Origin of the sequence: Arthrobacter sp. UCD-GKA, assembly GCF_001863355.1 — a bacterium.
In the GTDB taxonomy this organism is placed as follows: Bacteria; Actinomycetota; Actinomycetes; order Actinomycetales; family Micrococcaceae; genus Paeniglutamicibacter.
The window spans coordinates 57,672-167,599 of record NZ_MOLR01000013.1; the positions used below are offsets into that span (position 1 = coordinate 57,672).

The following is a 109,928-nucleotide window of genomic DNA, read 5'->3' on the forward strand; positions in this document are numbered from 1 at the left end:
CCGCCCGAATGACCTGCAGGCGCCGCTCGGAGCGGGCCGTCACCAATTGCTCGACGATGCCTTCGCCGCCCAGGGAGATCCGCGGGGCCTCGGCGAGGCGCACCACGTGGGTGTCCGGCGCCGTGAAAAGCTCGCCGACCTCCATCGAGAGCACCTGGCACAGGGTCACCAGCGAGGCGACCGAGGGGCTGGTCAGGTCGCGTTCCACCCGGGAAAGGAAGCCCTTGGTCAGGCCCGTGGAATCGGCGACCTGGTCGATGGTCAGTCGTTGGGCGTGCCGCGCCGCACGGATCCGCGAACCGATGGCCAATGCGGCACTGCTGGGCTCGACGGGCAGGGCTTTCATGGGCAAGGTTCTCCAGGGGTGCTCAAAGAAATATTTGGTGTGTCCAGCTTAGGGCAATTGACGTGTAAGGCATCTCACATTAGCCTATGAGAAAACAAATGTTTACTAACAGGCATCATCTGCTGGCTGTTGGCCCCGCTCTCGAAGCAAAGGCACCCCCTCATGGAATTCATCAATGGCACCATCGTCGCCGTCTATCTGGCGGCCATGCTCATCTTCGGCTGGTGGGGCAAATCACGCACCAAGAACAGCAGCGACTACCTCGTCGCCGGCCGCCGGCTCGGCCCGTTCCTCTACACCGGGACCATGGCCGCGGTCGTCCTGGGCGGGGCATCCACCGTGGGCGGCGTCGGACTGGGCTACAAGTTCGGCATCTCCGGCATGTGGCTGGTCGTGGCGATCGGCGCCGGAGTCATCCTGCTCTCGCTGCTCTTCGCCCCGACCCTGCAGCGCCTGAAGATCTTCACGGTCTCGCAGATGCTCACCCTGCGCTACGGCAGCAAGTCGGCAACCAACACCTCGGGCATCGTCATGCTCGCCTACACGCTGATGCTCTGTGCCACCTCCACCAGCGCCTACGCAACGATCTTCGTGGTCCTCTTCGGCTGGGAACGCTGGATGGCCATCGCCATCGGCGGGGTCATCGTGGTCATCTACTCCACCATCGGCGGCATGTGGTCGATCACCCTGGCCGACCAGGTCCAGTTCGTCATCAAGACCGTGGGCATCTTCTTCCTGATGCTGCCCTTCGCGCTGAACGCCGCCGGCGGCATGTCCGGGATCCGCGAACGCGTCGGGGCCGAGTTCTTCAGCTTCACCGGCATCGGCGTGCAGACCATCATCACCTACTTCGTGGTCTACACCCTGGGCCTGCTCATCGGCCAGGACATCTGGCAGCGCGTCTTCACCGCCAAGACCCCGAAGGTGGCCCGCTGGGGCGGCACCACCGCCGGCATCTACTGCGTGCTCTACGGGGCCGCCGGCGCCATCATCGGCATGGCCGCCAAGGTCGCCCTGCCGGACATCATCGGTGCCGACACCAACAAGGACGTCGTCTACGCGGAGGTCGCCACGCAGCTGCTGCCCGTCGCGATCGGCGGACTGGTGCTGGCGGCGGCCGTTGCCGCGATGATGTCCACCGCCTCGGGCGCCTTGATCGCCGCTGCCACCGTGGCCCGCACCGATGTCACCCCGTTCGTGGCCAGCTGGTTCGGCAGGAACGTGCAGGTGAACACCAACGAAAACCCCGAGCACGACGTGCGCGCCAACCGCATCTGGGTGCTGCTGCTGGGCATTGTCTCGATCGTGCTGGCCATCATGGTCTCCGACGTGGTCGCGGCGCTGACCATCGCCTACGACATCCTGGTCGGCGGCCTGCTGGTGGCCATCATCGGCGGGTTGGTTTGGAAGCGCGGCAACGGATTGGGCGCCGCCGCCTCCATGGCAGCCGGAACCATCGTCACCCTGGGCACCATGATCACCCTGGAAATCCAGGCGGAGAACCGCTTCGACGGCATCTACGCCAACGAGCCGATCTACTACGGCCTTCTGGCCTCGGCGCTGACCTTCGTCGTGGTCTCGCTGCTCACCCGGCCCACCGCCGCGGCAGTGATCACCGGGTGGAACGCCCGGGTCGCCGGCCAGGGCGACGCCGAGGGCGCAGACCTCGAGCAGGTCGCCGGACACTAGGGCATATCCGCACCACCGCTGCCCCCCCTTGGCGCGCACCGCGTCGATGGGGGCCATCGCCCTTTTGGCCTGCCGCCATTCCCAACCGGACCCGGCGCTTCTAGGCTGGGGCCATGGACGATTTCAAGGACCACCTGGCGACCTACCTGACCAATTCCCGCGAGGCCATGCTCTGGAAGGCCCGGGGACTCAGCGACGGGGAAGCGACCCGGCCGATGGTGCCCACCGGCACCAACATCTTGGGCCTTGTCCAGCACCTGGCCTTCGTCGAGTACGGCTACTTCGTCCAATGCCTCGGCTTCACGATCGAGGACGAGTACTACGCGGCGCTGGCGGCCGATCCGGATGACAGCGCGGACATGTGGGTGTCGGCCGAGGTCCCCTGCGCCGAGGTCCTGGCCTTCTACCGGCGGGCCATCGAGGCGGCAAACCGCAACATCGCCGCGCTGTCCCTGGATGCCCCGGCAACCGTTCCGTGGTGGACCGGGGAACGGCGCCACACCACGCTCGGGCGGCTGATGCTGCACATGAACGTGGAAACCGCGCGCCATGCGGGGCACGCCGACATCCTGCGCGAGCTCATCGACGGGTCCACCGGGATGCGCCAGGACAACGACAGCATGCCGCCCTATGACGGCACTGCGTGGAACGATCTGCACAAAAAGATCCTGCGGGCCTCCGAATCGCGGTAATGTGGAACCCAGCTTCACGAGACGCGTCGGCAAGCTCCGACTCTAGGCGCGCACCAACCCCAGGTTCATGGGTGGTTCGGATGAAGAAGCGGCCGCGGTCCACTTGGCCCCGGCAAGAGCTAGTGAAAGGCCGTCCCGTACCGCCATGGCACCTTCCATCCCCGTCCTGCCCCTGCTTGATGTGCACCGCGCGGTGCTTCAGTTGCGGCTGCGCGGTTCCTGGCGCAGCTTCCACGTCGCGGACCCCGCCGCCCTGGCTGCGGCCCTGACCAACGCCGTGGCACCGCCGAGGTGGGAAGAGGCCTCCTCAACGCTCACGGTGCGGGTGCCGGAAGCGGGAAACAGCGCTGGTGGGGCCAGAATTTTTAGCCTCAGCGAATTCTCTCGGACCCTTCCGAACGCTACACTCGTGGGTTGAAGGGGAGTAGTTCCCAGCCCCGCCGGCAACGGCGGGACAGCGGTGCGTCGACATACTGGTTACAACGTTGTAACCCGGCAATCCACCCAGGGCCAGAGGCGGCAACGCCGGGTCCGGGCGAACGAGACCTTCGGTCCACACACTGGTGGCCCGAGGTCCAACGCACCCCAGAAACAATCCCGCTGGGCCTCCCCATCGCATGGCCTCCCGAGGCCGTGAACGCCCACACGAGGATGAGAGCATGACGCCGCAAGCGCCGACCCCCACCCCAGCCCAAATCAGACGATGGCGCAAGTACCTGGCCGACGAAGTCGCCGAGGGCGCGGTCTACCGCGAACTGGCCAACAAGCGCCACGGCGAGGAACGCGCGGTCCTGCTGGGACTGGCCGAGGCCGAAACCCGCCACGAGGAACACTGGCGGGCACTGCTGGGCGAGCATGCCGGCAAGGCCATGAGCCCCTCGATCCGCCGCACCATGCTCCGCTTCCTGGCCCGGCACTTCGGCTCCGTCTTCGTCCTGGCCCTGGCCCAGCGCGCCGAGGGCAACTCCCCCTACGCCGGGGACACCGACGCCAGCCGCCAGATGGCCGCCGACGAGCTGGTCCACGAAGAGGTCGTGCGCGGCCTGGCCACCCGGGGCCGCAACCAGCTCTCGGGCAACTTCCGCGCCGCGGTCTTCGGCGCCAACGACGGCCTGGTCTCCAACCTCGCCCTGGTCATGGGCATCGGTGCCACCGGGGTTGCCACCTCGATGGTGCTCTTCTCCGGCATTGCCGGCCTGTTGGCCGGCGCCTTGTCGATGGCCGCCGGCGAGTACGTCTCGGTGCGATCCCAGCGCGAACTGCTCTCCGCATCCAAGCCCACACAGGTGACCCTGGCCGCCGCCCCGGACCTGGATCTGGACGCCAACGAACTGGTGCTGGTCTACAAGGCCCGCGGCATGAGCGACGAGGATGCGGCCCACCGCGCCGCCGAACGCATGGGCATCTACTCCTGCGACTGCAACCCCTCGCTGTCGCTGCAGCCGGAGCTGGCCGACATCGCCGAGGCCCAAGAACACGAGGAAATCGGTTCGGCCATGGGCGCGGCCTCCTCGTCCTTCTGCTTCTTCGCCTCCGGTGCGGTGATCCCGATCCTGCCGTTCATCTTCGGCATGGGCGGCACCCCTGCCATTCTGCTCTCCGCCGTGCTGGTGGGCATCGCCCTGTTGCTCACCGGCGGGGTGGTCGGTCTGCTCTCCGGCGCCTCCCCGACCAAGCGCGGACTGCGCCAGCTGGCCATCGGCCTGGGCGCCGCGGGCATCACCTATGCCCTCGGCTTGCTCTTCGGCGGGTCCGTGGCCTAGCGGTCCACTTGAAAAGCGACGGCAGGGTGCCGCCATCTCCCGGAATCAGGGATTTGGCGGCACCCTGTTTCTTTGCAGCCCGCAGGTTGGAGTGATCCGCGTAGGCTAGCAGGCCATGACTAGAACTAGAACATATTTCCGACTTACGATTCCAGTGGGATGGGATCGGGCGTAAAATTGGGCTATGGCTGGTGAAGTCCCGGCTTGTCCTCGTGGACATCCGGATGGTCGGATTGCGCGTGACGGCATCCAACTGGATGGCGGGCGGCCCCGGAAGGGCATGCGGTGCATCCTCCCGGGAGGCTCCTGTCGCGGCCTCCTCGGTGTTGTCAGCAGGACCTGCACAAACGTTGAGACCCGTGTTGAATGCGAGAACCACCTGGCCCCTCACTGGGGGTCGGTTATGCCGGCACAGTTTGAGTATTTGATTCGGGAGATGAAGCGCAGTTGCCGTGAAGACCGGAGCAACGCGAACAGCCACTGGTACCCGGCAGCCCAACTCAGGTTGCACACCGATTCTGACGAAAAATCCGTCGATCTCATCCCACAGGAATCGTGAGTAGGACGCATTTTCTAAATTTCTTGAACAGCTGTTTCAATTGTAGGTCTCTAGTTCTACAATGGAGGTATGGCAACGACGTCATCGAGCGGCTTCCCTTCCGCCGGCACCACCACCGGTGGCGCCAGCAGGAATCTGGGCTACGAAGCGCTGCTGGACGACGGGGCGGACATGGACGCACTGGTTGCCGAACACCTGGCCCGCACCGGCACCGCCGGGATCCTGTCCCTGGCCGCCGCGGTGAACGAGGCCCCGGTGCTGACCGGTACCCATGAGGCGGTGGCTGCGGTTGGCGCCCTGGAAACCTTGAAATGCGCCGCCACGGCGAAGCAGGCCGACCACAGTGTCGCCTACCAGGACGCCCTCATCGCCGACCGGCAGCGCGCCGGGGTCAGGGAGAAGAACCCCGCGTGGGGCTCCGGCGGGGACGTTGCCCTGGCGATGCGCTTGTCCCCGTGGAGCGGAACCAAACGCACCAACGATTACCGGATCCTCGCCGAAGACCTTCACCGCTGCCATCAGGGACTGCGCCAAGGCATCTTGACTTGGGACCAGGCACACGTGGTCATCAGCGGCACCCGGAACCTCAAGATCGAAACCCGGAGAATGATCGACGAGCTGCTGTGGGAGGACACCCACACCTGCTTCGAGGCCGGGACTGCGACGCTGCGTGAGCTGGTCAACTACTGGGCCCTCGTCCTGGAACCCGACACCGCCGAACAGGATGAAGACGACGCCGCCGAGAAGCGGTACGTCAGCGGCTACCAGATGAACGAAAACTCCGTGCGGATCGTCGGCGAGTTCCCGCTGGACCAGGGCATTCCCATCTTGCAGGTCATCCACCGGGAGACCGAGCGTCCCCGGGAGGCCGGAGACGACCGCACCAATGCCCAGGTCGCGGCTGACGCGGTCTTCGAGGCGGTGACCGGCACCAAGGCCACCGGCTCACGACCGGTGGAGCTACTGGTGATGATGGATCCAGAGAGCCTCGCCGGTGACAGCAACGAACCGGCGCTGATCCCGGGCCACGGTTACATCAGCGCCGCCAAGGCCCGATCGCTGGTGGCGGGCGATCCCGAGCACCCGCTGGACACCTGGTACCGGCGCGTCTACGCCGCCCCGGACACCGGCAAGCTGGTCGCGATGGATTCCGCGGCCCGCCGTTTCGCAGGAAACCTCAAGCGCTTCATCACCCTCCGCGACCAACGGTGCCGCACCCCGCATTGCAACGGCCGCATCCAGGAACTAGACCACGTCGTGCAGGTGCGCCGCAATGGCAAGACCACCGAGATTAATTCCTCGGGTCGCTGCCGGACATGCAACCAATYCAAGGAGGCGCCCGGCTGGCACGAGGAACCGCTGCCCGGACGGGGCCGCCATTCCTTCAAGATCACCACCCCCAGCGGCCACAGCTACACCTCTACGGCTCCGCCACCGCGTCCCGGCACCGGCATGGCCCGACCCCCCCAGCGAATTTAGCCGACCGCCGCCACGCGCGGGAAGCCCACACCATTTCACCACCGGGGATGCAAGCACGCATCCCCGGCAAAACCCATGCGCTCAGGGGGGCACAGGAGACGGTGAATCAGTCGGCGAGCGCCCTGCGGGCCAAGTCTGCGGCACCCACCATTCCCGCGTCGGCACCCAGCTCTGCACGAGCCACTTCCGCAAAGGGCCGGTAGCCGCGCCCACTCAGGTTCTCCCGGTAGGTGACTTCGGCGGTTTCCACCAACAACGGCACCGCAGCACCCAGCCCGCCCCCAATGACAAAGATTCCCGGGTCCAACACCGCCGCCAGGTTGGCCAACCCACGTCCCAGCCATTGACCGGCCTCGATGATCAACTCGCGGCAGGCCGGGTCCCCGTCGGCGGCAAGGGCGGTGACAAGCTCACCGGTCACCAGGTGCGGGTCGTTGCGCGCGGCCTCGCGGAGCGCAAAGGCCACCGGCGAGTGCACCGCCATCAGGCTGCGCCCCTCGCGGGCCAGCGCATTGCCCGAGGCATACTGCTCCCAGCATCCACGGTTCCCGCAGGCGCAGCGCTGCCCGCCGGGAACGATGGTTTGGTGGCCGAATTCCGAGCCCACCCCGAACCTTCCGCGCTGCAGCTGCCCGTCAACGACGATGGCGCCGCCGATCCCGGTGCCAAGGGTCAGGCAGACCACGTGGCTGTGCCCTCGAGCGGCACCGAAGCGGTATTCGGCCCAACCGGCGGCATCCGCGTCGTTGCTCAATAGCACACGTCGTCCCGTGGCGGCCTCGAGCTTGGCCCGCAGCGGCTCGTTGCGCCAGGCCAGGTGCGGGGAGAAGAGCACCGAGCCGCCGTCCGGGTCCATCCATCCTGCCGCACCCACGCCCACCGTGGCCTCCGGGGCATCGGCGCCAAGCGCGGCGATGAGCGAAGCCACGGTGTCCAGCACCGCGGCCGGATCATGCCCTGCCGTCGCGTGCCGAAGGTGCCGGGAGACCCTTCCGTCCGGGCCCACCAGTCCCGCGGCGATCTTGGTGCCGCCGATGTCGATGCCGATGGCAGGGGAACCGGCACTCATGCCAGTCCCCGGACCCCGGAGATCGAGCCGTCGTTCAGGTCCACCAGGATCCGCACGGCCTCGGCCGCATCGTCGACCAGGAAGACCTTCTCCTCCATGGCCCTGCCGCGGGCCAGTTCGGCCAGCAACGGGTAGGCCGGCAGCGTCCGGGTCCAGTGCTCGATGCCCACCAGCACCATCGGGCTGATGCTGCCTTCGGCCCCGTAGAAGTTCTCGCACGCGTCCTGGAAGATTTCCTGCACGGTCCCGGCGGCGCCGGGCAGGAACACGATGCCCCCGGGGCAGCTCTTCAGCAGCACGGCCTCCCGGGTGGCGTTGGCGAAGTACTTGGCGATGTGGGTGGCGAACATGTTCGGCGGCTCGTGCCCGTAGAACCAGGTGGGGATCCCCAGGTTCGCCAGGCCGGCGGGCCAGCGTTCGCGCACGCGTGCCGCGGCCCGCGCCCAGCGGGTCACCGACGGGGCGAAACCCGGCTCCTGCGCCAGCATGCCCAGCGCCTCGGCCAGGTTCTCGGTGCTGCCCGATCCCAGGTAGGCACCCAGGTTCGCCGCCTCCATGGCCCCGGGCCCGCCTCCGGTGGCAACGATGAACCCGGCGCCGGACAGGGCGTGGCCCAGCCGTGCGGCCCGCTCGTAGCCGGCGGTCCCGCGCTCCTGGGCGTGCCCGCCCATGACCCCGACCAGCGGGGCGTGGGCCAGCGCGCCGTCGCGGATCTGCGAATCCAGCCGCGAACCGATGGCGTGGTCGTGCAGCGTGGTGGACAGCGCGGCGTTCAATGCGTCGTGGGCCCCGGCGCCGTAGCGGTGCGAGGCCCAGGCGTAGATCCGGGCGTCGGGCACCGACTCGTAGTTCCCGGCGTCCAGGCCCGCATAGAGCTCGCCCCCGGAATACAGCTCCCCGCGGTACGGGTCGAAGGGCAGCCCGGGGATCTCGGGGAAGACCAGTGCCCCGCCCCCGCGCAGCCGGCGCTCGGTCTTGCCCTCGATGTCGCAGCCCATGAACACCGAGCCCGCGGAGCGCAGCTTTTCCAGCACCGCGCTGCGGGCGCGCAGGTCCACCGACTGCACGTGCCAGCCGTGCATGGAGGCAGCCAGGCGCTTGTCCGTCAGCGCCAGCGCCGTGGCCGCATGCCTGTCGAAGTCGCCCAGCGACGCAATCTCAATGACGCGCGGGAGCGGATGCAGGGCCGGAGTGCTGTTCATGACACCTTAGACTAGCGACTTTCGGGTTCCCGGGCCGTATTCTTCGGCACGGCGACCCGCCCGGGTTAGGGCTGGGGGTCAGGAACGTGAAACGATGGGAGGATGACCGAATCTGCTTTTCCCATGGTCGATGCGCGTGAAATCCTGCGTGTCGTCGGCGGTGTCTCCTTCACCCGCGGCAAGGTGCTGGCCACCGACGCCGCGCTGAGCGGGTTCGCGTGGGATCCGGTCGACCAGGCCATGTCCGCCACGGTGTCCGAGGATTCCGAGCCCGCCCACGAGGTGCGCATCACCCTGGCCACCAAGAAGGGCGAGCGCGTCATCGACGACGCCACCTGCCCGTGCGGGGCCGCCCCCGCATGCCGCCATGTGGCGGCCGTGCTCATTTACTCGAACTCCATGCACCTGCGCGCCAAGGACGTGGTGTACCGCAACACCGCCGTGGCCGTCCCGGCCTGGCAGCAGGCCCTGCAGGAGCTGCTCGCCCCGGCGCCTGCCACCCCCACGTCCCTGGGCGGGGCCAACTCCAAGCACCCGGTGCTGCAGATGGGCTTGCAGTTCGAGCTGCAGGACACCACGCTCTCGGCGCACCAGCAATGGGCCCCCGGGTCCGGGGTGGGGCAGCTGAAGGTCGCCTCGAGGCGCTGGCGGCTGGGCGTGCGCCCGGTGGTGCGCTCCGGGTCCGACCGCTGGGCGCGGTCGAACCTGCGCTGGAACACCATCAGCTTCAAGACCTTCGGGCTGAACCTGGACATCGCGCAGTACCGCTGGTTCTGCCAGTTCGTGCCGCTCTACCGGGCCAAGGGCGAGCTCTACTTCGGCGAGGACAACGACTGGCTCTACCTCGACGAATACGCCTCCGCGCTGCTCTGGGAACTGCTGCCCACGGCCAAGGCCCTGGGCATCGCGCTGGTGGGCATGCGCACCAACACCCGGATCCTGCTCGCCTCCCCCGCCCACGTCGCCCTCGGCGCGCAGGCCGGCGAAGACGGGCTGGCGCTGGCACCGTCGCTGTCGATGGGCGGGCACCGCTTCATCCTCGACGCGCAGGCGCCGGCCGGTTCCATCGGCAACCACGGCGTCTACGCCGCCACCGGGGACCAGAACGAGATCTTCCTGGGCCAGGTCCCCGGCGGGCTGAGCCACACCGAGCTGTCGATGCTGCACCACCCCGAAACCCTCAACGTCCCGGAGGCCGAGACCGAGGAATTCTTCTCCCGCGTCTACCCGCGCCTGGCCCGCAAGCTGCGGGTCACCAGCCCCGACGATTCCGTGGCGCTGCCGGCGGTGCTGCCGCCCAAGCTGGTGGCCAGGATCCGCTACGGCACCGGCGAAACCGTCGACGTGGACTGGGTCTTCGACTACCAGGGCATGGTCGTGGACGCGGCGGACCGCGACGCCGCGGTGGAATCCGCGCTGGAATCCGAAGTGCTTGAAATCCTGAACCACTACCCGGCCTTCGAATCCACGGTGCTGGGCCCCAAGCACCTGGCGGGACTTGAGGTCATCGACTTCGTGCGCCGCGTGCTGCCGGCCCTGGCCGGGATCAAGGACCTGGTGCTCAACGAGACCGGCACCCGCCCGGTGTTCCACGAGCTCACCGAGGCCCCGGAGCTGGTCATCACCACCGTGGAATCGGACCGCCGCGACTGGTTCGACCTGGGCCTGCTGATCTCCATCGGCGGGCGCCAGATCCCCTACGCCGACATCCTGCGCGCCCTGGCCCAGGGGCAGACCAAGCTGCTGATGCCGGACCGCACCTACTTCTCCCTGGAGGATCCGCTCTTCGCCAAGCTCCGCGCCCTGGTCACCGAGGCCAGCGGGCTGCGGGACATGAAGGACAAGGAAGCGGACATCTCGCTGACGCAGTACCAGTACGCCATGTGGGAGGAACTGGACGCGCTGGCCACGCACATCGAGGGCCCGGACCAATGGGTCAGCGCGCTGAACTCGCTGGTGGACTTGAAGACCACCGCCGTCACCGACCTGCCCGAGACCCTGAACGCGACGCTGCGCCCCTACCAGGTGGAGGGCTTCGGCTGGCTGGCCACGCTGTGGCGCAACGGGCTGGGCGGGGTGCTGGCCGACGACATGGGCCTGGGCAAGACCGTGCAGACCCTGGCCCTGATGCTGCACGCCCACCAGGTATGGGCCAACCCCGACGCCTTCGAGGGCATCACCGCCCAGGCCAAGGTCCGCGCCCCGTTCCTGGTGGTCGCCCCGACCTCGGTGGTGTCCAACTGGAAGGRCGAGGCCGCGCGCTTCGCCCCTTCCCTGCGGGTCGTGGCGGTCACCGACACCGAGTCGCGCGCCAGCGCCTCGCTGGCGGCCCTGGCCCGGGAGTACGACGTGGTGGTCACCTCCTACACGCTGCTGCGCCTGGACGACGACGCGTACGCGGACATCAACTGGGCCGGGCTGATCCTGGACGAGGCGCAGTTCGTGAAGAACAAGGCGACCAAGGCGCACCACGTGGCCCGTGACATGCCCGCCCGCTTCAAGCTGGCGATCACCGGCACGCCCATGGAGAACAACCTCATGGAGCTCTGGTCGATCTTCGCCATCGTCTCCCCGGGGCTCTTCCCCTCCGCGGTGCGCTTCGCGGAGAACTACCAGCGGCCCATCGAGCGCCAGGGCCTGCCCGAGCCGCTGGTGCGCCTGCGCCGGCGGATCCGCCCGTTCATGCTGCGCAGGACCAAGGACGCGGTGGTCACCGACCTGCCGCCGAAGCAGGAACAGGTGCTGCACGTGGAGCTGGGCGAGGCGCACCGGAAGGTCTACGACACGCACCTGCACCGCGAGCGGCAGAAGGTGCTGCGCCTGGTCGATGACATGGACAAGAACCGGTTCACGATCTTCCAGTCGCTGACCCTGCTGCGGATGCTGGCGCTGGATGCCTCGCTGGTGGATCCCGACTATGCCGATGTGCCCAGCGCCAAGCTGGACGTGCTCTTCGAGCAGCTCGAGGATGTGCTGGCCGAGGGCCACCGCGCACTGATCTTCTCCCAGTTCACCTCCTTCCTGAAGAAGGCAGCTGACCGGCTGGATGCCGCCGGGGTGCCCTATGCCTACCTGGACGGCTCCACGCGCAAGCGCGCCGAGGTCATCGATTCCTTCAAGTCGGGCCAGGCGCCGGTGTTCCTGATTTCGCTGAAGGCCGGCGGCTTCGGGCTGAACCTCACCGAGGCCGACTACTGCTTCCTGCTGGATCCCTGGTGGAACCCGGCCGCGGAGTCGCAGGCGGTGGACCGGGCGCACCGCATCGGGCAGACCCGCAACGTGATGGTCTACCGAATGGTCGCCAAGGACACCATCGAGGAGAAGGTGGTGGCGCTGCAGGATTCCAAGCGCCAGCTGATCTCCTCGGTCATGGACGAGGGCGCGGGCTTCGGCAAGGTGCTCAACGCGGACGACATCCGCGAACTGCTGCGTTAGCCGGCCGGCGCCTTCGCGGCGGCCTGGAGGGCGAATCCCGCCAGCAGGAGCTCCAGGCCGTATTCGAAGGTCCGCAGCGCGCGGTCCCCGGACCCCAGGCCCGCCTCGAGCGCCTCGCGCCAAGGTCCTGCCGCGTTTTCTCCGGCCAGTGACGCCTCGGCGCCGAACCCGCCCGCGGCCAGGGCGCAGGAGCGCATGCAGCCGGTCGCGATCCGCCGCAGGGTTTCACCCCTTGCGCCACGTGACGCAAGCCACCATACTAAAATGAACGACATTCATTTATGTGACGGCGATCTCCGCGCAGGGCCTCCCGCCTCGACCGCCTCCCACACACCCAGCACCTTGCAGGAGTCAGACATGAACTGGACCATGCCCGCCGAGACCGCGGCCCAGAAGCGCGTGTGGATGGCCTTCCCGCACGGGGGCTACACGCTGGGCGACACCGAGGCCGAGGCCCACGCGGCCCGCTCGACCTGGGCCAGCGTCGCCCATGCGGTGGCCGAGTTCGCACCGGTGTCCATGGTCGTGGACCCGGAAGACACGCAAGTCGCCGCGCAATACCTCGACGAGCGGATCGAGATCCGCACCGCGGAGCTCAACGACGCCTGGATGCGCGACATCGGCCCCACCTTCGTCACCAACGACACCGGGGAACTCGCCGCCGTCGACTGGGTCTTCAACGGCTGGGGCGCCCAGGACTGGGCGACCTGGGACAAGGACGCACTGATCGGCGCGGCCGTGGCCGGCTGGGCCGGGGTTCCGCGCATCGCCTCCGCGCTGGTCAACGAGGGCGGCGCCATCCACGTGGACGGCGAGGGCACCGTGCTGGCCACCGAATCGGTGCAGCTGGACCCGGGTCGCAACCCGGGGACCACCAAGGAAGAGGTCGAGGCGGAGTTCGCCCGCACCCTGGGCGCCACAAAGGTGCACTGGCTTCCACGCGGGCTGGCCCGCGACTCCCAGGAGTTCGGCACCCGCGGACACGTGGACATCGTCGCCACCATCCCCTCCCCAGGCACCGTGCTGGTGCACAGCCAACTGAACCCCGAGCACCCCGACCATGCCATCTCCCGGGAGCTGATCGACACCTTCCGCGGCGCCACCGACGCCAGGGGCCGCGAATTCAACGTCATCGAGGTCCCCGCCCCGACCGTGCTGCGCGATGCGGAGGGCTTCGTGGACTACAGCTACATCAACCACCTCGTGGTCAATGGCGGCCTGGTGGCCTGCACCTTCGACGACCCGAACGACGAAGCGGCCCTTGCCGTGCTGGCCGCGGCCTACCCGGGGCGCAAGGTCGTGGGCGTGGATGCCCGGGAGCTCTACGCCCGCGGCGGCGGCATCCACTGCATCACCCAGCAGGAACCCGTGGCCGGGGTACTGCGCCCGGCCTGACCGCCGGGCGGCTAGCGCGCCGAGGCCCGGGGCTGTGAATCCATCGGGGCGCGCAGCGAACCGTAGCGTTCCATCCGGTGCCAGCGCAGGCGCACGCCGGCCAGCGCGGTGACCACCGACTGGATCACCACCAGGTACATCAGCTGCCGGTACACGAACTGCTGAAGCGGCAGCGTCCACAGGGCGCGCAGCGGCTCGCGGTCGAGCCGGAACGCGTAGGCCGCCATGATGAACTGGATCAGCAGGAAGGCGCCCCAGAGGAGGGCAATCCTGACGGGATCCAGGAACACCAGGCCGTAGATGGCAAAGATGTCGACCACGGGCGCGAAGAGCGGAAGCAGCACCTGGAAGAGCAGCAGGTAGGCCAGCCCCCGGCGCCCCAGCTTCCCGGCCGCACCCGACTGCGCGATGGCCCCGCGGTGCTTCCACATGGCCTGCAGCGTGCCGTAGCACCAGCGGTAGCGCTGCTTCCACAAGGCCCCGAGGGTCGCCGGGGCCTCGGTCCAGGCCAGGGCGTCGTCCTCGTAGACGACCCGCCAGCCGTCGCGGCACAGGGCCATGGTCAGGTCGGTGTCCTCGGCGAGGGTGTCGCCGCTGACCCCGCCCACCCGGGCCAGGGCCTCGCGGCGGAAGGCGCCGATCGCCCCGGGAACCGTGGGCATGCATTCGGCGACGTCGAACAGGCGCCGGTCCAGGTTGAAGCCGACGACGTATTCGATGTGCTGCCACGCACCGAGGATGCCGCCGCGGTTGGCGATCTTGGTGTTGCCCGAGATGGCGCCGACCCGCGGATCGGAAAAGCGCTGGATCAGCACGTGGACGGTGTCGGGTTCGAAGACGGTGTCCCCGTCGACCATCACCACCAGGTCGTGGCGGGCCGCGGCGATCCCGGCGTTCAGCGCCGAGGGCTTCCCGCCGTTCTCCTTGCGGATGACCTCGACGCCGGGCAGCCCGAGCGCCTCGACGATGTCGGCGGTGCCGTCCGTTGAACCGTCGTCGACCACGATGACCTGCACCGGATGGGTCGAGGCGGCGATGGACCGCACGGCCGCCTCGATGCCGGCCGATTCGTTGTAGGCGGGGACGATCACGCTGACCGGGTCGAGGACCTCGGTGCGCATCGGCGAGGTGAACCAGGCCCGGCCGCGCTCGGCCTCGCGGCTGCGCCGCACGGCCCGGCTGTGCCGGAAGGCAACCACCATCACCAGCACCGCCCGCCCCAGAGTCACGGTCCCGGCCGCGACCAGGCCCCAGGAGATGGCCGTGGCGACGGCATCGGTGAAGCGGACACCGAAGACGAATGCGGTCCCGATCAAGGAATCGGCGGCGGACGCCTGCCGGGTGCTGTCCACGCCGATCGAGTCGCCGACCGTGGTGAAACGGTGGCCGGGCCCGTCCTGCTTCCCCAGCGCCGCGGACAGCGCCTCCACGGTCTGCGAACGGTTCCCCCCGCCGTCGTGCATCAGCACCACCTGGCCCCCGGCCCCGTGCAGCAGCAATTGGCCGGTGATCACCTTGGCGCCGGGGGCGCGCTCGTCGGCGCTGTTGAGCGTGCTCAGCACGGTCAGGAAGCCCTCGTCCGCTGCCGTCTGCATGGCCGACCACTGTCCGTTCGTCGTGGACGCGTTCCCCGAGCTGTGGGGCGGGCGCAGCAGCGACGGCGATTGGCCGGTGATCCCCGCGACGACCTTTTGGGCACCCCGGATCTCGAGCTCGCGCCGCCACGAGGGGGCCCCAGAGAGGTCGGCGTGCGTGAGGGTCTGGATGCCGATCTCGTGGCCCTCGGCGGCCATGCGCCGCAGCAGCTCGGGATGCCGGATCGCCGAGGTACCGGTGACGAAGAAGGTGGCATGGACCCCGTGCTCCCGCAGGACATCGAGGATCTTCGGGGTCCAGGCCGGGTCGGGCCCGTCGTCGAAGGTCAGCGCCACGGTGCGGTCGGAGGGGCCGGCCGTGCGGACATCCTGCCCGCGGGCATCAATGACCGGGCCACCGTCCCGGACTGCCGCCGGGACGTCCCCGGCGGCGCGGCTCACGGGCGCGGGGCCGTCGCCGATGCCTGCCAGGTGGTTCATGTACCCCTGGATGGCCAGCGACAGCCCCAGCGTCAGGACGACGACAACCATGAGGAACCAGTGCGCCGCGATGCCGCCGGTGCGGGCCGCCCGGCGTCCGCGGCTCACGGAAGGGTTTCCCGGGTGGGCTTGGCCGGGCCGGTGCCGTCCTGCCCGGGAGCGGTTGCGTTGCGGCCCGGTGCGTCCTGGCTCTTTCCCGGGGTGGTCGGCTCGCTGCCGGGGCTCGGTGCGGCACTCGCGGGAGCTGTGCTCGGTGCCGCTTGCGGGGCCGTGGTTTCACGGGGAACGGCCGAGCTGGAGGGGGCAGCGGATTCGGTTGCGGAAGGAGGCGCGGCGGTGGGCGCGGTTTCTTCAGGGGTGCTTGTGGCCGCCTCGGTGCCGGCGGGCGCATCGGGTGCCGCCACGGGCGGTTCCTCGGCGCGTTCGGATGCCGGGGTTGGTGTTGGCCGCGGTTTCGTCGAGGCTTCGGGCCCGGCCGCGACCGCTGGCTGTCCCCCCGAAGCGGGCAGCCTTGGTGCCGCGGTCGTGGAGCCGCCCAGGAAGGCGACCAGGAGCAGTGCCACGTACAGCGCCATCAGGCCCGCGACCACCACCCCGGCTTTCTTGAGCCGCTGCAGGCGCCTGCCGGAGGGGTCCACGAAGACGGGTTCGCTTGCGGCGGTGGACGATCCTCGGACGGGGTTTTGGGTAAAAGCTGGCATCGCCACCAACGATAACGCACGCCGCAAAGGTCACAAAATGGTCACGATGACAAGTCCCGAGGCCCGTCGCCCTTGAATTGCGCGGCGCACGGGACTAGGGAAAAAACCTTCCGACGTGTGGTCCGGGGGGCTGCCGGGCCGCACGGCGGGAGGGTGCATCAGCCAAGCTTGAGCATGACCTTGATCGAACGTCGCTCGTCCATGGCCCGGTAGGCCTCGGGCACCTGCTCAAGGCCCATGACGGTGTCGAAGACCAGGCCGGGGTTGATCGTGCCGGCCAGCACATCCTCGAGCAGCTCGGGCAGGTACGCCCGGGTGCTGGCGGCACCGCCGGCGACCGAGATGTTCTTGGAGAACAGCACCGAGATCGGCAGCCCGTCCTGGCCGTGCGGAACTCCCACGAAGCCCAGCGAGCCGCCGGGCCTGGTGCAGCGCAGTGCCTGGTCCATGGCCTCGGCGGTGCCCACGCATTCGAGCACCGAATCCGCCAGCACTCCCCCGAGCAGTTCGCGCACCTTCACGGCGGCCTCGGCCCCCCGCTCGGCAACCACATCGGTGGCCCCGAATTCGCGGGCCAGCGCCGCCCGGTCGGCGTGCCGGGACATCGCGATGATGCGCGTCGCCCCCAGGCGCTTGGCGGCAAGCACCCCGCACAGGCCCACGGCGCCGTCGCCAACGACGACGACACTGCGCCCGGGTGCCACCCTGGCTCCCAGCGCGGCGTGGTGTCCGGTGCCCATCACATCCGAGAGCGCCAGCAGCGACTTGGACAGCGCCTCGTCCGGATCGGTGACGCCCGGGACAGGAACCAGGGTGCCGTCGGCGTTGGGGACCCGCACCGCCTCGCCCTGTCCGCCGTCCACCGGCAACCCGTTCTCGTCGTTCCCGCCCCAGGACGCCCGGTGCTCGCAGGCTACCTGGACGCCGTTGCGGCACGGCGGGCAGGTGCCGCAGCTATTGGCCCAGGGGGCCACCACGAAGTCGCCGACCTTCAAGGTGGCGACCTTGCTCCCGAGCGCCGTCACGGTTCCAATGAACTCGTGGCCGATGCGCCGGGGCTCCGGGGTCGGGTTGATGCCGCGGTAGGGCCACAGGTCCGAGCCGCATACGCAGGCCGCGCCGACCTTCACGATGGCGTCGGTGTCGGCGAGCAGGACGGGATCGGGGCAGTCCTCGACGCGGATGTCCCGCGGTCCGTGGATCAGTGTGGCGCGCATGGTTGCCTCCGCAGGCTGGGATTGGTGTTTTCGCTTCCCAGCCTATGCCCGTTCGTTGGACACGGAGCCGCAAAACGCTCCATGCGCCGGGCTCCCGGGACATATGACCCCGTGTTGCTCCCCTTGACCCGTGGTGGCAAGGTGTCCCCGATTCAACGTATGGTTGAAACAGCTTCACGAATTCTGGCTGCCGCAAGGCAAGGCTCCGACCTAAACAGATACCAACCCCATAGTTGCACGGTGGGTGGTTCGGATGACGAAGCGGCCCTTTCGCGCATCCCGCACGCAGGGGCAAGGACAACGAATATCAAGGACGTGTGCATCATGTACAGCCCCAGCCTGGCCACCGCTTCGCCCGCCAATCCCCTGCCGCGCTTTGCCGGGGACTGGATCACCGCGTGGCTCGACATCGACGACGACACCAGCCTGCTGCATGTGGGTTCCGGGCCCGGCGAATGGGTCCTCGAGGCACTCGCCCCGCAAAGGCTTTCGGCCGCATTGGACGGCCGCGGGCCCGTCGAGGTCCAGTTCAACCCCGAGCTGCTGGTGGTGCTGGTTCCCGGGGCGCACGAGCTGGTCGGGGACTCGTTTTTCCGCCTGCGCGCCTGAAGTTCCAGGACGCCCGGGCCGTTCTGGAACCCCGGCCGCGCGATGCCTCGCTAGATGTCCAGGATCATGCGCAACCCCTTGCACCGAGACACGCAGATCATCATGGTATCCCCCGTCTGGCGTTCCTCCTCGGACAGCAGCGAGTCCCGGTGATCGATATCCCCCGAGACCACCGGGGTCTCGCAGGTCCCGCAAATGCCCTCTCGGCACGAGTTCAGCACCGGCACCCCGGCCTCCGCGAGCGCGTCCAGGATGCTGGTGCCCACCGGCACCTGCACCGTCACGCCGTCGGTGGTTTCCACGGTGAACTCGTGGTCCCCGTCCGCCGGGGCGGTGGCGGCCGGGTCGGCCACGAACCGCTCGGAGTGGAACCGGGTCTTGTCCTCCCAACCGGCGGCCAGTGAAGCAATGAAGTCCAGCAGCGGGCCCGGGCCACAGGCATAGGTGTGGAACGCTGCCTCCGCGTCCCCCAGCAGCTCCTTCAGCGGGTAGAGACCGGCGGTGTCGTCGGCATGCACATGCACCTTGTCCCCGTAGCGGGCCAGCTCGGCGGTGAACGCCATCGATTCCAGGCTCCGGCCCAGGTAGACCATTCGCCACGGGATCCCGGATTCCTCGGCCGCGGCGAGCATCGGCAGGATCGGGGTGATCCCGATGCCCCCGGCAATGAACAGGTATTCCGGGGCCGGCTGCAGCCCGAAGTTGTTGCGCGGTTCCCGGACCTTGACCCGGGCACCGGGCCGCAGGTCGTCGTGCACGTAGGCGGAGCCGCCGCGGCCCGCCGGCTCGCGCAGCACCCCCAGCCGCCAGCGCCGGGCCCCGGCCTCGGAACACAGCGAGTACTGGCGCAGCAACCCGTTGGGCAGCAGCACGTCGATGTGCGATCCCGGGGTCCAGCCCGGCAGCGGCAGGGCCGCCGGGTGCGCCAGGTGCAGGGAGAGCACGCCAGAGGATTCGGTGCGGATCTCGGCGACCTCCACCTCGAAGAAGCCGTCCGTCCCGATGCCCAGAAGGGCCTTGGAATTAGGATCCAGTCCGGTGTCGATGGTCATGGTCGCGATGCACCTCCAGTGCTGTGGTGTGTTTCCGCGGACGATGCCGCGCTATGCAAAACCGGGATGCCCGGCAGGGATGGATCCAGCGAGTCGACGGCGTCCAGCACCGCGTCGGAGGCCTCGCGCACGGAGATGGTCACCCGCACCCCCGAGCCGGGGAAGGCGCGCACCGAGACGCCGCGGGCCACGCAGGCGGCCTCCAGCTCCAGCGAGCGCGGTCCGGCGGGGATCCACAAGAAGTTCCCGCCGCTGGGCGGGACCGGCAGGCCGCGGGCAAGCAACCCCTCGTGCAGGTACGCGCGCTCGGCCACGACCCCGGACACCGTGGCGGCCAGGTGGGCGGTGTCGGACCAGGCCGCGACCGCGCCGGCCTCGGCCAGCGAACTGAGCCCGAAAGGCGGGGCCACGGCACGGATGTTCGCCGCGATTCCCATGCCGGTGAGCAGGTAGCCGGCCCGGGCCCCGGCCAGTGAGTAGGCCTTGGAGAAGGTCCGCAGGATGACCAGGTTCGGGTGGGACTCCAGCAGGTGCCGCGAGTCGGTTTCGTTTTCGGCGAACTCCCGGTAGGCCTCGTCGAGCACCACCAGCACGTGCCGCGGCATGCGGTCCAGGAATGCCGTGAGCTCCGCATTCCCCAGCACGGTGCCGGTGGGGTTGTTCGGGTTGCACAGCAGCACCATGCAGGTCTTTCCGGTAACCGCCTTGCCCATGGCGTCCAGGTCGTGCCGGTGGGCCGGGTCCAGGGGCACGGGCAGCGATTCGGAGCCGGCCAGGGCAATGAGTATCGGGTACGCCTCGTAGCTGCGCCAGGCATGCACCACGGTGGATCCGGCCGGTGCGTAGGCATCGAGCACCTGTCCCAGCAGGGCCAGGGAACCGCCGCCCACCACTATCTGTCCCGGGTCCAGGTCCAGCCCGGAAGCGATTGCCGCGACCAGCTTGTCCCCGGCGATGCCCGGGTAGCGGTTGGCGCCGGCCGCGGCGGCGGCCATCGCGGCAACGGCCGCCGGGGACGGGGCGGTGCACGATTCGTTCGAGGACCCCACCCAGCGCACGGTGTCCAGGCCCGCTGCCCGCGAGTACCTCGGCAGCGTGGCCACGATCGCGCGCGGCACCGGGCCGGCGCACATGCCGGTATGCATGCTCATCTGTATTGCTCCGTTCAGGGGGTTGTCTTGGTGATGTGCCCGGGCGGGCTAGGCCAGGACCTTGGATAGGAACGCCTGGGTGCGTGGTTCACGCGGATTCTCCAAAACCTGGGTCGGGCTGCCTGATTCGACCAATTGCCCGTCGGCCATGAAGTGCACGACGTCGCCGACCTCCTTGGCGAAGCCCATTTCGTGGGTGACCACGATCATGGTCATGCCGGAGGCGGCCAGCGAACCCATCACGTCCAGCACTTCCCCGACAAGTTCCGGGTCCAGCGCGCTGGTCGGCTCGTCGAAGAGCATCAGTCGCGGCTTCAGGGCCAGCGCACGGGCGATCGCCACGCGCTGCTGCTGGCCTCCGGAGAGCTGGGCGGGGTAGTGCTTGTACTTGTCGGCCAGCCCGACGCGGTCCAGCAGCTCCATGCCCTCGCGCAGCGCCTGGGCTTTGTTGCGCTTCTGCACCACGACCGGTCCCTCGATGACGTTCTCCAGGGCCGTGCGGTGCGGGAACAGGTTGAACTGCTGGARGACCATGCCCACTGCCGCGCGCTGCTTCGCCGTCTGGTTTTCCTTCAGTTCGTGCAGCTTGTTGCCGGAACGGCGGTAGCCGATGCGTTCCCCGGCCACCCACAATTCCCCGTCGTTGATCTTCTCGAGGTGGTTGATGCAGCGCAGGAACGTCGACTTGCCCGAGCCCGAGGGGCCCAGCAGGCACGCGACCTGCCCGGCCTGTACCTCCAGGGAGATGCCCTTGAGGATTTCCAGGTGTCCGAAGGACTTGTGGACGTTGCGTGCCCGCAGCATGGGTTCGCTCATTTGGTGGGCTCCAATTCCGGTTCGTTGGCCTGGGCCGCGGCGGGCTCTGCGGCGGACGGAACCCCGGCCGCGGCGGTTCCCGGGGTGGGCGGCTTCTTGCCCTTCATCGGGGTGAAACCGCGTTCGAAGTGCCGTTCAATGAAGTGCTGTCCGACCGAGAACACCGCGGTGACCGCCAGGTACCAGATCGCCGCGACGATCAGCAGCGGAATGGTCTGGAAGTTGCGCGAGTAGATGATCGAGACGCTGGTGAGCAACTCCGAGTAGCCGATCACGATGACCAGCGAGGTGTACTTGAGCATGCCGATGGTCTCATTGCCGGTCGGCGGGATGATCACCCGCATGGCCTGCGGCAGCACGACCCGGCGCATGGTCTGCAGGCGGGACATGCCGATGGCCTTGGCGGCCTCGGTCTGCCCCGGCGGAATGGCCCGGATCCCGGAGCGCACGATCTCGCCCATGTAGGCACCCTCGTTCAGGCTCAGGCCCAGCAGGGCCGCGGTGAACGGGGAAATGACCGAGTTCGTGTCAATGCTCAGCAGCTCGGGCCCGAACGGGACGCCGAGCACGATGGTGGGGATCAGCGCCGCCAGGAAGAACCAGAACAGCAGCTGCACCATCAGCGGGGTGCCGCGGAAGAACCACGAGTATGCCCAGGCGGCCGAGGACAGGATCGGGTTGCTCGAGAGCCGGCACACCGCCACCACGATGCCCAGCAGGACGCCGATGAGCATCGAGATCCCGGTGAGCATCAGCGTCTTGGCCAGGCCCGAGAGCACCGGTGCGGCGAAGAGGTACTCGCCGACCACATCCCAGTGGAAACGCTCGTTGGTGAACATCGCGTAGATGGCCATCGCCAGGATGCCCACCACGGCCACGGCCGCCACCCAGCGACCCACGAAGCGGGCCGGAACGACCCTCAGATCGGGTTCCTCGTTGCGTCGGCGTTCGGCGACGGCTGCCACCTGGGTCATTCCTTGACCCCGTTGACCTCAAAGGTTTCCATGGAGTGGTCGGCCATGTCGTAGTCGGCCAGGATCTTGTCGTAGGTCCCGTCGGCCTTGATGGCCTCCAATCCCTTCTGGATGGCACCCATCAGCTGTTCCTGGTCCTTGGGGAAGACGATGCCGAAGGCCAGGTCCTGGTAGCGCTCGCCCATCGCCAGCGCACCCTTGGATTCTGCGGCGATGACCGAACCCGAGGTCGAATCAACCAGGAAGGCATCCACGCGGTTGGACTGCAGGGCCAGCACGGCCTGGTTCTGCCCGGCGAAGATGGTGACTTCGACCTTTTCCTTGCCCGCTTCCTCACACTTCTTGGAGGCACCTGCGGCGTCGGCGTCCTCGGTGGTTCCCTTGACGATGCCGACGTGGGCACCACACAGGTCATCGAGCGTCTTGAGCTTCTCGGCGTTGGCGGTCGAGGTCATGACCCCGCCGCCGGCGGAGAAGTAGTCCAGGAAGTTCACGGCCTTCTGGCGTTCAACGGTGTCCGACATCGCCGACATCGCCATGTCGTAGCGGGCGGAGGAAAGCCCGGGGATGATCGCATCGAAGGAGATGTTGTCGAAGTCCATGGTGACCCCGAGCTGCTTTTCCAACGCGTCGGCGATCTCGCGGTCGATGCCGATGATGGTGGTGCCGTCGGTGTCGTAGGACTCGAACGGCGGGTATTCCACGTTGCTGGCCACATTGATGGTCCCGGATTCCTGGACCTTCTGGGGCAGTTCCTTGAACAGCGGGGCCGAGGTGTCGGTGGCGACGGGCTTCTCGGCGTCGGCTGCTCCGCCGCAGGCGCTGACGCCAAGCAGGGCGGCAATGGCCAGGGCGCCGAGGGCGGTGGAACGGATGGTGCGATTCGTGTTCTTCATGATGCGAACTCCCTTGTGCTTGCTGCTCGTGGAACTTCTTTTCAGGGGTCCCGTCGTCTTTGGCGGGATGTTTTTGGGTGCACCGATCCAACCCACCGGCAAGGTGCCGGTGGACCGGTGTGGGTTTTTGTTCGGTGGCGTGCTTCCGGCGTCAGCCGGCGAGCGCCTGGTTGACCGCGTCTACCACGGTTCCGTCATGGACCAGTTCCAGTGCCTTGCGGATCCTGGGGTACATGACGACGTCGGCGCGGATGTGGTCGATGGGCCGCCCGTCGTCCGAGGACGTGCCGCGGACCAGGGCCAGTGCCGCGGCGGCTGCCGGGCTCAGGCGGGCATCTGCGGTGGCTTCGAGCCCTAGGCGCAGTTCGAGGGCCTGGGAGGCCATGAGCAGTTCGATGCCGACCACCGATTCGATGTTCGCCACGATCTGCCGGGTGTGGCGTCCGGCGTTGTTCGCCATCGACACGTGGTCTTCCTGGTTGGCGCAGGTCGGGATGGAATCCACCGAGTCCGGGTGGGCGAGGGTCTTGCAATCGGAGACCAGTGCCGCGGCCAGGTACTGCGGGAGCATGTAGCCGCAGTCCATGCCGGTCTGCTCGGAGTCGATGAGCATGTCCGGAAGCCCGCGGTTCAGTGTGCCGTCATCCAGGCGGAAGAGCCGGCGCTCGGTGATGGAGCCGATCTCGGTGACCGCGATCGAGATGAAGTCGGCGGCGAAGGCCACGTATTCGGCGTGGAAGTTGCCTCCCGACACGGCCTTGAGCTTTCGGGTGTCGGGCAGCGAGGGGAAGATCAGCGGGTTGTCGGTGGCCGCGTTGATCTCGTTTTCCAGGATGCCGGCGGCGAAGGCCAGCGTGTCCTTGATGGGGCCGAAGACCTGCGGGACGCAGCGCAGCGAGTAGGCGTCCTGCGGTGGCTGGCGTACCGGGTCGGTGGTGGCGTTTCCGTCGATCAGGGTGGAGCCGGCGAGCAATTCGCGGATGCGGGCGGCCACCTCGATCTGGCCGCGCTGGCCGCGGGCCTGGTGCAGTTCGTCGATGAATGCGTCCCCGAAGCCCATCAGCGCCTCGATGCTCATGGCGGCGGTGATCTGTGCGGTCTCGAGCAGGTTCTGCGCGTCATAGAGGGCCAGTGCTGCCTGGGCGGCGGAGAAGGAAGTGCCGTTGAGCAGTGCCAGCCCGTCCTTGGCCCCCAGCGGCAGGCGTTCGATCCGGGCCGCTGCCATGGCCTTGATCCCGGAGACGACCTTGCCCTCGAGCATCGCCTCGCCCGAGTCCAGTTCGATATCCTCGCCGGTGTGCGGGCGGGACATCACGATGGCCACGTGGGCCAGCGGGATCAGGTCCCCGGAGGCACCTAGCGACCCATACTCGGGGATGGCCGGGCAGACCCCGGCGTTGAGCATGTCCACGAGCGTGGTGACGATTTCCGGGCGGATGCCGGAGAAGCCCTGGGTGAGCGAAACGATACGGATGAGCATGGTCGCGCGGACCACTTCCTCGTCGACGTAGCGGCCCACGCCGGCGGCGTTGGAAAGCACCAGGCGGCGCGAGAGCTCGGCGGCGTCGGCCGGTTCGGCGAAGGCGCGGCGTCCCGCCAGGGAACCGAAGCCGGTATTGATGGAGTAGATCGGCGGGGTGTCCTTGCCCGGGCCCATCGAATCCACGACGCCCTGCAGCCAGTTTCGGGACGGTTCCATGACCGCGAAGACCGCCTCATCGATGACCACCGGGCGGCGGTGGCGGGCGACCTGGATCAGGTCCTCAAGGGTCGTGCGGTGGATACCGATCCGCACCGGTGCGGTCTCAGGCAATACTGCTGTAGTCATCAAGGGTCTCCCTGGTTGATTTGTTCGGGGTGCTGGCTTGCAGCAAGTCTGTGAGGTTTGCGGCCGCGTCGCGCATGACCTTCAGCGTCGAAGCGATCCACAGCTTGGATCCGCAGCGGCCCTCGGGGCCGGCCACGTTCAACGAGCAGACCACTTCGCCGCGGCTGAACACCGGGATGGCGACGGACACCGATCCCTCGTCGAGCTCGCCCCTGGAGAGGACAACCCCGGAGGAGCGGATCTGCGGGATGCTGGACAGGATTTGTTCCGGGCCCAGGGTGTTGGGGGTGAAGCGCGTCATCGGTCCGGCGAGGACCTGGCGCACAACCTCCGGGGGCGCCCAGGCGAGCATCATGCGTTGCCCGGCCCCGGCGTGGAGGGGCAGCAATTCGTTGATCGCGAACGTGTACTTCAGCGATTTGTCCGGTTCAGCACGGCGCAGGCACATCGCGTGGTCCCCGATGCGCACGATCATCACCGCTGTTTCACCGACCTTCTCGACGATCGAACGCAACACCGCGTTGCCGACCTCGGCCAGGTAGGACTGGGCCAGGTGCTGTCCGGACATGTGCAGCAGCACACGGCCCGGGCGATAGCGCCCGTCCTCCTCGGACACGAACTCCTGCTCGCGCAGGACCTTGAAGTACCGATATGCGGAGCTGGAGGGAATGCCCAGCCTGAGGGACACGGCATCGACCGTGGTCTCGCCGCTGGCGGTGATCTCCGCCAGAATTTTCAGCCCGCGCTCAAACGAGGATGACATGTTCGCTCCCTTCCCCCAATCGAATGTGATGGTCCGCACATTCCGGCGCCACGGGATAGATGTTCCATGGTTCATCCGGGTAGGACAATCTTGATTCTCGCATAATGGGAATCGGATTAACTCGCATTCCCGCGCCTCGCTAGGTTGGGTGTCATTCACCCCTACCCGCAGGAGGCACCCATGGAATCCGTCCTTGCCGCATCGACGGTCCCGGTCTTCACGCAAGACCCCTACGCGCCGGAGCACCTGGCCGACCCGTACCCGCTGTTCGCGAAGATGCGCGCCGCGGGCCCGGTGGTCATGATGCAGGAGCATTCCCTGCACGCGGTCACGCGTTTCGCCGAATGCAAGGAGGTCCTGGACGACTACCGCACCTACATCTCCGGGGCCGGGGCCGGACCGAAAAACCTGCACCACGAACCCAGCTGGCGAGCCCAGGGCATCATGGAGTCCGACCCGCCGATCCACACCGACATGCGTCATGCCATGGCCGGGGTCATTTCCCCGCGCGGGGTCCGCTCGCTGCGCGCCGGCTTTGAGTCCTACGCCACCGAACTGGTCGATTCCCTGCTGGAGGCCCGCAGCTTCGACCTGATCAAGGACATGGCCGAGGTCTTCCCGCTGCGTGCCTTCGGCGACGCCGTCGGCATCCCGCGCGAGGGCCGGGCCGAGAACCTGCCGGCGCTGGGTGCGGCGAACTTCTCCACGTTCGGTCCCGACACTGCACTGGCCCGCGAACACTTCGCGGCCGGATCCGGGATGAACGACTGGGCCATGGCCAATACGGCCCGTGAGAACCTGTCCCCCGGTTCGCTCGGCGCGCAGATCTGGGAGTACGCCGACCGCGGGGAGATCAGCGCGGACCAGGCCGCGTTGCTGGTCAGGGCGATGCTGTCGGCCGGGCTGGACACCACCATCTTCTCCCTGGGTGCCACGTTGCTGGCCCTGGTTTCCAACCCCGGCGAATACGCCAAGGTCCACCAGAGCCCGAAGCTGGTGAAGTTCGCCATCGACGAGGCCTTCCGCTACGAGTCCCCGTTCCAGTCCTTCTACCGCACCACCTCGCGGGACACTGTGCTGGGCGGGGTGGAACTGCCGGCGGACACCAAGGTCGCGGTTTTCGTCGGCTCGGCCAACCGCGACGCCGAACGTTGGGGTCCGAGGGCCGACGAGTACGACATCACCAGGTCCGCCGGCGGGCACCTGGCTTTCGGCATGGGCATCCACCAATGCGTCGGACAACCGCTCTCCCGCCTGGAAATGGAGGTGCTGCTCACCGAGTTCGCCAAGCGCGTGAAGTTCGTGGAGCTCACCGCCGAACCCGAGCAGTTCCTGCACACCACGCTGCGCGGCTGGAAGTCCATTCCGGTGAAGATCACCGCGGCCTGATCCGCCAACGCGCCGCAGGCACGCGAAAATCGTGCGTTGTTCCCCCTGATGCGGGGAAACAACGCACGATTTTGCGTTTGGAAGGGGTCATCCCCCTACGCGTCCGCTGTGCCAAGGCGCACGTGCCGGGGGCCAAGCTCATCAAGGGTACGCACGCCCAGCAGCGCCATGGTTTGCCGGATCTCCCGCTCGAGGATCTCCAGGGTGCGCTCAACCCCGGCCTGTCCCCCGGCCATCAGTCCGTAGAGGTAGGCCCTGCCGATGAGCGTGAAGTTTGCGCCGGCCGCCAGCGCCGCCACCACGTCGCCGCCACTCATGATTCCCGAATCCGCAATGAGGAGCTTCTCCGGCCCGACGGCGGCGCGGATGGCCGGCAACTGCATCAACGGCACCGGCGCCCTGTCCAGTTGGCGTCCTCCGTGGTTGGAGACCACCACGCCGTCGGCGCCGTGTCCGAAGCACTCCAGTGCGTCCTCCGGCCCTTGGACGCCCTTGACGATCAGGGTGCCCGGCCAGGCCTCCCTGACCCAGCCCAGGTCGGCAAAGCTCAGTGAGGCGTCGAACATGGTGTTGAACTGTGCGCTGACGTTTCCCGGGTCATCGGCAAAGTTCGCGAATTCCAGCGGCGGCGTGGTGAGGAAGTCCAGGCACCACCCCGGGCGTCGGAGGGCATCGAGCATGGTCCGCACGCCGAGCGTCGGCGGCAGGGTCATGCCGTTGCGTGCATCGCGCACGCGCGTCGAGGTGACGGCGGTGTCCACCGTCAGGACCAGCGCGTCGTAGCCGGCGGCCCGGGCCCTGCGCATCATCTCCAGGGACAGGGCGCGGTCCTGCCGCAGGTACAGCTGGAACCAACGGGTTCCCAACGGCGCCGCGGCGGCGGTTTCCTCGATGGACATAGTGCCCATGGTGGCCAGGGTGAAGGGAATGTTGTATTTGGCGGCGGCCGCGGCCCCCGCGCGTTCGCCGTCCGCGTGCATCAGACGGGTCAGCCCCGTGGGGGCGATGCCCACGGGCAACGAGAATTTCGTCCCGGCCACGGTTGTGCCCGGGTCCACCAGACTCACGTCGCGCAAGATCCCCGGGACAAGCTCCACGTTCCGGTACGCGCGGTAGTTGCGGTCCAGCGTCTCCTCGGAATAGGAGCCGCCGTCGGCATAGTCGAAGGCCGCGGTGGGTGTGCGGCGCCTGGCCAGCAGCCGCAGGTCGTCCATGGTGAGTGCCCCTGCCGCAGGGTTTCTGCCCGGTTTCGGGAATGGCTTGAAGTTCAGTTGAGCGAGCGCTGCGGGGATCCGCGTGAGGGAACGTTTCATGACGCGAAGCAGCCTGCCTTTCGATGCCGGGAACGCTTTCGTCCCCGCATCCTAGTCATTGCCCCGGCGCTCCCCACAAGCGGTACTCCCGCACCGCGGGGATCGGCCGTTCCGGGACGGGCTGCGCTTAAAGACCGACGGCGGTCGGCCTCCCGGGTTACCGGGGGTCGACCGCCGTCGGCGGATGCTGATTGTGCCTTAGAGGGCGGCGTAAACTTCGCGCAGCAGCGTTGCGGTTTCCGACGGGGTCTTGCCGACCTTTACGCCGGCAGCCTCGAGTGCTTCCTGCTTGGCCTGTGCCGTACCGGCCGAGCCCGAGACGATGGCGCCAGCGTGGCCCATGGTCTTGCCCTCGGGAGCGGTGAAGCCTGCCACGTAGCCGACGACCGGCTTGGTGACGTGGGCCTTGATGTACTCGGCGGCACGCTCTTCGGCGTCGCCGCCGATTTCGCCGATCATGACGATGGCCTTGGTCTCCGGGTCCGCCTCGAACGCAGCCAGGGCGTCGATGTGGGTGGTCCCGATGACCGGGTCGCCGCCGATGCCGATGGCGGTGGAGAAGCCCAGGTCGCGCAGTTCGTACATCATCTGGTAGGTCAGGGTGCCGGACTTGGAGACCAAGCCGATCGGGCCCTTCTGGGTGATGTTGTTCGGCGTGATGCCGACCAGTGCCTCGCCCGGGGTGATGATGCCGGGGCAGTTCGGGCCGATGATGCGGGTGACCTGGTTGCCGTCGGCGTCGACCTTGGACTGGGCCAGGGCCCWGAACTCGGCCGAGTCCTGTACCGGAACGCCCTCGGTGATGACAACGACCAGGCCGATGCCTGCCTCGATGGCCTCGACGACTGCATCCTTGGTGAAGGCAGGCGGCACGAAGACGATGGAAACGTCTGCACCGGTTTCGGCGATGGCTTCCGCCACTGCGCCGAAGACCTTGATTTCCTTGTCGCCGTGCAGCACAGTGGTGCCGGCCTTGCGGGCGTTGACGCCACCGACGATGTTGGTGCCGGCCTTCAGCATCAGGGCGGTGTGCTTGGTACCCTCGCCACCGGTGATGCCCTGAACGATGACCTTGGAATCCTTGTTAAGGTAAATGCTCATGTTCGCGTATCCCTACTTACTTCGCTGCGTTGGCGAGCTCGGCGGCCTTGTCGGCGCCCTCGTCCATGGTTGCTGCCAGGGTGACCAACGGGTGGTTGGCCTCGGCAAGAATGCGGCGGCCCTCTTCGACGTTGTTGCCGTCCAGGCGCACGACCAGAGGCTTGTTGGCTGCGGAACCGAGCTCGGCCAGTGCACCGACGATGCCCTTGGCAACGGCGTCACACGCGGTGATGCCACCGAAGACGTTCACGAAGACCGACTTGACCTGCTCGTCGTTCAGGATGACGTCAAGGCCTGCGGCCATGACCTCGGCGGAGGCTCCGCCGCCGATGTCCAGGAAGTTGGCGGGCTTCACGTTGCCGTGGTTTTCGCCGGCATAGGCAACGACGTCCAGGGTCGACATGACCAGGCCTGCACCGTTGCCGATGATGCCCACTTCGCCGTCCAGCTTGACGTAGTTCAGGTCCATCGCCTTGGCCTTGGCCTCGAGCGGATCCGCTGCGTCCTTGTCTTCGAGCTCGACGTGGTGCGGGTTGCGGAATTCGGCGTTCTCGTCGATGGAGACCTTGCCGTCCAGTGCAACGATGTCGCCGGCGCCGGTGCGAACCAGCGGGTTGACCTCGACCAGGGTTGCGTCTTCCTTCTTGAAGACGTCCCACAGCTTCAGGATTGCCGCGGCGACCTTTTCGGTCAGCTCCGGCGCGAAGCCTGCTGCGGCAACGATCTCGTCGGCCTTGGCCTGGTCGATGCCCACGGCCGGGTCAACGGCGATGCGGGCCAGGGCCTCGGGACGCTCAACGGCGAGTTCCTCGATTTCCATGCCGCCTTCAACCGAGCACATGGCCAGGTAGTTGCGGTTCGCGCGATCCAGCAGCACGGAGAAGTAGAACTCCTCGGCGATGTCGGCGCCCTGGGCGATCATGACCTTGTTCACGGTGTGGCCCTTGATGTCCATGCCGAGAATGTCGGATGCGTACTTGAACGCCTCGTCGGCGGTCTTTGCGACCTTCACGCCACCGGCCTTGCCGCGGCCTCCGACCTTTACCTGGGCTTTAACGACCACGACGCCACCGATTTTCTCGGCAGCGGCCTTGGCTTCTTCAGGTGTGTAGGCAACGATGCCGGCCAGCACGGGTACACCGTGCGACTCGAACATATCGCGCGCCTGGTATTCATACAGGTCCACGGGCTTGTGTCCTTCTTGTCGAAGTCTATGCTGACTCAAGGCACGGCTCCGTAAACACGGATCCATGCTTTGAGGGGGAGAGTCCATCCTGGAAACAGGGCAGGCTCCATCCCACAGCCTAGCGCCTTGGCGCCCAATGGCACAGTTCTACAAACGGTAGAGCCCAAGGTGCCGTGACACCCGCCACAGCCCCCGCAAACATGGCGTTCGCGGGGGCATCCTCTTGCTCGGCAACGTAGCTAGTCAAGCTTGGCCAGCGGGGCGTATCGCAGCAATAGCCGTTTCTCCGCGTCCGCGAACTTCACCTTGGCCACGGTCTTGTCCCCGGCGCCTTCCAGGGCCAGGACCACGCCCTTGCCGAAGGTGCCATGGCTGACCTTGTCCCCCACCGACAGGGAAATGATTTCCTTGTTCGGCTGCACCCGGCCCTTGGCCCGCGCCGTGGGCGCGGTGCTCAGCGTGTGGATTTCCGGGGCGCCGGAGAGCCTGCCCCCGCCACCGGATCCGGTGCCGGCACCCCAGTAGGAGCCCGACTCGTAGCGGCTGGTGGCGAAGTTGCTGCTCCCGCCAAAGGACTCGAAGCTGGAACGCTTGGTGCCCTCGCGCTTCCACTCGACCAGGGTTTCCGGGATTTCCTCGAGGAACTGGCTGGCGGGGTTGTACTGCGACTGGCCCCACAGGCTGCGGTACTCGGCGCGGGTCAGGTACAGGCGCTGGCGGGCCCGGGTGAGCCCCACGTAGGCCAGCCGGCGTTCCTCGGCCAGCTCCTTTTCATCGGTCAGGGACCGCTGGTGCGGGAAGATGCCGTGCTCCATGCCGGTGAGGAAGACCACGGGGAATTCCAGGCCCTTGGCCGTGTGCAGCGTCATCAACGTGACCATTCCCTCACGGTGGGCCATGTCCACGCCCTCCGCGTCGGAGGGCGCGTCGGGGATCGAGTCGGCGTCCGCCACCAGCGCCACGCGCTCGAGGAAGTCGGTGAGCGTGCCCTCGGGGTTCTCCTTCATGAAGTCCCGGACCACCGCCACCAGCTCGGCAAGGTTCTCCACGCGGGACTCGTCCTGGGGGTCGTTGGAGGAACGCAGCATCTCCAGGTAGCCGGTCTGCTCCAGCACCGCCTCGAGCGCCTCGGCCGGGCCGGACCCGTCGGCGACCACGGCCAGGTCGTCCATGATCTTCACGAACGCCCCGACCATGTTCTGGCCGCGGGTTCCCAGCCCGGGTGCGTCATCGGCCCGGCGCAGCGCCTCCATGAAGGAGATCCGCTCGCGTTCGGCCAGCGCGGCCACCGAGTATTCGGCCCGGTCCCCGATGCCGCGCTTGGGCTCGTTGAGGATCCGGCGCACGTTGATGTCGTCCTCCGGGTTCACCAGCACCCGCAGGTAGGCCAGGGCGTCCTTGACTTCCTTGCGGTCGTAGAAGCGGGTTCCGCCAATGACCTTGTACTTCAAGTCCACGCGGATCAACTGCTCCTCGAGGGAACGGGACTGCGCGTTGGTGCGGTAGAAGATGGCAACGTCGCCGGGACGGATGGACTCCTCGTCGTTCAGGCGCAGGATCTCCTCGGCGATCCACCGGGCCTCGTCCGACTCCGACTCCCCCACGTAGCCGATGATCTTCTCGCCGTCGCCCTCGGCGGTCCACAGCCTCTTCTCGGGTCGGTCCGGGTTGCGCTTGATGACCTCGTTGGCGGCCGAAAGGATGGTCTGGGTGGAGCGGTAGTTCTGCTCGAGCTTGATGGTGACCGCGTCCGGGTAGTCCTTGGCGAACTCGACGATGTTGCGGATGTCGGCCCCGCGGAAGGCGTAGATCGACTGGTCGGAGTCGCCCACCACGGTCAGTTCCCCGCCCGGGGTCGGGCCGTCGGGCCCGGTCAGCTCGCGCACCAGGGCGTACTGGGCATGGTTGGTGTCCTGGTACTCGTCGACCATGACGTGGCGGAAGCGCCGGCGGTAGTTGTCCGCCACCGCCGGGAAGGCACGGAAGATGTTGACCACGTGGGCAATGAGGTCATCGAAGTCCAGGGCGTTGGCCGCGCGAAGCCGCTCGGTGTAGCCCCGGTAGACCTGCGAGACCGCCGAGGCGAACGGGTCGTTGGAGGCAACGGTAGCCGCATATTGCTCGTCGTCGATGAGCTCGTTCTTCAGCGCGGAGATCTTGTGCGCCATGGACTTGGGCGTGAACCTCTTGGGGTCCAGTTCCAGGCCCTTGGACACCAGCGTGATCAGGCGCAGGGAATCGGCGGAGTCGTAGATGGAGAAGCTGGACTTCAGTCCCACCGAGGCCGCCTCGCGGCGCAGGATCCGCACGCACGAGGAGTGGAAGGTGGACACCCACATCTTCTTCGCCACGTCCTCGCCCACCAGCGCCGAGATGCGTTCACGCATCTCGGCTGCGGCCTTGTTGGTGAAGGTGATGGCCAGGATCTCGTGCGGTCGCGCCCTCCCGGTGGCCAGCAGGTAGGCCATGCGGTGCGAGAGTACGCGCGTCTTGCCGGAGCCGGCACCGGCAACGATCAGCAGCGGGGACCCGGCGTGCTTGACGGCCTGCTCCTGCTGGGGGTTCAGCCCGGCAAGCAGCGCCTGGGCATCTGGGAGGGGCGGGGCTTGGGCGGGCGCGACGAAGTCATCGAAAAGAAAATCCATGATGGCCCCAGTCTACGGCGGTGCGCCCACCCGTTGGCCTGGCCCCGATCATTAGGCGGCATAATTGGGGTCATGGCCAAGTCAAAGAAGAAAAAGAAGCAGTACAACCGTCCCGCCCCGGCAGCACCGGCTCCCAACCCCTCGACTCAGCGCTCCCCGGAGAAGGCTGCCAGCAACGGGAGCCTGATCCTGGTTGCCGGGTTCGTCGTGGTGCTCTTCCTATTTTGGTACTACCACCTGCTCGTGCTTAACCAGATGACGGATCTGTCCAACGAGTTGGCCATGCCGGACCAGATGATCGGCGGCTACTCCGCGGGGCACGTCGAGGCGTTGCGCCAGGCCATGGATGCGGACGCCGTCGGACAGTTGAACTACGTGCACAAGACCGCTGGCCTGCTCTTCCCGCTCTTCCTGGCGCTGGTCACCATGCTGGCGGTGAACATCAACACCTCCCGCGGCATGGGCCGCTGGCTCCTGTGGGCGGTGCCCATGCTCTTCGCGGTCGTCGACCTGTGGGAGAACCGTGCCATCGATGCCTTGTTCACCGGTGCACTGGACCCGGCCGCCGTGACCCTGGCCTCAACGCTGACCACCACCCGCTGGATCCTGCTCTTTGCCACCGCGGCAATCCTCTTCGGTGTGCTCATCGCTTCGTTTGTGCGCACGTTCCGCGAAAAGTGGGAATTGTCCAAGAAGGGCCTGCTCTAGGGCCTGGAAGTTCGCGGCCGCCGGGCGGCGCGCTGCGCCACATTGACCAAGCTTCGCCAAATACCGTTAGTATTGACCCGGATCGTTTTTTGGCGAAACGCGCCCCTGTAGCTCAGTTGGATAGAGCGACTCTCTCCTAAAGAGTAGGCCATCGGTTCAATTCCGGTCAGGGGCACCAACCAAGAGCGCGACCTGCAAACCTGCAGGTCGCGCTCTTGCCGTTGGCCCTGATTCGGGCGTGCCCGGACACCTGGGCCCCGCCGCAGGTTGACCAAGTGGCACGTGCCTGACGGCCCCGCCGATGCCCGGTTTCCTGGGTTAGGCACATGCAGKCCGTGGTCGTCATGGCATACATCGCCCCGTGTGGTTTCGGGCCGTGCCACACAATCCGGCGTTAAGAAAAAGGTGCCGCCGACCGGTGAAACCGTGGGATAACTCCCATTACATCCCACGGCACCGGTCGACGGCGTTAAGAGCCGGGTCCCCAGCAGCCGACCTGCCGTTCCCCCACGCGTTAGCTTTGCGGAAAATCAAGACTGTCACACAAACAACGGTGGGCAGCTCGGTTGCAACCAACTCTTACCGGTCATCTAAATCCATTAGAGATAGATTGTCAACCGACCCATCAGTAGTAAGACAATGGGTCGTCAGATAGTCACATCCGACGACCCATCGACGCAATATATGACCGTTTAGCGCAACAACAGCGCGGCGGCCTTGGGCGAGAGGCTCTCGTCCATGACGACGCAGGCACCGCCAATCGCACCCACTTCATGGCCCAAGGTCGAGGATCGGACCTCGACCGCATGGACGTTCTTGGAGCTGAAGCGTTCGTTGATGATTGCCCGCACGTCTTCCAGGCACCACTGGCCGACCTCGGACCACAATGGCCCGGCAAGGACCACCAGGCCTACGTCCAGGGTGTTGCACAGCTGTCCGGCGACCTGGCCGACGTGTCCCATGCATTCGCGGATCAGTTCCACGGCGGTTTCATTGCCGGACTTCGCCAGCGCCACGATTTCGTTCATGCCTGCAGCACGCTGTTCCGCGGTGCCGTCGTCGGGCACCGTGAGGCCCAGCCCTCGTGCGCGGGCACGCTGCGCGATCAGGTTGAACGACAAGGAGGCGTGCAGGCAGTCGTTGCGGCCGCAGATCTCGCATTCCTGGGAAACGACACCGGTGGAGTAGTGCCCGATCTCGCCGGCGTTGTTGCTGATGCCGCGGTGGATTTCCCCGTTCAGGACCATGCCTGCGCCGATTCCGGCACCCACATACATCGTGACGAAGTTGTCCCGTTCGGCGTCGTTGCCCTTCCACTGCTCGGCGATGGAGGCGGCAATGGTGTCTTTTTCGATGACCACGTCGAGCTTGAGCATCCGGTGCAGCGGTTCGACCATGTCGACGTCTTTCCAGCCGTCGAGCAACGGCGGGTCGATCATGACCCCGCGCACGGGATCCAGCGGTCCGGGGACCACCACGCCCACGCCAAGCACGTTGCTGCGCGGCACGCCGGATTCGGAGATGATCTCGTCCACGGTCTGTGCCATGGTCTCGATGGTTTTCTCGGGAACCGGAAAGCCCGGTGGAGCCGGCGAGCTCTACGCGACTGACCCCGTCGGCTGCACGGCGGATCGATTCAAAGATGACCGCCTGATTAAAATCCCCGAGTCGACCTAAGTTGGTGCCCCGCTGCATCAATTCTCCATTTGTAGATCCACATTTGATCCCCCGTTGGCCTTGCCCGAACCGTTAGTCCCCAATGACTAGGCCGGTTCGTCGGACGTGGCGCCTGGCCGAATTGACTCCAGTATCCACCGTTAAATGGAAAAACGCGCGCCGAGGCCTGTCCACAAAGCACGTTATCACCCCCACCTGTGCTTTGAATGGTTGTTAAGCTCAAGTTGTGCCAAAGATTCTTACCATCGCCGCCCTGCAATTGCTCGACCCCTCCGGACGCATCCTCTTGGTGCGTAAACAGGGCACCGTGATGTTCATGCAGCCCGGTGGCAAGCTCGAACCCGGCGAAAGCCCGATGGCCGCGGTATTGCGCGAAGTCCAGGAGGAACTGGGGCTGGCCTTCGCCCCTGGCCAGGTCGATTCCATGGGCCTGTGGAAGGGCCCGGCGGCCAATGAGACCGACACCGATATCCATGCGCACCTCTTCGGGGCATGCACTTCCGACACGCCCAAGGTCCAGGCCGAGATCGAACAGATGCTCTGGATCGACCCGGCGGCAGCGCTCACCCGCGGCGACATCGCCCCGCTGCTGCGGGACAAGGTGCTGCCGGGACTGCTGGGCCGCTGAGCCCGGCGATCACTGCGCGAACTGGGTGTCGTGCAGCTCGGCGTAGCGCCCGCGCACGGCCATGAGCTCGGCGTGGGTGCCGCGCTCGGCGACCCGCCCGTCCTCGATGACCAGGATCAAGTCCGCCGAGCGGATGGTGGAGAGCCGGTGGGCGATCACCAGCGCGGTGCGGTTCTGCAGGGCCTCGGCCAGTGCCGCCTGCACGGCGGCCTCGTTGGCGGAATCCAGCGCCGCGGTGGCTTCGTCCAGGATGACCACCTGCGGGGCGGCCAGCAGCAGCCGGGCGATGGTCATGCGCTGGCGTTCCCCGCCCGAGAGCCGGTAGCCGCGCTCCCCCACCACGGTGTCCAGCCCGTCGGGCAGCGCCGAGATGGTCGGTTCCAAGCGTGCCCTTTCCAGGGCCTGCCAGATCTCCGCGTCGCTGGCCTCGGGCTTTGCCAGGCGCAGGTTCGACCCGATGGTCTCATGGAAGAGGTGCCCGTCCTGGGTGACCATCGAGACCGTGGAGCGCAGCGAGTCGAGCTTGAGCTTGCGGATGTCGACGCCGGCCAGCTGCACGCTGCCCGAATCCACGTCGTAGAGCCGCGCCAGCAGCGAGGCGATGGTGGACTTGCCGGCGCCCGAGGAACCAACCAGGGCCACCGTGGACCCTGCCGGGATTTCGAAGTCGATGCCGTGCAGCACCGTTTCCCCTCCCCGGGTGTCGAGCACCGAGACGTCCTCCAGCGAGGCGAGGGACACCTTCTCGGCGCTGGGGTAGGCGAAGGAGACGTTGGTGAACTTCACCGACACCGGTCCGGCATCCAGCACCCGGGCATCGGGTGCATCGTGGATCAGCGGCTCGAGGTCGAGGATCTCAAAGACGCGGTCGAAGCTGACCAGCGCGCTGGTGATCTCCACGCGGGCGTTGGCCAGGGCTGTCAGCGGGGCATAGAGCCGGGTCAGCAGCATGCCCAGGACCACCACGTCGCCGGCGGCCAGTTCCCCGCGCATGGCGTAGACCCCGCCGAGCCCGTAGACCAGGGCCAGAGCCAGGGCGGCGACCAGGGTGAGCATGGCGACGAAGAAGAACTGGCGCATAGCCATCTTCACCCCGATGTCCCGCACCCGTCCGGCGCGCAGCCCGAATTGCGCCGATTCCTCGGCCGGGCGGCCAAAGAGCTTGATCAAGGTGGCGCCGGGGGCGGAGAAGCGCTCGGTCATCTGGGTGCCCATGGAGGCGTTCAGGTCGGCCGATTCCCGGCGCAGCAGCGCGATTGACTTGCCGAAGTGCCGTGCCGGGAGCAGGAAGATCGGCAGCAGCACCAGCGCCAGCGCGGTGACCTGCCAGGAGGTGGAGAACATGACCCCGGCGGTGAGCAGCAGGGCCACGGTGTTGGACACCAGGCCCGAGAGCGTGCCGGCGAAGGCGGACTGTGCGCCGATCACGTCGTTGTTCAGCCGGCTGACCAGCGCGCCGGTGCGGGTGCGGGTGAAGAAGGCCACGGGCATCTTCTGCACGTGGTCAAAGACCGCGGTGCGCAGATCGAAGATGATTCCCTCGCCCAGGCGCGAGGAATACCAGCGCACCACCAGCGAGACGACGGCATCGGCGACGGCCACGATCGCGATGATCCCGGCCAGCTTCAGCACCACCTGGACCCCGGTCTGGGCCACGATGGCATCGACCACGCGCCCGGCCAGCACCGGGGTGATCACCGCCAGCACCGCGGAGAACACCGAGAAGAGCACGAAGACCAGCAACCTGTTCTTGTAGCTCGCCGCAAAGGACAGCACCCGCCGCGGGGTCGTGTCCGCGTAGGCCTTGCCCTTGTCGCCGGACATCCGCCACAGCGAATGCCAGGCCGCGTTTTCCATGCTCATGTGGTGCTCTTTTCATGCAGACGGGGCCAACAGGCACGCAGCGGGGACCCCGGATGCATGCCACTGGCCGATACTAGTCGGCAGGCGAACCGCCGACTGTGGTTGCAACCGATTCTGCCCCGCTTTTCTTCCCCTGTTCGCCACCGGCACCCCGGCCGGCCCGCGGCCGGCTCGGGCCCAGGGCGGCCAGGAACATGGCGGCCAGCACGATCGCGATCCCCACGACCGTCTGCACGTAGATGGCGGTGCCCTCGGCGGGCAGCAGCAGGTCAAGCAGCAACGCCCCGATCAGCTGGCCGGCAATCATGCCCAGCCCGGTGACCAGGATCCCGATATGCCGCGTCAGGATGGCCGAAAGGATCAGGTTCCCGGTCCCCAGCGCCCCGGCCACATACAGCCACGGCTCGTGGGGCAGCACCGGGACGTGGCCGCCGAGGGCCAGCTTCACCAGCCATACCGCCAGCAGGACGGCCGCCCCGAGGAGGTAGTTCACCAGGGTCCCGGGCAGCGGGGAACCCGCACGCGCGGCCACGGTCCCGTTGAAACCGTGCTGGAGGCTCATGATGATGCCCGAGGCAAACACCGCCAGGATGGGCACCACCAGGGCGGCGGGGTCGGCCAGCCCGGACAGCCGCGGGGACACCGCCACCAGCACCCCGGCGATGGCCAGCAGCACCCCGAGTCCCCGGACCGCGGTGATCCTGCGCCGGCCTCCCGGCCCCAGTCCGAGGCGGTCGACCATCAATCCGGACAGCGTCTGGCCCGCGACCACGACCACGGTGTAGATGGCCAACCCGACGATTGGAGCGGTGGCCGCCATCACCACCACGAAGACCGCACCCATGACCCCGGCCAGGTAGTTCCACCAGCCGATGGATCCCGCGCGGGTTTCGGTGCGCAGGCGGTCCAGGCCCCGGCGCCCGCCGGCGGTGCCGACGGTGACGGCGAGGATGACCGCCAAGGCCACCACCATGCTCACCAGCGCGGCCGCGACCGCGTCCTGGAGCCGAATCCCCATTTCCCCGTTGATGCGGGCCTGCAGGGGCATTGCGTGGCCCGCCAGCACGGCCAGCAGGACGCCGACAACCATGATCGTGCGCGGGGAAAACCTGGGGGACAAGGCGGTACCTTTGGATCTTGGGGCTGGACGGCTCGATGAACCGCCCAGCCTATCCCTCACCGGGCCGGCACGGGGCCAACATGCCCAATGAATGGGATTGCCGGTGCGGCCTAACCGACCGCTACGGCGTCCTCGTCGAACATCCGCGCGGCCTCGCGGGTGTGCGGCACGAAGCGCACCGTGATGGCCTTGAAGCCCGGGGTGTTGGACTCGCGGGCCACCAGGTCCCGGTGCACCAGCGCGTTCGCTTCAGGGAAGTAGGCAGCGGCGCAGCCCTTGGCCGTCGGGTAGGAAACCAGCCGGAAGCGGTTGGCGCGGCGCTCGGTCCCGCCGAAGGTGGAGATCACATCGACCAGCGACTTGTCTTCAAGGCCCAGCTCGGCCAGGTCCTCCGGGTTGATCAGGATGACCCGGCGCCCGTTCTTGATGCCGCGGTACCTGTCATCGAGCCCGTAGAACGTGGTGTTGTACTGGTCGTGGGACCGCATGGTCTGCAGGATCAGGTGCCCCTCCGGGGCCGAAAGAGCCTCGAAGGGCGAGACCGTGAACTTGCCCTTGCCGATGTCGGTGGCGAAGGAACGGGTGTCGCGCGGCGGGTTGGGCAGCACGAAGCCGTTGCGCCCGCGGACCCGGCGGTTGAAGTCCTCGAAGCCCGGCAGCACCCGGGAGATGTGGTCGCGGATGACGTCGTAGTCGTCGGCCATGGCCTTCCAGTCCACCACGTGGTCCTCGCCCAGGATGGCGGTGGCCATCCGCGCGACGATGACCGGCTCGGCCAGCAGGTGCTCGGAGACCGGCTTGAGCCGGCCCTGCGTGGAGTGGATGACGGACATGGAGTCCTCCACGGAGAGGAACTGCGGTCCGCCGGGGTGCTTGTCGTCGCGATCGGTGCGTCCCAGGGTGGGCAGGATCAGCGAGGTCTGCCCGTGCACCACGTGGGAGCGGTTGGGCTTGGTGGAGATGTGCACGGTCAGCTTGGCCCGCTGCATGCCGGCCTCCAGGGCCTCGGTTTCCGAGTTCGCCAGGGCGAAGTTCCCGCCCATGGAGACGAACACGTCGACGGTGTCGTTTTCGAAGGCCACCAGCGCCTCGGTGGAGTCGAAGCCGTGGGCCCGCGGGGAGTCGATCTTGAACTCCTCATCCAGGGCAGCCAGCAGCCCCTCGCCGGGCTTCTCCCAGATGCCCATGGTCCGGTCGCCCTGGACGTTGGAGTGCCCGCGCACCGGGCAGGCACCGGCGCCGGGCTTGCCGAAGTTGCCCTGCAGCAGCAGCAGGTTGATGATTTCCTTCAGCGTCGGCACCGAGTGCGGCTGCTGGGTCAATCCCAGCGCCCAGCAGAAGATGGAGGCCTTGGACTTGATCAGCAGGTTGGCCACCGTGGTGATCTCGGCGCGGGTCAGCCCCGTGGCTTCCTCGGTGGCCTCCCAATCCAGGGTGGCGCGGGCTTCCTTGTAGGCGTCAAAGCCGTCGGTCACCGAGTCGACGAAGGCCTTGTCCACCACGGTGCCGGGGTTCTTGGCCTCGGCCTCGAAGAGCAGGTGGCCGAAGGCCTGGAAGAGGGCCAGGTCCCCGCCGACCTTGATCTGCAGGAAGTGGTCGCTGATGTCATCGGACTTGCCGAGCATGCCCCGCACGGCCTGCGGGTCCTTGAACCCGAAGAAGCCGGCTTCCGGCAACGGGTTCACCGCGACGATGTGCGCCCCGCGCTTGCGTGCATCGGCCAGGGCCGAGAGCATCCGGGGGTGGTTGGTTCCGGGGTTCTGGCCGATGACGAAGATCAGTTCGGCGTGCTCGAAGTCCTCCAGCGAGACGGTGCCCTTGCCGATGCCGATGGTGGGGTTCAGCGCGGAGCCCGAGGATTCGTGGCACATGTTCGAGCAGTCCGGCAGGTTGTTGGTGCCCAGGGACCGGGCCATCAACTGGTACATGAACGCGGTCTCGTTGGCCGTGCGCCCGGAGGTGTAGAAGACGCACCGCTCCGGGGTGGTCGCCCTGACGTGCTCGCCGATGGTCGCGAAGGCCTGGGCCCAGGTGATCGGGGTGTAGTGGCTTTCGCCCTCGCGGATGATCATGGGCTCGGTGATGCGGCCCTGGGAGCCGAGCCAGTACTCGGTCTTCTCGCGCAGCACGTTGATGGGGTGCTTGGCCCACCATTCGGGGGTCACGGTGCGGGCGCTGGCTTCCTCGGCAATGGCCTTGGCGCCGTTCTCGCAGAACTCGGCCGGCTTGCGGGCACCGGTGATGGACTCGGGCCACGCGCAGCCCGGGCAGTCGAAGCCTCCGCGCTGGTTGATGCGCAGCATCGAACGGAGGGTCCGGCTCACTCCTGCCTCGGCGAAACCGCGCTTCATCGAGACCATCACGGCCTCGACTCCGGCCGCACTGCGCTTGGGCTCGGTGACTACCAGGTCGTCTTCATTGATGTCCTGCGTTGGGGCTGGCCGATGCATGTATCCTCCACGTTCAACAACGGTTTCGCGGACCGTGGCCGCTCGCGTGCGCTGAAGGGGAAACCCGGTGCTGGATGGTTCCTAGGAACCGGATCCAACCCTGTCGGCATGCGTATRTATGTTTACCGTACTACCCCGGGAGAATGCCGCAAGCGTCAACCCGGTTTCGTCGGCCAATTCCACTGCCAGCGAAGAGGGGGCACTGACGGCCGACAGCACCGGGATCCCGGCCATCGCGGCCTTCTGCACCAGTTCGAAAGAGGCCCGCCCGGAGACCTGCAGGACACAGTCATGAAGCGGTAACTTATGCTCGCGCAGCGCAGCCCCGACGACCTTGTCCACGGCGTTGTGCCGCCCGACGTCCTCGCGCAGCACCAGCAGTTCCCCGGCTGTGGTGAACAGGCCCGCGGCGTGCACTCCGCCGGTGGCGGAGAACAGTTCCTGTGCGTCCCGCAGGGTGTCGGGCATCTTCAACAGCGTCTGGACCGGCAGGTGCCCGCGGGCCGGATCCAGCGGGTAGGAGGATTTCTTGGTGACCTCGTCGATGGAGTTGGTCCCGCAGATCCCGCAGGCCGAGGATGTCACCACGTTCCGTGCCGCGGACATGTCAGGGGCCTGGGCCCCGAAACCAAGCTGCACGTCGATGACGTTGAAGGTTTGGTTGCCGTCCTCGTCGGTGCCCGCGCAATAGCGCATGGACACCAGGTGTTCGGTGCGGCTGATGAGGCCCTCGGCCAGCAGGAACCCTGCAACCATGTCGAAGTCGTCGCCCGGGGTGCGCATGGAGGTGGTGAAGGAGGTGCCGTTGAAGCGTATTTCCAGCGGTTCCTCGACGGCCAGCTTTTCCTCGCGGGCTATCCGGGCCCCGTCCAGGGTTGCCCTGGTGATGCGCCTGCGGACTATTTTCCGTCCCATGTCCTTCTCTTGCCCTTCCGGCCTTGGCTGTTGGTCTTAGGTGTTTTCATGTCCGGCTACCACGGTAACCGAAGGTAGGAAGCCGGTGCACCGGCAATCGCCCCGTCCGGCCCGACCACCAGGATCGCATCGGCCGCGGCCAGCCCGCGCAGCATCGCCGGGGAGACATGCTCGGCCGGGGCCAGGGCGTCGGGGCCGGCGGCTCCGGGGACCCAGCGGGCCGGGACCAGGCGGGTGCGCCCGGGCAGCGGGGCGAAGTCCGCGGCGCAGGTCGCGGAGCGCAGCCTGGCCGTTTCGCACCCGGTGGCCCCGCGCAGCAGCGGGTCCAGCAGCGTGGCGACGGCCATGAGCGCGGCCAGCGGGTTTCCGGGCAGGGCGACCAACAGCCGGTTTCCGGGCAGTGTCGAAAGCATCGAGGGGTGGCCGGGGCGCATGGCGATGGAGGGGACCACTTCCGTTCCGCCCACTTCGCGAACCGCGGCGCGCACGAAGTCCCGATCGGAGAACCCGGTGCCGCCGGTGGTGACGATGATGTTCGCCGCCCGGGCCGGTGCCGAGTCGATCGCCGCCACCGTGGCTTCGAGGCTGTCCCCGATGCGCACCGCGCTGCCGACAGTGCCGCCCAGGGCGGCCACGACCTGGGGCAGCACCGGGGAGAACCCGTCGCGGACCTGTCCGGGGGCCGGGTGCCCCACGGCGATGACTTCGTCGCCCGTGAACACCAGGTGCACCGAGGGGGTTGCCGCAACCAGGAGTTCGTCGTGGCCCGAGACCGCCGCCGTGGCGATCACCCCTGCCCGCAGGGGGGTTCCGGACCGGGCCAGCAGCTCGCCCTTGGCGGCTTCGGTTCCGGCGGGGCGGATGTCGGCCCCGAGGCGCAGTTGGCGGTCGCCGTGGAGCAGCCCGCCTTCCAGCCGGGAGTGCTCGACGCGCAGGATGGCTGTGGTGCCCTCGGGAACCAGCGACCCGGTGACCACCGCGGTGGCTTCTGAGGAACCAAGCACCAGGTTTTCGCCCGCGCCCGGGTTGCCGGCCAGCGYCCTGAGCAGCTGCCAGGGCCCAGTGCCGTTGACCGCGTATCCGTCCATGGCGGAGGTCGCGCAATGCGGCATCGGGTAGGCGGTCACCAGGTCGGCGGCGAGGATCCGTCCTGCGGCAAGGTGCAGGGGAACCGTTTGGGGCGCGGCGGCGATCCGGGTGCCCAGCCGGTGGGCCTCGGTGCGGGCGCCGTCCCAGGATTGGTCTTTCAACGCGGCACGGCTCAGGCGTCGTCGGTGGAGGCGGGGCGTGCGGCCAGCACTGTCCGTGCCAGGGAGTCTGCCGACTCCATCGCCGGTTTCGTGCCGGCCCGGCCGCTGCCCACGGCAAGGCCTGCCACATAACCGGCCACGTAGGTGGTCAGCGGGGCGGCGGGGCGGACGATGGTGTGCGCGGCAACGCCGGCCAGCGAGAGCACCTGGTCGATGTCGATTTCGGTGTCGTTGAGTTCATACGCCGCCAGGAGTTCCCTGATCCATTGATCGAGCTGGGCTTCCGGCATGATGCATTCTCCTTGTCAGTGGCCGTTGGCCACCGCTATCCCGTGCCGCCCGGCATCCCCGGGCGTATCGATGTCGCTGAAGTCCGCGTCGGGAAGCTTCAGTCGTTCCATCTGCACTGTAGCAAGCAGACGCATCATTGACGCATTCTCGAGACTTCCTCGGGGTTCGGAGGCCCGGCTGATGGCTTCGCGCAGGGAGGAGGTGAGGACAGCGCAGGAGAGCGTCTGCAGCACCCCTGAGGCATCCTGGGGCACCCATGCCTCGGTTCCCTGAACCGGGTTGTCGGTGGCGGCCAGCAGTGCCGCGACCACCGGGCCCGGATCCAGGAGGTCGGAGGCCAGCACGATTGTCAGCTCGGAAGCCTCGTTTTCGCGCTGCGCGCTTTCGTCGTCTGGTCCGTCGTCCAGGGCGGCCCGTCCGGCGGCGACCGCCGCGGCGGGGCCCGCAAAGGTTGGATACTCGCGGGTGATGACCACGCGCTGGTGGTCCGGGGCACAGTCCATGTACCGGGTGACGGCTTCGGCCAGGGCATGGGCGCCGACCACGGCGATGGCCTGGGCATCACGGACGGCGTTGAGCGAATGCTCCAGCAACGTCTCGCCGCGGTGTTCAAGAAGGGGCTTGCTGACCCCGCCGAGCCGGGACCCACGGCCACCGGCCACGATGATCGCATCGAATTTCATGCTGCACTCCGTAAAAAGGGACTCCAAGCCTCTGCGGGGCGTTCCAGTTCGGTGATGAACCATTGGGCGCCTCGCGGTCGGCTCGGGGCGAACCGCAGCTTCCAGCCCAGCTGTGCCAGCGTCCGGTCTCCCTTGGCGCTGTTGCAGCCTTGGCATGCCGCTACTAAATTCTCCCATGAATCCTCGCCGCCGCGGCTCCGCGGCACGATGTGGTCGATCGTGTTGGCGCTTCGTCCGCAGTACGCGCAGCGGTGCCCGTCGCGGCGCAGCACCCCGCGGCGCGAGACATTGACGACGGAGCGGTACGGCAGGCGGATGTAGCGGTTCAGCAGGATCACCGTGGGCCTGGGCACCACATGGTTGACCCCGACGACCGGGTCCCGGTCGTCATCGGCAAGGACGGTGGCCTTTCCGGTGAGGACAAGGAGAAGTGCCCGGCGGAAGGTAATGACCGCCAGCGGTTCAAATCCTGCATTCAGTACAAGGGTTCGCATGTGCGCATCCTCTGATCCTGACCCGGCGCAACAGAGGGACCCGTCCACGACGGAAATCCCTCACGGTGGCGCACGCGGCACTCGGCTTTGGCTCCTGTGCCCTAGCCTAAGACAATGGATGACTGTTTTGCTCGCATTTGTCGGCAACTGGTTAAAAAATCCACCGGAAATTTTCCCGCGGTACACCCCCTGGAGGGGCGTTTCGGCCGTTCCCGTGGGCATCGGGCGCCACGGGCCGCACCTGCCGTCCCGGACGCACGCCCTGTTGGGGGGATTAACAGACAAGGCCCCCGTCGATCCTTGCGGATCGCCCGGGGGCCTTGGAACGCTTGAGCTTAGCCCTTGAGGGTGTAGTAACCGTAGAGCGGGTTGCGGGAGACGTCGTGAAGGATCGTGTCGACGGTCGGGTTCTGTGCACCGATCATCTTGCCGCCACCGAGGTAGATGCCGACGTGGCCGCCACCGTTCTGGAACACCAGGTCGCCCGGCTTCGGGCTGGAGGTGCGAACGAACTGGCCCGAGCCACGGATGGCCGAGGTGCCGCGGGCGATGTTGATGCCGTGCTGTGCGTAGACGTACTTGACGAAGCCGGAGCAATCCCAGCCCGACGGGGTGTTGCCGCCCCATACATAGGGAACGCCCACGTACTTGGCAGCGGTTGCCGCGATGCCGGAGAGGTTGGCGGTGTTGACCGAGTCGCTCTTGACCTTGGGGGCCGAGGAGGTGGATTCGGTGGTGCCGCGGTTCGAGCGGGTTACCGGTGCAAAGGCGTCGGCATTGCTGGAACGCGTCGAGGAAGTGGTGGAGCGCGGGGTGACCTCGTTGGCCACGGCGATCACGACGGGAGCCGGAGCCGGCTTGGAGGTGAACGCTGCGCGCTCGATGTTCAGGTCCTTGGCGCGTTCGGTCGAGACCGAGACGGCTTTGACGGCTACGCGCTCTGCGGAAAGGCCTTCAACGGGGACGGCGCTTGCTTCGCGGGATACGTTGCCCTGGGCTGCGGGAACGCCCAAGGTCAAAACGAGACCTGATGCGGCTGCAATGACTGCGGCTTGGCGGCCAACCGATCCAGCGTTCGAGGCTACGGCCTTCGAGATGGATTCTAGCGGGTTGGTCCGAACCGGGGTCGCGCGGTGGCGGCCCAATGCTTGACGTGTAGTCACGTAGTAATGCCTCTCCTGATGCCTGCGAGGTGAGCTGTCGGGTTCGAGTGGGAGTCACTCGGCAATCCGGCCGCCAGGCCGAACTACTTAACCCCAAGGCTTCCTGGTGTGGAAACCGAAAGTGGGTCCCCCGCCACTGCCAAACGAGTTTTTGAACGGACACCGTGGGCTGGCAGTGCTCGGCACTTCCCGCGGCGGTGATCAGGGTTGGTCCCTGAGCACTTACTTAGAATATATGAAGCGAATCCAAAAGTCACGTTCCGGTCACGGAACGGTGACAATTGCCGTTATAACCAGCCCTCGGGGTTTACCCACTTGCCGTTGACGATGACCTCGAGGTGCAGGTGGGGGCCGGTTGAGTTACCCGTGCTGCCACTGAGCGAGACAACTTCTCCACGCTTGACCTTTTGCCCCACGGCGACCTTCAAGGACGAGTTGTGGTTGTAGCTGGTGTGCAAGCCGTTCCCGTGGTCGATCTCCACGCGGAAGCCGGAGTGGCCCGCCCAGGCTGCCTGCACGACGGTGCCGGCGGCTGCGGCCTTGATCGGCGTACCCATCGGAACCGCGTAGTCCAGCCCGTTGTGGTTCATGTAGCCGGGGCCGGTCGGATTCTTGCGGTGGCCGAAGCGCGAAGTCAATCGAATGCTGTCGACCGGCTGGGCCAGTACACCGCTCGTGGCGATCTTGGTGACATCGCCGCCGGCGGCCGTCATGACCGTGGCCAGCTTGTCTTCCTTGGTGAATTCGCTGGTCAGCGAGGCCCGTTCGATCTTGACCTCGTCACCGGTCGGGGCCTGGACATCAACCACGACCGATTGGGCAACGCGCTGGGCGTCGGCGACGGCGCCCTCGGGCTCCTGCCCGGGGGATGCTGCGGCGAAGGCCAGGCCCGAAACGGCGGCAACCGCGGCAATCTTGTGCGTGAACCCCATGCGGGAGCGCTGCGGCCGGGGAGCGAACTTGATGACGTTGTCCAGCTCGTCGGCTTCGGCCGGGGCGGCCACCGGTGCCGCAGGGGCGGCCAGGGCCACGGGGATCTCGGTGGCGGCAATGGCTGCTGCGTCCGGGGATGCGCCGTACCGCAGGCCCGCATCGAAGCGTCGGCCGATGTACTGCAGGGAACCAGTTGCCTCGACGGCTTCCGGGACCACGCTCAGTGCGCGGCGGCCGGGACGTCGGGAAGTGTTTTCACCGCTCAGGGCGGTGTCTACGATCTGCTCCAAGGAGCCTTCAGCAGGCAAAGCATCAACGGGTCCGGACGCACGACGGCGGCCGGAGGTGTGCTGCTGAGTCAAATGTCAACCTCTCATATATCGCCTGCGAAGTTAGCTGTCGGATTCGAGTCATGAGATCAACTCGGCCGAGCCCACCTAGGCGGACTCAACTTCACCCCAAGATCCGTGGCCAATGGCCAGGAACGGTTGAAATGGGTCCTCCGCCCCTACCGGGCATTCTTGCTCCTGGATCCGCCGGTAGGGTTATGCGAACCGGATCAGGACTGGATTGCCTAAGTGCAACCCAACGAGAAACCCTACCGGGGTTTATGCCAAAGTTACAATTCCGTTATCAATCCATGCGGCGGACAAACACATGGGCGCTGACCTCGGTCGGAAGCTCCAGTGCGCCCTCGATGCCCTCGACCCGCACCACCACGTACTCCCCGGCCCTTTCGAGCGTGACTAGGGCCCCCGGGCGGATGCCGCCCTCATCGAGCTGCACCAGCAGCTCGGGTTCCACCTGGATGGTTTCGGCCAGGCGTTCGATGCGGACCGGGCCCACGTTTCCGTCCAGCAGTGCCGAATCGAGATTTTGGACACTCACGGAGATCTCGGTCAATCCGGGCCCGCCCAGCGCCTCGAGCCCCGGGATCGGGTTTCCGTACGGGGAAGCCGCCGGCTGGCCCAGCAACTTGTACAGCCGCTGCTCCACGCGCTCGCTCATCACGTGCTCCCAGCGGCAGGCTTCCTCATGGACATACTCCCACTCCAGGCCGATCACGTCGGCCAGCAGGCGCTCGGCCAGGCGGTGCTTGCGCATCACACCTGTGGCGACTTCCGCGCCAAGCTCTGTCAGTTCGAGGTGCCGGTCGGTGGTGACCACGACCAGCCCGTCGCGCTCCATGCGGGCCACCGTTTGCGAAACCGTGGGCCCGGAGTGCCCCAGGCGCTCGGCAATACGTGCGCGCAGGGCAATGATGCCCTCCTCCTGGAGTTCCAGGATGGTGCGCAGGTACATTTCGGTGGTATCGATCAGGTCTGACACGTTTGCAGCTCCCGCATGGGTTGATTTTTACAAGAGATCACTACGCTTCCCACTCTACCTGCGTTCACATTTCCGACTCGCTATTACGCATTGGGCGTCCGAGTGCGGGATTATTGAACAACTGGGCATCCCCGAATCGCATCAGACAGCGGATGCGAGGGTGTCAAAGCGTAAAACCCCCCTTATGAGGAGCAACATGAGCACCGGCCTGACTATTCCCCAAGACCTCTTGCCCGTGGACGGCCGATTCGGTGCCGGACCTTCCAAGGTCCGCCCCGAGCAGGTCCAGGCACTGCTCGACGCAGGTACGCAGCTTCTGGGCACCTCGCACCGCCAGGCTCCCGTGAAGAACCTGGTCCGCGAGATCCAGGAGGGCCTCAAGTCCTTCTTCAACGCCCCGGCCGACTACGAAGTGGTCCTCGGCGTAGGCGGATCCACCGCGTTCTGGGACATCGCGGCCTTCGGCCTGGTCCGCACCAAGGCCCAGCACCTGTCCTTCGGCGAGTTCGGCTCGAAGTTCGCCGCCGCGACCAACAAGGCCCCGTTCCTGGAGCCCTCTTCGATCATCACCTCCGAGCCCGGTTCCCGTCCGGTTCCCGTAGCCGAGGTGGGCGTGGACGTATACGCTTGGCCACAAAACGAGACCTCCACGGGCGTTGCCGCCCCGGTGCACCGGGTTGAGGGTGCCGACGAGGGCGCCCTGGTCGTCATCGACGCGACCTCCGCCGCCGGCGGACTGGACGTGGACGTCTCGCAGGCCGATGTCTACTACTTTGCCCCGCAGAAGAACTTCGCCTCCGACGGCGGCCTGTGGATTGCACTCTTCTCCCCGGCGGCAATTGCCCGCGCCGAGGAAATTGCCGCCTCGGGACGCTGGATCCCCGACTTCCTGAACCTGAAGACGGCGATCGACAACTCGCGCCTGAACCAGACCTACAACACCCCGGCCCTGTCCACCCTGGTTTCGCTCAACGCCCAGGTGCAGTGGCTCAATGCCAATGGCGGCCTGAAGTTCGCCGCAGCGCGCACGGCCGACTCGGCTTCCCGCATCTACGACTGGGCCGAGGCCTCCGAGGTTGCCACCCCGTACGTCGCCGCACCCGGGGACCGCTCCAACGTCATCGCCACCATCGACTTCGACGATTCGATCGATGCCGCCGCGGTGGCCAAGACGCTGCGCGCCAACGGCGTGGTCGACGTGGAGCCGTACCGCAAGCTGGGTCGCAACCAGCTGCGCGTGGCGACGTTCGTTGCCATCGAGCCAGAGGACGTCTCTTCGCTGCTCAAGTGCATCGAGTACGTGCTGAAGAACAGCTAGCGACTTCGCAAGGCATACGGGCGGCGCCCCGGCACGGGCCAACACCACGTGCCGGGGCGCCGCCTTTTCGCCGTTGACCGCATTGCCGGAGGGCAAACCGGGCACGGGAAAGGGGGCTGGCAGTGACCATTCGGTCACCGCCAGCCCCCTTCGACACTCCAGGAGACTAGTCCCCCGGGTGCCTATTCGACTACTTGGCGTCCGGGTCTTCGGAATCCTGCGCTTCGGTGCCCTCGGGCGCCGCCACCTCGCCGTCCGTGGGAGCATCGGCATCGGCCTCGCCGGATTCCTGGCCCGGGGCCTCGACGCCGGCTTCCGCGGCAGCGGCCTCTTCGGCGGCGCGACGCTCGGCGTCCATTTCCTCCGGGCGGACACGTTCGGCCCAGGGCACCCAAGCCGGGGCCAACAGTGCGTCCTCGCCGGGAAGGATCCCGACCTCGCACACCGTGATGTCCTTGGCCTGGGCGCGCGGGATGCGGGTCAGCGTCGCGAACCAGCACCAGCCCTCGTAGCCGATGCGCAGCGCCTCGAAGCGGTGGGTCACCAGGCGTTCGCCGTCGTTGACCGCCTCGAGGTGTTCGCCGATCATCGATTCGTCGGTGATCTCCAGCAGCGCTGCGCGTGCCTGGTCAACGGCCTTCGCCAGGGTTGTGTCCATTATCGGTTTGCGTGCCATGTGATCAGGCGTCCAAGTCGTCGGCTACGGCGCGCAGCACGGCTGCGATCTTGGCGCCATGGGCTTTTTCCGGGTAGCGGCCGTGGCGCAACCCGTTGGAGACCGAGTCGAGCACCTTGATGAGGTCCTCGATCAGCACTGCGGTGTCAACGGCCGGCTTGCGCTTGGCACGGGCCACCGAGGGTGCATCGTCAAGGATGCGCACGCTAAGCGCCTGCGCGCCCTTGCGTCCCTCGGCAATGCCGAATTCCATGCGTGTGCCTGCGCGCAGCTCGGTCACGCCCGCGGGCAGCGCCGAGGCGTTCAAATACACTTCCTGGCCCTCGTCGGTTACCAGGAACCCGAACCCCTTGGAGGGTTCGTACCATTTCACTTTGCCGGTTGGCACGTCTAGCTACCTCGTCCTTGGGTCACAATGGGCCAACCACGGGGGTCGAAAACCGTTCCGCGTTCCCATTTCTGGCGATCTCCCGGCGCGAAACCACGCAACCCGGCCCCGATGGGGCTTGTGGGCGGGCTCTTGCGTCCGGGGAAGTCTATATCTTCTAGGGTACGACATCAGCGGCTTGCCCCCTTCCATGGCCCGGGGCCGGTTCCCGATGTGGCTCTTTGCCCGGTGCGCGGTAGTTTTAAGGGGTGAACACCACCGCCCCGACCCCGGCTTCCCAGCGCATCCTGACCTTCCTGGCCGGAGGCATCGCCATCGTCTCGCTGGCCGCCCTGGCCGTCATCCTGATCCAGTACATGGTGCAGGCGGCCCCGGCGCCCGCATTGCTCGCCGTTGCGCTCTACGGCTTGCCGTTGGCCTTCATCCTGCTCATGGTGGTCCTGGTCCTGAACTTCCGCGAGCGCCGCCGCTCCCGTTAGCCTCCCCGAGGTTGCTTCCCGGGGCCCGTCTCCGGCAAGTTCCGGGCACCTTGGCGGCGTTCGTGCTGCCAAGCGCCCTTGCATGCACAACGAACACACAGGGTTCTTACAGATAGCGGTTGCAGACTGGTACCCATGAATGCCAAAACCCCCGAAGCAAAGCTCCTGGTCGTCGACGACGAACCAAACATCCGCGAATTGCTTTCCACCTCCCTGCGCTTTGCAGGCTTCGAGGTGGTGGCGGCAGCAAACGGCCGCGAGGCCCTGGCTGCCGTGGAGGCAGAGACCCCGGACCTTGCGGTGCTCGATGTGATGCTCCCGGACATGGACGGCTTCACCATCACCCGCCGCCTGCGCGCCGCAGGCAAGCACTTCCCCGTGCTGTTCCTCACCGCACGCGACGACACCGAGGACAAGGTCACCGGGCTGACCGTGGGCGGGGACGACTACGTCACCAAGCCGTTCAGCCTCGACGAGGTCGTGGCCCGCATACGCGCCGTGCTGCGCCGCACCCAGCCGGCGGAGGAGGACAGCGCGGTCATCCGCGTCGACGACCTCGAGCTCGACGACGACGCGCACGAGGTTCGCCGCTCCGGCGAGGTCATCGAGCTCTCCCCCACCGAGTTCAAGCTGCTGCGCTACCTGATGATGAACCCCAACCGGGTGCTCTCCAAGGCGCAGATCCTCGACCACGTCTGGGAATACGACTTCAACGGGGACGCCTCGATCGTGGAGTCCTACATTTCCTACCTGCGCCGCAAGATCGATTCGCGCCCCGAGTGGCCCTCGCTCATCCAGACCAAGCGCGGTGTCGGCTACCTGATGCGAACCGCCGACCGCCGCTAAGACGAAAGACCGGTTCCCCCACGTGGAAAGCGCCCGCAGGTTCTGGCGACAGGTGTCGCTGCGCACCAAGCTCGTAGCGCTCATGAGTTCGTTGATGATCCTGGGAATCGTGGTCACGGCCGTCGGTTCGGCCCAGTCGCTGCGGCTGATGCTGACCGCGCAGCTGGACACGGACCTGAAGTCCAACACCGCCACGATCACCGCCACGATGCTCAACGACTATGCGGGCATCGCCTCAATCAACCCCAAGTCCAACGGGCTTGCCCGGTTCTACGGGGACTTGCGCAACGAGTCCGGGGCCATCCTCTACACCATGCCGCGCAAGGCGGCCGCGGACAACAAGCCGCTGGACGCCCCTGACCTCGACACCCAGGCCCTTGACCGGCTGCGCGAGGATCCCGCCGCATCGCTGACGGTGCGCGGAACCAACCTCGGATCGGCCGGCTGGCGGGTGCGCATCGTGGATCTGCCGCGCACCGACTACGACCTGATCTATGCGCTGCCGATGACCTCGGTGCAGGACACCGTAACCAAGGCCACGATGCTGGTGATGTCCACCGGCATGCTCGCCACGCTGCTGATGTCGATGATCGCCTACGGCATCACCACCCGGGCCCTGCTGCCGCTGCTGCGTGTCGAACGCACCGCTGCTGCCATTGCCGCCGGAGACCTCTCCCGGCGCGTGGAGGACTATCCGCCGGAGACCGAGGTCGGGCGGCTCTCGCGCTCGCTGAACGCGATGCTGGCGCACATCGAGCACGCCTTCCGCGGGCGGGCCGCCTCGGAACGCAAGATGCGCCGCTTCATCCAGGACGCCTCGCACGAACTGCGCACACCGCTGGTGACCATCCAGGGCTACTCGGAGTTCTACCGGCAGGGCGGGCTGAACGACCCGGAAATGCTGCGCACCGCCATGGGGCGCATCGAGGCCGAATCCAAGCGCATGGCCCAGCTGGTCGAGGACCTGCTGACCCTGGCGCGGCTCGACGAGCAGCGCCCGCTGGAGCGCAAGCCCATCGACCTGCTGCTGCTGGCCGGTGACGCCGCCGAGGACACCCGGGTCAACGCCGTGGACCGCAAGGTGCGGCTGATCGGCCTGGACGGCGGGGCACCGCAACCGGCGCCCACTTCCGGGGACGAAGCCCGGCTGCGCCAGATCGTGGCCAATTTGATGACCAACGCCCTGCGCTACACCCCGGAGGGCACGGACATCGAGATCGCCGTCGGCGTCAAGCCCGTCATCGACGGACGGTCCGATGCGGTGCTGGAGATCCGCGACCACGGGCCGGGCATCTCGGAAGAGGACGCCGGACGGGTGTTCGAGCGCTTCTACCGCGCCGACTCCTCCCGGCAGCGCGAGACCGGCGGCACCGGGCTGGGCCTGGCCATCGTCGCGGCGATCGCAGCACAGCACGACGGGTCCATCAGGCTCAGCGACACCCCCGGCGGCGGGGCGACCATGTCGATCCACCTGCCCTACGTCGCTCCCGAGGAAGACCCCGAGGACGACGAGGAGGACTAGGTCCACGCTCCCCACGCGTTATCCACACCCCGTTGCGGCCTTGCCCGCAGCGGGGTGTGCCGCTTCTAGCCTGAATACGGAAGCACGCAGCGAACACACCGGCGCGCTTCCCGCCGGGAACCGGGCGGGGGCGAACCCCGTTTGCACGGCTCGGCGCCACAGAACCCAATGCACGGGAGTGAAAAGCAACATGAGCACGTTTGCCGCCAACACCAACGAGATGCAGGCCCGGTCCACGAACCTGCATGCCACCATCGAGCGCGTTCGGGCGGAGGTGAATTCGTTGACCTCCTCGCTGCAGGACCTGCAGGGCACCTGGCAGGGTGCGGCCTCGGCAAATTTCCAGTCCGTGGTCGCCGACTGGCGCAACACCCAGGCACGCGTGGAGGAATCGCTGTCCTCCATCGGCACCGCGCTGAACCGCGCCTCGGTGCAATACGACGAGGCCGAGGCCGCCAACGCCTCCCTGTTCACCTACTGAAGCCCTCGGGGTCGGAGCCGGTGCGTGGCCCGGGCGCGTATTACTCTGGGGACGTGTCCATCCTCATTGATCCCCCGTCGTGGCCGGCCCACGGAACGTTCTTTTCCCACCTGGTCTCCGATGCGTCCCTCGGCGAGCTCCATGGCTTTGCCCGGGCCCACGACCTGCCGGAGCGCGCCTTCGACCGCGACCACTACGACGTGCCGCAAAGTCGCTACGCCGACCTGGTCGCGGCCGGCGCGCTCCCGCTCCCGGCCACCGAGCTGGTGCGCCGGCTGATAGCCTCCGGGCTGCGGGTGCGCGCCAGGGAGCGTCCCGAACGCCTCGACGCGGTGCTGCTGGCCCGCTGGGAGTCGCTGGGTCTGGGCGCGCCGGGACTGGGACGGGAACTGCTGGCTCGCTGGTCCGAGCAACAGCGGGTCTACCACGACCGTGCGCACCTGGTGGCGGTGCTCGTATCCCTGGACACCCTGGCCGGTCCGCACCGGCAGGAGGCCGCTCACCTGCCCGTATACCTGGCCGCCTGGTTCCACGACGCCGTGTACCGGGGCGCCGCAACCGACGAGCAGGATTCCGCCGCGCTGGCCGCGGAACTGCTGCCGGGCGTTGGCGTTGCCGCAGAGGTGGTGGACGAGGTGGTTCGACTCGTCCTGCTGACCACGACCCACAAGCCCGCGCCCGGGGACCATGCCGGGGCGCTGCTCTGCGACGCGGACCTGGAGGTGCTGGCACGCAGTGATTCGGCCTACCGCCGGTACACCGCGGCGGTGCGCCGCGAATACGCCCACGTCCCGGATGCCGACTTTGCCCGCGGACGTGCCTCGATCCTGCGTGGGTTGTTGGAGGGTGGGTCGTTGTACTCCAGTAACCGGGGCCGGGAATTGTGGGAGGAACAGGCCCGGGCCAACCTGGAATCCGAGCTTGCGGAGCTGGAGCCCCTGGCTCGATAGGCTCGGGCCGAAATACCGGAAGCGGGCTACGCACGCAGGGCTTGGGCCCAAAGGGTTTCATGTTCCTTCACGAACCCCGTGGCCCGCGCCCGGTGTTCCCCGTGCCCGTCCACGAACATCCGCACCCGGGGCGAGGCCATTGTGGCAGACCAGCTCCGGGCCGACGGCCGAGTTCCGGGTGCTCCAGGCATCGTCCGGGGACACCTGGAACGTTTCGGCCGCATCGTGGAGCCGTCGTATCCGGCGCCATCGAACATCCCCTGCGGTCAACGCGTTAACGCCGCGGGCCGCCCTCCCGTGCGGCGAACCTCCTCCGCAAGGGATGAGGTCCACCGCCGGGAAAGCGGCCCGTAGTTTTGGCTGGTGAAGCCTACGCGCTAGGCGCGGTGTGTGCCAGGGGGATTAGAATCCGCCCATGCCGCCCATGCCACCCATGTCGTCGCCACCCGGTGCTGCTGCGCCGGCCGGAACCGGCTTGTCAGCGACAACGGCTTCGGTGGTGAGGAACAGGCCGGCGATCGAGGCGGCATTCTGCAGTGCAGAACGGGTCACCTTGACCGGGTCGTTCACGCCGGCTGCCAGCAGGTCGACGTATTCGCCGGTTGCTGCATTCAGGCCGTGGCCTGCGGGCAGTCCCTTGACCTTGTCGGCAACGACGCCCGGCTCAAGGCCGGCGTTGAAGGCGATCTGCTTCAGCGGGGCTTCGATGGCAACGCGCACGATGTTTGCACCGGTTGCCTCGTCGCCTTCGAGCTTCAGCTTGGCGAATGCGATGGCACCGGCCTGGATGAGGGCCACGCCGCCACCGGCGACGATGCCTTCCTCGACTGCTGCCTTGGCGTTGCGCACAGCGTCTTCGATGCGGTGCTTGCGCTCCTTGAGCTCAACCTCGGTTGCGGCACCGGCCTTGATGACTGCAACGCCGCCGGCCAGCTTGGCCAGGCGCTCCTGCAGCTTCTCGCGGTCGTAGTCCGAATCGGAGTTCTCGATCTCGGCGCGAATCTGGTTCACGCGACCGGCGATCTCCTCGGCGTCGCCCGCACCCTCGACGATGGTGGTCTCGTCCTTGGTGACAACAACCTTGCGGGCGGAGCCCAGCAGGTCGATGGTGGCGTTTTCGAGCTTCAGGCCGATTTCCTCGGAGATGACCTGGCCACCGGTGAGGATGGCAATGTCGGCCAGCATGGCCTTGCGGCGGTCGCCGAAGCCCGGTGCCTTGACGGCGACGGACTTGAACAGGCCGCGGATCTTGTTCACGATCAGGGTTGCAAGGGCTTCGCCCTCGATGTCCTCGGCGATGATCAGCAGCGGCTTGTTCGACTGCATGACCTTCTCAAGGATCGAAACCATGTCCTTGACATTGGTGATCTTCGAGTTGGCAATCAGGATGTACGGATCTTCAAGGACCGTTTCCTGGCGCTCGTTGTCGGTGACGAAGTAGGCCGAGATGTAGCCCTTGTCGAAGCGCATGCCCTCGGTGAGCTCAAGCTCGAGGCCGAAGGTGTTCGACTCCTCGACGGTGATGACACCTTCCTTGCCGACCTTGTCCAGTGCCTCGGCGATCAGGGCGCCGATTTCGTTGTCGCCGGCGGAGATCGATGCGGTGGCAGCGATCTGCTCCTTGGTCTCGATTTCCTTGGCGGAGGCCAGCAGCTCGGCGGTGACCGCGTCGACTGCCTTCTCGATGCCGCGCTTCAGGGACAGCGGGTCGGCGCCGGCAGCAACGTTGCGCAGGCCTTCCTTGACCAGGGCCTGGGCCAGGACGGTTGCGGTGGTGGTGCCGTCGCCTGCGACGTCATCGGTCTTCTTGGCAACTTCCTTGACGAGCTCGGCACCGATCTTCTCGTACGGGTCTTCGAGCTCGATCTCCTTGGCAATGGAGACACCGTCGTTGGTGATCGTGGGGGCGCCCCACTTCTTTTCCAGAACGACGTTGCGACCACGCGGGCCAAGGGTGACCTTGACGGCGTCGGCCAGGATGTTCAGGCCGCGCTCAAGGCCTCGGCGTGCTTCCTCGTCAAATGCAATGATTTTGGCCATAGCGGCTTATGTCCTTTCGGGACGTTCATGCGTATCTACGACCTGAGGCAACGCCCGCGACGGACGAAGAATCCACGATGTCATGGGACGATCGCAAAAGCTTCTCGCTGCCTTGGTCAAGGACTCACTCAAACAACATCCCGAAACCGCACGGATCCGGTCGAAACTTCGATCGAATTAGCAGTCGGGACGTGTGAGTGCTAATACAAATCTTGGCACTCAACCACCCGGAGTGCAAGCTGTGGGTCTTTGCCGACAGCGTAGTTCGCCACGCTTCGGCCTAGCGGTAGTTGCTTCCCAGCACGATGGCGATATTGCCCGGGATGTTTGCGCTCTGCATGATCGAGGTGATGCCCAGTTCCCCGGCCGCCGCTTCAGCCGTGGCCCGCTGGGTCTCGGAGCGGTAGTAGACCGTGGAGTAGGTGACCTTCTTGGTCCAGTTCGATGCCGAGACATTGCTGAACCCGGCGTTCAAGAGCTCGGTGCGGGCCTGGCCGGCAAGGCCGCCGACCTTTGCCCCGTTGTAGACACCCATGACCATGGTCGTGTCGACATCCTCCGGCAACCCGCTTGCGCTGGCATCGGTGGATTCGGAGGCCGCGGTCGACTCGCCGGGGTCCGTGGAGCCGCTTTCGGAGGGCGTTTCGCTGGGATCCTCGGTGGCGGACGGCGATTCGGAGGCGTCGGAGGAAGCCGGGGCCGAAGTCGAGTCCGAGGAGCTCGCGGCCACCGGTGCGGGGTCGTTCGAGGTGCCCATGAGCTTGGGCAGGACCATGAAGGAGAAGAGTCCCACCACCAGGGCAAGCGCCCCGAAGACCATCAGCCAGCGCAGCCCGGATCGGGCTCCGCCCACGGATGCGGCGGCAGCCCAGCCGTTTTCGCGGTGCGAGCCGCTACGGTTGCTGAACTCAGGGACGCGATCAAATTCATCGCGCGGATAGTTGGTCATGCCCGTCCTCGGTGATGTGTCGTGCAATGTGGGCATGCGCGGGTGCAGGAACACAAGCGCCTCCGGGCCCCGAAACGCCCGACGTGCGTTGCATTCATGCCTCGGATTCGAGCCGTTTCGCCGACCGAGCGCGATGCCTCGTCGTTCGTAGTCTACGCAATCGCTTGACCAGCATGGGGTCATGGGCCAGCGCCGCGTCCGTGTCGATCAGCGTATTCAACAACTGGTAGTAGTTGGTTGGCGAGATGGAAAACATCTCTGCGATGGCTTGTTCCTTGGCTCCGGCATACTTCCACCACTGGCGTTCCAGCGCGAGAATCCGCTGGGAACGCTCATCCAGCTCGCTGGATTCATCAAGCTCAAACTCGAGCCCAAGTGCCTCGGATGACATTGCACTTCCCTCAACAATCCAGTTCCCGGTACACGGCGAACGACCGGGCAATCTGCCTCAACTGTAATTATTCTAACGCGTCTGCCCGACACTTCGGCTGTCCAACCGGGCCGCCATCTGCCCACAATGGATCCCATGGACACGCACGAAACACCCCTGTTCGAGCTCCCCGCCCCGGCCGTCGACACCGCCCCCTTCCCCTTTGCCAACGGGCTTGCACCCGCCGTGGCCGGAGGATTCGTGGCCGAGGACTGGGCGCAGGCGCTGGCCCCGGTGGAGGGCACGCTGGTTGGAATCGCCCGGGTGCTGGAGGCCAGGCGAGCCTCCGGCGAGCGCATCCTGCCGGCTCCGGGGAACATCCTGCGGGCCTTCAAGCGACCGCTGGCCGAAGCCCGGGTGCTGGTCATGGGACAGGACCCCTATCCCACGCCGGGGCATTCCATGGGCCTGAGCTTTGCCGCGCTGCCTCAGGTGCACCCGTTGCCGCGCAGCCTGAAGAACATCTACATCGAGCTGCACGAGGACACCGGCGTGCCGATCCCGTCGCACGGGGATCTTTCCGCATGGGCAGACCAGGGCGTGGTGCTGCTGAACAGGGTGCTAACCGTGGGTGCCTCCGCGGCCGGGTCGCACCGGAAGCTGGGTTGGGAGGCGGTGACCGATGCGGCGATGGCGGCGCTGGCCGCGCGCGGCGGTCCGTTGGTGGCGGTCCTGTGGGGCAAGGATGCCCAGGCCCTGGCCCCGGCGCTGGCCCCGATCCCGATCATCGCCTCGGCACATCCCTCGCCGTTGTCGGCGCGGCGCGGGTTCTTCGGGTCCAAGCCCTTCACCCGGGCCAACGCGCTGCTGGTGGAAGCCGGAGGGGCGCCCATCGACTGGGCCCTGCCGATGGCGGCGCCCCGATCCTAGCGGCGGCGGATGTTGCGGCGCTCGGCGAGCGCCTCGGCGCCGATCAGCGGGCGGGCGAGCGTGTCGCCGAACACCACCCCGCCGGCAATCGCCATCATGATGGTGAAGGCGGAAAACATCTCCACCATGGCCGAGGACATATCCGCGACGTCAAAGACGATCCCGTACATGGAGCGGAAGATCATCAGGCCGGGCAGCAGGAACACGATCGCGGGGGCCGCGAGCACCAGCTGCGGGGCGCGCATCTTGTAGGCCACCCAGCGCCCGGCCATGCCGACAAAGGTCGCCGCGACGGCCGGTGACGCCCGCTCCCCCACGCCCAGGGCCTGGATGCCCAACAGGATCAGGTAGCCCAGCAGGGCAATGGCCCCGGTGGGCAGCAGGAGCTTGGGCTCGGACTGCTCGGTGATCGCGCCGGCGATGACGGCCACCACCACCAGGACGGCCAGCAGCCATCCGGGGTAGGCGATCGGGTCGATGGCGCTGACATCCAGCATCGGGGCGCCCAACAGCTGCCCGGAGACCAGTGCGGCCATGATCCCGGTCAGGATCGCGGCATAGGTCAGCCCCGCGGAGAAGAAGCGCCCGGCGGCGGTGACGGGGAACCCGTTGATCGCATCCTGCAGGGCCGAGACGAACCGGGAGGAAGGCAACAGCAGCAGGATGCCGCCGGCGACCACCAGCGCCGCGTCGATGGGTGCATGCAGCGCATGGAAAAGCACGGCGATGGCCGTGATCACGAACGTGGCAGTGGCGACCGAGAAGAACTCGGGGACCCGCCAGCGCGCGGCATACTTGAGGAGCTGCCCGACGGCCACCGAGGAGACGAAGGCCAGGGCTGCACCCATCAGCGAGCCGCCGATGAAGACCACGAAGAAAGCGGCAAAGGCTCCGGCCGCCGAGGCGATCATCCAGCGCGGGAACGGCTTGGGCTTGCGCGAGACCTCCCGCAGCCGGTCCACCGACTGCTGCCTGGTCACGCCGCCGGCAACGATGTCCGAGACCAGCCGGTGCACCTGCGCCAGGCCGGCAAAGTTGCTGGTCCAGGAGCGCACCACGCGCAGCATCGAGTACGACTCGCCCTCGGGTGGGGAGAAATTCAGGTGGATGGACTGGTTGGTGATGTCCACGTCGGTGTGGCTCAGCCCCAGGGCAGCGGTCACCGCGATGACGCTGGTTTCCACCTCCAGGGCACCTGCCCCGTAGCGGAACATGGTCTCGGCCAGGTCCAGGGCGAATTCGAGGGTCTTGCGCGCCGAGGCGTCCTGGGCGGCATTCACCTTCGGGTTGGCATAGGGGGTGCCCTTGAGCCGCTCCACGATGTTGAACGCCTGGGTGGGAGGGGTGTCGGAGGCCAGCAGGCGCGAAATCATGCGCCGGGCCGCCGGGTTGGCCCGTGGAGGCAACGACGGGGCACCGGTGAAGGTCACGCCCACCTGTCCGGTCTTGGCGTTGATGGCGTCCTGGGCCAGCGTGGTGGGCCGCTGCCTGCGGGCGGGCCGAGCCGGCTTTGCGGGCCGCGGCGGCCGCGGGCTTCCCGGGCGCTTGGCGGCCGGCTTCCCCTCGGATCTGTCTGCGGACGCGGCGGAGGGCTTCGCTGGCACTGCCGCGTCTTTCGGCACGGCGGCGTGCGGGATTCCGGGGGCGCTTTGCGCGTGCGCGGCAGCGTCCTTCAAGGCCTGGGTAATGTGGACCATTTCCCGCGTCTGGACACGTCGAATGCTCGAGACCTGCGGGTTGGGATCCTCGCCCGGGGACTCCGTCGTGGTGGTGTCCGGTCCCTTACCTGAAGACACGCTTTCTCCTGTCAATTGCGCTTGTTCCCACCCACCATACAGCCGCTTTATTGCCCAGCGATCCACCCGCCGCGCGCCCGGCAAATGCGGCTTCGTTTGATACCGGCGATACAGCTGCGGGAATAACCGCAGGACCTCCCGCGTTGAGCCACTTTGAATGCAAACGCATATAAATTCTGTCGGAAGAAACACGGGAGATCATGAGTAATTCCACTGGCAACGTTCAGCCTCTTGAGATCGGGATCGAGACCTTCGGCGACATCACCGTCGATGCCAATGGCGTGCCGCTGCACGCGGCACAGGTGTTGCGCAACGTGGTCGCCGAGGCCCGGGCCGCCGAAGCCGCAGGGCTCGACTTCTTCGGGGTGGGCGAACACCACCGCGACGACTACTCGATCTCGGCACCCGAGGTGGTGCTGGGAGCCATCGCCTCGGTGACCGAGAAGATCCGCCTCGGCACCGCGGTGACGGTGCTGAGCTCGGATGACCCGGTGCGCGTTTACGAACGTTTCGCCACCCTCGACGGCCTGTCAAACGGCCGGGCCGAAGCCATCTTGGGACGCGGCTCCTTCATCGAGTCCTTCCCGCTCTTCGGCTACGAGCTCACCGACTACGAGCTGCTCTTCGAGGAGAAGCTCGCCCTGTTCGCAAAGCTGCGCAAGGGCGAACCGGTCAGCTGGTCCGGCCAGACCCGCTCGGCACTGCGCAACCAGGCGGTCTACCCGCCCATCGAGCGGGGCACGCTGGATGCCTGGGTGGGTGTGGGCGGAAGCCCCGAATCGGTGGTGCGGGCGGCTAAGCACGGACTGCCGCTGTTCCTGGCCATCATCGGCGGACAGCCCATGGCCTTCGAACCGCTGACCCGGCTCTACAAGCGCTCGCTGGAGGAGTTCGGCCACCAGCCGCAGAAGATCGGCGCGCACTTCCACGGCCTTGTCGCCGACACCGACAAGGAAGCCATGGACCTGTTGTGGCCGCACTACAAGACCACCATGGACCGGTTGGGTGCCGAGCGCGGCTGGCCGCCGGCAAGCCGCATGCGCTTCGAGGCCTCCACCGGACCCGATGGATCGATGCTTGCCGGCAGCCCCGAGACTGTGGCCCGGAAGATCGCCCGCTTCGCGCAGGGGCTGGGACTCTCGCGCGTCGACATCAAGTATTCGGCCGGCTCGCTGCCGCACGAGACCATGATGCGAAGCATCGAGCTGCTCGGCACCAAGGTCAAGCCGTTGGTCCTGGAAATGCTCAGCGACAAGTAGACGCGGGCCGATGGCAGTAACTTCGGCGGTAAGCAGGCCCGATTAACGAAAAGAGCCCCGGAAATCCGGGGCTCTTTTCGTTTGGTGGTTCTTAGCAGACTCGAACTGCTGACCTCTCGCGTGTGAAGCGAGCGCTCTAACCAACTGAGCTAAAGAACCGTCACGCAACTCCCGAAGGAGTACCTAGCAAGATTAGCCGAGCACTGCGGCACACACCAAATCGAATGCACAGATCCCTTTACCGGGCTTCGCACTGGACCCGGAGCCGGTGCCCGCCGCACCCCTATTTTCGGCCACGCCCGGGCGTGAAACCCGAAGGTTAATTGTTGGTGAATCCACACCCCCGCTACGTCGCAAAAAACCGCGGTATTCCGGGCTATTTTGGCCCCTGGTCCGGTTCCGCGCGAGGGAAGTTTCCGGGTGTCCGGCGAGTCGCTCGAAAGCAGTGTTTACAACGAGGCTTCCGGCGGGTAATAATTTCACTGTCGAATCCTTCGACGCCCAAACTGGGCCCTACAAGGAAGCTGCCGGGAACCGCCGGCAGCGGTCCCCTACCGGCCAAAGAACCGGCCCGGCGTAATTCCGGGAACCACTTCTTTTGTTCGCTCTATTTTTCCTAGAGGACCGCTCCCAGTGCTTCCCATCATTGAGTATTCCCTGTCCTATTGCGCGCCCACCGGCGCCGAACGAGATGCCCTGTCCGCACTCACCCTGAACCCCGATGCCCGCTGGCACGAACGCATGGACCAGGCAAGGTTCGTGGTCACCGCGCTGCACGAGGGCACCCGGGTGGGTGTTGGAATCGTGCACACCTCCGTGACCGCACCGACCATGGCGCCCAGCCCCATGGAGCTCGGCGGCATGTTCGTGCACCCCGCCTACCGCCGGCTGGGCATCCGCCAGTACATGGCCGAGGCCCGGCTGACCTATGCGCTGTCCATGGGCGGCACCCCGATCACCGTCATCGACAACCGCAACCAGGCTTCGTGGGGCTACTACGAGCGCTCCGCCCGATGGACGCCGGAACGCGAGTACACCGGCTGCGTCACCGGGCTGCCCATGACCATCTGGGTGTCCACCGAGTCGTCCTGGTACCGCACGGGCATGGGCCKGGACCCGCTGGTCCCGGCCCAGCCCAACACCGTCCTGCCGCACGCTGCGTCCCCGCAGCGGCCGCTGTCCCTCGGGCCGGACCAGGACAACGCGGTACCCGCCTAGGAAATATCGGGCGAAGGCGATGCAAAGGGACTATGCCCGTGCGGCCCCGGGGCGCATGTCGCCGGTGTCGATGTAGCGCTGGTGCCAGGACAGCGCCTCCCCCAAAAGGTGCGGGGTGTGCTTGCCGTAGCTGGAAACCTTGGCGCGGTCGAAGTAGTCCTGCAGCATCGGGCGGTACTCCGGGTGGGCGCAATTGTCGATGACCACCTGGGCGCGCTGCTTGGGCGAGCGCCCGCGCAGGTCGGCAAGGCCGCGCTCGGTAATCAGGATCATGGTGTCGTGCTCGGTGTGGTCAACGTGGCTGGCCATCGGCACGATGCCGGAAATCTTCCCGCCCTTGGCGGTGGACGGGGACATGAACACCGAGAGGTAGCCGTTGCGGGCGAAGTCACCGGAGCCGCCGATGCCGTTCATGACGTGCGATCCGACGACGTTGGTCGAGTTCACGTTGCCGTAGATGTCGGCCTCGATCATTCCGTTCAGCGCGATGCAGCCCAGCCGGCGCACGAGTTCGGGGTGGTTGGAGATCTCCTGCGGGCGCAGCAGGATGCGCTCGCGGTAGAAGTCGACATGTTTGTTGAACTCGTCGATGCCGTCGGAGGACAGGGAGAAGGAGGTTGCGGAGGCGAAACCGATCGTCCCGTCCTTGAGCAGGGACAGCATGCCGTCCTGGATGACCTCTGTGTAGGCCTGCAGGCCCTTGTAGCCGCCGCGGGCCAGGCCGGCGAGCACGGCGTTGGCAATGTTCCCGACTCCGGACTGCAGCGGCAGCAGCTTGTCGGTCAGCCGACCCGCGCGGATCTCGTGGTCCAGGAAGTCCAGCAGGTGGTCCGCGATCTGCTTGGAGGTCTCGTCAACCGGTGCGAACGGGCTCAACCGGTCCGGGGCGTCGGTTTCCACGACGGCGACGACCTTGGCCGGGTCCACCCGCAGGTAGGGCTCGCCGATCCGCTGGTCGGCGGTGGTCATTTCGATCGGCTTGCGGTGCGGGGGCAGCGCGGTGCCGTAGTAGATGTCGTGCATGCCCTCCATGGCGGCGGACTGCTGGGTGTTGACCTCGATGATGACCTTGTCGGCCATGTCCAGCCAGGTCTTGTTGTTGCCCACCGAGGAGGAAGGGATCAATCGTCCGTCCTCGGTCACGCCGACGACCTCGATGATGGCCAGGTCGATCTTGCCGTAGAAGCCGAACCAGGCGTGCTGGGCCACATGGGACAGGTGGATGTCCATGTATTCCATTTCGCCGGCGTTGATGCGGCGGCGCAGCTCGGGGTCGGACATGTAGGGCAGGCGCAGCTCCATGCCGCCGGCGCGCGCCAGCACCCCGTCGAGCTCCGGGGCGGTGGAGGCGCCGGTCAGCACGTTGATCTTGAACGGCTTCCCCGCGGCCTGTTCCTTTTCCATGAGCGTGGCGAGCGCGCCCGGGACGGCCTTGGGGTATCCCGCGCCGGTGAACCCGCTCATGGCCACCGTCATGCCCGGCTTCACCAGGTCTGCGGCTTGCTCGGCCGACATGCGGAGGTCAAGGAACTTGGAGTAGTGGATCCGATCGTGCACGGTTGCCCTTTCCGAGGAGTTGCGACACACCAGCTTCGTGTCATCTGCGCCACTTTAGCCCTTGGCTGCATCACATTTGGTCCGTTTTGCGCCCGCATGGCGCCAACGGTTCCAACGCTCGGTGAGCCGACCCGATTTTGCGGTGACCGGCAGGTGAAAGCCGGTCGCCGGATTGCATTGCAGGATGACCGAGAAGCAGAAAATGATCTGGACCATGTCCGCCAGCGGAATCCTGGTGGTCGCCGGTTGGGTGTTTGTTGGATCCGGTGGCCTGGCGCTGCTGCTCGATTCCTGATCCGTTGGCGTGGCAGACTCGGTCCCATGACCTGCACACTGACCACGACAGCCCGGTTGCGCCGCGCAGACGCCGTCTCCGGCGATCCGGTGGCCGGCACGACCGACTTCACCCCGATCCTGGACGGCGGCGACCCGGTGCTGCTGGAGCTCGGGGCCCGGCTACGTGCCAGCACCGGCAGCGACCTGGAGTTCCTGCGCGAGGCCCACCGGTGGATCCAGCAGCGGATCCGTCCCGTGTATTCGCTCAACGAAACCCAGCCGGCCTCGGCCACGCTGGCCAAGGGACGAGGTTCGTGTTCGCAGCGCATCGCTTTGCTGGAGGCGTTGGCCAGAGGAGCGGGACTCGCCACCCGCTCGGAGGCCCTGCTGATCCATGGATCGTTTTGGCATCCGCGGTTCAGGTATTTGCGCCGCGCGGTCCCGACGCGCATCCTTGTCGCCTGGCCGGATTTCAGGCTCGATTCCGGGTGGGTGAATCTCTCGGATCTCTTCGAGGCGGATGCCAAGAACCCTGCCCAGGCTTTCGCAAACCAGGGCGCCGAGACCCTCTTCGATGCCATTGCCACCGGGTCCGCCCACTGGGTGTCAAGCGGCTGCGCCGAGGGATCCTGCATGCCCGCCGACCTGGCCCAGGTCGATCGGTCGCTGGGCAGGTTCGCGGACCGGGACGCGGTCTTTGCCCGTTACGGCCAGAACCTGCCGGGCATCATGCGCGTGCTCCTCGAACCCGTTTTCGGCCGATGGGCGGCCAAGGGCTAGGTTTCGGGCCATTCCCACGGCCGTTGGCCGGGACAGCAATCAGGCCGGCCCGAGCCGCCGCACTTGCCGGCACACATACACCCGCTTGAAGGCCCGGCGCATGCTCTCCTCGTCCTTGATGTCTGCATGCATGAAGGCCAGCACGGGCCGGGACAAGCCCTCCGGGCATTGGAACCCGTCATTCGGTTCACTGTAGCCCTTGTACACGTGCAGGTATCGGTAGGCTTCTTCAAAGCCGTTGCGTTGGTACCAGCCGTTTGCCGCGGCATCCTCCCGCGTCCAGGCATCAAGGGTCCTGGTGCCGGAGGGGAGGCGAGCCAGGGCCTCGTCCAGCAGCGCCGACGCCATCCCCTGCTGCCGGGCGCCGGGGTGCACGGCGATGGAATCGATGGTTGCCGCATCGCCGTCCAACTCGATGTCGATCAGGCCCACGATCGTGCCGTTGCCCTCTGCCACCAGGCTCAGGTTCGGTGCCTCGATGTCGCTGCGGTCGGTGCGGTCGGTGCGGACGTCGTCGTAGTAGTTGCTGTCCAGGAAGCTGAGCAACCTGCACTCGAGCCAGCCGCGTTCGTCTGCCGGTTGGTATTCACGGATATTGAACATTGCGAGCGTGACCTGTCGGTGGACGGTGTGGATCATGCATTGATCGTGCTGGGCGCTGGCGGTATTCGGGCAACCTCACGCCACACCACCAAGCTATCACCGACCGATTGAGCATTTCACGGGCACCCGGGCAGGCATTCTTGCGCGACCCAACGCAAAACAGGTGTGCCCGCCACTGAAGTGGCGGGCACACCCGTTTGTACCGTGCATTGGCCCGGGCCGTTCATTCCCGGGCCAACCACGAAGCTATGCGACCTGCTCGGCGCCCGGTTCCTCATGCGCGTTGTGCGCCTTGCGGTAACGAGCGACCATCGCAAAGGTCAGTACGCTCAGTAGTCCGATCATCGTGAAGGCCGTAATGATGAGTGCTTCATGACCTGGTGTCATTATGATTCGTCCTTTCATGACAGTGCGGCGATTTGACGGGCTCATGCCCCATCTCTTATCAACCGCCGGAAGTGCCGTGCTCGTCGCCGGGAGGCGTCAAGCCCTGGGCCCGTTCCGTTTCTTGCTTTGTTTCTGCTGCATGCCCCGACACCGCTGGAGGGGCGTTCCTGCGTTTCGGACAGTCTTCGTCAAGTGGCCAAGCCTGCAACTTGCCTGGCCGCTACGCGCCCTCGATGACCCGCATCGATGCGCGAGCGAAACGTGCCGGCAATGAATTCCGACAGGCTTGCCTCATCGAATCGCACGGCACACCCCCGGTGTTGTCCGATCCAGGCGGCCGTTTGCGGAGCTCGGGATAAGTTGGCATTGCCATCAGCGCTGCATCCGGCCTTGACCAATGCATCCCGGGACCACCGTCCGAACCTCCCCTGGGTCCGCATGGGATTTTGAGCGGCGGTACGAATCAATTCGACTGCTCACGCTCTTCTAGCAACCCTTGAGGAGGTCTCTAATTGTCGCATATTTGTACTAAATAAACAAGCCTGTGGTCCGTTGAACGCGGCACCATCACCTCGCGGCCAAGGGCATTCACCATTCCAGTTGCTCGAGCAGGAGCGACTCGTCGGCCGCATCCCGGGCGATGGCCACGCCGAGCCGCCGGGCGCAGAGGCGGTAGTCGTCGTTTTCCGAGACCCTGGTGATAGCCCTGGCGATGGTGCCGGCCGAGGCAAGGCGGGACACCGCGACGCCGGCGCCCCGCGAGGTGACGCGGATGGCGTTTCCGGACTGGTCACGGCCGTGATGCAGGATGACCAGCGGCACCCCCGCCGCCAGCGCCTTGACCACGGTGCCGTGCCCTCCATGGGTGATGACCAGGCTGGCCCGGGCCATGGCCTGGTGGTGGGGTGCGGCGGCCACCACCGCCACATTGGCCGGCGCATGGATCTGTCCGGGGTCGACCGCGGGGCCGGTGGTCACCAGCCCGCGCACCGGCAGGCTCCCGAGCGCGTCCACAATCCGCTGCATGCACTGCACATGGTTCTGGAACGTCGAGGACATGGCCACCAGCACCAGCGGCGCCTCGCCTGCGGGCGGCGCCCACGGGGCGTTGGAGGTCCAGGCAGGATCATCGAGGATCGGCCCCACGTAGCGGGCATTGTCCGGAAGCTCGGCGGGGAAGTCGAAGGCCGAGGAGGTGAGGATCAGCTGGCGCCTGGCGCGATGCACCTGGGCCCACGTGTTCTCCACCGGGGCCAGCCCGTGTTCGGCACGCAATGCGTTCAACGGGCCCAGAGCGAACCTGTTGGCCAGCTTGGTGGTGCCAAAGGACGTCATCCGGTCACGCAGTGCACCCAGCGGCCCCTTCGCCGGGGTGAAGCCGGTGCCGACCTGCGGCATGCCCCTGGCGGGCAGCGGGTAGGTGTTGGACATCAGGACGTCGAAGGGAACCCCGCGCGCCTCGGCCCCCACCATGGCGCCGAAGGCGAAGAACGAAGCCAGCACCAGGTCCGGCCGCACCTCGTCGATGGCCTCCGCGGTGTCGCGGGCCTGCTGCGGGGCCGGGAGCCCGATCATGTTTTCGAACATGTCCCGGGCCAGTGCCATCGGGCTGCGCAGCGCCCAGTCGCGGACCTCTCCGGTGTGGCCATCGGTCCAGGAACGGAACGAGGCCCCGGCCCCGGCAGACTGGTCTTCCATGGAATCGTCGGCAAGCAGCACGACCTCGTGCCCGCGGCGGGCCAGCCGCCGGACGACTCCGAGCTCCGGCGGAACGGTGCCGCCCGCGTCCTTGAGCGCGAAGAGGTAGGTGCGGCGTGCCGCTTCCGGCGCGGTTCCTGCACCCCGGGGGCTGGCTGGTGTCTGGCTCATGGCAGCTACGGTACGCCGCGGGTTCGGCGTGAAACATCCGTGCCTGTACCCGTTTTTCCCGGTTCCGGGCGCGGCTCACACTCCCGCCAGGATCAGCGGCCGCCTCGCGATATCCCCAGGTGCCGGAGCCGAGTAGGCTTCGGGACATGACCATCGCCATCGTATTCACCGCAGTGCTCGCCCTGCTGGTCCTCTTCCAGCTGGCACTGGCGTTCGGCGCCCCGTGGGGCCGGTTCGCGTGGGGCGGGCGGCATCCGGACTCGCTGCCGGTTCCCCTCCGGATCGCTTCGGCGTTCTCCGTGCTGGTCTACGGGTTCATCGCGTTGCTCGCCCTGGACCGGACGGGCGCCATCGAGTTGTTTCCCGCAGGGTTCTCCCGGGTCGGCATCTGGGTCGTGTTCGCCTACCTGGCCCTCGGTGTGGCGATGAATGCGATCTCCCGGTCCAAGCCGGAGCGCTACGTGATGACGCCGGTGGCGCTGGTGCTTGCTGTCCTCGCGCTGCTCCTCGCGCTTTCACCCGCGCCCGACCGGGCCTTCGCCGGCATGGTGCTGGATGACGGCAGCGGTCCGGTGTACTGCACGACCGTCATGGAGTCCTATCCGCCGCAATGCGGCCACGATTCCCCCGCGGTACTCGGCTGGGACTGGAATGCCGTGGGGCACCAGCAGTCGCAATCGGTACGCTGGGGCGAATACAGCTTCCAGGGCGTGCGCGGGCGCGGCACGATCACCCTGGAAGGCACGGCGATGCCGCTGCGCTGAGCAGTCTCCAGGAAAGGCGGCGCCCCCATGAAGAAGCCACTGCGCGGCGCAGGGCAGGTTTCGGTCCTGCTGGCTGCCCTGTTGCTGGCCGGCTGGAGCTGGTGTTGCCAAGAAACAAGGGGCCATGCTCCGCGGACATGGGCGTGATGACCCACGAGCTGGAAGTGCCCGGATCGGTCACCCGGCGCCCGGTCGCCCTGGTCCTGCACTACGCGGACGGACCTGACACCTAGACGCTGGTCCTGGACCAAACCCCTGCCGCAACGCACCAGCGCCAGGTCCCTCCCGGGGAAGGGACCGGGAGGGACCTGGCGCTTGGGTGGCGGCCCGTCCCCGGGGGATCGGGAACGGGCCTGGCAACGGGCCGGGAATCGGCTAGGCGTTGAGCCTGGCGAACACCTCGGCGGCAGCCGGGTAGGCGGCCTGCGTGCCCTTCTTGGTGGCCGCCAGTGCGGCGCCCACCGAGGCGAAGGCGGCTGCCTCGGCCAGCGGGTCGCCGGCGGCCAGGCGTGCGGCCAGCCCGCCGGTGAAGGCGTCGCCGGCACCGGTGGTGTCCACCGCGTCCACGCGGGTCGGGGCGATGCGCACGATGCGCTTGCCCGCTTCCGCCCTGGAATCCAGCACCACCGAGCCTTCGGCACCGAGGGTCACCACGGCGCTGGGCAGCCCGCGGGCCACCAGGTGCTCCAATACCGGTTCCCAGGCCGGGGCCTCGGCATCGGGGCCCGGGATTTGCTCCCCGTCCAGGAACTGGGAGGCCTCGTGCGCGTTGACCAGCAAGACGTCGGAAAGGGCCGCGAGGCCCGGGCGGATGGGTGCGTACGGGGAGAGGTTCAGCAGCACCGTGGCCCCGGCGTCCGCTCCGGCCCGGGCAGCGGCCTCGACGGTGTCCAGGCCCACCTCCAGGCACAGGCAGAGCACCGCAGCATTCTCGAAGGCGGAGCCGGCGGCCGCGACGTCTTCCGGGGACAGGGTCCCGTTGGCGCCGGCGGAAATCACAATGGTGTTCTCCGCGGCGGCATCCACGGTCACCACCGCGACCCCGGTCTCCACGCCCGGCACCCGGCGCACGTGCGACATGTCCACGCCGGCCTCGGTGCAGGACTCGAGCAGCATGGTGCCATTGGCGTCCCGGCCCACGGCGCCCACCAGGGACACGTCCGCCCCGAGCTTGCCGGCGGCAACGGCCTGGTTGGCGCTCTTGCCGCCGGGGTTCACGGTGAAGCCCGTACCGTGCAGGGTCTCCCCCGGGGCCGGCAGGCGCTCGGTGTAGATGGTCAGGTCCGCGTTCAGCGAGCCGACCACCACGATCTTGCCGGGCTGGTGCTCCGGGGCTTGGGTATCCAACTACTTCTCCTCTGCGTCGACGGGCTTGGGGATCAGCAACGAGGCGGCGAAGGCGGCCACGGTGATGAGCAGGCCGACCACCACCACGGTGACGTAGGAAGCGCGGTCGCCCAGGGACGAGGTTCCCACAAGCACTGCCGGGAGCACAAGGAAGCTCAGCCCGGCGCCCAGGTTGAAGGCCCCGGCGTTCATGCCCGGCAGGAAGCCGGGGTTGCCCTTGGGCGAGAGCACCACGCCCAGGCCGTTGAGCATGATGTTGGCGGTTCCTGCATACATGATGCCCAGCAGCGCGGTGCCGGCAACCATCAGGGGCAGCGAATCCATGCCGAAGAACACGATGACCAGCAGCGCTACCACCGAGCCGAGCATGCCGATGCGCAGCACCAAGGTGTAACCCCAGACCGGGGCCAGGCGTCCGCTGACGGGTCCGAAGATCCAGCCCAGCAGCGCGTACGGGGTCAGGATCAGCAGCGCGGTCTGCGTGGGGCCGACGCCGAAGCCGGGACCGGCTGCCTGCACGTAGGCCGGGACGATGCCGTTGATGACCGCGAAGATGCCGGTCATGGTCAGCACCGTGGTCAGCAGCGGTGCCCAGGTGGCACGCTGGCGCAGGTGCTCGAGCTGCACCATGGGTTCGGCCACGCGCTTCTCGGTGGACCAGAAGCCGTAGAACGCCGCGGCTGACACGGCCAGCAGGACCAGCGACAGGATGACGGTGGCCGGGTCGATGCCCGAGACCAGCTTGGCTGCCTCGTTCAGCGCGGTCAGCAGCGCGCCGACGGCCACGACGATGAAGAACACCCCGAGCCAGTCCATCTTGGTGCCGGCCTGCGGCTTGGACTCGCGGGTCAGCAGGGCCACCGCTGCGGCGGCCAGCACCGCCAGGACGACCATGAACCAGAAGATCGAGCGGAAGCCGTGGTTCTCGGCCAGGTATCCGCCGAGGAAGGAATCGACGCCGGCGACCCCGCCGTTGACGGCGAGGACCAGGCCCATCAGGGTTCCGTAGCGGCGCGGGTTGGGCACGGCACTGCGCAGCATCAGCAGGGCCAGCGGGACCGTGGGCCCGGAGATGCCCTGGATGATGCGCCCGGCGAAGAGCCAGCCGATGTTCGGGGCCAGTGCCGCGACGACGGAGCCGACCGCGGTCAGCAGCATCATGATGACCAGGATGCGCTTGCGGCCCACGACGTCCGAAAGCCGGGGCAGGAACAGGGAGAACAGCGCGGCGGTGGTGAAGAACCAGGTCTGGGACAGGCCGATGGCGGCCTGGTCGGTGCCCAGTTCCTCGCCCATGGTCACCAGCGCGGGGCTGAGCATGGAGGCATTGAGCTGGAACGCCACGCAGGCGGTGAGCAGGGCGGCGGTCAGTGCCACCGCGCCACCGCGGGTGCCGGTGGCTTTCTCGGTCAGGGTGCTCATGCGCTTGCGAGCTCTACGTCGCCGATGCGCACCAGGGCGTCGGTCACGAGGTTCCAGAAGCGCTCGTGGTCAAGGTCCACGGCCACCGAGGTGTGGCAGTCGGCCGGGGCCGGGGCGCGGAAGTCGGCGACCGTCATGCCCAGGGTCAAGGTGCCGGCAAGCTCGATGTCCACGGGCACCTTGCGGGTGGTGACGATGGTCGGGTCGATGACGTACGCGACGGCGCAGGGGTCGTGGACCGGCGGGAAGTCGAAGCCCTGGGCGTCCTTGTAGGTGGCCTTGAAGAAGTCCATGAGTTCGCGCACGAACTTGGCCGGGCCGGTGCCCACTGCCTCGATCCGCGCGACGACCTCGTCGGTGGCAAGCGCCTGGTGGGTCAGGTCGAGCCCGACCATGACGACCGGCCACTTCTCGTTGAAGACGATGTGCGCGGCCTCGGGGTCGATGATGATGTTGAATTCGGCCACGGCGCTCCAGTTGCCGACGTGGTAGCCGCCGCCCATCAACACGACTTCCTTCACGCGCTCCACGATGCGCGGCTCCTTGCGGGCGGCCATGGCGATGTTGGTCAGCCCGCCGGTGGGGACCAAGGTGACGGTGCCCGGCTCGTGGGCCATGATCGTGTCGATGATCAGGTCGACCGCGTGGCGGGGATCCAGCTCGATGGCCGATTCGGGCTGCAGGGGCCCGTCCATGCCGGATTCGCCGTGGATGTCGGGGGCGTTTTCGATGGTGCGCACCAGCGGGCGGTCGCAGCCTGCGGCGAAGGGAACGCCGGTGATGCCCGCGATGGTTCCCACCGACAGGGCGTTCTTGGTGACCTTGGCCAGGGTCTGGTTGCCGACCACGGTGGTGACGGCAAGCAGCTCGATGGCGGGGCTGCCGTGCGCCAGCAGGATGGCAACGGCGTCGTCATGTCCCGGATCGCAGTCCAGGATGATCTTCCGCGGCTCGGTTGTAGCGATGGGTGCACCCATTGTCGTTCTCCACATCTTCGGGGATACTCCTGCCCGCGGTTTTGCGGCCGTGGACAGGAAATGCTGTTTCACCGGAATTCTGGCACCTTTGGCACCCGCGCGTCAAACGCTTAACTACCCGCCGGGAAATACCCTAGTCAAACGCTTGACGCCAATCGGTTCGCGGAGCCCGGTCCTCGACTAAGATAAAAGCCATGCATTCGACCCAAAAGCCGCGGCCCACCCCACCGAGCCGGCGACGGGTCACGGCCGCCATGGTGGCCGAGCGTGCGGGGGTTTCCACCGCGACGGTGTCTCTGGTTGCCAACGGCAAGGCCAGCGGCCGGGTCTCGGCCACCAACGAGGCCAAGGTCCGCGAGGCCATCCGCGCCCTGGGCTACGTGGTGGACGGCATCGGAAGTTCGCTGGCCAGGGGCGTAAGCAACACCGTGATCATGGTGGCACCGGACATCTCCAACCCGTTCTTTGCCACGGTCATTGCCGGGGTGCGCTCCGCGCTGGGTTCCAAGTACCAGTTGCTGCTCTCCGTCACCGACGCCGGCCAGCTGCCCAGCGCCGATGACACCCGCCGGCTGCTGGGCCTGCGCCCGGCCGGCCTGCTGGTCGACGCTCCCGAACTGTCGTTCCTCGAGGAGCTTTCGGCCCCCGGCCCGCTGGTGCTGCTCGACGCACCCGGCTTCGGCCCGGAGGTCCCGGCGGTGAACCTCGATGTCGCCCACGGCGCGCGACTGGTGGCCGGGCACCTGGCCGCGGCCGGCCACCGGAAGGTCGCATACCTCGACGGCACCACCGGCACCGCCACCTTCGAGCTGCGCCGCACCGCTTTCCTTGAAACCGCTGCCGAACTCGGCATGGAAATCCCCGCCGGCGCACTGGCCGCCACCACCATCAACGTGGGGCTGGCCGCCGATGCGTTTGCCGAGGCCTGGCCCCGATGGAAAAAGGCCGGGGTCACCGCGGTCGTCTGCGCCACCGACACCCACGCCTACGGAATCCTGCAGGAGGCGCGCGCCGCGGGGATCTCGATCCCCGGCGAACTCGCCGTGACAGGCTTCGACGACCTGCCCTACTCGAGAACCAGCTCCCCGTCCCTGACCAGCGTGAACCTGCCCGGCGAGCTGCTGGGCCGGAGGGCCGCCGAGCAGCTGCTGCGGCTGATTGACGGCGAGGAACTTCAAACGCAACAGGTCACCCTCGAGAGCACGCTCATGGTGCGCGGCTCCACGCTCGGGACCTGACCCGGGACTTCAGGAAGCGGGCACCGCACGCAAGCGGACCCTGGTGCCCGCGGCCAGGTCGTGCGGACCGCGCCCCGTGGCCAGCACCATCACGATGTAAACGATGGCAGCTGCCGTCGCCGTATGCATCCCCACAAAGATCCAAGCCCGGGGAGTGGCCTCGTTGCCGTCTCGGTAGACGACACCCATCAACTGCCAGATGAAGAAGTGGGCCGTTTCCCACGGCAGGAGCTTCACGATGGTGCGCAGCAGGATCTTCGTCGGCTTAGGCACCGAGCCGTCAAGGCCGGTGACCTCCAGTCCCATCCGGCGCTTGCCCCAGGTGCTGCGGTGCGGGCCGGACTCGGTCTTGTAGAGGTAGATGCCGACCACGAAGGTCAGCAGCAGAAAATACAGGATCTCGCTGCCGATCGGACCGAACTTGCCCAGCGTGTCGGGCAGCTCGCCGCGGGKCAGGAAGATGATCGCGGTGACCAGGCCCAGGACGATCATCCAGGCCAGGATGACCAGGTAGTCCAGTCCCAGGGCGGCCAAGCGCCGCGTCCGCTCGCTCATCCGCCCAGCCTAACGCGCGCGGACCTGCGTGCCAACGGCCATCCGGGAAAAATTGCTATATCCTCGGTGACCATGAAGCCATCACCGATTCTCACCGGTCTCAGTGCCTTTCCGCTGACCCCGCTCGCCCATGACGGCATTGACGAGCCCTCCTTCGAGCGTCTCGTCGCACGGGTCGCAGCCGCGGGCGTTGATTCCATCTGTGTCCTCGGTTCCACCGGCAGCTATGCCTACCTGGACCGGGCCGAACGCGCCCGCGCCGTGGAACTGGCCGTGGCCGGCGCCGGAAGCATCCCGGTGCTCGCCGGTGTGGGTGCCCTGCGCACGCGGGATGTCCTGCGCCACGTCGAAGATGCCCAGGATCGCGGCGCATCCGCCGTCCTGCTGGCCCCGATGAGCTACCAGCCCCTGACCGATGACGAGGTCTTCGGCCTGTACGAGGATGTCTCGGCGAACCTCTCGGTTCCGCTGGTCGTTTATGACAACCCGACGACCACGCGCGTGGTCTTCAGCGACGAGCTTCACGCGCGGATTGCGCAGCTGCCCGGCGTTGCATCGATCAAGATTCCGCCGGTGCCGGCCAACCCGGCCGAAGCGGTGCAACGTGTCTCCTCGCTCCGGGCCCTGGTTCCCGGGAATGTCACCATCGGTGTCAGCGGCGACGGTGCCGCCGCAGCCGGTCTTCTTGCCGGTTGCGATGCCTGGTACAGCGTCATTGCCGGGATCCTACCCGAGCAGTGCCTGGCGATCACCCGTGCGGCAACTGCCGGCAACGCGGATTTCGCGCGTTCCCTTTCACTGGAATTGGAACCCTTGTGGCAGCTCATGGCCCGGTTTGGAAGCTACCGGGTCGCCTCTGCCGTGGCCGAGGACCTCTGCCTGGTTTCCGCGGGCAACCTGCCCGCTCCCGTCCGGGGATTGGATGGCAACGGGCGGGCTGCAGTGGCAAGGGCCTTGGCAGAAATGAAGATCCTCGGGTAGGCCACCAGGAAAACCCCGTCCTGGCCCGGCTTGACTCTGGTTCCCTGCCACAATGACAGATACAACAACTATGATCCGGCAACCGTTCCGGGAGGCTCCGGGAAAGAGCGGAATGTGATGACCGGGGAATCCGGAACTGCACCAACCAACGGCCTGCTGGCCGGCAAGAAGGTGTTCCGGCTTCTGGTGGCAGCACCGGCGTGGACCCTAGCCGCGGTCACCGCCCTCCACCTGTTTCTGTTCGGCTCGATGCCGCAGTACATTGCCAGGCATGCGGGACCCGACGGCATCGGGTACAGCTCGACCACGCTCGTCCTGGCGATCATCGCAGCGGTTTCCGCCGGTGCGTTCGCGATCGGCGGGGCCACGGCCYACGGTTTCTTGAAAGCCGGTCACTGGTACCAGACCGAAAAAATGATTGCCGTCGGCATCGTGTCCCTCGGATACGGGGTCGCCGGCATCGCACTGGCAACGATGCTGGCTACTGTTCGCCTCGCCGCTGAGGAAGTTGCCGGGGATGCGATCGGTGTTTCCATGGTGGCGTTCGTGCTGGCCTTCATCGCCGCGGCTTGGACGTATACGCTCGCACTTCCTCCGGGAGAGCTGGAGCAACTCGGCACCGACTGAGCTGCGGACAACAAGATGCACAAGGCCTGGCCATGAACGTGGTCGTTCGGATCTTCGTTGAGATCCATCGGGGGGGGTATTCCATGCGGTGGGGGACGCCTGCGAATCGGGAGTCCCATCCAACAGATCACTGAGATCGTCCTGGCCCCGGAAGGTGCGTACCTGCGGCCCTGATGGTGCGTATAAGTACAGCGCTGCGGCTCATCGCGGTAGCGCGGACTGCCTCGGGAAAAGATGCCGGCCCTTGGCTAGGCCCTGCCGAGAGCCCGGAAAAGCGCATGGACGGCGGTATAGTCAGCCAATGCGCGGCGTCGGCCATGTCTCCGGCCGAGCCGGTCGCGCCGGATGCCCCGAGTGCAGTCCAGTCTCCTCATAGATCCGGCGATGCCGCGGCGGTTCATTCATGCCAAGGATGCCGCGATGCGGACCGCCACCACGAATCGACCAGGTTGGCGCTCGCTTGGGCAGGATGGCATGGTGGAGTCATATCGTCCAACGAGATGGTCTAGTGAGCCTTGTGACATGGGCTTCCACTCTCGGACAATTTCCGTTGTTTCCGTCAAAGGCAATCAAGATTCTCAAGCTCGGGCTCCGGGTGAGGYTCTCAGAGAAACATTCGKGATCGCCGAGAAGAAACCAGTTCTCGAACCACTGCTTCGACGGATGAAGTAGTCGTTTGGTTCCGCGCTCATCACCTGATCCTTGAATTGAACCGTTGCTGCAGCTGGCGATTCGGGATTGCCGCGATCGCGTTTTCCCAATTCTGCTTCGCACTCACTCTGCTTGCTTGACGCGGCTATGGTTCTACAACTTTCACTGCTTCTGCCACATTGGACAATTCGGCTTCCCCGGTTTCTTCTCTGTTCAGTCGTCCCCCGGTGTCTCGGCTGTCAGACTAACAACCTGCTTGCGCACTGCTTGGGCAACGGCCTTCATCCTCGCTGTCGGGCGTTGGGTGCGCAAACGAGCGATCACTGTCTGCAGTTCAGGTACCCGTTCCTTGATAGCCACGGGCGCAACCTTCCCGCCGTCATAGGTGAAATCGTGCTGGGGCCGCTGATGCAGGATCGAATACCCATGCCCGTTGGCGACAAAGGTACGCACCGTCTCATAACTTCCAGACTGAAAACGCACGTTAGGTTCCAGGCCAGCCTCCGAAAGGATCGAGAGCATAAGTTCCCTGGTATGGGGAAGATCCAGCAACACGAACGGCTCATCACGCATCTCCGCCAGCGCCACTTCCTCGCGCTGGGCAAACCGATGGTTCGGGGGCAACGCCAAATAGGGGCGTGCGCTATGCACCGCGGTGGCGGCGACCTCGTCGGGAAGCCCGAGATCGTAGCACAACGCCAAATCCACCTGTCCGCTGAGAAGAGCGGCCGAGCATCCCGCCGCATCGGCTTCCACCACTTCCAGCTCCAGCTCCGGGTGGTCAGCCCGCAACCGACTTAACACTCCCGGAAGTAGAAACGGGGCCAAGGTGCTGAAACATGCCAGCCGCATCCGTCCAGCTATGCTCGTCTGTTCCCCGCGAGCCTGGTCTACAGTTTCCTCGACATGGGCAAGAACCGCATTTGCGCCCCGCAGAAAAGATTCGCCAGCAGGTGTCAGCATCAGGCCCTTGGAGCGCTGGCGGATAAAGAACTGCGAGCCAATCTGACGTTCGAGCTGGGCGACTGCACTGGAAACTGCCGACTGTGCAACGTTCAATCGCTCGGCAGCACCGGTCATCGACAACCGTGCCGCGGCCTCACTGAAATACCGCAATTGGGTTAAGGTGACATCCATTCAACGAGCCTAGTCCACTACATCTGTTTATCAGATGATTCATCTCAGAAAAAACTGTTGGACAGATTTGGTTGCCCATTAGATGCTGTAGTCAGACGCCGCACTGAATCTGACAGCGGCAAATCCGTGGCCCCGCGATGAGGAACCCATGCCCACCACTTTTGCATCCGAGCTGACCTCATTTGGCAACGGCGTCTGCCCTGCGGCCACCGGGGCCAGACCCGCCTCAACAGCAGGCCCCTCAGAATGCACCCCGATACAAAGCGGAGACACCGCATTCGCCCGCCAGGTTTCCTCACCCAGTCTGAGTCCGGTTGGAGCTTTTGAGCCGGCCAGGAATGCCCAACAGAGCAATCAGATTCGTTTCCGCTATTGACCGACCTTTCCTCCCTATCCAATCCCTGTCATAAGTAAGGAAGACCAAATGAAGCACACCCGCATTCGTACCTTCAACACCAAGGAAACCTACCCGGAGCAGAACCTGGACAACGATCTCTGCCAGGCAGTCGTTGCCGGCGGGGTCGTATACCTGCGCGGACAGATCGGACAGGATTTGGATACTCGCGAATCGGTAGGCATCGGCGATGTGGAGGCACAAACCGAAAAGGCCATGGCCAACATTAAAATGTTGCTGGAAGAGGCTGGAGGCACATTGGAGGACATCGTCAAGGTGACCGTCTACCTTGTCGACCCGCGCTACCGCGAGACCGTGTACCGGACGATGGGTCGCTGGCTCAAGGGTGTCTTCCCCGTCTCAACAGGCCTGGTCGTCTCCGCGCTGGCCCGCCCCGAATGGCTCGTGGAAATCGATGCCACTGCTGTCCTTTCAGGAGAGTAGAAATGACCTTCAGCATCGCAGGCACCGATGGCAACGGTCGATTCGGCTTGGCAGTCTCGTCTTCGTCTCCCGCCGTGGCGGCCAGGTGTATCCACCTGCGCGACGGCGTCGGTGCCGTCAGCTCACAGAACATCACCGATCCACGGCTCGGTTCAGCTTTACTCGATCGCCTCGAAGCAGGAGACACCGCCCAGCAGGCCTTGGACGGGGTTGTTGGCTCGGCCGAAAACATCGACTTCCGGCAGCTCGTCGTGTTGGATTCCCGGAGCGGTTCCGCCGTCTACAGCGGTTCGCGGACTCTGGGGGTCTTTGGTCAGGGCAGTGGCCCTTCCTGCGTTGGAGCAGGCAACATGCTGGCCGACCCCGGCGTCTTGCAGGCTGCATGCGACGCATTCGATACCACTGACGGCGAACTCGAGCAGCGGCTGCTCGCGGGGCTGAAGGGGGCAATTGCAGCTGGAGGTGAGGCGGGACCGGTACATTCGGCCGGCCTATCGGTGGTATCCGGGCATGGCTGGCGCGACACCGACCTGCGCATCGACTGGCACGAGGACCCAATCACCGAGCTCGGCAAGCTGCTTGAGATCTGGTTGCCGCAGCGGGACGCCTACGTGACCCGAGGACTCGACCCGCAGGCCTCAGAGGGATATGGAGTACCTGGCGATGAACGATAGGTCGACGGCGATTCACGTGCCAGCGCCACCCACCGCAGGGACAATACGTGAGCGGGTCATGGAATCCGTCAGTCTGGAGCACGACGCACTGGTGGCATTCTCCGAGACCATCCACGCCAACCCTGAACTCGGCTGGGAAGAGTACCAGGCCGCCGCTTGGACTGCCGACTTCCTCGAAGCCCGCGGATTCACCGTCGAACGGGAGTATCTCGGGTTCCCTACGGCCATCCGCGCTGTGTTGGGTCGCGGGTCTAGGCGGATCGGCTTGATGGCCGAATACGACGCGCTGCCCGGGCTGGGGCATGCTTGTGGCCACAACATCATCTCCGCGGCCTCCGTCGGAGCGGCATGTGCTTTGGCCGGGTTCGCCGACGAATACGACCTGCGCATCGAGCTATACGGAACCCCCGCCGAAGAAGGTGGGGGAGGAAAAATCGAAATGCTCAAGAAGGGTGCCTTCGTTGGCCTCGACTTGGCGATGATGGTACATCCCAGTCCCGTCGACTCCGCCGTGGCAAACCCCTTCGCCGTCGCCCACCAGCACGTGGAATACCACGGAAAGTCGGCCCACGCCGCCGCATACCCGGATCAAGGGGTCAACGCCAACGACGCCTTCCTCATAGCGCAAATGGCCATCGGCCTACTGCGTCAGCAACTGCCCAAAGAAACGCGGGTCCACGGTGTACAGACCCGTGGAGGGGAAGCCCCCAATGCCATCCCCGAGACCACGCGGGGCCGTTGGTACGTCCGCGCCGAAACCTTGGCCGAGCTGGAACCGCTGAACGAGCGGGTGAACAAGTGCTTCGAGGCAGGGGCTCTGGCCACGGGTTGCAAGCTGGAGATCACCCCCGAGTCCGAGCCCTATTCCGAGTTCCGCACCGATGAGCGCGCCTTGGAGATCTATACGAGCCACGCACGATCACTGGGGCGAACCTTCGATGCGCCACCGGAGCAGGCCACCATGAACCGCGCATCCACCGACATGGGCAACGTCTCCCAGATTGTTCCGGCCATCCACCCTTATATCGGGCTCGGCTGCTTCCCCGCCGCCAACCACCAACCCGAATTTGCCGCACACTGCATCGGGAACGCAGCTAACCAGGCCATCCATGATGGGGCCGCCGCGTTGGCCCTGACCGCGCTGGATTACGTTGGTGTCCCAGACACCGAAAGGAGTATGTGAACAAGACATGTCAGACAAGACATCGATGCTTCTCGAACCGAGCGGAACCGAAGCCGCACCCACTCGTCTGGAACGGGATTCGCTGGGTGAACGGGCAGTACCCTCCAGCGCCTACTGGGGCATAAGCACCCTGCGGGCCGTGGAGAACTTCCCGGTCAGTGGTCGGCCGGTGGGCACCATGCGCTCGCTGATCTGGGCCTTCGGCTCGGTCAAGTGTGCGGCTGCTCGGGCGAACACCGCCCTCGGCCTGCTTGATCCGGTACGTTCGCGGGCCATTGAACAGGCCGCATTGGAAGTCCGTGACGGAAACTTCGACGCCGAATTTCCCGTTGACCGGATTCAAGGCGGCGCAGGCACCAGCACCAACATGAATGTCAACGAGGTCATTGCCAACCGAGCTTTGGAGATCCTCGGGTTCGACAAGGGCGACTACGCTGAACTGGACCCGATCGACCACGTCAACCGGGGCCAAAGCACCAATGACACCTATCCCACCGCAGTGAAGATTTCCTTGCAATCCGCATTACTGGACTATGGTCGGGAACACCAGTTGCTGGTTGATTCTTTCGCGGCAAAATCCCGAGAGTTCGCCGGGATCGTCAAGATTGGTCGAACCCAGCTGCAGGACGCAGTTCCCATGACCCTGGGCCAAGAATTCGGAGCTTTCGCCGAAACCCTTCGCGAAGACCTGGCCCGGATGTCCGAGCTCGGCCCGCACCTGAAGGAAATCAACCTCGGAGCCACTGCAATAGGCACCGGTATCACTGCCCATCCCGAGTACCGCGCACTGGTCACCCGGGAGTTAAACGAACTGACCGGGCTAGACCTTGTTTCCGCCCTCGACTTGGTCGAGGCCACATCAGATACCGGGGTGTTCATGCTGCTCTCAGGGGTACTCAAACGTTCGGCCGTCAAACTCTCGAAGATCTGTAACGACCTGCGGTTGCTCTCCTCGGGCCCGCAAGCAGGCTTCAATGAGATCTTCCTGCCTGCCGTCCAGGCCGGGTCCTCGATCATGCCCGGAAAGGTCAACCCGGTGATCCCAGAGATGGTGAACCAGGTAGCATTCCGCGTCGTCGGTGCCGATGCTACGGTCACCATGGCAGTCGAAGGCGGTCAACTTCAGCTGAACGCCTTCGAACCCGTCATGGCCGACTGCTTGCTCGAATCCATGGAATGGCTAACCTCCGCTTGCCGGATACTCCGAACCAAATGTGTTGATGGCATAGAGGCCAACGAACCGGTGCTGGCCCGACGCATGGCTGAATCGGTCAGCGTCGTTACCGGAATGGCGCCATTCATCGGCTACTCGAATGCAGCCAAACTTGCCAAGGAGTCATTGGCCACCGGACGCGGCATCAGGGACCTTGTGATCGAATACGGCCTCCTCGAGGCGGATCGCCTCGACGACTTGCTCTCGCCATCGGCCTTGGCTGGCGTCCCACACCCGGTTTTGGCGCCGTAGCTGCGGATCAGGACGGAAGACATGAGTCGCCGGGGAGGGGGTTCCGGTGACATCCCGCAAGGGACCCAACTGTCGGCTGCGAGCCGACGGATACCGGTGCCTGTCAAAACGTTCAGGGCGTCCCGGGGCACCAGCAACAGAAGCTGCCATATCAACCATTCGGTACGTGTACTGATCAGCTGATCCTACGCACACCCAGGTGCATCTAGAAAACTGATGCAGTTGGTCGAGAACAAATGTTTGAAAGATGACGAAAAACACTGTTTTGTAAAGGTAACCAGATGAACGACGGATCCCACCACAAAGGGCGCTCCAAGCACCCGAATGGTGCATCGTCACATCAATTCAGATTATCTATAACTTGGAGGTTGGAATGTCGAACAATGAGACTGAAGTCTTGATCGTCGGCGCGGGCCAGGCCGGTGTGGCGATGAGTGAGCATCTGACGGCGCGCGGAGTCCCGCACCTCGTATTGGAGCGGAAGCGCATCGCCGAGCAGTGGCGCTCGGGACGATGGGATTCTTTGGTGGCCAATGGGCCGGCCTGGCATGATCGCTTCCCCGGCATGGAAATCGCCAACGTTGACGCCGACGCTTTCGCGCCGAAAGACAACATGGCGGACTACTTCACCGCCTACGCCGAAAAATTCGGGGCACCGATCCGCTGCGGCGTCGAAGTCACTTCCGTCCGCAAGAATGTTGGCAAACCAGGCTTTCAGGTGAAAACGTCCGAGGGCACCGTCAACGCCCGCTACGTCGTGGCCGCGACCGGCCCGTTCCAACGCCCGCTGATTCCAGCGGTCGTCCCGGACAACGAAGGTCTGGTGCAGATTCATTCCAGTTCATACCGAAATCCGCAGCAGTTGCCGGAAGGCGGCGTTATGGTCGTGGGAGCAGGATCTTCGGGCGTGCAGATTGCCGCGGAACTCCGCCGCTCGGGCCGCCAAGTCACACTTTCGGTCGGGCCGCACGACCGCCCGCCACGCCAGTACCGCGGCAAGGACTTCTGCTGGTGGCTCGGAGTCCTGGACAAGTGGTCTGCTTCCGCGCCGCCCAAGGGCGCCGAACATGTCACCATCGCAGTGAGCGGCGCTGAGGGCGGGCACACCGTTGATTTCCGCGCCCTAGCCGCCAGCGGCATTAAGCTCGTAGGCCGCACCGATTCATACGAGAACGGAACTATGGGGTTCGCCCCGGATCTGGCGCGGAACATTGCCAACGGCGACGCAAACTATTTGTCGGTACTTGATGAAGCCGACGCCTACATCACCCGCAACGGCCTGGAATTCCCTGAAGAACCAGAAGCCCGCGTTCTGGGCGATGATCCATTCGACGTCACGAACCCAATCTTTGAACTCGACCTCGCTGCCGCTGGAGTCACATCGATCGTCTGGGCGACCGGTTTTGCTGTTGACTACAGCTGGCTACCGGATGATGCCGTCGATGACAACGGAAGGCCCAAGCACCAGCGGGGCGTTTCCCCGGAGAGTGGCATCTACTTCTTGGGCTTGCCGTGGCAGACACACCGAGGATCTAGTTTCATCTGGGGGGTATGGCACGATGCCAAATACCTGGCGGAACAAATCATGATTCAGCGCAGCTACCTTGACCATATGGCCGATGCGCCACTGGTCCCGGGCCTGACGGCGTCCGAACTATCCATCAGGTCCTTCGAAGAAATCTCTGCGGTTCCCCAGGTGGTTTGAACGCCTAGGAGCCCACCAACGCCACTACAGCGACAAAATGACCAAAGCCCTATGCCCTTTGTCGCCATCTCCCACCCAGGGAGGGGATCCCCAAGGGGTGTAGGGCTTCCATCACCTTGGAATCCGGGCCACGTTTCGGTACGGCATGGCCCTCGACCGATAGTGGACAGCGGTGTCTGCATGAACGTGGATGCACCTCAACTGCTTCATCAGCTGTCCACGCCAAATTTATTTTCGGCACTCGGCGCCCTTCCCGGCGCTGCTGGCCTACCCTACGAAAACTAACCGGGCGAATCGCAATATACCCCCACGCCCCTCAGCTGATGCAACCTGCGGGAACTGTCACTGCTTGCTTGAATCCTAGAAGCGGATTGCCCTTGTCCGCCAGACGCCTCTTGCCATGCGCACGGAGGGCCCCGAGTCCGACGATCCGTCGAAGACCCGCCGCAAAGGTGAACCAATTAGGATCATCACGGAAACCCTCACCTCATCGACTCCCCTAAAGCGGCCACACCGGCCCAGGCGTCGGCCTCAAACGTGGTCGCGTCCTCGGGAATCGGTCACCTCCTTGGACTCCGCCCAGTCTGAAAAATGAATTGCCACGCGATTTACTGTGGCTGCCACCGGCACCTCGCAAATTACATCTGAGCCCGAAATTTGGCATCTGTAAATTAGATACAGGTTAGAAGAAACAACTATTAGACACATGTGAGTGGCATCACCATACTTGGTTCATCCCCTTGTTTACTTCACACGAAGGAGCCTCCGTGAGTATTCCAGCTTCCCCCGAGATCGAGCAGAAGAGCCTGCGCAAGTCCGTGGCCGCCGGTTCCATCGGTGTACTTGTCCACTGGTTCGACTGGGCGATCTATGCCTATATGGCTTCCACAATCGCCCATGTCTTTTTCCCCCAGCAGGACAAGACAGCAGGCCTGCTGGCAGTCTTTGCCGTCTTTGCCGTCTCGTTCGGGGTCCGTCCCTTGGGAGCGCTGCTCTTCGGATACATCGGCGACAAGTTTGGCCGTAAGCGGACACTATCCATGGTCATTATCTCCATGTCCGTGGCCACCCTCGTGGTGGGACTACTACCGAGCTATAACTCGATCGGCCTTTGGGCCCCGGGTCTCCTGATTGCGGCCCGCATGGTTCAAGGGTTAGCCGCAGGCGGAGAATTTGGCAGCGCAGCAGCGTTCCTAGCAGAAGCATCACCGACCAAACATCGAGGTTTCGGCGTCAGCTGGCTCGAAGTTGGCAGCCTACTGGGCTTCCTCGGCGCTTCACTGGTGGTCCTGCTAATGAACAAGGTTCTAGGGCCGGAAGCCGTACAAGACTGGGGTTGGCGTATTCCGTTCATTTTGACCGCTCCCTTAGGCATCATCGGCTTCTACATCCGGGCAAAGGTTGAAGACACTCCGGAGTTCAAAGCCTTGGAAAAGTTGGAACATGTTGCCCAAAGCCCGCTCAAGGAGGTCTTCACGAACAACTGGAAACAGCTGTTGCAGACCAGCGGCATCGAGATCATGATGAACGTCGCCTTCTATATCGTCCTTGTCTACCTGTTGACATACCAAGAAGAATTTGTTGGTATGAGCGTCGAGTCGGCCGCACTGCTCTCAACTGTTGCTTCCATTACTGCGTTGGTCCTCGTACCTCTTTTCGGTGCCTGGTCCGACCGCATCGGACGCAAACCGCTGATGGTTAGTTCCGCGGTTCTGATGATCGTTTGCTCCTACCCACTCTTCGCCATCATGCAGTTGGAGACCCCGTGGGCTGGCACGGTGAGCACTATCGGATTGGGTGTAATCCTGGCCATCGTCCTGGGCGTCCACGCTGTCACCGTTGCAGAGATCTTCCCCACCCGAACCCGTCAATCCGGACTGTCAATCGCTTACAGCGTCACCGCCGCCATCTTCGTTGGAACTGTCCCCCTCGTCCTGACCTGGATCATTTCAGAAACCGGAAATATCATGGCCCCGGCCTTCTACATGATCGCCATTGGCATTCTCGGCCTTGCGACCCTAATGACCATGAAGGAAACCAAGGGCATCGATTTGCTGTCGATGGACCGTGAAGACGCGTTGAAGCGCGGTTTCACCATGTCAAATGAATCAGCACAAACCGCCGACCTACTCGCTACACATACGGAAGGTTCCCCCATTTCACCACTCAGGAAACAATAAGCGGCTTATAAGCACAGCAGGCTGAGTTCACTCAGGTCGTGGGGCGCCGTAGATTCTGCGACGGCCATGGCCACGGCCGGCTTCGATCGCTCCATGTTCCCGAACGGCGCCCGCTAGCCGGAGCTTCCACCGGACTCCGCAACGGAACGTGCTGTGTCCCCTGCGAATCCAAGAAATCATGATTGCCCTGAAGATAACCTGTAGGTCAGCTACCCCCCCCGTATGCTCAAGCGGAATGATCCGCATAGGTCGTCTCGGATATCTCCGCAAAGACATGGAAAAGCTTGCCTTCGAAATGCTCCGTGCAGCGTGCCAGCCCCATTTGGCGGCTATCACGTCGCGCGGGGCATTTCATGAGTTAACTTGCAGTCGATGGTAGAGATTGTTGATCGTCCCGTTGGCTCGAGATTATTCGTCACGATTGATAGCAATGTGGGGTTTGCCGAGGTCAGCCTTGTGTTCAAATGAATGGCGACGGCCAGATGACGAAAGCCAAGTTTATGGCAAAAGAACCTGCACCCACCATTGGACTTTATGCGGGGTCATTCTGTCGCGAAAGAGTTGCGCTCTTGGGAGCGATAAATGGTACTTCCACAACTGCCGAATTTGATCTGCGGCGGAGGCTGTATGGGAACCCTCGATGCCCTGAGTGACTGGGAGCGTGCATTCTGGATCGAATGTGGAGAAGCCGCACTGGATCCTCGCCACCGAAATACCCTTGGCTGGGACACATTGCACCTAGATGCCAATTGTGTTGCTAAAAACGACTATTTCTGGGTCTGATTGACCTGACTTTGGTCAGATTGCTCCCTGCGCATCAGTAAATTGTCATTTCACATACCTCCTCCGTTTGTTCTTCGCCGTGGCCACACAAACAATGCGAGTGTTCACGCGATCTGAGAGCAAGGGAAACAGCTCGTTACAAAGTGACGGGCTGTATTTGCGAGAGTAGATATGAACAGGTTCCCTGCAGCTTCTGCCAGGATCTCCAAAACGCATCCTCCCCCGAGTAACTTCCAGCTTGAGGGGCGGACGGTGACCGGATCAGATTCGCTACAGAGCCAGGAATGAACGTGGGCATAAAAAGACCGGCCGAGATTGCCGAGTTGTTCAGAAAATAGAAAAACCTGATCGAACGTCAGGTTTTTGCGTATGACAAGCCACCAGCCACTGCAGCAGGTTTTAGTGGTGTTTCTCCGCGTATTTCAAGATCAGATTTTGCCGAGGATTCGCTGAAAGGACGGCAGCCATATACGACTGTTTACGGCCAACAAACACAGCCACTAACGGCGGTTTTGGTCAGTTTTGGCTATTTCAGGACCATACGGAAGGTCGCGCTTCCGTTGGCGTTGGTTCTCCGCTCCATTGGGCGTTCGCGGGGACGCTGCCCATGAAATAGAGCAATTAGAGCACTACCAGCTTCGACAAGTCACGTAATCTGGGGCCACACCCACTCGCGGGTGTCGACCAGCGGCCGAAATTGAATGCGAAAGGCCCTACCTCCCTTCATGTGAAAGGAAGTAGGGCCTGCGGTGTGGAGCCCCCTGCCGGATTCGAACCGGCGACCCTCGCTTTACAAGAGCGATGCTCTGGCCAACTGAGCTAAGGAGGCGTGCTGCCCGGGTCCGTGTGAACACGACCCAAGTGCAGGAACTAGCGTAACCGACATTCATCGGCAGGATGAAACCGGCAGCGTGAAAGCCGCCGGCCCCGGCTCCATCGGTTGGGTGGTTCACCTGCACACTGCGAACCACCCAACTTCATGCTGGAACTACGTTGCTACTTKTTCGCCTTGATTGCGGCGTCGACGACGGCAACGAAGTCGGGCTCGGCGTTCGGATCCCAGAGCTTGCCCTGGATGAACACGCTCGGGGTGCCGCCAATGGCATCCACGCGGGCGGCCGCATCGGTGAACTTCGCGAACGGGCGGAAGGTGCCTTCATTGATGCAGCTGGCAACATCGGCACCGTTGTCCTTGGCCAGCTGGATCAGCTGCTTGTTCTTCATTTCGCCCTCAGGGTAGTGCGCAAACATTGCCTTGGAGAACGGAAGGTACGAGGCCGGAGCCGCATCCGCCACGCAGGCCAGTGCGTTGGCTCCGCGCGAGGAGAAATTGGTCGGCGATCCCGCATCGAGGAAGGCGACGTTGCGGTACTCCACAGTCACATCGCCTGCGGCAAGCCAGGTGCTGATCTGGTCCGCGTACTGGGTCTCGAAGTCGGCGCAGTGCACGCAGTTGACATCGACATACAGCAGCATGTTGATCGGTTCGCCCTTGGGCGCCGCCTTGTAATCCCGCGGAGTCGGCGTCGCGCCTTGGGCCGGAGCCGTGCCCACCTTGTTGATGTCGACGCTGAGTCCGGAAGTATCGGCAAGGGTCTTGTCGGAGGTTAGCGTAATACCGCCTGCCGCGTTGCCGCCCTTCGGCACCGCGCCGGTGTCGGCAACAGTGCCCGAGTTCTTCTGCAGGACGAGGGCCACGACCAACGCAATCACGGCAAGCACCGCCACTAGGACGCCCAACTTGATGAACAGGGATTTGCGCTTGTCAGCAGCTTCTTGTGCCGCGTGCATTTTCTGTGCCTGCTCGCGCGCGCTTGCGGTCCGCTCGGCCTTGCTCGGCCGCTGGCTATTCGATGCCATAGGTCAAAACGTCCTTTAAGATTGAAATGGTACCCCCCCGACCAAACCAGTTTAGGGTACGGGGGTCGCGTAGCTTAGCGCCGCCGTGTCGCTTACATCACGTAGTTACCCTAAGCTCAAGATCAATCTTGAGTATTAGAACGGAGGGTCAACATGCAAACGGATAAGAAGACCGAATATAAATCCGGTAGCGAGAAACAAAGCTACGACTTCATCGTGGTGGCCAATCGACTTCCAGTGGACCGGGTGGAAGGCGAAGACGGCGAGCTGTCGTGGCGCCGATCCCCCGGAGGCCTGGTAACCGCCATCGCCCCGGTCATGCAGGAATCGGACGGMGCCTGGGTCGGCTGGCACGGAGCCACCGACGAGGAACTCAAGCCATTCGAAAACGACCGGATCCACCTCATCCCCGTCCCGCTGGACGAGGAGGACCTGGAACTCTACTACGAGGGATTCTCGAACTCGACTCTCTGGCCGCTCTATCACGACGTGATCGTGCCGCCAGAATTCCACCGAACCTGGTGGGACAACTACAAAAAGGTCAACAAGCGCTTCGCCGACGCCACGGCAAGGATTGCCGCCCAAGGTGCAACGGTCTGGGTGCAGGACTACCAGCTGCAGCTCGTGCCCAAGCTCCTGCGCGAGGCGCGCCCGGACTTGCGCATCGGCTTCTTCAACCACATTCCATTCCCGTCCCCCGGGATCTTCTCCCAGCTTCCCTGGCGCAAGCAGATCCTCGAAGGGCTGGCCGGCGCCGATGTCGTGGGTTTCCAGCGCACCGCCGATGCCAGCAACTTCCTGCGCTGCATGCGCCGCTACACTGACCGCACGGTCAAGGGCTCGCTGGCGATCCCGCCGGCATCGCCCGAAGCCAGTGGCTCCAGCTCCAACATCTGCCGCGCCGAGGCGCACCCGATCTCCATCGACACCCAGCAGGTCGCGGAGCTCGCGCACGATCCGGAGATCATCGCCCGGGCAAAGCAGATCCGCCAGGAACTGGGCAACCCGAAGACCATCCTTCTGGGCGTGGACCGGCTCGATTACACCAAGGGCATCCGCCACCGGCTCAAGGCCTACGGCGAGCTGTTGGCCGACGGGGACATCACGGTCGGCGAGGCTTGCCTCGTGCAGGTTGCCAGCCCCAGCCGCGAGAATGTCGAGCGCTACCAACAGCTCAAGGACCAGGTCGAGCTCATGGTCGGCAACCTCAACGGCGAGCACGACACCATGGAGCACACGGCCATCCGCTACCTGCACCATTCGTACCCGATGCGCGAAATGATTGCCCTGTACCTGGCCGCCGACATCATGCTCGTGACCTCGCTGCGCGACGGCATGAACCTGGTGGCCAAGGAGTTCGTGGCGGCCCACACCGATGACACCGGCATGCTGGTGCTCTCCGAATTCACCGGTGCAGCGGACCAACTGACCCAGTCCGTGTTGGTGAACCCGCACGACATCGACGGCATGAAGTCCGGGATCATGCGCGCCCTGCTGATGGATCCGCAGGACTCGGCGCGTCGGATGCGCCGCATGCGCCGGCACCTGCGCGACCACGACGTGGCCCGCTGGTCCCAGACGTTCCTCTCCTCGCTGGCCTCCCCGCTGCCGGTGGACACGCTGGTCTAGGCTTGAAGATGTCTTGGCGCGGGTGCACATCGGGAATTATCCCCGTAGCACCCGCGCATTGCATTTGCACCCATTGCCATGGGCCAAGCCGGGAAACCTGCCCCGGCCCGGGCGTTCGTTCCATGCCCGCTTCAACTGCCTGAAAGGATCAGCTGGTTAACTATGGGTCCCATCACTCCCGATCTCGCCGATGCCATCGAATCCCTGGTCGACACCCCGATCCTGCTCGTTGCCCTGGACTTCGACGGCACCTTGGCGCCCTTGGTCGACCGTCCCGAGGACGCGCGTCCGTTGCCTGCCGCCTCCGAGGCCCTGGCCAAGCTGGCCGCCCTGGAGAACACCGTCACCGCGCTGATCTCCGGCCGCGACCTGGCCTCGCTGCGCGCCGTGGGCAGACCGCCCGAGCAAACCTTGTTGGTTGGCAGCCACGGCACCGAACGCTGGGCACCGGAAATCTTCGGCGCCGAGGACGAACACATTGATCTCAGCGGCTCGCAAACCGCCGCCTTGGCCAAGGCCACCGGGATACTGGAAGCCATCAGCGCAGCCAATCCGGGCACCACCCTTGAATACAAGCCCGCCTCGATCGTCTTGCACGTGCGGCAGGCCGCACCCGAGGTTGCCACCGCGGCGCTGCGCGCCGCCCAAGAGCAACTGGACGGAATCGAGAACCTGCAGGCCCTGGACGGCAAGGCCGTGCTGGAAGCCAGTGTGCTGGTGGGCACCAAGGGCGACGGCCTGAACTGGCTGCGCGAGGTCGCCGACGCCTCCACCGTGTTCTTTGCCGGAGACGATGTCACGGACGAGGACGCCTTTGCCGCGTTGCGCCCCGGGGATATCGGGGTAAAAATCGGGTCCGGGAAATCCAGGGCACAATTCCGACTTAATGGGCCCGGGGAATTGCCTGCCCTTTTGGAATCCATCCTTGATATGAGAAGCTTGTGATTCCATTCACTACGGATCGTCGGGCACGTACCTGCCCGTGAAAGGATTGCTGCCCCATGGCATCTGTAACTTTTGACCAAGCCACCCGAACCTACCCGGGTGCCACCAAGCCCAGCGTTGACAAGATTTCCCTGGAGATCGCCGATGGCGAATTCCTGGTTCTTGTCGGACCCTCCGGCTGCGGAAAGTCCACCACCCTGCGCATGCTCGCCGGCCTTGAAGACATCAACTCCGGACGCATCCTCATCGGCGACCGCGATGTCACCAACGTTCCGCCCAAGGACCGAGACATCGCCATGGTCTTCCAGAACTATGCGCTCTACCCGCACATGACCGTGGGCGACAACATGGGCTTTGCCCTGAAGATCGCGGGCATCGACAAGGAGGAGCGCGCACGCCGCGTGCAGGAAGCGGCAAAGCTTCTTGACCTCGAGGACTACCTGGACCGCAAGCCGAAGGCTCTTTCCGGCGGCCAGCGCCAGCGTGTTGCCATGGGCCGGGCCATCGTGCGCAGCCCGCAGGTCTTCCTCATGGATGAGCCGCTGTCGAACCTCGATGCCAAGCTCCGTGTGCAGACCCGCACGCAGATCGCGTCGCTGACCCGCCGTCTGGGCGTCACCACGGTATACGTGACCCACGACCAGGTCGAGGCACTGACCATGGGCGACCGCGTCGCAGTCCTCAAGGACGGCCTGCTGCAGCAGGTCGGCACCCCGCGCGAACTCTATGACACTCCGCAGAACGTCTTCGTCGCCGGCTTCATCGGTTCCCCTGCCATGAACCTGTTGGAGCTTCCGGTGGCCGACGGCGGTGTCGCCTTCGGCGGCACCATCTACCCGGTCGCTTCGGCAACGTTGCAGGCCGCAACCGGCAACTCGGTGACCTTGGGCGTGCGTCCCGAGGATCTGGACCAGGTCGGTGCGGACGAAGGCCTCTCGGTCGAGGTCGACGTCGTCGAGGAACTCGGCGCCGACGCCTACGTCTACGGACACACCTTTGTGGGCGGCACCGAATACCAGATGGTCGTGCGCGTCGACGGCCGCAAGCCCCCGTTCAAGGGCGAAACCATCCACGTGCTGCCGAAGGTCGGACACGTCCACCTCTTCGACACCGCCTCCGGCGAACGCCTGGCCGAGCCGGCCAGCAGCGGGGCTCACGCACAGGTGGCCAGCGAGGCCTAGACCTCCCTGCCTGTCGTCGTGGTTTTTCACGACGACGGCCAATGGCGGCCGTATTCAGCCCAGCGCTGGGTACGGCCGCCTTTGCATCTCCATCATTTCCCCCCTCCCCACCGCAGCAAGAAACGGCATCCACGCCATGATCCGCCACACCGCCAATTGGCACGACGAACCCACCAACCATGCCCAGTCCGGCAAGCTGCCGCGCGGGAATTCCTCGACCCCGGCTGTGTCCGGCTCGCTGTCGATCACCGCGGCCACTGCCGACCCCGGCCTGCTGGATTTGCCGTGGCAGCTCCCGCTGGAGGACTGGCCGGCCGACACCCTGGCCCCGCTGCCGCGCGGAATCTCCCGGCATGTGGTGCGCTTCGCCATGATGGGCGGAGCGGTCATCGCCATCAAGGAAACCGGCGAACACGTGGCCCGGCACGAGTACCACATGCTGCGCAAGCTGCGCCGGTTGGCCGCCCCCTGCGTGGAACCGGTCGCGGTGATCACCGGGCGCAAGGACGCCGGGGGCAACGACCTGGACCCGGTGCTGGTCACCCGGCACCTGAAATACTCCCTGCCCTACCGTGCCCTGTTCTCGCAGAAGCTGCGCCGCGACACCCTCACCCGGCTCATCGATGCCCAGGCGCTGTTGCTGGTCCGGTTGCACCTGATCGGTTTCTACTGGGGCGACGTGTCCCTGTCCAACACCCTCTTCCGCCGCGATGCCGGTTCCTTCGCCGCATACCTGGTGGACGCCGAGACCGGCGAGCTGTATCCGGAGCTGTCCTCGGGGCAGCGCGAGTACGACCTGGAGATTGCCCGGGTCAACATTGCCGGTGAGCTCATGGATCTCATGGAGGCCGGGCTGATCGAGGACACCGTGGATCCGGTGGCCACCAGCGAGGACATCCTGCATTCCTACCGCGGGCTCTGGGCCGAGCTGAACGACAAGGAATCCTTCGACCTGTCCGAACGCTGGAGGGTCGACGAGCGCATCCGCCGGCTCAACGAACTGGGCTTCGACGTGGAGGAGATCAGCCTCAAGACCTCCCCCGACGGCGGCCAGCTGGTCATCCAGCCCAAGGTCGTCGACGCCGGGCACCACGCCCGCCGCCTCTTGCGGCTCACCGGGCTTGACGTGGAGGAGGGCCAGGCCCGCCGGCTGCTCAACGACATGGACGCCTACCGGGCCAAGAAGCACCCGGACCTTGATGAAGAGCTCACTGCGGCCCATTGGGTCACCGATGTCTTTGACCGGATCACCGGGGCGATCCCCCGCGAGTTCCACGGCAAGCTGGAACCGGCGCAGATCGTGCACGAGGTCCTCGAGCACCGCTGGTACATTTCCGAGGCCCGCGGTTCCAACGTTCCGATGGAGGAGGCTGTCGCATCCTACGTGGAGGCGGTGCTGCGCCACCGCCGTGACGAGGCCCGGCTGGTGTTGGGCCCGGACGAGCAGTCGCCGCGAGCGTAGCCGGGCCGGAACCGTGAGGCTGGTTTACCCGCTGTCCGAAGATCAAAATATAGGTGATCGTTCGACCAGGAGCTTTGTCGAAAACCTTGTCCTGCCAATGACCGGCTACGGGCCGAAGGCCTGGCAGGGCCTGGGCGGGCCCTTGGACAGGCATTGGGCCAGCTCGGCCCGGATGCCGATCTTGAAGCAATTCGGGCTCGATGGAGACCAAATGCCAGGGGAGGCGCCTAGGTGGACAAGGGGCTGCGCGAAGCGAAACGCCGGTCGTTTCCCCTGCTCGCGGTGGCGGTCCCTGGGCAGCCGCGTTTCAGGCTTCCGGGATGACGGATTCGGCTCGCGCCGGTTGGCTCCACGCACCCGCCTCCTTGGCCAGGTGGAATGAAACCCCTGGACCGCTGGCTTTGACGAGGACCTCCCCGGTTTCATCCACCTTCACTTCCACGGCGTTGCCGAGCGCCAGCAGCGCGTTTCCCGGTTCACCGGACAGATGGACCGCATTGCCCAGGCTGGTTTCCACGACCGGGCCCCGGACCACCACGCAGAGCACCGAACCTGTGGAATGTTCACGGACCCAGGCCAGCAGGTTCCCTTCCGCGGCGATCCAGCGCAGCGAACCGTCAATCAGTGCGCGGTTCCCGGCGCGCAGCGCCGCCAGGTCGGCATAGAGCCGGCGCAGGTCCTTGCCCCACTTTTCGGGTGCGCCCCAGGGCATGGGGGTGCGCGAGTCCTCGCCGTTGAACCCGAGCAACCCGAACTCGTCCCCGGCAAAGACCAAGGGGATCCCCGGGAAGGCGAACTGCACGCATGCGGCGAGCTCCTGCCCTCCGTCGATCATGTGGCTGGCGGCACGGGCGGTGTCGTGCGTGTCCAGGGCGTTGGCGTTGGCAAGCCGCACCTCCCAGTTGAAACCGGCCGACATTTCCCGATGCGTCGCCACGAAGTCGGCCGCGTCGATGCGCGCCGGACCGGGCTGCGGCAGCCCGAAGAACCATCCGTTCTGCTCCGGCGGCTCTTCCCTGGCCAGCCACTGCCACAGCGGGCGGGTGAAATTGCTGTAGCTCACCACACCCTGCCAACCGTCCCCGGGCACATCGGGGGCGGCGTCTGAGGTCGATTCCGCCAACAGCATGGCACCGGGCTTCACTTCCTCGACGCGTTGGCGCAGCATCCGTGCGACCTCTTGGTTCAGGTCCTCGCTCCCGCGCCGCCCGGTCATGTTGCCCACGTCGATGCGCCAGCCATCGAGGTTGAACGGCGCCTTGAGCCAGCGCACGGCCACCGAGTCCTCGGCCAGGATGAAGCGCTCACGCAGGGCCGCGGAGTTCCAGTTCAGCTTCGGCAACGAGGGCACCCCCAGCCAGGCCTCGTACCCGGTGCGATCCTGGTTGAAGTAGTAGTATTCTCCCGTGGGCGCCGCGGGGTTCCGGTATGCATCGACGAACCAGTGGTGCCCGGCCCCGGTGTGGTTGGTGGTCAGGTCGCCGACCACGCGCAGGCCGCGGGCATGGGCCGCTTCGACCAGCGCGACCAGTGCGCCGTCCCCGCCGAGCAGCGGGTCGACCTCGTCGAACGAGGAAGCGTCGTAGCGGTGGTTGGAGGCCGCGGGGAAGATGGGCGTCAGGTAGAGGATGGTGGCACCCAGGTCGCCCAGGTGCCCGAGGTGCGCCTGGATTCCGGGAAGGTCCCCGCCGTAGAACTGGCGGCCGGCCGCTTCCCCGGTGCCCTGGACCGGGGTGTCCCAGTCGCAGGACACCATCCATCCGGCCCGGGGCTTGACGGTTCCCGAGTTCGCGAACCTGTCGGGGAACACCTGGTACATGACCGATTCCTTGATCCAGTCCGGGGTGGGGGAACCGGCGTGGATCCGGAAGTCGAAGGCATCGGGGACGTCGCGCCGATGCAGGCCGGCGGCGTTGAACCACCGGTAGTCCGCCTTCCCCGCTTCGCCCGAGTACCGGAGGTACCAGCGGTAGCGCTGCACCGGGTTCACCAGCGGCAGCGGGGCCTCGAAGAAGCTGTGGGTGCCATCTCCGGTGGCCAGGCCGGCCGGTTCCAGGTGCGGTTCGCCGTCCCGCAGGCTGCGCAGCCACACGGCCGCCGGCGCCCCGGCACCCGCCGGAACCCGGAGCCGCACCCGCAGCACCTCGCCCAGCCGCGGCTCCGCGGGGCCCGACACGTATGCGGGTGACCCGTCGTGGTGCGGCTGCAGGGCCAGGTCCGCATCGATCCCGCTCATCCGTTCGCCGGGCATCGTGCCCTTAGCCCTTCACGCCCCCGGCGGTCAGGCCGGAGGTGATGTAGCGCTGCAGGAACAGGAACAGTGTCATGACCGGGACCGCGGCAATCACGGCGCCGGCGGCGAACACGCCCCAGTTCTCGCTGCGCTGCTGGGCCACGTAGGAGTACAGTCCCACGGCCAGGGTCTGCGAGTCGGGGTCGGTGAGCACCACGGAGGCGATCACGAACTCGGAGGATATCCCGATGAAGGCCAGCAGGCCCACGACGGCGAGGATCGGGGTGACCAGCGGCATGATGATCCTGAAGAACACCTGCACGTGGCTGGCGCCGTCGATGCGCGCGGCTTCGTCCAGCGAGGTCGGCACCGTGTTGAAGAAGCCGTACATCAGGTAGGTGTTCACGCCCAGCGCCCCGCCCAGGTACACCATGATCAGCCCGAGCTGCGAGCCCAGGCCCAGGGCCGGGATGATGTCGCCGATGAAGTTCAGCAACAGGAAGATCGCCACCACGGTGAGCAGCTGCGGGAACATCTGCAGCAGCAACAGCGTCAGCAGCCCGACGCGGCGGCCGGTGAAGCGCATGCGGGAGAACGCGTAGGCGGCCATGGCGCCGAGGAACACCGTGGCGGCGGAGGTGACGGTCCCGATGACCAGGGTGTTGACGAACCAGCGGCCAAAGGGCCGCTCCTGGTTGGCGAAGAGCTCGGTGAAGTTCCCGGTGCCGAACTCGGTGAACAGGCTGCTGGACCCGGCCATGGTTCCGGTGGGGTTCAGTGCCGCAGAAAGCACGTAGAGCAGCGGGAAGACGGAGAAGGCCGTGGCGGCGATGGCGACCAGGTGGCGCCAGCCGGTGGCCTTGAACCATTGGCCGAAGGGGGCCTTGCCTGCCGGCACCGTGCTTGCGGTTGCCTGGGTTGTCAGGGTGCTCATCAGTTCAGGTCCTCCAGGGCCTTGGTCTTTTTGAAACTCAGTGCCGACACCGCGGCGACGATGATGAAGATCAAGATGGCCAGGGCGCTGGCCAGTCCGTAGTCGCGGCCCGTTCCGGTGCCGAAGGCGATCTTGTAGACCATGGTGATCAGGATGTCGGTGGAACCGATGTCGAAGGTCGTGCCGTCGAAGCGCGGGCCGCCGCCGGTAAGCATGAAGATGACGTTGAAGTTGTTGAAGTTGAAGGCGAAGGAGGCGATCAGCAGCGGCGCCAGGGACACCAGCAGCAACGGCAGCTTGATGGCGGTGAAGATCTTCCACGCCCCGGCCCCGTCCATGCGGGCCGCCTCGTCGACGTCCTCGGGCAGCGACTGCAGGGCCCCGGTGCACACCAGGAACATGTACGGGTAGCCCAGCCACAGGTTCACCATGAGCACCGAGACCTTGGAGAGCACCGGATCGGTGAGCCAGGGTATCTGGGCCCCGCCCAGCAGCGCGTTGTTGATGAACCCGAACTCCGGGTTCAGCAGCCCGGACCACACCAGTCCGGAGAGGAAGGCGGGGAAGGCGTAGGGCAGGATCATGAGGATCCGGTAGAGCTTCTTGCCCTTCAGGTCCGCCTTGTTGAAGGTGATGGCCAAAAAGAGCCCGAGGGCGAAGGTGGTGGCCACCGAGAGGATCGCGAACCCGAAGGTCCAGGCGATGACCTTCAGCAGCGGGCCCTGCAGGTTCGGGTCGGTGAACGCGCGCTCGAAGTTTTCCAGCCCCACGTTGACCTTCCACCCGGTGTTGAGCTGCGTGCCGTCGGCGGCCACGAAGGAGCCGCGCCCGTCGTCGGAGTAGACGACGCCGGTGGCCGTGTCGGTGAAGGTGTCGGCGTTCGCGTCGTACTTGAGCTTGGGCGTGTAGACGTAGGAGGTCGACCCGTCCGCAGTCTTCAGCGATCCGTCCTCGGGGTTGGCGCTGAGCGGCACGCTCAGCGAGGTGATCTCCGCCTGGTGCTGCAGCAGCGTGGCAAAGTCCAGGGTGCCGTAGCCTTCCACCCCGGTGGCCGCCCCGGTGGGGCCCGTGGTGGAGGGTGTGACTGTATGCAGCGGTTCCGCGGCGCCGCCGAGTTTCGCCTCGCCTTCCGGGGTGGTGACCAGCAGGAAGAAGCTGCCGTTTTTTTCCAGCACGGAGGTGGGGAATTGCGGGGAGTTCGGGACGCGTTCGGAGGCCGAGAGCTGGATCGAGGCGATCGCGTCGTCCTTGGAGGAGTTGTGCCCGTCGCCGTAGTTGGTGAACGCGATATAGGTGGAGAAGATCATCACGAAGACCTGGAAGACCATCAGGAAGATGACCCCGGGGGCCAGGTACTTCGCCGGGAGCCCGCCGCGGCGCAGGTAGATCCAGTTGATGGCCAGGGTGGTGAGCAGGGAGATGCCGAAGACCAGCCATTCGGCGGAAAGGGCCAGCTGGAAGAGCACGAAGGCAGCCACGGCGTCGGTGACGCCCAGCAGGATGATCTTGGCGAGGATGCCGCCGAGGGAGTCGGGCCCGCGGCCGTGCCGCGACGGTTTCCGCCCTCCCGTCGGTGCCTCGGACACCTTGGGCTTTTCTTCGATTTCTACCATGGTCCGGCTATCTTTCCTGGTGCGCTCGACCGCTCGGGCGGCGATGGTGTGGGAGGTTCCCCCGCCGGGCCCGGTGCGCGGCTGTCGCGCACCGGGCCCGGCGGGAACCGGTGGTGTTGCGTGCGGCTACTTGCTGCCGGCGATCTTCTTTTCGATGTTGGCTGCCATCTTCGTCCAGGCTGCCGCCGGGTCCGCTTCCTTGCCCTTGATGAGGTTCAGCTCGGTGCCGCCCCAGTCGGCCCAGACGGCGTCCATGGCCGGAACCGCCGGCATCGGCACGCCGTTGGCGCCGATCTCGCCGAAGGCCTTGACGACCGGGTCGCTGGAGGCCTTCTCGAAGGAGGCGGTCAGCGCCGGCGGGCGTCCGCCGACCTTGAACAGTTCGTCCTGGGCCTCGGGCTGGCTGAGGTAGTTGACCACGAACTCGTTGGCGGCCAGGGCGTTGGTGGACTTGGCGGAGATGAAGAAGCCGTTCACGCCGATGAAGGGCTGGGCGGGCTTGTCCCCGGCGGTGGGCAGCGGGTCGACGGCGAACTTGATGCCCTTGGCGGCGATGTCCGGGACGTTCCACGGGCCGGTGAGGAAGTACGGGGATTCCCCGGCCAGGAACTTCTCCTTGGCGATGTCGCCGGTGATGTTGGAGTTCAGGACCTTGGAGCCCTTGTCGCCCAGGTCGGAGAGCAGCTGTGCGAACTCCTTTCCGCCCTCGTTGCCCAGGGTCAGCTGGCTGGCGTCGTAGCTGCCGTCGGCGTTTTGCGCAAAGACCGGGGCCCCCATGGAGGTCTGCAGCGGGTAGAGGTGGTACGGGTCGGCCTGCTTGGGATCGAGCCCGACCAGGAACGGGAACTTGGCGTCCCCGGCGGCCACGGCCTTCTTGCCCTCGGCGAGGACCTCGTCCAACGTGGTCTTGGCCTCGGGGGCGAGCTTGGTGTTGCGGATCAGGGCAACGTTCTCGATGGAGTACGGTACCGCGTAGGTCTGGCCGTCGTAGGTCACGGCCTTGATGGAGCTCTCGGCGAAGTCCTTGGCCTTGTCGCCGAGCTGCACCGGGGCCACGACGCCGTTCTGCACGAGCTTGCCCAGCCAGTCATGCGGGCCAACCAGCACGTCCGGGCCCTTGCCGGTGGGCGCCTGGGTGATGAAATCGTCGCGGACCGCGGCGAAGTCCTTGACGACGAGCTTGACGTCGATGCCCTTCTCCGCCTTGAACTTGGCAACGATGTCCTTCAGGGCCGGCGAGCGTTCGGCATCGACCCACATGGTCAGGCTGGTGCCGGTGGCCGGGGCGCTGGTCGCGGCGGCGGGGGAGGCCGCCGGGCTCGAGCTGGCCGCCGGGGTGCCGGAGCCTCCGCAGGCGGTGAGCGCCAGGGCGGAGAGCGCCCCGACGGCGCCCAGGGTGAAGGTGCGTCGCGTCAGGCGTGCACCGGGGGTCTTGTTTCCCGTCATGATGGTTCCTCTTTCGAGTGTTGGGCGCCCGGTGGAACGTTCGGCGCAGGTGGCGTGAGATTTAGTGTAAACGCTTCCACTCGTGTCGTCCAGATCACAATTCCGGACACCGCCCCGCCCGACCCGCTGGGGCGTCGGTGAACCAGCTTGTTTACTGGGTTTTTTGGCTCGCGGTGCGCAATCGGTAACTTTTCGGCAACGGTCCGATCGTTCCTTGCTTGCCCAGAGGTCGAATGGAAACGCTTCCATTCTTGGCTCCTGAGCCGTTATGCTGGAGCGCATGTCACAGACCGAAGAGCTCCCCGCGATCCCCCAGCCCGCCGCCCCGGCCCGGTTCGAGGAGGCCACCCATGCACCTTCGGGCGGCACGCAGTGGTGGCGCCGCTCGGTCATTTACCAGATCTACCCACGTTCCTTCCGCGACACCACGGGCAACGGGATCGGCGACCTGCGCGGCATCACCACCGAACTGCACCACGTCGCATCCCTGGGCGTGGACGCCGTCTGGCTCTCCCCGTTCTTTGCCTCCCCGCAGAAGGACGCCGGCTACGACGTCTCCGACTACCGCGCCGTCGACCCGCTCTTCGGGACGCTGGAGGACTTCGACGAGCTCATCGCCGAGGCCAACCGGCTCGAGGTCAAGATCCTGGTCGACATCGTGCCCAACCACTGCTCGGACCAACATGCCCTGTTCCGCGAAGCCCTGGCCTCCCCCGCCGGCTCGGCGGCCCGGGACATCTTCATCTTCCGCGACGGACTCGGGGAGGAGGGCCGGTTGCCTCCCAACAACTGGCAGTCCCACTTCGGCGGCTCCGCCTGGACCCGCGTCACCGAACCCGACGGCAGCGAAGGCCAGTACTACCTGCACCTCTTCGATTCCTCCCAGCCCGACTTCAACTGGGACAACCCGGCGGTGGGCGACGAATTCGAATCGGTCCTGCGCTTCTGGCTGGACCGCGGCGCGGGCGGGTTCCGCGTGGACGTCGCCCACGCCCTGGTCAAGGCGGCCGGGTTGCCCGACTGGCATGGCCGGGCCGACGGCGCCGACACCCCCGGCCACCCGTTCGCCGACGCACCGATGTTCGGCCAGCCCGCCGTGCACGAGGTCTTCCGCCGCTGGCGGGCGATCTGCGACCAATACCCCGGCGAGCGCGTGCTGTGCGCCGAGGCCAACGTCCATCCGATCGAGGCCATGGCCGACTGGGTGCGCCCGGATGAGATGCACCAGTCGTTCAACTTCCCCTTCCTGCACACCGACTGGGATGCGGGCGCACTCAAGGCCATCATCACCCGTTCACTGCAGGCCTTCGACGCGGTCGGGGCGCCGAGCACCTGGGTGCTGTCCAACCACGATGTGCCCCGCCATGCGACCCGGCTCGGCGCGCCCACCCCGGCGGTGCGCCCGGGCGACGGCCTGGGCCCGGAGGATATGCAGCCCGATCCGGTGCTCGGATTGGCGCGGGCGCGTGCCGCGACGCTGTTCATGCTGGGGCTGCCCGGGGGTGCATACCTCTACCAGGGCGAGGAACTGGGCCTGGGCGACCACACCGAACTCCCCCACGAATACCGCCAGGACCCCACCTATGCGCGCACCAACGGCGAGCGCCTGGGCCGCGACGGCTGCCGGGTCCCGCTGCCCTGGAACGATTCGACCCGATCGCTGGGCTTCAGCGCCGCCGACACCGGATGGCTGCCGCAGCCCGCGGGCTGGGAATCGCTGACCCGGCAGGCCCAGGAATCCGATCCGGATTCCACGCTGAACCTCTACCGCAAGGCGCTGGCGCTGCGCGGATCCCACGACCTGGGGCTGGGCAACCTAAACTGGCTTGAAGACACCGCCGGCGGGCGGCTGCTGGGCTTCGGGAACTCCGGGGTGCTGGTGCTGCTGAACCTGGGCCCGGTCCCCGTTGTGGTGCCGGCCGGGGAAGTGCTGCTGGCCAGCTCGTCCACGGCGCTCGGGGCTGCGCCGGCCGGCGGCGGCTCCCTGGTGCTGAACCCGGATGCGGCCCTCTGGCTGCGCCCGGGCACCGCCTAGCACCGCGCACTCCGGCCGTCACCCGCTACCCAGGACAAGGAAGCCGAACAACATGGCAAGCATCAAGGACGTCGCACTTCGTGCCGGGGTCTCGGTCGCCACGGTCTCCCGTGCCCTGTCCGGGAAGGGGAAGGTCTCGGCTGCCTCCCGGGAGTCCGTCGCGAAGGCGGCCAAGGAACTGGGCTACGTGCTGTCCTACAACGCCTCCTCGCTGGCCTCGGGGCGCAGCCGCAACATCGGCATCGTGGTGCCCACCATCTCGCGCTGGTACTTCGCCAACGTGCTGCAGGGCGCCACGCAGGAACTCAACGAACGCGGTTACGACCTGACCCTGTACAACACCAGCGGGGAGCAGCGGCACCGCGACGCGGTCTTCCAGGACCTGTTGATGCGCCAGCGCCTGGACGCGGTCATCACCGTGACCCTCAAGCTCACCGCACCGGAGCTGCACCAGCTGCGCGCGGTCGGCAAGCCGCTGGTGGCCCTGGGCGGATTGCTTCCCGAGGTGTCGACCATCCGCGTGGACGACTTCAACATCGCCTCCCTGGCCACCGAGCACCTGGTGTCCCTGGGACACACGGACATCGCCTTCCTGGGCGGCGCCGACGTGTTCAACGTGGACTTCAAGCTTCCCGGCGCGCGCCTGGACGGGTTCGAATACGCCCTGGACCAGGCGGAGATCACCGTGAACCCGCAGTGGCTGCTGGACGCTGACTTCACCACCGCCGGGGCCTACCAAAAGGTCCGCAGCCTGCTGTCCAACCCGCGCGGGCGGCCCACCGCGCTGCTCTGCGCCTCGGACGAGATGGCCTTCGGCGCCCTCATGGCGGCCCGTGACCTGGGATTGTCGCTGCCCGGGGACTTCTCGGTCATCGGGATCGACGGGCACGAGCTGGGGGAACTGTACGGGTTGACCACCATCGCCCAGCACCCCGCCGCACAGGGCGAGGCGGCGGTGGCCCGCATCATGGGGCTGCTCGGCGAGGGCGGCTCCGGCGAGCCGCAGGCCGACGAATTCTTCCCCACCGAGTTCGTGCTGCGCACCTCCACCGCGCCCCCGGCCGGCCGGTAACGCACCGCCGGCGCCCCACCGATTCCACCGCCGAATGGATAGGCTGGAACCATGTCGCTACCCGTGGACGCCGCCAGCGCGTCGGATGCCCAGAACGAAGCCCTTCCTCCCTATGCGCTGCAGCCGGTGCTGCACGAACCATCGGCGGGCGAGCTGTGGTGGCGCCGTGCGGTGATCTACCAGGTCTACCCGCGCTCCTTCAAGGACTCCACCGGGTCCGGCATGGGCGACCTGGCCGGGATCACCGCCGAGCTGCCCAAGATCGCCACCCTGGGCGTGGACGCCATCTGGCTCTCCCCCTTCTTCCCCTCCCCGCAAAGGGACGCCGGCTACGACGTGTCCGACTACCGGGGAGTCGACCCGCTCTTCGGCACCATGGAGGATGCCAAGACCCTGATCAGTGCCGCCAAGTCCTTCGGCATCCGCATCATCATCGACATCGTCCCCAACCACTGTTCCAACGAGCACGCCTTGTTCGCCGCGGCCCTGGCCGCCGGTCCCGGCTCCCCGGAGCGGGCCATGTTCCACTTTGCCGACGGGCGCGGCGAGGGAGGGAACACCCCGCCGAACAACTGGTCTTCGCTCTTCGGCGGCTCCGGCTGGAAGCGGGTCACCGAGGCCGACGGCACGCCGGGCCAGTACTACTTCCACCTCTTCGACGCGACCCAGCCCGACTTCAACTGGCGCAACCCCGCGGTGCAGGAAGAGTTCGAGCAAACCCTGCGCTTCTGGCTGGACGCCGGGGCAGGGGGTTTCCGGATCGACGTCGCCCACGCGATGTTCAAGAAGGACGGGCTGCCCGACTGGGGCGGGGCCCCGGACGGCACCCCGAGGCCCGGATTCCCCTTCGCCGACGCGCCCATGTTCGGGCAGCCCGAGCTGCACCGGGTCTTCGCCCGCTGGCGGGAGATCTGCGAGCAGTACCCCGGGGAGCCGGTGCTCTGCTCGGAGGCCAACGTGCGCCCGCTGACCCGCCTGGCCGACTGGGTGGCCCCGGGCCAGATGCACCAGTCCTTCAACTTCGATTTCCTGCGCACCCTGTGGGACCGCGACGCCCTGGCCGAGGTCATCGGCGACTCGCTGGCCGCCTTCGACGCCGTGGATGCGCCGACCACCTGGGTGCTGTCCAACCACGACGTCTCCCGCCATGCCACCCGCTTCGGATACGACGGCCGCGCCATGGACCTGGGTGACGGGATCGGCCCGCGCGACCCGCAGCCCGACGCCGTGCTTGGCCGGACCCGGGCGCGTGCCGCGACGGTCTTCATGCTCGGGCTGCCCGGGGGCGCCTACCTGTACCAGGGCGAGGAACTGGGGCTGGGCGACCACACCACGCTGGAAGACGCCTACCGCCAGGACCCCACCTTCCTGCGCAGCCACGGGCAGCGCATCGGCCGCGACGGCTGCCGCGTGCCGATCCCCTGGGTGCACGACGCCCCGGCCTGCGGGTTCTCCCCCACCGGGAACTCCTGGCTGCCGCAGCCGGAAGGCTGGGCCGGGTTCTCCCGCGACCTGCAGGAGGACGACCCGGATTCCACGCTGAACCTGTACCGCCGGGCCCTGGCGCTGCGCAGCGAGCTGGATCTGGGGCTCGGATCGCTGGCCTTCTACGCGAACCCGCAGCTGCCCGGGGTGCTGGCCATCCGCAACGGATCCACCATCAACGTGCTGAACCTCTCCGGGTCCCCGGTGCCACTGCCCGCGGGCGAGCCGCTGCTCTTTTCAGCCGCCGACGGGCCCGCGCTGGCCGCGACGGGCCTGCTGGGCGCCAACGCCGCGGCCTGGCTGCGCGCCACCGCGGGCTAGGTCCGCTTGGCGGCACGTCCCTCGCGGGCCAGCAGCCAGATCAGGTAGATCCCGCCGACGCTCACGGTCACCACGCCCACCGGCAGCTGCACCGGGGCGAAGAGCCGCTGGGCCACCAGGTCGCTGGCGGCCAGCAGCAGCGCACCCATGCAGGCGGCCGGTGCCAGGCGCATGCCAGCGGCGCGGTTCAGCCGCTTGGCCAGTTGCGGGGCCACCAGCGCCACAAAGGCGATGGGCCCGGCAACCGCGGTGGTGGCGGCGGTCAGCAGCACGGCCAGCACCACCATCGCCAGGCGTGCCGGTTCCACGCGCACGCCCAGCGCGGTGGCTGTGTCGTCCCCCATCTCCAGCATGTTCAGCGTCGTCCCGCCGGCCAGGACCAGTCCCAGGACCGGGACGATGGCGATCAGCGCCGGGACGAGCACCGGCCAGCCGACCCCGTTGAGGGTTCCTGCTCCCCACACCGCCGCGGCCATGGCCACCTCGATCTCCGCGCGCAGCACCAGCCACTGGTTCAGGGCCGCGAGCATCGCCGAGATGCCGATGCCCACCAGGATCAGCCGGAAGCCGTGGGAGCCGCTCCGCCAGGCCAGGAAGTACACCGCCAGGGCGGTGAGCAGGCCCCCGGCGAGCGCACCGAGCGAGATGGCCAGGAAGCTGCCGCCGGCCAGGGTCAGTGCCAGCAGCGCCCCGGTGTAGGCGCCGGTGGAAAAGCCGATGATGTCCGGGGAGCCCAGCGGGTTGCGGGTCAGCGACTGGAACACCGCGCCGGCCACGCCCAGTGCGGCGCCGAAGGCCAGTGCGGCCACGGCACGCGGGGCACGCCACTGGAACACGATGGTGCCCTCCAGCCCCTCCCCTCCGCCGAGGATGACGTTGAGGACCTTTCCCGGGCCCATGGGGTAGTCGCCGCTGCCGATGGCCAGCAGGGCGAAGAGCACGGCCAATCCCGAGAGCAGCAGGCACAGCGCGGTCTCGCGGCCCAGGCGCCTGGCCCGGGCGGCCGCCGGGGCTTGGGGCCCGGCGCTCATACGGCGACCGGCTTCTTGCGGCGGGCCAGCAGGACCAGCACCGGGGCGCCCACGAACGCGCAGACCACCCCGGCCTCGAGTTCCCCGGGGATGACGACCCGGCCCAGCACGTCGGCCAGCAGCAGGATGATCGGGGCGAGCACCGCGGTGTAGGCCAGCATCCAGCGGGCGTCGGGCCCGGAAAAGCGGCGGGCCAGGTGCGGGGCCATCAAGCCCAGGAAGCTGATCGCGCCCACCGCCGCGGTGGCAGCACCTGCCAGCACCGTGACGGCCAGCAAGATCAGCACGCGGGCCCGTCCCACCCTGTAGCCCAGGGCCAGGGCGGTGTCGTCCCCCAGCGCCAGTGCGTTGAGCGAGCGGCCTGCGAGGCCGGCCAGCACCACGCCCGCCATCACCGCAATTCCCAGCGGGGCCAGCACGTCCGCGGAGCGGCCCKCCAGGGAGCCGATGGTCCAGGCCCGCAGCTGGTCGAAGGCCGAGGGGTGCACCAGGGCCAGGGCCGTGCCGATCCCGGAGAGCACCGCCCCCAGGGCCACCCCGGCCAGCACCAGCCGCACCGGGTCGCTGGAACGGGCCCCGGCCATGCCCACCAGGTACACGGCGCCGGTGGCCAACACCGCCCCGCCGAAGGCGAACCAGACGTAGCCGTTGAACCCGTTGATCCCGAAGGTGCCCACGGCAATGACAATCGCCAGCGAGGCACCGGCGTTCACGCCCAGGATCCCCGGCTCGGCCAGGGCGTTTCGGGTCATGGATTGGACCAGCGCCCCGGCGATGCCCAGCGCGCTTCCGGCCAGGACGCCCAGGACGGCGCGCGGGAGGCGGGAGTCGCGGATGATGGCGTGGTCGGCGGAACCGTCGGGGTCCAGCAGGGCCTGCCACACCGCGGCCAGTTCGATGTGCTTGGAACCCACGGCCAGGGAGAAGAACGCCAGCAGCACCAGCAACAATGCGAAACACAGCAAAACGCCCGTGCGACGCGCAAGCGCGCCCGGAATCTTCGCGGGCAGCAGCGGTTCCATGGTCGCCGTCGAACGGCCACAGGCTGCTTTTTCGGCGCTGGCTGGGGCGTTTTCGGGGTTCACCGCAGCGGGGGTGGGACTGGCCACGCATCGTCTCCTTAGCTTCGAACCGTTCAACACTACCGCGTCGACGTCCCCCTCGGACAACACCGCTTAGGCACGGGCAACATCAATAGGATACGTTTGCGTAGTGAAATTGATTTCTTCTAGCCTTCGGCCCCGTTTCGGCGCCGCCAAGGCAGCAGCCGCCCTGTTCCTGATCGCCCTGACCGCGGGCTGCGCAGCCGGAGGCTCCACCGACACCGCACCGGGCAACTCCGATGTCGCCGTCGGCGGGGAGCGCTTCTCCACCGCGGACGAGGCCACCGCCAAGTTCGGCGCCAATGCGGCCCCGGGCGTCTTCCCGCGCACGCTGACCCATGCCAACGGCACCACCGAGATCGCCAAGAAGCCCGAGCGCGTCGTGGTGCTGGACACCGGCGAACTCGACGCCGTGCTGTCCTTGGGGCTCACGCCGGTCGGCATCCCCTCCACCGAGGGCGCCAACTCGATCCCCAGCTACCTGGCCGACGCGGTCAAGGACGCCAAGACCGTGGGCACCATCCAGGAACTGAACCTGGAGGCCGTCGCGGCCCTGAAGCCGGACTTGATCATCGGCTCGCAACTGCGCGCCGACAAGCTCTACCCGCAGCTTTCGCAGATCGCCCCGACCGTCTTCTCGATCCGCCCGGGCTTCCCGTGGAAGGAAAACTTCCGGCTGGCCGCCGCCGCGCTCGGTGAGGAGACCAAGGCCGTCGAGGTGCTCAATGCCTACCAGGACAAGGCCACGGCGTTGAACAAGGACGTTGAGGGCGATCCGAAGATCTCCCTGCTGCGCTTCATGCCCGAGAAGATCCGGCTGTACGGCAATGCCTCGCTGATCGGCGTCATCCTGGACGACGCAGGGTTCTCCCGCCCGGCCAACCAGGACATCGAGGACCTCGCCAAGGAGATTTCCGCCGAGAACCTGGCCGAGGCCGATTCGGACTGGATCTTCTACACTTCCTACGGCACCCCGGAAGCCACCGGCGAGAAGGCCGCGCTCGAGGGCCCGATCTGGGACAAGCTCGAGGCCGTCAAGGCCGGGAACGTGCAGCGGGTGAACGACGACGTCTGGTTCCTGGGCCTGGGCCCGACTGGTGCCTCGATCGTGCTCGACGACCTGCGCGGCTACCTGGTGAAGTAGCTTCGCACCTCCTGACTGATTCCTGCTTCGCGTGGGGCCCGGCCGATGCCGGGCCCCACAGCCAATTAACCCAGCGGTTTCATGAGGTAGGAAGTCATTAACCGTCTTTAACGAGGAAAAGGTGACCTGAACTGGGAAAATGGAAGTGTCTAAGCCTCATATCCACCAGTTGAAAGGGTCACCTTTTCAGTGCTCAATTCTACCGCAGTTTTCCCTGTCATTCCGGCATCCCTGACTGCCCAGGCACTGGTGTCCCACGCAGGGCTGGGAATGCTGGCCGGCTTCCTCAACGCCTTGGGCTTCCGGAAGCTATGTGAGGACCGCTTTTCCCAGTTTGTTCCCGCCCTGGCCGGGCACCGACCCG

At 66.3% G+C, this 109,928-nt stretch carries 93 protein-coding genes, 3 tRNA genes, 1 pseudogene and 3 riboswitches (1 of these 100 only partly in view); of the genes and pseudogenes, 42 read left to right on the top strand and 55 right to left on the bottom strand.

Annotated elements, in window-relative coordinates:
- A protein-coding gene (locus BLJ79_RS18875; RefSeq protein WP_071216327.1) for a helix-turn-helix domain-containing protein crosses the window boundary here: on the bottom strand, positions 1-346 show its 5' portion. The gene continues 230 nt to the left of window position 1, outside the view; the window shows 346 of its 576 coding nt (coding positions 1-346); its start codon is at positions 344-346; its stop codon lies off the left edge, out of view.
- Between the two features lie 162 nt (positions 347-508).
- On the opposite strand from BLJ79_RS18875, the gene BLJ79_RS18880 reads away from it, so the two are divergent.
- The 5 genes from BLJ79_RS18880 (at position 509) to BLJ79_RS18895 (ending at position 6,528) form a co-directional block, all read left to right on the top strand.
- The gene (locus BLJ79_RS18880; protein WP_071216328.1) at positions 509-2,035 is read left to right on the top strand and encodes a sodium:solute symporter family protein; all 1,527 of its coding nucleotides are present in this window, start codon (positions 509-511) and stop codon (positions 2,033-2,035) included.
- Between the two features lie 113 nt (positions 2,036-2,148).
- A complete protein-coding gene (locus BLJ79_RS18885) occupies positions 2,149-2,727 on the top strand; it encodes a DinB family protein (protein WP_071216329.1) in 579 nt (192 codons plus the stop codon).
- A 12-nt stretch (positions 2,728-2,739) separates the two neighbouring features.
- A riboswitch (SAM riboswitch) is annotated at positions 2,740-2,852 on the top strand.
- Positions 2,853-2,872: 20 nt separating this feature from the next.
- Complete coding sequence (locus tag BLJ79_RS23080) at positions 2,873-3,145, top strand: hypothetical protein (RefSeq protein WP_139194968.1); 273 nt, start codon at positions 2,873-2,875, stop codon at positions 3,143-3,145.
- A 241-nt stretch (positions 3,146-3,386) separates the two neighbouring features.
- On the top strand, positions 3,387-4,490 hold the full coding sequence (locus tag BLJ79_RS18890) for a VIT1/CCC1 transporter family protein (protein ID WP_071216330.1): 1,104 nt from the start codon (positions 3,387-3,389) through the stop codon (positions 4,488-4,490).
- 628 nt (positions 4,491-5,118) lie between these two features.
- Positions 5,119-6,528 (top strand): DUF222 domain-containing protein, encoded by a 1,410-nt coding sequence (locus BLJ79_RS18895; protein ID WP_071216331.1) that lies wholly within the window; start codon positions 5,119-5,121, stop codon positions 6,526-6,528.
- Positions 6,529-6,634: 106 nt separating this feature from the next.
- On the opposite strand, the gene BLJ79_RS18900 is transcribed toward BLJ79_RS18895, so the two are convergent.
- Together BLJ79_RS18900 and BLJ79_RS18905 are read right to left on the bottom strand one after the other, a co-directional pair.
- On the bottom strand, positions 6,635-7,597 hold the full coding sequence (locus BLJ79_RS18900) for an ROK family protein (RefSeq protein WP_071216332.1): 963 nt from the start codon (positions 7,595-7,597) through the stop codon (positions 6,635-6,637).
- The gene (locus BLJ79_RS18905; RefSeq protein WP_071216333.1) at positions 7,594-8,799 is read right to left on the bottom strand and encodes an LOG family protein; all 1,206 of its coding nucleotides are present in this window, start codon (positions 8,797-8,799) and stop codon (positions 7,594-7,596) included. The genes BLJ79_RS18900 and BLJ79_RS18905 overlap by 4 nt, the downstream gene beginning before the upstream one ends.
- A 102-nt stretch (positions 8,800-8,901) precedes the next feature.
- On the opposite strand from BLJ79_RS18905, the gene BLJ79_RS18910 reads away from it, so the two are divergent.
- Positions 8,902-12,234, top strand: coding sequence for a DEAD/DEAH box helicase (locus tag BLJ79_RS18910; RefSeq protein WP_071216334.1), 3,333 nt, complete (start codon positions 8,902-8,904; stop codon positions 12,232-12,234).
- On the opposite strand, the gene BLJ79_RS18915 is transcribed toward BLJ79_RS18910, so the two are convergent.
- Positions 12,231-12,431, bottom strand: a complete 201-nt coding sequence (locus BLJ79_RS18915; protein ID WP_071216335.1) for a hypothetical protein — start codon at positions 12,429-12,431, stop codon at positions 12,231-12,233. The two genes, BLJ79_RS18910 and BLJ79_RS18915, sit on opposite strands and share 4 nt — an antisense overlap.
- Before the next feature lie 160 nt (positions 12,432-12,591).
- Here BLJ79_RS18915 and BLJ79_RS18920 point away from each other — a divergent pair, with 160 nt between their 5' ends.
- Positions 12,592-13,629 (top strand): agmatine deiminase family protein, encoded by a 1,038-nt coding sequence (locus tag BLJ79_RS18920; RefSeq protein WP_071216336.1) that lies wholly within the window; start codon positions 12,592-12,594, stop codon positions 13,627-13,629.
- Between the two features lie 11 nt (positions 13,630-13,640).
- Here BLJ79_RS18920 and BLJ79_RS18925 read toward each other — a convergent pair whose 3' ends face one another.
- From BLJ79_RS18925 to BLJ79_RS18935, 3 genes are all read right to left on the bottom strand, one after another.
- Positions 13,641-15,812, bottom strand: coding sequence for a bifunctional polysaccharide deacetylase/glycosyltransferase family 2 protein (locus BLJ79_RS18925; protein ID WP_286135546.1), 2,172 nt, complete (start codon positions 15,810-15,812; stop codon positions 13,641-13,643).
- The gene (locus tag BLJ79_RS23085; protein WP_139194969.1) at positions 15,809-16,405 is read right to left on the bottom strand and encodes a hypothetical protein; all 597 of its coding nucleotides are present in this window, start codon (positions 16,403-16,405) and stop codon (positions 15,809-15,811) included. Before BLJ79_RS23085 ends, BLJ79_RS18925 begins: the two co-directional genes overlap by 4 nt.
- Positions 16,406-16,563: 158 nt before the next feature.
- Positions 16,564-17,622: a zinc-dependent alcohol dehydrogenase family protein gene (locus BLJ79_RS18935; protein WP_071216338.1), complete on the bottom strand. Its 1,059-nt coding sequence runs from the start codon at positions 17,620-17,622 to the stop codon at positions 16,564-16,566.
- A gap of 324 nt (positions 17,623-17,946) precedes the next feature.
- On the opposite strand from BLJ79_RS18935, the gene BLJ79_RS18940 reads away from it, so the two are divergent.
- Complete coding sequence (locus BLJ79_RS18940) at positions 17,947-18,231, top strand: hypothetical protein (protein ID WP_071216339.1); 285 nt, start codon at positions 17,947-17,949, stop codon at positions 18,229-18,231.
- 50 nt (positions 18,232-18,281) lie between these two features.
- On the opposite strand, the gene BLJ79_RS18945 is transcribed toward BLJ79_RS18940, so the two are convergent.
- From BLJ79_RS18945 to BLJ79_RS18975, 7 genes are all read right to left on the bottom strand, one after another.
- A complete protein-coding gene (locus tag BLJ79_RS18945) occupies positions 18,282-19,283 on the bottom strand; it encodes a PDR/VanB family oxidoreductase (RefSeq protein ID WP_083411473.1) in 1,002 nt (333 codons plus the stop codon).
- Positions 19,280-20,434, bottom strand: a complete 1,155-nt coding sequence (locus BLJ79_RS18950; RefSeq protein WP_071216340.1) for an aminotransferase class I/II-fold pyridoxal phosphate-dependent enzyme — start codon at positions 20,432-20,434, stop codon at positions 19,280-19,282. The genes BLJ79_RS18945 and BLJ79_RS18950 overlap by 4 nt, the downstream gene beginning before the upstream one ends.
- A gap of 48 nt (positions 20,435-20,482) precedes the next feature.
- Positions 20,483-21,250, bottom strand: a complete 768-nt coding sequence (locus BLJ79_RS18955; protein ID WP_286135550.1) for an amino acid ABC transporter ATP-binding protein — start codon at positions 21,248-21,250, stop codon at positions 20,483-20,485.
- On the bottom strand, positions 21,247-22,224 hold the full coding sequence (locus BLJ79_RS18960; RefSeq protein WP_083411474.1) for an amino acid ABC transporter permease: 978 nt from the start codon (positions 22,222-22,224) through the stop codon (positions 21,247-21,249). Before BLJ79_RS18960 ends, BLJ79_RS18955 begins: the two co-directional genes overlap by 4 nt.
- Positions 22,221-23,120 carry an ABC transporter substrate-binding protein gene (locus tag BLJ79_RS18965; RefSeq protein WP_071216341.1) on the bottom strand — a complete coding sequence of 300 codons (900 nt, stop codon included), beginning with the start codon at positions 23,118-23,120 and terminating at the stop codon, positions 22,221-22,223. The genes BLJ79_RS18960 and BLJ79_RS18965 overlap by 4 nt, the downstream gene beginning before the upstream one ends.
- A gap of 151 nt (positions 23,121-23,271) precedes the next feature.
- Positions 23,272-24,948 (bottom strand): HAL/PAL/TAL family ammonia-lyase, encoded by a 1,677-nt coding sequence (locus BLJ79_RS18970; RefSeq protein ID WP_071216342.1) that lies wholly within the window; start codon positions 24,946-24,948, stop codon positions 23,272-23,274.
- A complete protein-coding gene (locus tag BLJ79_RS18975; RefSeq protein ID WP_071216413.1) occupies positions 24,926-25,711 on the bottom strand; it encodes an IclR family transcriptional regulator in 786 nt (261 codons plus the stop codon). The genes BLJ79_RS18970 and BLJ79_RS18975 overlap by 23 nt, the downstream gene beginning before the upstream one ends.
- A gap of 180 nt (positions 25,712-25,891) precedes the next feature.
- Between BLJ79_RS18975 and BLJ79_RS18980 the strand changes: the two genes are divergently transcribed.
- Positions 25,892-27,100 (top strand): cytochrome P450, encoded by a 1,209-nt coding sequence (locus BLJ79_RS18980; RefSeq protein ID WP_071216343.1) that lies wholly within the window; start codon positions 25,892-25,894, stop codon positions 27,098-27,100.
- A gap of 95 nt (positions 27,101-27,195) precedes the next feature.
- On the opposite strand, the gene BLJ79_RS18985 is transcribed toward BLJ79_RS18980, so the two are convergent.
- The 4 genes from BLJ79_RS18985 to pcrA all read right to left on the bottom strand — a co-directional run bounded on the left by BLJ79_RS18985 (position 27,196) and on the right by pcrA (position 33,345).
- Complete coding sequence (locus tag BLJ79_RS18985) at positions 27,196-28,413, bottom strand: alpha-hydroxy acid oxidase (protein ID WP_071216344.1); 1,218 nt, start codon at positions 28,411-28,413, stop codon at positions 27,196-27,198.
- A 198-nt stretch (positions 28,414-28,611) separates the two neighbouring features.
- On the bottom strand, positions 28,612-29,514 hold the full coding sequence (sucD, locus tag BLJ79_RS18990; RefSeq protein WP_071216345.1) for a succinate--CoA ligase subunit alpha: 903 nt from the start codon (positions 29,512-29,514) through the stop codon (positions 28,612-28,614).
- Between the two features lie 16 nt (positions 29,515-29,530).
- The gene (gene sucC, locus BLJ79_RS18995) at positions 29,531-30,700 is read right to left on the bottom strand and encodes an ADP-forming succinate--CoA ligase subunit beta (protein WP_071216346.1); all 1,170 of its coding nucleotides are present in this window, start codon (positions 30,698-30,700) and stop codon (positions 29,531-29,533) included.
- Between the two features lie 239 nt (positions 30,701-30,939).
- The gene (pcrA, locus tag BLJ79_RS19000) at positions 30,940-33,345 is read right to left on the bottom strand and encodes a DNA helicase PcrA (protein ID WP_071216347.1); all 2,406 of its coding nucleotides are present in this window, start codon (positions 33,343-33,345) and stop codon (positions 30,940-30,942) included.
- A gap of 72 nt (positions 33,346-33,417) precedes the next feature.
- Here pcrA and BLJ79_RS19005 point away from each other — a divergent pair, with 72 nt between their 5' ends.
- Positions 33,418-34,053, top strand: a complete 636-nt coding sequence (locus tag BLJ79_RS19005; RefSeq protein WP_071216348.1) for a hypothetical protein — start codon at positions 33,418-33,420, stop codon at positions 34,051-34,053.
- A gap of 101 nt (positions 34,054-34,154) precedes the next feature.
- A tRNA-Arg gene (locus BLJ79_RS19010) sits at positions 34,155-34,231 on the top strand.
- Between the two features lie 514 nt (positions 34,232-34,745).
- Here the strand turns inward: BLJ79_RS19010 and BLJ79_RS19015 are convergent.
- On the bottom strand, positions 34,746-35,600 hold the full coding sequence (locus BLJ79_RS19015; protein ID WP_286135558.1) for an ROK family protein: 855 nt from the start codon (positions 35,598-35,600) through the stop codon (positions 34,746-34,748).
- A gap of 356 nt (positions 35,601-35,956) precedes the next feature.
- On the opposite strand from BLJ79_RS19015, the gene BLJ79_RS19020 reads away from it, so the two are divergent.
- Positions 35,957-36,358: an NUDIX hydrolase gene (locus BLJ79_RS19020; RefSeq protein ID WP_071216349.1), complete on the top strand. Its 402-nt coding sequence runs from the start codon at positions 35,957-35,959 to the stop codon at positions 36,356-36,358.
- Between the two features lie 9 nt (positions 36,359-36,367).
- Here the strand turns inward: BLJ79_RS19020 and BLJ79_RS19025 are convergent, their stop codons facing one another.
- From BLJ79_RS19025 to BLJ79_RS19075, 11 genes are all read right to left on the bottom strand, one after another.
- Positions 36,368-38,221 carry an ABC transporter ATP-binding protein gene (locus tag BLJ79_RS19025; RefSeq protein WP_071216350.1) on the bottom strand — a complete coding sequence of 618 codons (1,854 nt, stop codon included), beginning with the start codon at positions 38,219-38,221 and terminating at the stop codon, positions 36,368-36,370.
- A gap of 73 nt (positions 38,222-38,294) precedes the next feature.
- Positions 38,295-39,341 carry a DMT family transporter gene (locus BLJ79_RS19030; RefSeq protein ID WP_071216351.1) on the bottom strand — a complete coding sequence of 349 codons (1,047 nt, stop codon included), beginning with the start codon at positions 39,339-39,341 and terminating at the stop codon, positions 38,295-38,297.
- Between the two features lie 110 nt (positions 39,342-39,451).
- Complete coding sequence (locus BLJ79_RS19035; RefSeq protein WP_071216352.1) at positions 39,452-41,791, bottom strand: FdhF/YdeP family oxidoreductase; 2,340 nt, start codon at positions 41,789-41,791, stop codon at positions 39,452-39,454.
- A gap of 81 nt (positions 41,792-41,872) precedes the next feature.
- Entirely contained in the window at positions 41,873-42,706 is an 834-nt protein-coding gene (gene fdhD, locus BLJ79_RS19040; protein ID WP_071216353.1) for a formate dehydrogenase accessory sulfurtransferase FdhD, read from the bottom strand.
- A gap of 56 nt (positions 42,707-42,762) precedes the next feature.
- Positions 42,763-43,956 carry a molybdopterin molybdotransferase MoeA gene (locus BLJ79_RS19045; protein ID WP_071216354.1) on the bottom strand — a complete coding sequence of 398 codons (1,194 nt, stop codon included), beginning with the start codon at positions 43,954-43,956 and terminating at the stop codon, positions 42,763-42,765.
- Positions 43,957-43,967: 11 nt separating this feature from the next.
- On the bottom strand, positions 43,968-44,246 hold the full coding sequence (locus tag BLJ79_RS19050; protein ID WP_071216355.1) for a DUF6457 domain-containing protein: 279 nt from the start codon (positions 44,244-44,246) through the stop codon (positions 43,968-43,970).
- Positions 44,247-44,261: 15 nt separating this feature from the next.
- On the bottom strand, positions 44,262-44,930 hold the full coding sequence (gene mobA / locus BLJ79_RS19055) for a molybdenum cofactor guanylyltransferase (RefSeq protein WP_071216356.1): 669 nt from the start codon (positions 44,928-44,930) through the stop codon (positions 44,262-44,264).
- Positions 44,927-45,424 (bottom strand): HNH endonuclease, encoded by a 498-nt coding sequence (locus BLJ79_RS19060; protein WP_071216357.1) that lies wholly within the window; start codon positions 45,422-45,424, stop codon positions 44,927-44,929. Before BLJ79_RS19060 ends, mobA begins: the two co-directional genes overlap by 4 nt.
- 335 nt (positions 45,425-45,759) lie before the next feature.
- The gene (locus BLJ79_RS19065; RefSeq protein WP_286135564.1) at positions 45,760-46,437 is read right to left on the bottom strand and encodes a C40 family peptidase; all 678 of its coding nucleotides are present in this window, start codon (positions 46,435-46,437) and stop codon (positions 45,760-45,762) included.
- Positions 46,438-46,592: 155 nt separating this feature from the next.
- Positions 46,593-46,747, bottom strand: a riboswitch (cyclic di-AMP (ydaO/yuaA leader).
- Between the two features lie 127 nt (positions 46,748-46,874).
- Entirely contained in the window at positions 46,875-47,810 is a 936-nt protein-coding gene (locus BLJ79_RS19070) for a M23 family metallopeptidase (RefSeq protein WP_071216359.1), read from the bottom strand.
- A gap of 75 nt (positions 47,811-47,885) precedes the next feature.
- Positions 47,886-48,069: riboswitch (cyclic di-AMP (ydaO/yuaA leader) on the bottom strand.
- Positions 48,070-48,153: 84 nt separating this feature from the next.
- Positions 48,154-48,849 carry an iron-dependent transcriptional repressor DtxR gene (locus tag BLJ79_RS19075; protein ID WP_071216360.1) on the bottom strand — a complete coding sequence of 232 codons (696 nt, stop codon included), beginning with the start codon at positions 48,847-48,849 and terminating at the stop codon, positions 48,154-48,156.
- 196 nt (positions 48,850-49,045) lie between these two features.
- Here BLJ79_RS19075 and serC point away from each other — a divergent pair, with 196 nt between their 5' ends.
- Entirely contained in the window at positions 49,046-50,167 is a 1,122-nt protein-coding gene (serC, locus tag BLJ79_RS19080) for a phosphoserine transaminase (protein ID WP_071216361.1), read from the top strand.
- A 190-nt stretch (positions 50,168-50,357) separates the two neighbouring features.
- Here the strand turns inward: serC and BLJ79_RS19085 are convergent, their stop codons facing one another.
- Positions 50,358-50,825 carry a DUF3027 domain-containing protein gene (locus BLJ79_RS19085; protein ID WP_286135568.1) on the bottom strand — a complete coding sequence of 156 codons (468 nt, stop codon included), beginning with the start codon at positions 50,823-50,825 and terminating at the stop codon, positions 50,358-50,360.
- A gap of 22 nt (positions 50,826-50,847) precedes the next feature.
- Positions 50,848-51,231, bottom strand: coding sequence for a cold-shock protein (locus tag BLJ79_RS19090; RefSeq protein ID WP_071216363.1), 384 nt, complete (start codon positions 51,229-51,231; stop codon positions 50,848-50,850).
- 248 nt (positions 51,232-51,479) lie between these two features.
- Between BLJ79_RS19090 and BLJ79_RS19095 the strand changes: the two genes are divergently transcribed.
- From BLJ79_RS19095 to BLJ79_RS19115, 5 genes are all read left to right on the top strand, one after another.
- Positions 51,480-51,710 carry a hypothetical protein gene (locus tag BLJ79_RS19095; RefSeq protein WP_071216364.1) on the top strand — a complete coding sequence of 77 codons (231 nt, stop codon included), beginning with the start codon at positions 51,480-51,482 and terminating at the stop codon, positions 51,708-51,710.
- 135 nt (positions 51,711-51,845) lie between these two features.
- Positions 51,846-52,556 carry a response regulator transcription factor gene (locus tag BLJ79_RS19100; protein WP_071216365.1) on the top strand — a complete coding sequence of 237 codons (711 nt, stop codon included), beginning with the start codon at positions 51,846-51,848 and terminating at the stop codon, positions 52,554-52,556.
- 22 nt (positions 52,557-52,578) lie between these two features.
- Positions 52,579-54,078: a sensor histidine kinase gene (locus BLJ79_RS19105; protein WP_071216366.1), complete on the top strand. Its 1,500-nt coding sequence runs from the start codon at positions 52,579-52,581 to the stop codon at positions 54,076-54,078.
- A 190-nt stretch (positions 54,079-54,268) separates the two neighbouring features.
- The gene (locus BLJ79_RS19110) at positions 54,269-54,559 is read left to right on the top strand and encodes a WXG100 family type VII secretion target (RefSeq protein ID WP_071216367.1); all 291 of its coding nucleotides are present in this window, start codon (positions 54,269-54,271) and stop codon (positions 54,557-54,559) included.
- A 53-nt stretch (positions 54,560-54,612) separates the two neighbouring features.
- Entirely contained in the window at positions 54,613-55,509 is an 897-nt protein-coding gene (locus BLJ79_RS19115) for a DUF4031 domain-containing protein (RefSeq protein ID WP_071216368.1), read from the top strand.
- 402 nt (positions 55,510-55,911) lie between these two features.
- Here BLJ79_RS19115 and groL read toward each other — a convergent pair whose 3' ends face one another.
- From groL to BLJ79_RS19130, 3 genes are all read right to left on the bottom strand, one after another.
- Positions 55,912-57,549, bottom strand: coding sequence for a chaperonin GroEL (groL, locus tag BLJ79_RS19120; RefSeq protein ID WP_071216369.1), 1,638 nt, complete (start codon positions 57,547-57,549; stop codon positions 55,912-55,914).
- A gap of 280 nt (positions 57,550-57,829) precedes the next feature.
- Positions 57,830-58,498, bottom strand: a complete 669-nt coding sequence (locus BLJ79_RS19125) for a LytR C-terminal domain-containing protein (RefSeq protein WP_071216370.1) — start codon at positions 58,496-58,498, stop codon at positions 57,830-57,832.
- Between the two features lie 94 nt (positions 58,499-58,592).
- Complete coding sequence (locus BLJ79_RS19130; RefSeq protein WP_071216371.1) at positions 58,593-58,889, bottom strand: DUF3263 domain-containing protein; 297 nt, start codon at positions 58,887-58,889, stop codon at positions 58,593-58,595.
- A gap of 135 nt (positions 58,890-59,024) precedes the next feature.
- Here BLJ79_RS19130 and BLJ79_RS19135 point away from each other — a divergent pair, with 135 nt between their 5' ends.
- Positions 59,025-59,798, top strand: a complete 774-nt coding sequence (locus BLJ79_RS19135; protein ID WP_083411476.1) for a uracil-DNA glycosylase — start codon at positions 59,025-59,027, stop codon at positions 59,796-59,798.
- On the opposite strand, the gene BLJ79_RS19140 is transcribed toward BLJ79_RS19135, so the two are convergent.
- Positions 59,795-61,594, bottom strand: a complete 1,800-nt coding sequence (locus tag BLJ79_RS19140) for a threonine/serine exporter family protein (protein WP_071216372.1) — start codon at positions 61,592-61,594, stop codon at positions 59,795-59,797. The genes BLJ79_RS19135 and BLJ79_RS19140 overlap by 4 nt on opposite strands.
- 200 nt (positions 61,595-61,794) lie before the next feature.
- On the opposite strand from BLJ79_RS19140, the gene BLJ79_RS19145 reads away from it, so the two are divergent.
- Positions 61,795-62,853 (top strand): LLM class flavin-dependent oxidoreductase, encoded by a 1,059-nt coding sequence (locus tag BLJ79_RS19145; RefSeq protein WP_071216373.1) that lies wholly within the window; start codon positions 61,795-61,797, stop codon positions 62,851-62,853.
- A gap of 82 nt (positions 62,854-62,935) precedes the next feature.
- Here BLJ79_RS19145 and BLJ79_RS19150 read toward each other — a convergent pair.
- Positions 62,936-63,012, bottom strand: a tRNA-Val gene (locus tag BLJ79_RS19150).
- A gap of 474 nt (positions 63,013-63,486) precedes the next feature.
- On the opposite strand from BLJ79_RS19150, the gene BLJ79_RS19155 reads away from it, so the two are divergent.
- Complete coding sequence (locus tag BLJ79_RS19155) at positions 63,487-64,071, top strand: GNAT family N-acetyltransferase (protein ID WP_071216374.1); 585 nt, start codon at positions 63,487-63,489, stop codon at positions 64,069-64,071.
- 30 nt (positions 64,072-64,101) lie between these two features.
- Here the strand turns inward: BLJ79_RS19155 and scpC are convergent, their stop codons facing one another.
- Positions 64,102-65,628 (bottom strand): succinyl-CoA:acetate CoA-transferase ScpC, encoded by a 1,527-nt coding sequence (gene scpC / locus BLJ79_RS19160; protein ID WP_083411477.1) that lies wholly within the window; start codon positions 65,626-65,628, stop codon positions 64,102-64,104.
- 54 nt (positions 65,629-65,682) lie between these two features.
- Complete coding sequence (locus BLJ79_RS23460) at positions 65,683-65,844, bottom strand: hypothetical protein (protein ID WP_175475541.1); 162 nt, start codon at positions 65,842-65,844, stop codon at positions 65,683-65,685.
- Between the two features lie 105 nt (positions 65,845-65,949).
- Here BLJ79_RS23460 and BLJ79_RS19165 point away from each other — a divergent pair, with 105 nt between their 5' ends.
- Positions 65,950-66,684, top strand: a complete 735-nt coding sequence (locus tag BLJ79_RS19165; protein ID WP_071216375.1) for a transglutaminase-like domain-containing protein — start codon at positions 65,950-65,952, stop codon at positions 66,682-66,684.
- Between the two features lie 39 nt (positions 66,685-66,723).
- On the opposite strand, the gene BLJ79_RS19170 is transcribed toward BLJ79_RS19165, so the two are convergent.
- From BLJ79_RS19170 to BLJ79_RS19175, 3 genes are all read right to left on the bottom strand, one after another.
- Complete coding sequence (locus tag BLJ79_RS19170; RefSeq protein WP_286135578.1) at positions 66,724-67,323, bottom strand: GNAT family N-acetyltransferase; 600 nt, start codon at positions 67,321-67,323, stop codon at positions 66,724-66,726.
- A gap of 210 nt (positions 67,324-67,533) precedes the next feature.
- Positions 67,534-67,719: a hypothetical protein gene (locus BLJ79_RS23090; protein WP_139194970.1), complete on the bottom strand. Its 186-nt coding sequence runs from the start codon at positions 67,717-67,719 to the stop codon at positions 67,534-67,536.
- Positions 67,720-68,262: 543 nt separating this feature from the next.
- On the bottom strand, positions 68,263-69,543 hold the full coding sequence (locus BLJ79_RS19175) for a glycosyltransferase (protein WP_071216376.1): 1,281 nt from the start codon (positions 69,541-69,543) through the stop codon (positions 68,263-68,265).
- Positions 69,544-69,689: 146 nt separating this feature from the next.
- Here BLJ79_RS19175 and BLJ79_RS23840 point away from each other — a divergent pair, with 146 nt between their 5' ends.
- A complete protein-coding gene (locus BLJ79_RS23840; protein ID WP_071216377.1) occupies positions 69,690-70,307 on the top strand; it encodes a hypothetical protein in 618 nt (205 codons plus the stop codon).
- Positions 70,308-70,411: 104 nt separating this feature from the next.
- Positions 70,412-70,540: a hypothetical protein gene (locus BLJ79_RS23845; protein WP_286135581.1), complete on the top strand. Its 129-nt coding sequence runs from the start codon at positions 70,412-70,414 to the stop codon at positions 70,538-70,540.
- 142 nt (positions 70,541-70,682) lie between these two features.
- On the opposite strand, the gene BLJ79_RS19185 is transcribed toward BLJ79_RS23845, so the two are convergent.
- The 3 genes from BLJ79_RS19185 to uriH are packed head-to-tail and all read right to left on the bottom strand — an operon-like array spanning position 70,683 to position 74,053.
- The gene (locus BLJ79_RS19185; RefSeq protein WP_071216378.1) at positions 70,683-71,654 is read right to left on the bottom strand and encodes a ribokinase; all 972 of its coding nucleotides are present in this window, start codon (positions 71,652-71,654) and stop codon (positions 70,683-70,685) included.
- Positions 71,655-73,076, bottom strand: a complete 1,422-nt coding sequence (gene uriT / locus BLJ79_RS19190) for a uridine transporter UriT (protein ID WP_071216379.1) — start codon at positions 73,074-73,076, stop codon at positions 71,655-71,657.
- Entirely contained in the window at positions 73,073-74,053 is a 981-nt protein-coding gene (gene uriH, locus BLJ79_RS19195) for a uridine-preferring nucleoside hydrolase UriH (RefSeq protein ID WP_083411479.1), read from the bottom strand. The genes uriT and uriH overlap by 4 nt, the downstream gene beginning before the upstream one ends.
- A 194-nt stretch (positions 74,054-74,247) precedes the next feature.
- Here uriH and BLJ79_RS19200 point away from each other — a divergent pair, with 194 nt between their 5' ends.
- Positions 74,248-75,291 carry a LacI family DNA-binding transcriptional regulator gene (locus BLJ79_RS19200; protein ID WP_071216381.1) on the top strand — a complete coding sequence of 348 codons (1,044 nt, stop codon included), beginning with the start codon at positions 74,248-74,250 and terminating at the stop codon, positions 75,289-75,291.
- Positions 75,292-75,300: 9 nt separating this feature from the next.
- On the opposite strand, the gene BLJ79_RS19205 is transcribed toward BLJ79_RS19200, so the two are convergent.
- Positions 75,301-75,846 (bottom strand): RDD family protein, encoded by a 546-nt coding sequence (locus tag BLJ79_RS19205; RefSeq protein ID WP_071216382.1) that lies wholly within the window; start codon positions 75,844-75,846, stop codon positions 75,301-75,303.
- A 72-nt stretch (positions 75,847-75,918) separates the two neighbouring features.
- Between BLJ79_RS19205 and BLJ79_RS19210 the strand changes: the two genes are divergently transcribed.
- The gene (locus tag BLJ79_RS19210) at positions 75,919-76,827 is read left to right on the top strand and encodes a dihydrodipicolinate synthase family protein (RefSeq protein WP_083411480.1); all 909 of its coding nucleotides are present in this window, start codon (positions 75,919-75,921) and stop codon (positions 76,825-76,827) included.
- A 117-nt stretch (positions 76,828-76,944) separates the two neighbouring features.
- Positions 76,945-77,454 carry a hypothetical protein gene (locus tag BLJ79_RS19215; RefSeq protein WP_071216383.1) on the top strand — a complete coding sequence of 170 codons (510 nt, stop codon included), beginning with the start codon at positions 76,945-76,947 and terminating at the stop codon, positions 77,452-77,454.
- Positions 77,455-78,318: 864 nt separating this feature from the next.
- Here BLJ79_RS19215 and BLJ79_RS19220 read toward each other — a convergent pair.
- Entirely contained in the window at positions 78,319-79,242 is a 924-nt protein-coding gene (locus BLJ79_RS19220; RefSeq protein WP_071216384.1) for a LysR substrate-binding domain-containing protein, read from the bottom strand.
- Positions 79,243-79,666: 424 nt separating this feature from the next.
- Between BLJ79_RS19220 and BLJ79_RS19225 the strand changes: the two genes are divergently transcribed.
- The 6 genes from BLJ79_RS19225 (at position 79,667) to BLJ79_RS19250 (ending at position 87,287) form a co-directional block, all read left to right on the top strand.
- Positions 79,667-80,080: a RidA family protein gene (locus BLJ79_RS19225; RefSeq protein ID WP_071216385.1), complete on the top strand. Its 414-nt coding sequence runs from the start codon at positions 79,667-79,669 to the stop codon at positions 80,078-80,080.
- Between the two features lie 2 nt (positions 80,081-80,082).
- A complete protein-coding gene (locus tag BLJ79_RS19230) occupies positions 80,083-80,754 on the top strand; it encodes a DUF1028 domain-containing protein (RefSeq protein ID WP_071216386.1) in 672 nt (223 codons plus the stop codon).
- Positions 80,755-80,812: 58 nt separating this feature from the next.
- Complete coding sequence (locus BLJ79_RS19235; RefSeq protein WP_286135587.1) at positions 80,813-81,937, top strand: M20 family metallopeptidase; 1,125 nt, start codon at positions 80,813-80,815, stop codon at positions 81,935-81,937.
- 25 nt (positions 81,938-81,962) lie between these two features.
- Positions 81,963-83,402, top strand: a complete 1,440-nt coding sequence (locus BLJ79_RS19240; RefSeq protein ID WP_071216388.1) for an aspartate ammonia-lyase — start codon at positions 81,963-81,965, stop codon at positions 83,400-83,402.
- Between the two features lie 373 nt (positions 83,403-83,775).
- Positions 83,776-85,107 carry a flavin-containing monooxygenase gene (locus tag BLJ79_RS19245; RefSeq protein ID WP_083411481.1) on the top strand — a complete coding sequence of 444 codons (1,332 nt, stop codon included), beginning with the start codon at positions 83,776-83,778 and terminating at the stop codon, positions 85,105-85,107.
- Between the two features lie 767 nt (positions 85,108-85,874).
- A complete protein-coding gene (locus BLJ79_RS19250) occupies positions 85,875-87,287 on the top strand; it encodes an MFS transporter (RefSeq protein ID WP_071216389.1) in 1,413 nt (470 codons plus the stop codon).
- 1,535 nt (positions 87,288-88,822) lie between these two features.
- On the opposite strand, the gene BLJ79_RS19255 is transcribed toward BLJ79_RS19250, so the two are convergent.
- Both BLJ79_RS19255 and BLJ79_RS19260 read right to left on the bottom strand, forming a co-directional pair.
- A tRNA-Thr gene (locus BLJ79_RS19255) sits at positions 88,823-88,899 on the bottom strand.
- A gap of 167 nt (positions 88,900-89,066) precedes the next feature.
- Entirely contained in the window at positions 89,067-89,930 is an 864-nt protein-coding gene (locus BLJ79_RS19260; RefSeq protein WP_071216390.1) for a DsbA family protein, read from the bottom strand.
- A gap of 153 nt (positions 89,931-90,083) precedes the next feature.
- On the opposite strand from BLJ79_RS19260, the gene BLJ79_RS19265 reads away from it, so the two are divergent.
- The 4 genes from BLJ79_RS19265 (at position 90,084) to BLJ79_RS19280 (ending at position 95,147) form a co-directional block, all read left to right on the top strand.
- Positions 90,084-91,559, top strand: a complete 1,476-nt coding sequence (locus tag BLJ79_RS19265; RefSeq protein ID WP_071216391.1) for an alpha,alpha-trehalose-phosphate synthase (UDP-forming) — start codon at positions 90,084-90,086, stop codon at positions 91,557-91,559.
- 162 nt (positions 91,560-91,721) lie between these two features.
- A complete protein-coding gene (gene otsB / locus BLJ79_RS19270) occupies positions 91,722-92,504 on the top strand; it encodes a trehalose-phosphatase (RefSeq protein WP_071216392.1) in 783 nt (260 codons plus the stop codon).
- 56 nt (positions 92,505-92,560) lie between these two features.
- Positions 92,561-93,685: an ABC transporter ATP-binding protein gene (locus BLJ79_RS19275; RefSeq protein ID WP_071216393.1), complete on the top strand. Its 1,125-nt coding sequence runs from the start codon at positions 92,561-92,563 to the stop codon at positions 93,683-93,685.
- 136 nt (positions 93,686-93,821) lie between these two features.
- Positions 93,822-95,147 carry a DUF4032 domain-containing protein gene (locus BLJ79_RS19280; protein WP_071216394.1) on the top strand — a complete coding sequence of 442 codons (1,326 nt, stop codon included), beginning with the start codon at positions 93,822-93,824 and terminating at the stop codon, positions 95,145-95,147.
- Between the two features lie 307 nt (positions 95,148-95,454).
- Here the strand turns inward: BLJ79_RS19280 and BLJ79_RS19285 are convergent, their stop codons facing one another.
- The 4 genes from BLJ79_RS19285 to BLJ79_RS19300 form a co-directional block, all read right to left on the bottom strand.
- Positions 95,455-97,383, bottom strand: coding sequence for a glycoside hydrolase family 13 protein (locus BLJ79_RS19285; protein ID WP_286135593.1), 1,929 nt, complete (start codon positions 97,381-97,383; stop codon positions 95,455-95,457).
- A 22-nt stretch (positions 97,384-97,405) separates the two neighbouring features.
- Positions 97,406-98,314, bottom strand: a complete 909-nt coding sequence (locus BLJ79_RS19290) for a sugar ABC transporter permease (protein ID WP_071216395.1) — start codon at positions 98,312-98,314, stop codon at positions 97,406-97,408.
- Positions 98,314-99,927, bottom strand: coding sequence for an ABC transporter permease subunit (locus tag BLJ79_RS19295; RefSeq protein ID WP_071216396.1), 1,614 nt, complete (start codon positions 99,925-99,927; stop codon positions 98,314-98,316). The genes BLJ79_RS19290 and BLJ79_RS19295 overlap by 1 nt, the downstream gene beginning before the upstream one ends.
- A gap of 126 nt (positions 99,928-100,053) precedes the next feature.
- The gene (locus BLJ79_RS19300) at positions 100,054-101,373 is read right to left on the bottom strand and encodes a sugar ABC transporter substrate-binding protein (RefSeq protein ID WP_071216397.1); all 1,320 of its coding nucleotides are present in this window, start codon (positions 101,371-101,373) and stop codon (positions 100,054-100,056) included.
- Positions 101,374-101,653: 280 nt separating this feature from the next.
- Here BLJ79_RS19300 and BLJ79_RS19305 point away from each other — a divergent pair, with 280 nt between their 5' ends.
- Genes BLJ79_RS19305 through BLJ79_RS19315 form a run of 3 tightly spaced genes read left to right on the top strand, consistent with a single transcriptional unit; the run spans position 101,654 to position 106,286 of the window.
- Positions 101,654-103,408, top strand: coding sequence for a glycoside hydrolase family 13 protein (locus BLJ79_RS19305; protein WP_071216418.1), 1,755 nt, complete (start codon positions 101,654-101,656; stop codon positions 103,406-103,408).
- A gap of 52 nt (positions 103,409-103,460) precedes the next feature.
- The gene (locus BLJ79_RS19310; protein ID WP_071216398.1) at positions 103,461-104,480 is read left to right on the top strand and encodes a LacI family DNA-binding transcriptional regulator; all 1,020 of its coding nucleotides are present in this window, start codon (positions 103,461-103,463) and stop codon (positions 104,478-104,480) included.
- A 51-nt stretch (positions 104,481-104,531) separates the two neighbouring features.
- Positions 104,532-106,286: a glycoside hydrolase family 13 protein gene (locus tag BLJ79_RS19315; protein WP_071216399.1), complete on the top strand. Its 1,755-nt coding sequence runs from the start codon at positions 104,532-104,534 to the stop codon at positions 106,284-106,286.
- On the opposite strand, the gene BLJ79_RS19320 is transcribed toward BLJ79_RS19315, so the two are convergent.
- Positions 106,283-107,317 carry a FecCD family ABC transporter permease gene (locus BLJ79_RS19320; protein ID WP_071216400.1) on the bottom strand — a complete coding sequence of 345 codons (1,035 nt, stop codon included), beginning with the start codon at positions 107,315-107,317 and terminating at the stop codon, positions 106,283-106,285. The two genes, BLJ79_RS19315 and BLJ79_RS19320, sit on opposite strands and share 4 nt — an antisense overlap.
- Positions 107,314-108,426, bottom strand: coding sequence for an iron chelate uptake ABC transporter family permease subunit (locus BLJ79_RS19325; RefSeq protein WP_071216401.1), 1,113 nt, complete (start codon positions 108,424-108,426; stop codon positions 107,314-107,316). Before BLJ79_RS19325 ends, BLJ79_RS19320 begins: the two co-directional genes overlap by 4 nt.
- Before the next feature lie 103 nt (positions 108,427-108,529).
- Here BLJ79_RS19325 and BLJ79_RS19330 point away from each other — a divergent pair, with 103 nt between their 5' ends.
- A complete protein-coding gene (locus BLJ79_RS19330) occupies positions 108,530-109,564 on the top strand; it encodes an ABC transporter substrate-binding protein (RefSeq protein WP_502686114.1) in 1,035 nt (344 codons plus the stop codon).
- 189 nt (positions 109,565-109,753) lie between these two features.
- Positions 109,754-109,928 (top strand): annotated as a pseudogene (locus tag BLJ79_RS23095) (IS1380 family transposase); the annotation flags it as partial.

Excerpts from the sequence above, each read along its gene's own strand:
- BLJ79_RS18880 (WP_071216328.1), top strand. The coding sequence starts at position 509 with ATGGAATTCATCAATGGCACCATCGTCGCCGTCTATCTGGCGGCCATG.
- BLJ79_RS18885 (WP_071216329.1), top strand. The coding sequence starts at position 2,149 with ATGGACGATTTCAAGGACCACCTGGCGACCTACCTGACCAATTCCCGC.
- BLJ79_RS23080 (WP_139194968.1), top strand. The coding sequence starts at position 2,873 with ATGGCACCTTCCATCCCCGTCCTGCCCCTGCTTGATGTGCACCGCGCG.
- BLJ79_RS18890 (WP_071216330.1), top strand. The coding sequence starts at position 3,387 with ATGACGCCGCAAGCGCCGACCCCCACCCCAGCCCAAATCAGACGATGG.
- BLJ79_RS18900 (WP_071216332.1), bottom strand. The coding sequence starts at position 7,597 with ATGAGTGCCGGTTCCCCTGCCATCGGCATCGACATCGGCGGCACCAAG.
- BLJ79_RS18905 (WP_071216333.1), bottom strand. The coding sequence starts at position 8,799 with ATGAACAGCACTCCGGCCCTGCATCCGCTCCCGCGCGTCATTGAGATT.
- BLJ79_RS18915 (WP_071216335.1), bottom strand. The coding sequence starts at position 12,431 with ATGCGCTCCTGCGCCCTGGCCGCGGGCGGGTTCGGCGCCGAGGCGTCA.
- BLJ79_RS18920 (WP_071216336.1), top strand. The coding sequence starts at position 12,592 with ATGAACTGGACCATGCCCGCCGAGACCGCGGCCCAGAAGCGCGTGTGG.
- BLJ79_RS23085 (WP_139194969.1), bottom strand. The coding sequence starts at position 16,405 with ATGCCAGCTTTTACCCAAAACCCCGTCCGAGGATCGTCCACCGCCGCA.
- BLJ79_RS18935 (WP_071216338.1), bottom strand. The coding sequence starts at position 17,622 with ATGCGCGCCACACTGATCCACGGACCGCGGGACATCCGCGTCGAGGAC.
- BLJ79_RS18940 (WP_071216339.1), top strand. The coding sequence starts at position 17,947 with ATGTACAGCCCCAGCCTGGCCACCGCTTCGCCCGCCAATCCCCTGCCG.
- BLJ79_RS18945 (WP_083411473.1), bottom strand. The coding sequence starts at position 19,283 with ATGACCATCGACACCGGACTGGATCCTAATTCCAAGGCCCTTCTGGGC.
- BLJ79_RS18950 (WP_071216340.1), bottom strand. The coding sequence starts at position 20,434 with ATGAGCATGCATACCGGCATGTGCGCCGGCCCGGTGCCGCGCGCGATC.
- BLJ79_RS18960 (WP_083411474.1), bottom strand. The coding sequence starts at position 22,224 with ATGACCCAGGTGGCAGCCGTCGCCGAACGCCGACGCAACGAGGAACCC.
- BLJ79_RS18965 (WP_071216341.1), bottom strand. The coding sequence starts at position 23,120 with ATGAAGAACACGAATCGCACCATCCGTTCCACCGCCCTCGGCGCCCTG.
- BLJ79_RS18970 (WP_071216342.1), bottom strand. The coding sequence starts at position 24,948 with ATGACTACAGCAGTATTGCCTGAGACCGCACCGGTGCGGATCGGTATC.
- BLJ79_RS18975 (WP_071216413.1), bottom strand. The coding sequence starts at position 25,711 with ATGTCATCCTCGTTTGAGCGCGGGCTGAAAATTCTGGCGGAGATCACC.
- BLJ79_RS18980 (WP_071216343.1), top strand. The coding sequence starts at position 25,892 with ATGGAATCCGTCCTTGCCGCATCGACGGTCCCGGTCTTCACGCAAGAC.
- BLJ79_RS18985 (WP_071216344.1), bottom strand. The coding sequence starts at position 28,413 with ATGAAACGTTCCCTCACGCGGATCCCCGCAGCGCTCGCTCAACTGAAC.
- pcrA (WP_071216347.1), bottom strand. The coding sequence starts at position 33,345 with ATGGATTTTCTTTTCGATGACTTCGTCGCGCCCGCCCAAGCCCCGCCC.
- BLJ79_RS19005 (WP_071216348.1), top strand. The coding sequence starts at position 33,418 with ATGGCCAAGTCAAAGAAGAAAAAGAAGCAGTACAACCGTCCCGCCCCG.
- BLJ79_RS19015 (WP_286135558.1), bottom strand. The coding sequence starts at position 35,600 with ATGGCACAGACCGTGGACGAGATCATCTCCGAATCCGGCGTGCCGCGC.
- BLJ79_RS19025 (WP_071216350.1), bottom strand. The coding sequence starts at position 38,221 with ATGAGCATGGAAAACGCGGCCTGGCATTCGCTGTGGCGGATGTCCGGC.
- BLJ79_RS19035 (WP_071216352.1), bottom strand. The coding sequence starts at position 41,791 with ATGCATCGGCCAGCCCCAACGCAGGACATCAATGAAGACGACCTGGTA.
- BLJ79_RS19050 (WP_071216355.1), bottom strand. The coding sequence starts at position 44,246 with ATGCCGGAAGCCCAGCTCGATCAATGGATCAGGGAACTCCTGGCGGCG.
- mobA (WP_071216356.1), bottom strand. The coding sequence starts at position 44,930 with ATGAAATTCGATGCGATCATCGTGGCCGGTGGCCGTGGGTCCCGGCTC.
- BLJ79_RS19060 (WP_071216357.1), bottom strand. The coding sequence starts at position 45,424 with ATGCGAACCCTTGTACTGAATGCAGGATTTGAACCGCTGGCGGTCATT.
- serC (WP_071216361.1), top strand. The coding sequence starts at position 49,046 with ATGAGCACCGGCCTGACTATTCCCCAAGACCTCTTGCCCGTGGACGGC.
- BLJ79_RS19085 (WP_286135568.1), bottom strand. The coding sequence starts at position 50,825 with ATGGACACAACCCTGGCGAAGGCCGTTGACCAGGCACGCGCAGCGCTG.
- BLJ79_RS19100 (WP_071216365.1), top strand. The coding sequence starts at position 51,846 with ATGAATGCCAAAACCCCCGAAGCAAAGCTCCTGGTCGTCGACGACGAA.
- BLJ79_RS19110 (WP_071216367.1), top strand. The coding sequence starts at position 54,269 with ATGAGCACGTTTGCCGCCAACACCAACGAGATGCAGGCCCGGTCCACG.
- groL (WP_071216369.1), bottom strand. The coding sequence starts at position 57,549 with ATGGCCAAAATCATTGCATTTGACGAGGAAGCACGCCGAGGCCTTGAG.
- BLJ79_RS19125 (WP_071216370.1), bottom strand. The coding sequence starts at position 58,498 with ATGACCAACTATCCGCGCGATGAATTTGATCGCGTCCCTGAGTTCAGC.
- BLJ79_RS19130 (WP_071216371.1), bottom strand. The coding sequence starts at position 58,889 with ATGTCATCCGAGGCACTTGGGCTCGAGTTTGAGCTTGATGAATCCAGC.
- BLJ79_RS19135 (WP_083411476.1), top strand. The coding sequence starts at position 59,025 with ATGGACACGCACGAAACACCCCTGTTCGAGCTCCCCGCCCCGGCCGTC.
- BLJ79_RS19145 (WP_071216373.1), top strand. The coding sequence starts at position 61,795 with ATGAGTAATTCCACTGGCAACGTTCAGCCTCTTGAGATCGGGATCGAG.
- BLJ79_RS23460 (WP_175475541.1), bottom strand. The coding sequence starts at position 65,844 with ATGGTCCAGATCATTTTCTGCTTCTCGGTCATCCTGCAATGCAATCCG.
- BLJ79_RS19165 (WP_071216375.1), top strand. The coding sequence starts at position 65,950 with ATGACCTGCACACTGACCACGACAGCCCGGTTGCGCCGCGCAGACGCC.
- BLJ79_RS19170 (WP_286135578.1), bottom strand. The coding sequence starts at position 67,323 with ATGATCCACACCGTCCACCGACAGGTCACGCTCGCAATGTTCAATATC.
- BLJ79_RS23090 (WP_139194970.1), bottom strand. The coding sequence starts at position 67,719 with ATGAGCCCGTCAAATCGCCGCACTGTCATGAAAGGACGAATCATAATG.
- BLJ79_RS19175 (WP_071216376.1), bottom strand. The coding sequence starts at position 69,543 with ATGAGCCAGACACCAGCCAGCCCCCGGGGTGCAGGAACCGCGCCGGAA.
- BLJ79_RS23840 (WP_071216377.1), top strand. The coding sequence starts at position 69,690 with ATGACCATCGCCATCGTATTCACCGCAGTGCTCGCCCTGCTGGTCCTC.
- uriT (WP_071216379.1), bottom strand. The coding sequence starts at position 73,076 with ATGAGCACCCTGACCGAGAAAGCCACCGGCACCCGCGGTGGCGCGGTG.
- uriH (WP_083411479.1), bottom strand. The coding sequence starts at position 74,053 with ATGGGTGCACCCATCGCTACAACCGAGCCGCGGAAGATCATCCTGGAC.
- BLJ79_RS19200 (WP_071216381.1), top strand. The coding sequence starts at position 74,248 with ATGCATTCGACCCAAAAGCCGCGGCCCACCCCACCGAGCCGGCGACGG.
- BLJ79_RS19210 (WP_083411480.1), top strand. The coding sequence starts at position 75,919 with ATGAAGCCATCACCGATTCTCACCGGTCTCAGTGCCTTTCCGCTGACC.
- BLJ79_RS19220 (WP_071216384.1), bottom strand. The coding sequence starts at position 79,242 with ATGGATGTCACCTTAACCCAATTGCGGTATTTCAGTGAGGCCGCGGCA.
- BLJ79_RS19225 (WP_071216385.1), top strand. The coding sequence starts at position 79,667 with ATGAAGCACACCCGCATTCGTACCTTCAACACCAAGGAAACCTACCCG.
- BLJ79_RS19230 (WP_071216386.1), top strand. The coding sequence starts at position 80,083 with ATGACCTTCAGCATCGCAGGCACCGATGGCAACGGTCGATTCGGCTTG.
- BLJ79_RS19235 (WP_286135587.1), top strand. The coding sequence starts at position 80,813 with ATGGAATCCGTCAGTCTGGAGCACGACGCACTGGTGGCATTCTCCGAG.
- BLJ79_RS19240 (WP_071216388.1), top strand. The coding sequence starts at position 81,963 with ATGCTTCTCGAACCGAGCGGAACCGAAGCCGCACCCACTCGTCTGGAA.
- BLJ79_RS19245 (WP_083411481.1), top strand. The coding sequence starts at position 83,776 with ATGTCGAACAATGAGACTGAAGTCTTGATCGTCGGCGCGGGCCAGGCC.
- otsB (WP_071216392.1), top strand. The coding sequence starts at position 91,722 with ATGGGTCCCATCACTCCCGATCTCGCCGATGCCATCGAATCCCTGGTC.
- BLJ79_RS19275 (WP_071216393.1), top strand. The coding sequence starts at position 92,561 with ATGGCATCTGTAACTTTTGACCAAGCCACCCGAACCTACCCGGGTGCC.
- BLJ79_RS19280 (WP_071216394.1), top strand. The coding sequence starts at position 93,822 with ATGATCCGCCACACCGCCAATTGGCACGACGAACCCACCAACCATGCC.
- BLJ79_RS19285 (WP_286135593.1), bottom strand. The coding sequence starts at position 97,383 with ATGAGCGGGATCGATGCGGACCTGGCCCTGCAGCCGCACCACGACGGG.
- BLJ79_RS19290 (WP_071216395.1), bottom strand. The coding sequence starts at position 98,314 with ATGAGCACCCTGACAACCCAGGCAACCGCAAGCACGGTGCCGGCAGGC.
- BLJ79_RS19295 (WP_071216396.1), bottom strand. The coding sequence starts at position 99,927 with ATGGTAGAAATCGAAGAAAAGCCCAAGGTGTCCGAGGCACCGACGGGA.
- BLJ79_RS19300 (WP_071216397.1), bottom strand. The coding sequence starts at position 101,373 with ATGACGGGAAACAAGACCCCCGGTGCACGCCTGACGCGACGCACCTTC.
- BLJ79_RS19305 (WP_071216418.1), top strand. The coding sequence starts at position 101,654 with ATGTCACAGACCGAAGAGCTCCCCGCGATCCCCCAGCCCGCCGCCCCG.
- BLJ79_RS19310 (WP_071216398.1), top strand. The coding sequence starts at position 103,461 with ATGGCAAGCATCAAGGACGTCGCACTTCGTGCCGGGGTCTCGGTCGCC.
- BLJ79_RS19315 (WP_071216399.1), top strand. The coding sequence starts at position 104,532 with ATGTCGCTACCCGTGGACGCCGCCAGCGCGTCGGATGCCCAGAACGAA.
- BLJ79_RS19320 (WP_071216400.1), bottom strand. The coding sequence starts at position 107,317 with ATGAGCGCCGGGCCCCAAGCCCCGGCGGCCGCCCGGGCCAGGCGCCTG.